At 58.9% G+C, this 111,370-nt stretch carries 130 protein-coding genes, 6 tRNA genes and 1 pseudogene; 79 read left to right on the top strand and 58 right to left on the bottom strand.

Going from position 1 to position 111,370, the window contains the following annotated elements:
- Positions 1-49: 49 nt before the first annotated feature.
- The 21 genes from dnaN to GR212_RS15550 form a co-directional block, all read right to left on the bottom strand.
- Positions 50-1,402 carry a DNA polymerase III subunit beta gene (dnaN, locus tag GR212_RS15650; RefSeq protein ID WP_163987497.1) on the bottom strand — a complete coding sequence of 451 codons (1,353 nt, stop codon included), beginning with the start codon at positions 1,400-1,402 and terminating at the stop codon, positions 50-52.
- Between the two features lie 125 nt (positions 1,403-1,527).
- Positions 1,528-2,052, bottom strand: coding sequence for a hypothetical protein (locus tag GR212_RS15645; RefSeq protein WP_163987496.1), 525 nt, complete (start codon positions 2,050-2,052; stop codon positions 1,528-1,530).
- A 146-nt stretch (positions 2,053-2,198) separates the two neighbouring features.
- Positions 2,199-2,465: a hypothetical protein gene (locus GR212_RS15640; protein WP_163987495.1), complete on the bottom strand. Its 267-nt coding sequence runs from the start codon at positions 2,463-2,465 to the stop codon at positions 2,199-2,201.
- Positions 2,465-2,881: a hypothetical protein gene (locus tag GR212_RS15635; RefSeq protein ID WP_163987494.1), complete on the bottom strand. Its 417-nt coding sequence runs from the start codon at positions 2,879-2,881 to the stop codon at positions 2,465-2,467. Before GR212_RS15635 ends, GR212_RS15640 begins: the two co-directional genes overlap by 1 nt.
- Positions 2,882-2,922: 41 nt before the next feature.
- A complete protein-coding gene (locus GR212_RS15630) occupies positions 2,923-3,102 on the bottom strand; it encodes a DpnD/PcfM family protein (RefSeq protein ID WP_163987493.1) in 180 nt (59 codons plus the stop codon).
- A gap of 2 nt (positions 3,103-3,104) precedes the next feature.
- Complete coding sequence (locus GR212_RS15625) at positions 3,105-3,887, bottom strand: hypothetical protein (RefSeq protein ID WP_163987492.1); 783 nt, start codon at positions 3,885-3,887, stop codon at positions 3,105-3,107.
- A 29-nt stretch (positions 3,888-3,916) separates the two neighbouring features.
- Positions 3,917-4,228, bottom strand: coding sequence for a hypothetical protein (locus GR212_RS15620; RefSeq protein ID WP_163987491.1), 312 nt, complete (start codon positions 4,226-4,228; stop codon positions 3,917-3,919).
- 257 nt (positions 4,229-4,485) lie between these two features.
- On the bottom strand, positions 4,486-4,803 hold the full coding sequence (locus GR212_RS15615) for a DUF6197 family protein (RefSeq protein WP_163987490.1): 318 nt from the start codon (positions 4,801-4,803) through the stop codon (positions 4,486-4,488).
- Between the two features lie 40 nt (positions 4,804-4,843).
- Positions 4,844-5,221 carry a hypothetical protein gene (locus tag GR212_RS15610; RefSeq protein ID WP_163987489.1) on the bottom strand — a complete coding sequence of 126 codons (378 nt, stop codon included), beginning with the start codon at positions 5,219-5,221 and terminating at the stop codon, positions 4,844-4,846.
- Between the two features lie 210 nt (positions 5,222-5,431).
- Complete coding sequence (locus GR212_RS15605) at positions 5,432-5,746, bottom strand: hypothetical protein (RefSeq protein WP_163987488.1); 315 nt, start codon at positions 5,744-5,746, stop codon at positions 5,432-5,434.
- Entirely contained in the window at positions 5,739-6,002 is a 264-nt protein-coding gene (locus GR212_RS15600; RefSeq protein WP_163987487.1) for a hypothetical protein, read from the bottom strand. The genes GR212_RS15605 and GR212_RS15600 overlap by 8 nt, the downstream gene beginning before the upstream one ends.
- Positions 5,995-6,684, bottom strand: coding sequence for a hypothetical protein (locus GR212_RS15595; RefSeq protein ID WP_163987486.1), 690 nt, complete (start codon positions 6,682-6,684; stop codon positions 5,995-5,997). Before GR212_RS15595 ends, GR212_RS15600 begins: the two co-directional genes overlap by 8 nt.
- A 574-nt stretch (positions 6,685-7,258) precedes the next feature.
- A complete protein-coding gene (locus GR212_RS15590; protein WP_163987485.1) occupies positions 7,259-8,494 on the bottom strand; it encodes a vWA domain-containing protein in 1,236 nt (411 codons plus the stop codon).
- Positions 8,491-9,543 (bottom strand): AAA family ATPase, encoded by a 1,053-nt coding sequence (locus tag GR212_RS15585; protein WP_204326601.1) that lies wholly within the window; start codon positions 9,541-9,543, stop codon positions 8,491-8,493. The genes GR212_RS15590 and GR212_RS15585 overlap by 4 nt, the downstream gene beginning before the upstream one ends.
- Positions 9,544-9,585: 42 nt before the next feature.
- Positions 9,586-10,461, bottom strand: coding sequence for a hypothetical protein (locus GR212_RS15580; RefSeq protein WP_163987484.1), 876 nt, complete (start codon positions 10,459-10,461; stop codon positions 9,586-9,588).
- A gap of 57 nt (positions 10,462-10,518) precedes the next feature.
- Positions 10,519-10,698 carry a hypothetical protein gene (locus tag GR212_RS15575; protein WP_163987483.1) on the bottom strand — a complete coding sequence of 60 codons (180 nt, stop codon included), beginning with the start codon at positions 10,696-10,698 and terminating at the stop codon, positions 10,519-10,521.
- 40 nt (positions 10,699-10,738) lie between these two features.
- A complete protein-coding gene (locus tag GR212_RS15570) occupies positions 10,739-10,909 on the bottom strand; it encodes a hypothetical protein (RefSeq protein WP_163987482.1) in 171 nt (56 codons plus the stop codon).
- An 87-nt stretch (positions 10,910-10,996) separates the two neighbouring features.
- On the bottom strand, positions 10,997-11,215 hold the full coding sequence (locus GR212_RS15565) for a hypothetical protein (protein WP_163987481.1): 219 nt from the start codon (positions 11,213-11,215) through the stop codon (positions 10,997-10,999).
- A gap of 65 nt (positions 11,216-11,280) precedes the next feature.
- Positions 11,281-11,526: a hypothetical protein gene (locus GR212_RS15560; RefSeq protein WP_163987480.1), complete on the bottom strand. Its 246-nt coding sequence runs from the start codon at positions 11,524-11,526 to the stop codon at positions 11,281-11,283.
- Between the two features lie 284 nt (positions 11,527-11,810).
- Positions 11,811-12,011 (bottom strand): hypothetical protein, encoded by a 201-nt coding sequence (locus tag GR212_RS15555; RefSeq protein ID WP_163987479.1) that lies wholly within the window; start codon positions 12,009-12,011, stop codon positions 11,811-11,813.
- Positions 12,012-12,052: 41 nt separating this feature from the next.
- Positions 12,053-12,241, bottom strand: a complete 189-nt coding sequence (locus tag GR212_RS15550; RefSeq protein ID WP_163987478.1) for a hypothetical protein — start codon at positions 12,239-12,241, stop codon at positions 12,053-12,055.
- A 1,005-nt stretch (positions 12,242-13,246) separates the two neighbouring features.
- Between GR212_RS15550 and GR212_RS15545 the strand changes: the two genes are divergently transcribed.
- The 20 genes from GR212_RS15545 (at position 13,247) to GR212_RS15455 (ending at position 25,120) form a co-directional block, all read left to right on the top strand.
- A complete protein-coding gene (locus tag GR212_RS15545; protein WP_163987477.1) occupies positions 13,247-13,582 on the top strand; it encodes a hypothetical protein in 336 nt (111 codons plus the stop codon).
- Positions 13,583-13,666: 84 nt separating this feature from the next.
- Positions 13,667-13,846 carry a helix-turn-helix domain-containing protein gene (locus GR212_RS37715; protein WP_163987476.1) on the top strand — a complete coding sequence of 60 codons (180 nt, stop codon included), beginning with the start codon at positions 13,667-13,669 and terminating at the stop codon, positions 13,844-13,846.
- Between the two features lie 929 nt (positions 13,847-14,775).
- Positions 14,776-14,852, top strand: a tRNA-Met gene (locus GR212_RS15535).
- 19 nt (positions 14,853-14,871) lie between these two features.
- A complete protein-coding gene (locus GR212_RS15530; RefSeq protein ID WP_163987475.1) occupies positions 14,872-15,213 on the top strand; it encodes a hypothetical protein in 342 nt (113 codons plus the stop codon).
- Positions 15,214-16,020: 807 nt separating this feature from the next.
- Positions 16,021-16,121, top strand: a tRNA-OTHER gene (locus GR212_RS15525).
- Positions 16,122-16,726: 605 nt separating this feature from the next.
- A complete protein-coding gene (locus GR212_RS15520) occupies positions 16,727-16,930 on the top strand; it encodes a hypothetical protein (protein ID WP_163987474.1) in 204 nt (67 codons plus the stop codon).
- A gap of 22 nt (positions 16,931-16,952) precedes the next feature.
- A complete protein-coding gene (locus GR212_RS37530) occupies positions 16,953-17,084 on the top strand; it encodes a hypothetical protein (protein WP_281411052.1) in 132 nt (43 codons plus the stop codon).
- Between the two features lie 108 nt (positions 17,085-17,192).
- Positions 17,193-18,047, top strand: coding sequence for a prohibitin family protein (locus tag GR212_RS15515; protein ID WP_163987473.1), 855 nt, complete (start codon positions 17,193-17,195; stop codon positions 18,045-18,047).
- Between the two features lie 44 nt (positions 18,048-18,091).
- A complete protein-coding gene (locus GR212_RS15510) occupies positions 18,092-18,733 on the top strand; it encodes a sigma-70 family RNA polymerase sigma factor (protein ID WP_163987472.1) in 642 nt (213 codons plus the stop codon).
- 6 nt (positions 18,734-18,739) lie between these two features.
- Positions 18,740-19,078 carry a hypothetical protein gene (locus GR212_RS15505; protein WP_163987471.1) on the top strand — a complete coding sequence of 113 codons (339 nt, stop codon included), beginning with the start codon at positions 18,740-18,742 and terminating at the stop codon, positions 19,076-19,078.
- Positions 19,075-19,905, top strand: a complete 831-nt coding sequence (locus tag GR212_RS15500; protein WP_163987470.1) for a hypothetical protein — start codon at positions 19,075-19,077, stop codon at positions 19,903-19,905. The genes GR212_RS15505 and GR212_RS15500 overlap by 4 nt, the downstream gene beginning before the upstream one ends.
- The gene (locus tag GR212_RS15495) at positions 19,892-20,029 is read left to right on the top strand and encodes a hypothetical protein (protein ID WP_163987469.1); all 138 of its coding nucleotides are present in this window, start codon (positions 19,892-19,894) and stop codon (positions 20,027-20,029) included. Before GR212_RS15500 ends, GR212_RS15495 begins: the two co-directional genes overlap by 14 nt.
- Positions 20,029-20,337, top strand: coding sequence for a hypothetical protein (locus GR212_RS15490; protein ID WP_163987468.1), 309 nt, complete (start codon positions 20,029-20,031; stop codon positions 20,335-20,337). The genes GR212_RS15495 and GR212_RS15490 overlap by 1 nt, the downstream gene beginning before the upstream one ends.
- The gene (locus GR212_RS15485; protein ID WP_348643470.1) at positions 20,334-21,533 is read left to right on the top strand and encodes a site-specific DNA-methyltransferase; all 1,200 of its coding nucleotides are present in this window, start codon (positions 20,334-20,336) and stop codon (positions 21,531-21,533) included. The genes GR212_RS15490 and GR212_RS15485 overlap by 4 nt, the downstream gene beginning before the upstream one ends.
- Positions 21,508-21,840 (top strand): hypothetical protein, encoded by a 333-nt coding sequence (locus GR212_RS15480; RefSeq protein WP_163987467.1) that lies wholly within the window; start codon positions 21,508-21,510, stop codon positions 21,838-21,840. The genes GR212_RS15485 and GR212_RS15480 overlap by 26 nt, the downstream gene beginning before the upstream one ends.
- The gene (locus GR212_RS15475) at positions 21,837-22,331 is read left to right on the top strand and encodes a hypothetical protein (RefSeq protein WP_163987466.1); all 495 of its coding nucleotides are present in this window, start codon (positions 21,837-21,839) and stop codon (positions 22,329-22,331) included. Before GR212_RS15480 ends, GR212_RS15475 begins: the two co-directional genes overlap by 4 nt.
- The gene (locus GR212_RS15470) at positions 22,328-22,528 is read left to right on the top strand and encodes a hypothetical protein (RefSeq protein ID WP_204326600.1); all 201 of its coding nucleotides are present in this window, start codon (positions 22,328-22,330) and stop codon (positions 22,526-22,528) included. Before GR212_RS15475 ends, GR212_RS15470 begins: the two co-directional genes overlap by 4 nt.
- A gap of 814 nt (positions 22,529-23,342) precedes the next feature.
- Positions 23,343-24,092: a DUF4145 domain-containing protein gene (locus GR212_RS15465; protein ID WP_163987465.1), complete on the top strand. Its 750-nt coding sequence runs from the start codon at positions 23,343-23,345 to the stop codon at positions 24,090-24,092.
- 49 nt (positions 24,093-24,141) lie between these two features.
- Positions 24,142-24,687 carry a hypothetical protein gene (locus tag GR212_RS15460; protein WP_163987464.1) on the top strand — a complete coding sequence of 182 codons (546 nt, stop codon included), beginning with the start codon at positions 24,142-24,144 and terminating at the stop codon, positions 24,685-24,687.
- A 28-nt stretch (positions 24,688-24,715) separates the two neighbouring features.
- Complete coding sequence (locus GR212_RS15455; protein ID WP_163987463.1) at positions 24,716-25,120, top strand: hypothetical protein; 405 nt, start codon at positions 24,716-24,718, stop codon at positions 25,118-25,120.
- 18 nt (positions 25,121-25,138) lie between these two features.
- Here the strand turns inward: GR212_RS15455 and GR212_RS15450 are convergent, their stop codons facing one another.
- Positions 25,139-26,257 carry a hypothetical protein gene (locus GR212_RS15450; protein ID WP_163987462.1) on the bottom strand — a complete coding sequence of 373 codons (1,119 nt, stop codon included), beginning with the start codon at positions 26,255-26,257 and terminating at the stop codon, positions 25,139-25,141.
- A gap of 18 nt (positions 26,258-26,275) precedes the next feature.
- Complete coding sequence (locus GR212_RS15445) at positions 26,276-26,596, bottom strand: hypothetical protein (RefSeq protein ID WP_163987461.1); 321 nt, start codon at positions 26,594-26,596, stop codon at positions 26,276-26,278.
- 416 nt (positions 26,597-27,012) lie between these two features.
- Here GR212_RS15445 and GR212_RS15440 point away from each other — a divergent pair.
- The 4 genes from GR212_RS15440 (at position 27,013) to GR212_RS15425 (ending at position 28,111) form a co-directional block, all read left to right on the top strand.
- Positions 27,013-27,088 (top strand) — tRNA-Lys (locus tag GR212_RS15440).
- Positions 27,089-27,099: 11 nt separating this feature from the next.
- A tRNA-Gln gene (locus tag GR212_RS15435) sits at positions 27,100-27,173 on the top strand.
- Positions 27,174-27,336: 163 nt separating this feature from the next.
- A tRNA-Ser gene (locus tag GR212_RS15430) sits at positions 27,337-27,423 on the top strand.
- A 614-nt stretch (positions 27,424-28,037) separates the two neighbouring features.
- Positions 28,038-28,111: transfer RNA gene (locus GR212_RS15425), tRNA-Gly, on the top strand.
- A 579-nt stretch (positions 28,112-28,690) separates the two neighbouring features.
- On the opposite strand, the gene GR212_RS15420 is transcribed toward GR212_RS15425, so the two are convergent.
- Entirely contained in the window at positions 28,691-28,948 is a 258-nt protein-coding gene (locus GR212_RS15420; protein ID WP_163987460.1) for a hypothetical protein, read from the bottom strand.
- Between the two features lie 433 nt (positions 28,949-29,381).
- On the opposite strand from GR212_RS15420, the gene GR212_RS15415 reads away from it, so the two are divergent.
- From GR212_RS15415 to GR212_RS15275, 30 genes and pseudogenes are all read left to right on the top strand, one after another.
- Positions 29,382-29,582, top strand: a complete 201-nt coding sequence (locus GR212_RS15415) for a hypothetical protein (RefSeq protein WP_163987459.1) — start codon at positions 29,382-29,384, stop codon at positions 29,580-29,582.
- 17 nt (positions 29,583-29,599) lie between these two features.
- Positions 29,600-29,917, top strand: coding sequence for a DUF3307 domain-containing protein (locus tag GR212_RS15410; protein ID WP_163987458.1), 318 nt, complete (start codon positions 29,600-29,602; stop codon positions 29,915-29,917).
- Entirely contained in the window at positions 29,914-30,156 is a 243-nt protein-coding gene (locus GR212_RS15405; protein WP_163987457.1) for a hypothetical protein, read from the top strand. Before GR212_RS15410 ends, GR212_RS15405 begins: the two co-directional genes overlap by 4 nt.
- Entirely contained in the window at positions 30,134-30,733 is a 600-nt protein-coding gene (locus GR212_RS15400; RefSeq protein WP_163987456.1) for a hypothetical protein, read from the top strand. Before GR212_RS15405 ends, GR212_RS15400 begins: the two co-directional genes overlap by 23 nt.
- 10 nt (positions 30,734-30,743) lie before the next feature.
- Positions 30,744-31,100: a hypothetical protein gene (locus GR212_RS15395; protein WP_163987455.1), complete on the top strand. Its 357-nt coding sequence runs from the start codon at positions 30,744-30,746 to the stop codon at positions 31,098-31,100.
- 14 nt (positions 31,101-31,114) lie between these two features.
- Entirely contained in the window at positions 31,115-31,330 is a 216-nt protein-coding gene (locus tag GR212_RS15390) for a hypothetical protein (protein ID WP_163987454.1), read from the top strand.
- Positions 31,331-31,677: 347 nt separating this feature from the next.
- Complete coding sequence (locus GR212_RS15385; protein ID WP_163987453.1) at positions 31,678-33,636, top strand: terminase TerL endonuclease subunit; 1,959 nt, start codon at positions 31,678-31,680, stop codon at positions 33,634-33,636.
- Positions 33,629-35,008, top strand: a complete 1,380-nt coding sequence (locus GR212_RS15380) for a phage portal protein (RefSeq protein WP_163987452.1) — start codon at positions 33,629-33,631, stop codon at positions 35,006-35,008. The genes GR212_RS15385 and GR212_RS15380 overlap by 8 nt, the downstream gene beginning before the upstream one ends.
- Positions 35,009-35,019: 11 nt before the next feature.
- Positions 35,020-36,423 (top strand): HK97 family phage prohead protease, encoded by a 1,404-nt coding sequence (locus GR212_RS15375; protein ID WP_163987451.1) that lies wholly within the window; start codon positions 35,020-35,022, stop codon positions 36,421-36,423.
- Between the two features lie 96 nt (positions 36,424-36,519).
- Positions 36,520-37,842, top strand: a complete 1,323-nt coding sequence (locus tag GR212_RS15370) for a phage major capsid protein (RefSeq protein ID WP_163987450.1) — start codon at positions 36,520-36,522, stop codon at positions 37,840-37,842.
- 30 nt (positions 37,843-37,872) lie between these two features.
- Positions 37,873-38,247, top strand: coding sequence for a hypothetical protein (locus tag GR212_RS15365; RefSeq protein ID WP_163987449.1), 375 nt, complete (start codon positions 37,873-37,875; stop codon positions 38,245-38,247).
- Between the two features lie 55 nt (positions 38,248-38,302).
- Positions 38,303-38,809, top strand: a complete 507-nt coding sequence (locus GR212_RS15360) for a hypothetical protein (protein ID WP_163987448.1) — start codon at positions 38,303-38,305, stop codon at positions 38,807-38,809.
- Positions 38,810-38,989: 180 nt separating this feature from the next.
- Positions 38,990-39,613, top strand: coding sequence for a hypothetical protein (locus GR212_RS15355; RefSeq protein WP_163987447.1), 624 nt, complete (start codon positions 38,990-38,992; stop codon positions 39,611-39,613).
- A 61-nt stretch (positions 39,614-39,674) separates the two neighbouring features.
- On the top strand, positions 39,675-40,268 hold the full coding sequence (locus GR212_RS15350; RefSeq protein ID WP_163987446.1) for a phage head completion protein: 594 nt from the start codon (positions 39,675-39,677) through the stop codon (positions 40,266-40,268).
- Positions 40,268-40,669 carry a tail completion protein gp17 gene (gene gp17 / locus GR212_RS15345; protein ID WP_163987445.1) on the top strand — a complete coding sequence of 134 codons (402 nt, stop codon included), beginning with the start codon at positions 40,268-40,270 and terminating at the stop codon, positions 40,667-40,669. The genes GR212_RS15350 and gp17 overlap by 1 nt, the downstream gene beginning before the upstream one ends.
- Before the next feature lie 3 nt (positions 40,670-40,672).
- Entirely contained in the window at positions 40,673-41,194 is a 522-nt protein-coding gene (locus GR212_RS15340; protein WP_163987444.1) for an HK97 gp10 family phage protein, read from the top strand.
- Positions 41,137-41,361, top strand: coding sequence for a hypothetical protein (locus GR212_RS15335; protein ID WP_163987443.1), 225 nt, complete (start codon positions 41,137-41,139; stop codon positions 41,359-41,361). The genes GR212_RS15340 and GR212_RS15335 overlap by 58 nt, the downstream gene beginning before the upstream one ends.
- Positions 41,362-41,470: 109 nt before the next feature.
- The gene (locus GR212_RS15330; protein WP_163987442.1) at positions 41,471-41,923 is read left to right on the top strand and encodes a phage tail tube protein; all 453 of its coding nucleotides are present in this window, start codon (positions 41,471-41,473) and stop codon (positions 41,921-41,923) included.
- Positions 41,924-41,931: 8 nt separating this feature from the next.
- On the top strand, positions 41,932-42,369 hold the full coding sequence (locus GR212_RS15325; RefSeq protein WP_163987441.1) for a hypothetical protein: 438 nt from the start codon (positions 41,932-41,934) through the stop codon (positions 42,367-42,369).
- Between the two features lie 53 nt (positions 42,370-42,422).
- A complete protein-coding gene (locus tag GR212_RS15320; protein WP_163987440.1) occupies positions 42,423-42,647 on the top strand; it encodes a hypothetical protein in 225 nt (74 codons plus the stop codon).
- A gap of 7 nt (positions 42,648-42,654) precedes the next feature.
- A pseudogene (locus GR212_RS37710) lies at positions 42,655-43,476 on the top strand (tape measure protein); the annotation flags it as partial.
- A gap of 450 nt (positions 43,477-43,926) precedes the next feature.
- Complete coding sequence (locus tag GR212_RS15315; protein ID WP_246725778.1) at positions 43,927-47,730, top strand: hypothetical protein; 3,804 nt, start codon at positions 43,927-43,929, stop codon at positions 47,728-47,730.
- Between the two features lie 40 nt (positions 47,731-47,770).
- Positions 47,771-48,427 carry a hypothetical protein gene (locus GR212_RS15310; RefSeq protein WP_163987438.1) on the top strand — a complete coding sequence of 219 codons (657 nt, stop codon included), beginning with the start codon at positions 47,771-47,773 and terminating at the stop codon, positions 48,425-48,427.
- A 6-nt stretch (positions 48,428-48,433) separates the two neighbouring features.
- On the top strand, positions 48,434-49,060 hold the full coding sequence (locus GR212_RS15305; protein ID WP_163987437.1) for a hypothetical protein: 627 nt from the start codon (positions 48,434-48,436) through the stop codon (positions 49,058-49,060).
- Positions 49,057-49,482: a DUF6950 family protein gene (locus tag GR212_RS15300; protein ID WP_163987436.1), complete on the top strand. Its 426-nt coding sequence runs from the start codon at positions 49,057-49,059 to the stop codon at positions 49,480-49,482. Before GR212_RS15305 ends, GR212_RS15300 begins: the two co-directional genes overlap by 4 nt.
- Positions 49,482-57,854, top strand: a complete 8,373-nt coding sequence (locus GR212_RS15295; protein ID WP_163987377.1) for a hypothetical protein — start codon at positions 49,482-49,484, stop codon at positions 57,852-57,854. Before GR212_RS15300 ends, GR212_RS15295 begins: the two co-directional genes overlap by 1 nt.
- Positions 57,855-57,858: 4 nt before the next feature.
- Positions 57,859-58,278, top strand: coding sequence for a hypothetical protein (locus GR212_RS15290; protein WP_163987435.1), 420 nt, complete (start codon positions 57,859-57,861; stop codon positions 58,276-58,278).
- Positions 58,268-58,678, top strand: a complete 411-nt coding sequence (locus GR212_RS15285; protein WP_163987434.1) for a hypothetical protein — start codon at positions 58,268-58,270, stop codon at positions 58,676-58,678. The genes GR212_RS15290 and GR212_RS15285 overlap by 11 nt, the downstream gene beginning before the upstream one ends.
- A gap of 17 nt (positions 58,679-58,695) precedes the next feature.
- Complete coding sequence (locus tag GR212_RS15280; protein WP_163987433.1) at positions 58,696-59,346, top strand: DUF4376 domain-containing protein; 651 nt, start codon at positions 58,696-58,698, stop codon at positions 59,344-59,346.
- A 13-nt stretch (positions 59,347-59,359) separates the two neighbouring features.
- Positions 59,360-59,566, top strand: coding sequence for a hypothetical protein (locus tag GR212_RS15275; RefSeq protein ID WP_163987432.1), 207 nt, complete (start codon positions 59,360-59,362; stop codon positions 59,564-59,566).
- Positions 59,567-59,933: 367 nt separating this feature from the next.
- Here GR212_RS15275 and GR212_RS15270 read toward each other — a convergent pair whose 3' ends face one another.
- Entirely contained in the window at positions 59,934-60,437 is a 504-nt protein-coding gene (locus GR212_RS15270; RefSeq protein ID WP_163987431.1) for a hypothetical protein, read from the bottom strand.
- A 752-nt stretch (positions 60,438-61,189) separates the two neighbouring features.
- Entirely contained in the window at positions 61,190-61,450 is a 261-nt protein-coding gene (locus GR212_RS15265; protein WP_163987430.1) for a hypothetical protein, read from the bottom strand.
- Positions 61,451-61,599: 149 nt separating this feature from the next.
- On the opposite strand from GR212_RS15265, the gene GR212_RS15260 reads away from it, so the two are divergent.
- The 5 genes from GR212_RS15260 (at position 61,600) to GR212_RS15240 (ending at position 63,495) form a co-directional block, all read left to right on the top strand.
- On the top strand, positions 61,600-61,839 hold the full coding sequence (locus GR212_RS15260) for a hypothetical protein (protein ID WP_163987429.1): 240 nt from the start codon (positions 61,600-61,602) through the stop codon (positions 61,837-61,839).
- On the top strand, positions 61,826-62,428 hold the full coding sequence (locus GR212_RS15255) for a lysozyme (RefSeq protein WP_163987428.1): 603 nt from the start codon (positions 61,826-61,828) through the stop codon (positions 62,426-62,428). Before GR212_RS15260 ends, GR212_RS15255 begins: the two co-directional genes overlap by 14 nt.
- Positions 62,428-62,838 (top strand): hypothetical protein, encoded by a 411-nt coding sequence (locus GR212_RS15250; RefSeq protein WP_163987376.1) that lies wholly within the window; start codon positions 62,428-62,430, stop codon positions 62,836-62,838. The genes GR212_RS15255 and GR212_RS15250 overlap by 1 nt, the downstream gene beginning before the upstream one ends.
- Complete coding sequence (locus tag GR212_RS15245) at positions 62,798-63,073, top strand: hypothetical protein (RefSeq protein ID WP_246725777.1); 276 nt, start codon at positions 62,798-62,800, stop codon at positions 63,071-63,073. The genes GR212_RS15250 and GR212_RS15245 overlap by 41 nt, the downstream gene beginning before the upstream one ends.
- A gap of 92 nt (positions 63,074-63,165) precedes the next feature.
- Positions 63,166-63,495, top strand: coding sequence for a hypothetical protein (locus GR212_RS15240; RefSeq protein ID WP_163987427.1), 330 nt, complete (start codon positions 63,166-63,168; stop codon positions 63,493-63,495).
- On the opposite strand, the gene GR212_RS15235 is transcribed toward GR212_RS15240, so the two are convergent.
- From GR212_RS15235 to GR212_RS15205, 7 genes are all read right to left on the bottom strand, one after another.
- The gene (locus GR212_RS15235; RefSeq protein WP_163987426.1) at positions 63,496-63,702 is read right to left on the bottom strand and encodes a hypothetical protein; all 207 of its coding nucleotides are present in this window, start codon (positions 63,700-63,702) and stop codon (positions 63,496-63,498) included.
- A 199-nt stretch (positions 63,703-63,901) separates the two neighbouring features.
- Positions 63,902-64,624, bottom strand: coding sequence for a hypothetical protein (locus GR212_RS15230; RefSeq protein WP_163987425.1), 723 nt, complete (start codon positions 64,622-64,624; stop codon positions 63,902-63,904).
- Positions 64,625-64,681: 57 nt separating this feature from the next.
- Positions 64,682-65,392, bottom strand: coding sequence for an SOS response-associated peptidase (locus GR212_RS15225; protein ID WP_163987424.1), 711 nt, complete (start codon positions 65,390-65,392; stop codon positions 64,682-64,684).
- A 29-nt stretch (positions 65,393-65,421) separates the two neighbouring features.
- Positions 65,422-65,931: a hypothetical protein gene (locus tag GR212_RS15220; protein ID WP_163987423.1), complete on the bottom strand. Its 510-nt coding sequence runs from the start codon at positions 65,929-65,931 to the stop codon at positions 65,422-65,424.
- A complete protein-coding gene (locus tag GR212_RS15215) occupies positions 65,928-66,488 on the bottom strand; it encodes a hypothetical protein (RefSeq protein ID WP_163987422.1) in 561 nt (186 codons plus the stop codon). Before GR212_RS15215 ends, GR212_RS15220 begins: the two co-directional genes overlap by 4 nt.
- A 59-nt stretch (positions 66,489-66,547) precedes the next feature.
- Positions 66,548-66,787 carry a hypothetical protein gene (locus GR212_RS15210; protein WP_163987421.1) on the bottom strand — a complete coding sequence of 80 codons (240 nt, stop codon included), beginning with the start codon at positions 66,785-66,787 and terminating at the stop codon, positions 66,548-66,550.
- A gap of 388 nt (positions 66,788-67,175) precedes the next feature.
- Positions 67,176-67,379 carry a hypothetical protein gene (locus GR212_RS15205; protein WP_163987420.1) on the bottom strand — a complete coding sequence of 68 codons (204 nt, stop codon included), beginning with the start codon at positions 67,377-67,379 and terminating at the stop codon, positions 67,176-67,178.
- 186 nt (positions 67,380-67,565) lie between these two features.
- Here GR212_RS15205 and GR212_RS15200 point away from each other — a divergent pair, with 186 nt between their 5' ends.
- On the top strand, positions 67,566-67,865 hold the full coding sequence (locus GR212_RS15200) for a hypothetical protein (protein WP_163987419.1): 300 nt from the start codon (positions 67,566-67,568) through the stop codon (positions 67,863-67,865).
- Between the two features lie 236 nt (positions 67,866-68,101).
- Complete coding sequence (locus GR212_RS15195; RefSeq protein WP_163987418.1) at positions 68,102-68,401, top strand: hypothetical protein; 300 nt, start codon at positions 68,102-68,104, stop codon at positions 68,399-68,401.
- Here GR212_RS15195 and GR212_RS15190 read toward each other — a convergent pair.
- The 3 genes from GR212_RS15190 to GR212_RS15180 are packed head-to-tail and all read right to left on the bottom strand — an operon-like array spanning position 68,398 to position 71,103.
- Positions 68,398-69,213, bottom strand: coding sequence for a Ku protein (locus tag GR212_RS15190; RefSeq protein ID WP_163987417.1), 816 nt, complete (start codon positions 69,211-69,213; stop codon positions 68,398-68,400). The two genes, GR212_RS15195 and GR212_RS15190, sit on opposite strands and share 4 nt — an antisense overlap.
- A gap of 12 nt (positions 69,214-69,225) precedes the next feature.
- A complete protein-coding gene (locus GR212_RS15185) occupies positions 69,226-70,104 on the bottom strand; it encodes a Ku protein (RefSeq protein ID WP_163987416.1) in 879 nt (292 codons plus the stop codon).
- Positions 70,105-70,110: 6 nt separating this feature from the next.
- Positions 70,111-71,103, bottom strand: coding sequence for a tyrosine-type recombinase/integrase (locus tag GR212_RS15180; protein ID WP_348643469.1), 993 nt, complete (start codon positions 71,101-71,103; stop codon positions 70,111-70,113).
- Positions 71,104-71,561: 458 nt separating this feature from the next.
- On the opposite strand from GR212_RS15180, the gene dusA reads away from it, so the two are divergent.
- Positions 71,562-72,560 (top strand): tRNA dihydrouridine(20/20a) synthase DusA, encoded by a 999-nt coding sequence (gene dusA, locus GR212_RS15175; protein ID WP_281411051.1) that lies wholly within the window; start codon positions 71,562-71,564, stop codon positions 72,558-72,560.
- Positions 72,561-72,836: 276 nt separating this feature from the next.
- On the opposite strand, the gene GR212_RS15170 is transcribed toward dusA, so the two are convergent.
- Positions 72,837-73,049: a cold-shock protein gene (locus GR212_RS15170; protein WP_004109325.1), complete on the bottom strand. Its 213-nt coding sequence runs from the start codon at positions 73,047-73,049 to the stop codon at positions 72,837-72,839.
- Positions 73,050-73,813: 764 nt separating this feature from the next.
- A complete protein-coding gene (gene uvrB / locus GR212_RS15165) occupies positions 73,814-76,600 on the bottom strand; it encodes an excinuclease ABC subunit UvrB (RefSeq protein WP_163987413.1) in 2,787 nt (928 codons plus the stop codon).
- A gap of 285 nt (positions 76,601-76,885) precedes the next feature.
- Between uvrB and GR212_RS15160 the strand changes: the two genes are divergently transcribed.
- Entirely contained in the window at positions 76,886-78,136 is a 1,251-nt protein-coding gene (locus tag GR212_RS15160; protein WP_163987742.1) for an MFS transporter, read from the top strand.
- 58 nt (positions 78,137-78,194) lie between these two features.
- Here the strand turns inward: GR212_RS15160 and GR212_RS15155 are convergent, their stop codons facing one another.
- The 6 genes from GR212_RS15155 to GR212_RS15130 all read right to left on the bottom strand — a co-directional run bounded on the left by GR212_RS15155 (position 78,195) and on the right by GR212_RS15130 (position 83,627).
- The gene (locus GR212_RS15155) at positions 78,195-78,710 is read right to left on the bottom strand and encodes a hypothetical protein (protein WP_163987412.1); all 516 of its coding nucleotides are present in this window, start codon (positions 78,708-78,710) and stop codon (positions 78,195-78,197) included.
- Between the two features lie 98 nt (positions 78,711-78,808).
- On the bottom strand, positions 78,809-79,648 hold the full coding sequence (locus GR212_RS15150) for an RDD family protein (RefSeq protein WP_163987411.1): 840 nt from the start codon (positions 79,646-79,648) through the stop codon (positions 78,809-78,811).
- Positions 79,649-79,801: 153 nt separating this feature from the next.
- Positions 79,802-80,851, bottom strand: coding sequence for an SEL1-like repeat protein (locus GR212_RS15145; RefSeq protein ID WP_348643468.1), 1,050 nt, complete (start codon positions 80,849-80,851; stop codon positions 79,802-79,804).
- Between the two features lie 78 nt (positions 80,852-80,929).
- A complete protein-coding gene (locus GR212_RS15140; protein WP_163987409.1) occupies positions 80,930-82,522 on the bottom strand; it encodes an SEL1-like repeat protein in 1,593 nt (530 codons plus the stop codon).
- A gap of 120 nt (positions 82,523-82,642) precedes the next feature.
- On the bottom strand, positions 82,643-83,233 hold the full coding sequence (locus GR212_RS15135; protein ID WP_163987408.1) for a hypothetical protein: 591 nt from the start codon (positions 83,231-83,233) through the stop codon (positions 82,643-82,645).
- A gap of 4 nt (positions 83,234-83,237) precedes the next feature.
- Positions 83,238-83,627 (bottom strand): acyl-CoA thioesterase, encoded by a 390-nt coding sequence (locus GR212_RS15130; RefSeq protein ID WP_163987407.1) that lies wholly within the window; start codon positions 83,625-83,627, stop codon positions 83,238-83,240.
- A 245-nt stretch (positions 83,628-83,872) separates the two neighbouring features.
- On the opposite strand from GR212_RS15130, the gene GR212_RS15125 reads away from it, so the two are divergent.
- From GR212_RS15125 to GR212_RS15100, 6 genes are all read left to right on the top strand, one after another.
- The gene (locus GR212_RS15125) at positions 83,873-85,063 is read left to right on the top strand and encodes an extensin-like domain-containing protein (RefSeq protein ID WP_163987406.1); all 1,191 of its coding nucleotides are present in this window, start codon (positions 83,873-83,875) and stop codon (positions 85,061-85,063) included.
- Between the two features lie 106 nt (positions 85,064-85,169).
- Positions 85,170-85,424: a hypothetical protein gene (locus GR212_RS15120; RefSeq protein ID WP_163987405.1), complete on the top strand. Its 255-nt coding sequence runs from the start codon at positions 85,170-85,172 to the stop codon at positions 85,422-85,424.
- Between the two features lie 387 nt (positions 85,425-85,811).
- Entirely contained in the window at positions 85,812-86,738 is a 927-nt protein-coding gene (locus GR212_RS15115; RefSeq protein WP_163987404.1) for an ABC transporter ATP-binding protein, read from the top strand.
- Entirely contained in the window at positions 86,735-87,496 is a 762-nt protein-coding gene (locus tag GR212_RS15110) for an ABC transporter permease (protein WP_163987403.1), read from the top strand. Before GR212_RS15115 ends, GR212_RS15110 begins: the two co-directional genes overlap by 4 nt.
- Positions 87,497-87,572: 76 nt before the next feature.
- On the top strand, positions 87,573-88,904 hold the full coding sequence (locus GR212_RS15105) for a bifunctional folylpolyglutamate synthase/dihydrofolate synthase (RefSeq protein ID WP_163987402.1): 1,332 nt from the start codon (positions 87,573-87,575) through the stop codon (positions 88,902-88,904).
- Positions 88,901-89,431, top strand: a complete 531-nt coding sequence (locus GR212_RS15100) for a GNAT family N-acetyltransferase (protein ID WP_163987401.1) — start codon at positions 88,901-88,903, stop codon at positions 89,429-89,431. Before GR212_RS15105 ends, GR212_RS15100 begins: the two co-directional genes overlap by 4 nt.
- Before the next feature lie 30 nt (positions 89,432-89,461).
- Here the strand turns inward: GR212_RS15100 and GR212_RS15095 are convergent, their stop codons facing one another.
- The 4 genes from GR212_RS15095 to GR212_RS15080 all read right to left on the bottom strand — a co-directional run bounded on the left by GR212_RS15095 (position 89,462) and on the right by GR212_RS15080 (position 92,188).
- Complete coding sequence (locus GR212_RS15095; RefSeq protein WP_163987400.1) at positions 89,462-90,367, bottom strand: DMT family transporter; 906 nt, start codon at positions 90,365-90,367, stop codon at positions 89,462-89,464.
- A 105-nt stretch (positions 90,368-90,472) separates the two neighbouring features.
- A complete protein-coding gene (locus GR212_RS15090) occupies positions 90,473-91,174 on the bottom strand; it encodes a retropepsin-like aspartic protease family protein (RefSeq protein WP_163987399.1) in 702 nt (233 codons plus the stop codon).
- Positions 91,171-91,392: a DUF1289 domain-containing protein gene (locus GR212_RS15085; RefSeq protein WP_163987398.1), complete on the bottom strand. Its 222-nt coding sequence runs from the start codon at positions 91,390-91,392 to the stop codon at positions 91,171-91,173. Before GR212_RS15085 ends, GR212_RS15090 begins: the two co-directional genes overlap by 4 nt.
- A gap of 19 nt (positions 91,393-91,411) precedes the next feature.
- Complete coding sequence (locus GR212_RS15080; protein WP_163987397.1) at positions 91,412-92,188, bottom strand: adenosylcobinamide-GDP ribazoletransferase; 777 nt, start codon at positions 92,186-92,188, stop codon at positions 91,412-91,414.
- A gap of 128 nt (positions 92,189-92,316) precedes the next feature.
- On the opposite strand from GR212_RS15080, the gene cobT reads away from it, so the two are divergent.
- Positions 92,317-93,333 carry a nicotinate-nucleotide--dimethylbenzimidazole phosphoribosyltransferase gene (gene cobT / locus GR212_RS15075; protein WP_163987396.1) on the top strand — a complete coding sequence of 339 codons (1,017 nt, stop codon included), beginning with the start codon at positions 92,317-92,319 and terminating at the stop codon, positions 93,331-93,333.
- A 185-nt stretch (positions 93,334-93,518) separates the two neighbouring features.
- On the top strand, positions 93,519-93,911 hold the full coding sequence (locus GR212_RS15070; RefSeq protein ID WP_163987395.1) for a diacylglycerol kinase: 393 nt from the start codon (positions 93,519-93,521) through the stop codon (positions 93,909-93,911).
- A gap of 122 nt (positions 93,912-94,033) precedes the next feature.
- Here the strand turns inward: GR212_RS15070 and GR212_RS15065 are convergent, their stop codons facing one another.
- Positions 94,034-95,563: a sensor histidine kinase gene (locus GR212_RS15065; RefSeq protein WP_163987394.1), complete on the bottom strand. Its 1,530-nt coding sequence runs from the start codon at positions 95,561-95,563 to the stop codon at positions 94,034-94,036.
- 123 nt (positions 95,564-95,686) lie between these two features.
- Here GR212_RS15065 and GR212_RS15060 point away from each other — a divergent pair, with 123 nt between their 5' ends.
- The 3 genes from GR212_RS15060 to GR212_RS15050 all read left to right on the top strand — a co-directional run bounded on the left by GR212_RS15060 (position 95,687) and on the right by GR212_RS15050 (position 97,446).
- Entirely contained in the window at positions 95,687-96,262 is a 576-nt protein-coding gene (locus GR212_RS15060) for a thermonuclease family protein (RefSeq protein WP_163987393.1), read from the top strand.
- A complete protein-coding gene (locus GR212_RS15055; protein ID WP_163987392.1) occupies positions 96,259-96,891 on the top strand; it encodes a uracil-DNA glycosylase family protein in 633 nt (210 codons plus the stop codon). Before GR212_RS15060 ends, GR212_RS15055 begins: the two co-directional genes overlap by 4 nt.
- Before the next feature lie 66 nt (positions 96,892-96,957).
- The gene (locus tag GR212_RS15050) at positions 96,958-97,446 is read left to right on the top strand and encodes an Lrp/AsnC family transcriptional regulator (RefSeq protein WP_069613098.1); all 489 of its coding nucleotides are present in this window, start codon (positions 96,958-96,960) and stop codon (positions 97,444-97,446) included.
- Positions 97,447-97,497: 51 nt separating this feature from the next.
- Here GR212_RS15050 and GR212_RS15045 read toward each other — a convergent pair whose 3' ends face one another.
- Positions 97,498-98,370 (bottom strand): NAD(P)-dependent oxidoreductase, encoded by an 873-nt coding sequence (locus GR212_RS15045; RefSeq protein WP_163987391.1) that lies wholly within the window; start codon positions 98,368-98,370, stop codon positions 97,498-97,500.
- A 267-nt stretch (positions 98,371-98,637) separates the two neighbouring features.
- Between GR212_RS15045 and GR212_RS15040 the strand changes: the two genes are divergently transcribed.
- The 4 genes from GR212_RS15040 to GR212_RS15025 all read left to right on the top strand — a co-directional run bounded on the left by GR212_RS15040 (position 98,638) and on the right by GR212_RS15025 (position 102,650).
- Positions 98,638-99,606, top strand: coding sequence for an aliphatic sulfonate ABC transporter substrate-binding protein (locus tag GR212_RS15040; RefSeq protein ID WP_163987390.1), 969 nt, complete (start codon positions 98,638-98,640; stop codon positions 99,604-99,606).
- Positions 99,607-99,802: 196 nt separating this feature from the next.
- Positions 99,803-100,978 (top strand): FMNH2-dependent alkanesulfonate monooxygenase, encoded by a 1,176-nt coding sequence (gene ssuD / locus GR212_RS15035; protein ID WP_163987389.1) that lies wholly within the window; start codon positions 99,803-99,805, stop codon positions 100,976-100,978.
- Positions 100,979-101,002: 24 nt separating this feature from the next.
- Positions 101,003-101,839: an aliphatic sulfonate ABC transporter permease SsuC gene (gene ssuC, locus GR212_RS15030; protein ID WP_163987388.1), complete on the top strand. Its 837-nt coding sequence runs from the start codon at positions 101,003-101,005 to the stop codon at positions 101,837-101,839.
- Between the two features lie 10 nt (positions 101,840-101,849).
- Positions 101,850-102,650: an ABC transporter ATP-binding protein gene (locus GR212_RS15025; protein ID WP_163987387.1), complete on the top strand. Its 801-nt coding sequence runs from the start codon at positions 101,850-101,852 to the stop codon at positions 102,648-102,650.
- A gap of 97 nt (positions 102,651-102,747) precedes the next feature.
- On the opposite strand, the gene GR212_RS15020 is transcribed toward GR212_RS15025, so the two are convergent.
- The 8 genes from GR212_RS15020 to GR212_RS14985 form a co-directional block, all read right to left on the bottom strand.
- The gene (locus tag GR212_RS15020) at positions 102,748-103,224 is read right to left on the bottom strand and encodes an SRPBCC family protein (RefSeq protein ID WP_163987386.1); all 477 of its coding nucleotides are present in this window, start codon (positions 103,222-103,224) and stop codon (positions 102,748-102,750) included.
- A complete protein-coding gene (locus tag GR212_RS15015; RefSeq protein WP_163987385.1) occupies positions 103,221-103,565 on the bottom strand; it encodes an ArsR/SmtB family transcription factor in 345 nt (114 codons plus the stop codon). The genes GR212_RS15020 and GR212_RS15015 overlap by 4 nt, the downstream gene beginning before the upstream one ends.
- Positions 103,558-104,250, bottom strand: a complete 693-nt coding sequence (locus tag GR212_RS15010) for a glutathione S-transferase family protein (protein ID WP_163987384.1) — start codon at positions 104,248-104,250, stop codon at positions 103,558-103,560. The genes GR212_RS15015 and GR212_RS15010 overlap by 8 nt, the downstream gene beginning before the upstream one ends.
- A 128-nt stretch (positions 104,251-104,378) precedes the next feature.
- Positions 104,379-105,203 carry a class I SAM-dependent DNA methyltransferase gene (locus tag GR212_RS15005; protein WP_163987383.1) on the bottom strand — a complete coding sequence of 275 codons (825 nt, stop codon included), beginning with the start codon at positions 105,201-105,203 and terminating at the stop codon, positions 104,379-104,381.
- Positions 105,204-105,341: 138 nt separating this feature from the next.
- The gene (locus tag GR212_RS15000; protein ID WP_163987382.1) at positions 105,342-105,608 is read right to left on the bottom strand and encodes an usg protein; all 267 of its coding nucleotides are present in this window, start codon (positions 105,606-105,608) and stop codon (positions 105,342-105,344) included.
- A gap of 178 nt (positions 105,609-105,786) precedes the next feature.
- Positions 105,787-106,617 (bottom strand): ABC transporter permease, encoded by an 831-nt coding sequence (locus GR212_RS14995; protein WP_163987381.1) that lies wholly within the window; start codon positions 106,615-106,617, stop codon positions 105,787-105,789.
- Positions 106,614-107,417: an ABC transporter permease gene (locus GR212_RS14990; RefSeq protein ID WP_163987380.1), complete on the bottom strand. Its 804-nt coding sequence runs from the start codon at positions 107,415-107,417 to the stop codon at positions 106,614-106,616. The genes GR212_RS14995 and GR212_RS14990 overlap by 4 nt, the downstream gene beginning before the upstream one ends.
- Before the next feature lie 118 nt (positions 107,418-107,535).
- Positions 107,536-108,318: a lysine/arginine/ornithine ABC transporter substrate-binding protein gene (locus GR212_RS14985; RefSeq protein WP_163987379.1), complete on the bottom strand. Its 783-nt coding sequence runs from the start codon at positions 108,316-108,318 to the stop codon at positions 107,536-107,538.
- Between the two features lie 367 nt (positions 108,319-108,685).
- Between GR212_RS14985 and GR212_RS14980 the strand changes: the two genes are divergently transcribed.
- The gene (locus GR212_RS14980; RefSeq protein WP_163987378.1) at positions 108,686-111,190 is read left to right on the top strand and encodes an OmpA family protein; all 2,505 of its coding nucleotides are present in this window, start codon (positions 108,686-108,688) and stop codon (positions 111,188-111,190) included.
- Positions 111,191-111,370: the final 180 nt, after the last annotated feature.

The following is a 111,370-nucleotide window of genomic DNA, read 5'->3' as shown; positions in this document are numbered from 1 at the left end:
GGAAGGAGAGAAGGAGCCGGCCGACGCGACAGGCTCCTGAGATTAACTGTTAGACGCGCATCGGCATGCAGACGCCGGTCCAACCCTTGCGGTCGCCCGTGATCACGGCGGGAGAGGCCGCATCGTACAGCTGCATCGACACTGATGAGCCATTTCCGACCGCGTCCTCGATGATGGCCAGCATGTAGCTGGCGTTGAACCCGATCTCCATCGGCTCGCCGTCGTAGTCGCATGGAATGTCGGCGCTGGCGTTTCCACTGTCTGGATTGCTCACCGTCAAACGGCAATTGCCCGGCGCAAAGGTGTATTTGCAGGCACGACCGCGCTCGGTGGAAATCAGGGTCACGGCCCGAATGGCTTCCATCGCGGTTTCGGCGTGCAGGGTGGCGCGCTTGTTGTTATGGATGGGGATGACGCGCTGATAGTCAGGAAACGTGCCATCGATCAGCTTCGAGGTGGTGATGATATCGCCGAAGGAAATGCGAATCTTTGAGCTGTCCACGACGATCGCAACGTCATCCGGACAAGATTTCCCCTTCATGAGCTTGTGCAGCAACTGGACAGTCTTGCGCGGCACGATCACCGCCGGCATTCCGCATGATCCGAATGGAGCGTCGAATTCCTGGCGATATAGACGGTGTCCGTCCGTGGCAACCATGACCAGCTTCGCCCCATCTGCATGTTCGATCGTATGCAGGAAGATGCCGTTCAGATAGTAGCGCGTCTCTTCAGTAGATATCGCACCCATGGTGGAGTCGAGACCCTCCCACAGCGCGCGACCTGGCAGATGGAACTCAAATGCACCGGCGGCGGGGCCGCTCATATGCGGCCAATCTGCGAGCGAGAGGGACTGCAGATCGTAGTGTACTCGCTCGAAATCCAAGGCGTCGCGGGTCTCTCCGGTCGTCATGGCAACGAAATCGGAGGCGGTGGCGCGCTTGAGCAAATCCTTAAGGATATGGGCCGGCAGGGTGGTGCCGAATTCGCGATCAGCGGCGCCCGGGACGGATGCAACGATCTCGATATCCAGATCTGTGCCGATCAGCTGCAGGGTGTTGCCGTTGCCACGCAAGGCGATGTTGGAGAGGATCGGGATAGAGTTCCGTCGCTCGATGACGTTGTTCACGATTTCAACGGCGCGCGTCAGAAGGGCGCGCTCGATCACGACGGATGATCCGATAACCGGCGCGATGGGCTGTTCGGTGCCGGGCGTGTTGTCATTTTCCGCGATCAATGACGTCGCATATACCTCGATCGCGGTCGGAGCGGTTTCGACCCCCACTTCCTTCTGTGGCTGACGCGGGCGGAATTGGATCACTTCGGCCGAAATCTTCTGGCTGATAGCAGCTTCGATAGCGATCTCGGAAGCGGATTGCAGAATGCGTTGCATATGTGCGGTCATTCGTTCAGTCTCCTATGAGTGCCACAATTGGCGGGTGGTGCCGATTGCACCTCGCACCGGCTGCTGGAGCCGGTGAAAGCTAAAATCGTAATTGCATGCCGTTTTCCCTTCGACTTTCGCTTGGACTAGTCCCGATTTGCCAAAGCCTTGCCGACAGCGGTTTCTTTCAATGAGTACCCTCCGACCTCGCTTGTATCTGTTTGATTGCCCAACTCGCCCGCAATGATAAGGAAGTCTGTCTTCAGGCTAACCAATTGCAACTGCAGAAACTTGTAGTCCAATTCGGAAAGCGTACCGTTGGCTCGAAAATGCTCCAGCGAGTCAAAGAACGCAATGAAGTTCCGCTTGCCTTGGGAAACAACGGTGTCGATCAAGAGGCTTCGCTCCGGCAGTTTTGATGCAATCTGCGAGTTGACGCGGAAGCCTCGATATACGGTCAGGCCAACGATTGCTGAGCCGAAAAGCGCAAAGAAGATGCCTGGCGCCGCGTTGCGGATCTCGACCGACGCGTCGCCTCTGGTTGCATTGATCGATGCTGGATCCAGGAAACCTCTCAAGAATAGCTCGTAACCCAAGACGATGCAGACAGCACCGACGGCTAAGCAGGTGATCTTGTAAAGGAGTAGTTGGCCCGAAAAATTCAACCCCATGACTGGTCCCCTCATAATTCAATTATCCAGTCGATCGGTGTTGGTTTCAATCCACCGAGAAGGCAGGAAGGAAACGAATTCGGTAGGCCAACCATAGGCTTTTAGAAGTAGACGCGCCTGCTCGCGACAGCCGAGTTTGCGGCCGACTAGACGCACTTGGCGAAGTCACGCGGCAAAAGCTTTCGGCCATTCTTGGTGCGCACAAGGACGGTCATGTAAGGAGAAATTGACAGTTCCGGCAGATCGGGAGAGTCAATGGGGAGGCCGGATACCTCGATTTCATTGATCACCTGATTTCGAAACTCTACCGATGTTTCGTCGTGGGCGATCAGCTTGCGATAGGCTTCGCTCTTCGACTTGGCTTTGACGTAGGCGACGGTGCAGATGAGAACATCGGTTTGAAACACTGGCATCAGATCACCTCACCATCGATGGCAACGGCGCTCCAATTGCCTCTTCCCGCGTCCTCGATCTCGGTAAGCTTGGCGACGATTGGATCACCGTTCGCGAGGCACCCAAGATTGCCGGTTTCCATCGTGGCACTTTCGAGCAAGCTCACAGCCTCCTCTTCGGAGTTGGCTACGATCTCGAATTCGCAGAATACGCGGGCCTCGAACTTGAAGCGCTTCGGTGTCTGTTCTTCCTCTTCGACGGTGTCGAACGGTGCGCCGACGGCATCCAGCCATTCGTTGCCCTTCGGCGAATTGTCCATATCGCGGATGCGATTGAGCAGCGCCTCCTTCAGCATGGCGGGTGTGAAGTCATTCCCTTCCTTGTCGGAAGAAATCACTGTGAATGCGACCGATACTGCATGATTAAACCTAGTCATTTTTGATCTCCTTGGTGCCACGATTGGCGTTGTGTGCCGCGCTAGGCGGGTTCTACATCATCGACTTCGACGCCTTGGCCGTTGCCGTTGAAATCTTGCGTCGGATCGTCAGACGCGGCCCAGTCGTCACGGGCGATGTCGCCCGCTTCCTCCTCGCTCTCAGCTTCTACATCGACGGTATAGAAGACGGTTTCCTTGAGCGTGACTGTGAACTTCGGCATGCTCAAATCCTTTCCGAGTTGCTGGACTGGTTGATGAAGTCCTCCAGCATGTCGGAAGCGGTTGTGATTCTGCCGAGTAAATCGGATTCGTGCGCGGTGAACCGACTGCCGGCGTCGAGCGCGTCGCGCGCGGCGGCAATGGGCGCAAGAATGGCATTCATGATCTCGTGGGCGTCCTTCTTTGTGGTGAAGTCGCCAATCGCGAAGGCAAGGCCCTCCGCGTCGATGCCGTAGAGCGTCCAGAACGTCTTGAAGCGGTTGCCGGCGGCTTCCACCTGAGCAAGTGCCGCTTCGTAATCTTCCTCGGTGCGGTAGCTATCGGCGCTGCCGTCTTCTGTCTGATCAGCAAGCCGCGTGAATGTTTCTATGCACGGGCGCACCTCGAAATATTTGAAGCTCATGGGCTTCGTGGGCTGGAAAACGTCGCGATCCTGCTTGCCGACGGTCTCAGTGATCAAACCGTCATCGTCGTCCGATCCCTCGTGCTCGCCGTCAAGAAAGAGAGGCAATTCATCGAGCATTTCGGAATCGGCGTCGAAAAGAATGAAACCAATGCCCAGCCGGCTTGCATACTCCATGATCGGGAGTAAGTCAGCCGGGACGCCTATGTCGCTCACTCGCATAAAGTAGCCGAACATCGTCGCGCCCAATGTGCCGGAGGAAGCACCGTTGCCCACACCATGATAGTTGGCGGCATGATTGAGAGTGGCGCCCTCTGAAAGCCAAGCCTTAGCTGCGGGCGACAGATGGGCGGTCGAGATATCAAGTAATATCTGGATGGTCATATATCGAAACTCCTTTGTGCCACGGTTGGCTAGGCGACGCATGCCGCCGGAAAGTTGATCTTGAGCGGGCTCCAGACGAAATCTGACGGCACGTCGCCGTTATGCACCCACGCACGCATTCCCCCGCGGATCCGGAGGAATGCTTCCTTGTGGGAAACAGTCTGGCTGGGAAATCCCTTGTTCATGAAGGCCTCTGCTGCCCGGTCACGATCATGTGGCGAACGGAAGGCAAAGAGTTCTTCACCGTTTCCCCAGTCCGACATGACAAAGAACGTGTCGAAGACCGGCCGGCCGGCGTTGTCGGAATAGGTGGCGATGTTCGAGGGTTGATGCTTTTGCATCCGTCAGTCTCCTAAAGTGGCACGATTGCCGATGATGGTTTGAGGTGTGTTCGGCTTAGCCAATGGCCGGGAAAACCTTCCGGCTCCATCTCGGCTTTGCCGGCGGCTTAATGCTGATGGCTTTCACGTCGCCTTCATCGATACGTGAAAGCCAATTGGATTGGTGATTGATCAGTGTGCGGACTTCCCGGCGTGCTTCGCTACTTGTTAGGTCGACGGGAACAGAGACGGTCACAATCATTGTCACGCGCTTTCGCTTAGGCATGCGAGCGGCCCTCCGCCTTGGCAATCGCGCGATCGTAAAGCGCCATGATGTCGGCGTGGGTGGTCTCAGGCGCGTCGTTGAACTGAGCGACCGGAGTATTCCAGTTGTTTGGATCAGCCTTGAATGAAAAAGGAAGACAATCCCGCAATAGACCTGCGGCCCGCATAACGTCTTGTTCATTGTCGGTCTCGTCGATCCCGACGCGCAGCGCATCGAGGGCGCAGGCGCAATCACGATCTTCGCCTTTCCCCCAGTCGCGCGGGTTCGCGATTATTGCCTTCGCCTTCACAAGCCGTTCTGCGATTTCCATGTTCAGTCTCCTTTGTTGCCACGATTGGCGTTTAGAGAAATTATTGAGCCGCGAGGTACCCCGGCCCATAGCAGCGGCGGCATTCCAGCCGATCGAATTCGAGACCTTTATCGGCGGCGCGGCGGAGCATAGCCAATTGACCCTCGCTGGCTCGGATGCGCCGCAAGCGGCTGTTGATCGTGGGCTTTCCGTCCAACTCGTCCAAAGGAAAGCACTCGCCACAGGCGTCACAGCATGCGACCTCTTCGACCTGGCATCCGCAAGTGATGCAACGGTCGCTGCCGTCCATGGCGGTTTCGCCGCAGTTGTCGCAGGACCATTCTTTGTCCCCGTGCGAAATGCAGTCGTCCGCGATGATCAGCTTTCGGCCTTGGAAGAAGCAGCCACACGGTAGAGAAACAATGGCGGGTGTGCTCATGGAATGTCCCCCGGAGGAAGCGAGCCTCTGCCCCAATTCTCGCCCTCAATCCCGTAGAGGTCGGCAATTTCCGTATCGGTTGCGTCGCGCGAGCGAAGCCAATCCACGCATGACGCACACACTCCATAGCCGGTGTCCCGGTTCCAGTGCTGGTGCCATCGCCCGGCGTCTTCGCCGCACACGCAGCAAGAGAGATTGCGGAGAACGCCCTTAGCCATTGGCGCGGTCCTTCGAACGAACATCATGGTCAAGGCGCGCAAGAAGGTCGCGACCGACCTCGATCACGCCCGCGTTCACGTTTCCCGGCTTGAGAAGGTCGATTAGAACCTGAAGCATCTCAGGTGCGGCGGTCATGATCCGGCAATTGGCTTCTCCTTCCTCACGGCCATACCCGTCAACTTCGATCGGAACGGCGGCGAGCGGCACGGCGCAATTCGGTGCTCGAATGTATGCGATCAGCCGGCCACCGCTTGGGGTCGCGTGATAAATCCCGTCATTCCATGGGCCGGGGGTGTGTTTAGCCATCGGCGCGGTCCTCCGCCTTTGCGACCACTGGGTCGATGATAGCTTGCAGGTAGTTCCGTACGCCGGGTTTCATGTCCGCCTCATTGAGGGAGACAGCGTGGTGGATGTGTTTGAGGGCGGCTAGCATGGCGATGAAACATGCCTTCGCCTCGTCCACCTCGTCCGCGTCCTTTTCGGTGTGATCATCCGGGTCGTCGTTGGCGCGGGCGCGGAACTGCGCGGCGAGCCATTCCATGGTATTGAGCGGATTAGCCATCGGTGCGACCCTCCGCTTTTGCCAACGCTGCGCGAAAGGCAGCGCCGTGGCCAGCTCGCTCAATTTCGACTGCAGCGCCCGGAAGAGCTGCAATCTCGCTCAGGATAGCTAGCATTTCGTGCGCGGCATCGCGAACCGGGTCGATTGCGGGAAGCAATTCCGATTCCTTGCAGAGTCCATAGAGTGTTATCGCCGGCGACATGAAATCATCGCCGTCCATGGGAAAATCTTCACCGGACATGAGGTCATAGCCGAGCGAGCTATCCCGCGATCCCGCATAGCGTTCCTTCACGATCTGTGCGGCCTCTTCATCGGTGGCAGCGTCAACGTAGATCGTCCCCGCGATCCAGACATCGACACCAATCTTTTCGAGCGGGCCGCGCTCAACGGCGGCGATCACCTCGGCTGCCGTCTTCTGCCCCTTGCTGCAACCGGGGTCAGTATCGTCCTCGGATCTGTAAAAGCCGATGAGGAAAGAGTCATCGGTATCGATCAGATGATGACTCGAACCGTCATCATTGGTGATGAGGATGTAGCCGCCATCGCCAAAGGCCTTGCGCCATGCCGTGCAATTGCCACCGTTGGCATACAATTCAAAACCAGCGCTGGCGAAGAGCTTGCCGTCATCGGTTGCAAGTACTTCGGATTTCATCATTTCGAAGCGCGCCCAGAAATCAGTCATTTCATTCTCCTCTCAGTGCCACAATTGGCGAGAATTCGATTGTTCATTGATCACGCTCCGAGTTGTCATGCCGCTGGCTTACCTAACCGAGGGGTTCAAGGTTCCAGTCGGATACAACGAAGGGAGCGGATCGTGAGCAATCAAGCGATCGTCATGCGCGGAATGCTTTCGCCGGGTGTTCCGGTTACTGGCAAGCGTGGCGCTTAGGATGATTTCACCTAGGCTACCCGGTACGGGCGAGGCGACAGGAATATTATCCAATTTACCGTGTCAATTTGGCTGTTACTCCAGCGGGAGCCACCCGCATGCGGATTCGAATAGAAGATATCGGCGAATGGTCATTGTCGGTCTTTCATCTATCGTCGCTTTGTCTCTGGGGAGTGATATCGATGACAGCCGGCTTTATTGATCCGGCACGGGATAGGCCTCCTAAGTTGCCGTTCAAGGCGTCCCAATAGGGCGTTCGTAGCGGTCATCCGCCTCGATTGGTAATTGACAGATGTTCGTCCTGGCATGACCGCTCAGATGCTTTGGACGATTTAGGGGAGGGCGGCGACGAACGCCGCCCAATTGGTTATGCCGGGAGGTGGATCACTTCTCCGAACGGCACCTTTGCAGCGCGCCGGGCGATCGTGCTCCGTTCGCCGTATGCCGCCCAGATGACCGGCGCGGCTGGCTGTTGGCCGAAATGTTCAAGCTTGCAATCCAGATCGGTCAAATAGACGATTGCGGAAGCGTCCGGCGCATTGTCTTCGATCCATTCGAAGGCTGGAGCAAAGCGCGTCCCGCCACTTCCTCGAGCTGTGATTTGCATATCGTCGCCACGCTCGAATGAAAGCGTGTGGTGCACGACGACATTGCAGAAAACAACAGTGATCCTGTCCGCCGCGCCCTCATCCAAGGCCGCTTTGGCTTCGGCGCTGCAAGAGCCGAAGGCGTCTTGATCGATCGAACTTGAATCGTCGATGACATAGACGACATGTGACAGAGAGTCGGCGACAAGGCCGGGAAGGATCAAGCCAGCGCCGATATAGCGCCGGTTCGGGTTCATCCACGAATAGTCCTTGACGGACGATTGATCGATGAAAGCCCGCAATTCCTCTTTCCAGTTGTAGACCGGCGCGATTGTAACCGCGTCGATTTCCTGCAAAAATCCCGGAATGCTGCCGGCGTTGTGGGCTTTGGCAACTGCCAGCGCCTGCCGAACGTTCGCTTTCCAGTCGTTTTCGCTTGCCGTGAGCTTGTCCGGTTCATGAGCGGGCGCGGCATCCCTGATTTCGACCATAGCAGCGCCGGATTGATCTCCGGGCGTGCCTTGCTGGTTTCCGTCGGGCTTTCCGCTTCCTGCTGACGGTGCGCTTTGCGTGCCGCCGCCTTGCTGGTCTTTCGGCTTGCTGTTGCCGCCGTCCTTTTTCGCCTTCTGGAGGCGCTGGAAAATCTCCTCCTCCGATAGGTCGGCATAGGCGGGATTGATCAACGCGCCTTCAGGCAGGTTGAAGCCGGCTTGCTTCAGTTCCGGATTGACGGAATAGGCGCATGCCTTTTTCCAGTCTTCCGGCGCGCGGTTGCCGCGCCGGATATGATGAAGGCGGGCGCAACTCGAAACCGCGCTGGCGACGAGTGACCGCAAGACGGACGGTTTCAACCCCTCGACAAAGGAAGGGTTGAAGCCAAGGCGCGCGCCATCCGTCCACATTTCCTTGCATGTGGCATCCTCGAAAAGCTCCAGATGCAACGAAAGCGTGGCATAGAATGGCTGTTCCGTCATCAGGATGGCGCGGGCGTTATCGACGAGTTGAAGGGCGCTCATGCGAAAACCTCGACGTTGCGGCCGCACCAGTTCACAAAGGCCTGAGTTTCGGTCAAAGCCTTGTCGCGGTTTTGAGCATCAACGGCCGTCAGGACTTCATAGGCTTTCGGAATGCGCTTCACGTATTCCAGAATAGGGCCGAATGTGACCGGCGTTGCGGCCCGGGCGAGGGCGGCGGAAACCGCATAGAGAGCGCCCGGGCCGGTCGGAACCTTCGCGCCAGCCGGATCAGCGAGGATTGTGCGGATTGAAGGAACTTCGAGGAAGGTCCGAATGAAGCCCTCGAACTCCACAGATGGGCCGACGCCCACGCGCCCGGCAATGAGCGGTTGACGCATGTCCGCGTCGCGATCCACGTATTTCGCGGCGTCCGTCCAAGAGCGCGGCGTGGGGAATGCTCGGGCATCCGACGGCATGGAAATGGTCACTTCGCCTTTATCGGTCGCAGCGCCTGGCATCAGGTGCATGAGCAAGGGGCGGAACCGTAGGAAGGCGATCATTGCCGGATGGATGTTCGCGCCGATTGCCCAGTTTGCCCATGCCTCGACATCGGGAACGACATCGATGTGAGCGAATCGGTTTGCCAGTGCGGAGGGCATGCGCTGCGCGCTCGCCCGGTCAGATTGACGGTTGCCGGCGGCGGCGATCCGCCATCCGTCCGGCAAGCGATACTCGCCAATGCGGCGGTTCAGGATGAGCTGATAGCATGCCGCTTGCGTCGACGCGGGCGCCGCGTTGATCTCATCGAGGAAGAGAATCCCGCGTTCCCCGTCGCGCTTCGCATTCGGGAGGATATCGGGGTTTGCCCATACAGCTGCGCCGTCGCGGATGTGCGGCAAGCCGCGCAAGTCAACCGGCTCGAGTGTGGTGAGGCGCTGGTCAATCAGCGCCATGCCCAGTTTGTGGGCAGTTTGCTCGACAACATCCGACTTGCCAATGCCGGGAGCGCCCCAGAGCATTACAGGCGTGTCGCCTTCAATGTATGCTTCGAGCATCTTGGCGGCGAAGTCGATTTTGACGCCCTTGTCGGCTTGCGTGATCATGTTCATGAAATCAGTCTCCAGTAGGTGCCACGATTGGCGAATTGAAAATCAGGCGAGGAAGTCGGAAACGTCCGCGAGGATGGATGCGGCGGCATCCGCCACGCTTTCCCGCAAATCGTTGTTTTCCCGCAGCGTATCCGCGTCATGCCGCGTCAGTTCGCGCCGCATGCGTTCGGCAATCTCCGAAAGCTTCGGATCAGCCGTGATATTCAGGATTGGCAGGACTTGCGCCAAGTCGCGAACGTTCTCGACAAGGGAGTCGCGAAAAACGCCCTCCGCTTTCCGGTTATCGTTGCCGGGCACATAGTTGCGAAGCTTTTCGACCATGCGCTCGCATACTTCCGAAATGCGTCGGTAGACGTCCCGAATTGCTTCCTGCAACTGCTCTTGCGCCCGCGCCTCAATTTCGGCCTTGATGACTTGCGCTTGCGCGTCGCCCAGCGCCACGCGGAAATCATCGCCAGACGGAACCGGGTTGATGATGGTATCAAAGCCGAAGCGGCGGCGGATTTCCTTTGCGCTAGGGTAATCTTCCGGTTTGAAGAGATTGCCCAGACGCTGCTTTGCGTCTTCGACGTGCTTTTCGTATCCATCGATGAAATCATCGACGGCCTTTTCAAAGTCCGCACGGATGGCGCGCAACCGCGCCGTATAGTCGAGATAGGCGGCAGCCGGGAGAAGGCGCGCGCCGTCATCCTGCCATGGAAGCGTGCGGGAATAATGGAAGGTACGAGCGGCGGAAATTGCCGACTGGATAGGCGCAAGCGCGTCCTTGTTCAGCAGCAATTTGTTATAGCGCCCGGCATCATTGGCCGCGCCGTGCGACTCGTTCACCTCATCCGTCACCTTGCGATCGATCCGCCGCGCCGTCCAAGAGGAAACGCGGACGTGGGAAAGCATTGCTTTTTCAGACAGGACAGACATTTTCAAACTCCGTTTGTGCCACGATTGGCGAGATTGGCCGTCAGGCCGGTTGAATGATCAGGAGAGGAATTCACGCTTGCGAGCGATTGCCTTGCGCCTGGCGTCGCGACGCTGGCGGCCGTCTTCAGTCTTCGAGAACGGCGCGGCATGCTTGCCGACGGCTTCGCGGCGGGGCAGATAGTCGTCAAGGTTGACCGCGAACGAATGGCGTTCGGAAGCGGTAAGCATCTTAGTCATGGATTCAGTCTCCTCTGTTGTGCCACGATTGGCTGAGGGATTAGAAAGCGTTTCCCTTGAAGCGTTTGACCTGCTCTTTCTCATGTTTCGCGCCGAGCTCCGAAACGAGCGTGCTCAACTGGATTTTGAGATTGGACAGGCGGACGGGATTGGACTCCCGCCGTATACGTGCTTTCAGGGTGCGAACTTTCGTTTCCGTCGCGTTGCTCATGGTTCGATCTCCGTTGCGGTCACGATTGACCGGCAGGACACTAGCGTCCTGATATCGGCAGGCCGGAGCATGCCGATACGCAAGGCGCTAGGACTTCGAAGCCGTCATGATGACTTGAGCCGGGCTTTCCAGCTCACAGACCAGCGGCGCGCGCCGTAGGTCGACAGTGACGCCGGGCACGATTTCCGCCGCCCGCACGCCTTCATGAATTGCCTGCTGGCAATCCTGATAGGTCAGGTGTTCGTCAAGCACGAATGAATGAATGTCGCCCGAAATAAGAGCGTATGCGACAAGCGCGAATTTCATTGATCGATCTCCAGATGTGCCACAATTGGCAAGGGAAAGGCGCGGAATTGCCGCGCCTTCGATTGTCAGGACAGCTTGATAAGCGTTGCCAGAGCGCCAACGCCGATAATGATCAAACCGCCAAGGCGGACGGTAAGCGCAAGGCTTTGCCGCTCGATAATGTGTTTCAGTTCCGCGATATCCGCCTTTGTCGCCAATTCCGGCATGATGAAATCCTTTGCCGCTTCCGCGTGGGCTTCCGCATGCTTGCGCGAAATGCCGGCGGTTTCAAGCCGTTTCGCGTATCCAAGGGTATCAAAGGCACTTGCCATTGTTCGTTCTCCGATATGCCACCATTGGCAGGGTTTCGGCCTTGCTAGGCCTCATCAGGCGGTCAGCTCCAGACCGCGACCCACGGCGCAATAGCGCGCCGTTTGATGCCTCCGTTATTCCGTGCGCACGGTGGGCTAGCGCTATGACCGGTCCGCGTATGCTTGCGGCGGTATTTGTCAAAGAACTGAGACGATCATCGCGTCTCGCATGCTTGTTATGGGGATATGCCGGATTGTGAGGCTGGCATTTCGATAGCCGCCCGCTAGGGGCGGCTGCCGAAAGGTCAGTGCATGGTGAGGATCACGGGCACGAGAAGAACGGCGCATGCCGCCATGCCGAACCAGTCGAGCGGAAGGCCATGGCCGCCCGCAACCGCATTGCGCTTTGCCTTTGCGCCTTTGCCATACGACACGTTGGCATAGAAGCCGAACGCCTTGACGGTGATGATGGACATGCCGGACTTGGTGCGGGTGAGCTTGAGCATTGATCGGTCTCCGTTGGTGCCACGATTGGCAGGGGTTGCTGTTAGATCATCGTGCCGTAGGCAAAGGTGAGTGTCAGCGCCACCAGCGCGCCCGACACCAGCATCACGCATACACATGCGCTCTGGATGATGGCTGCGCGCTTGGCAGCTGCGCGGCGGGCGGTGCGGGATGAAGGCTTGCGGCTCATGGCGTCGGTCTCCAGTGCGATCACGATTGATCTGTCACCCAAGATAGACATTCCCGTAAGCATGTCAACGGTAAAAATGCGCATAAGAATATTTTTATTAGAGTATCCCGCAATCGCTGGATATCAGCACGCGCACGCATGAGGCAGTCGAGCGCTGCCACATCGACGATGATGACAGCCGCCGCCGCCGACCGTGCCCGCGCCGACGCTCCACCCCACGCTATCACCCAATGCCAGGCATCCACACCCCGCCGCCACGGCGGGGGGAGCAACACACTACCGCGTCACTCATCGATGACATGACACGCCCACCCACGATGACCGCTTGCGGTCTCGCCCTTGCTCATGACGCCACACAGAGCGCCACCGGCGCGCTAGCGCCTCAGACCAGTGTCGAGCGTCGCGCCGACCGGCTAGCGCCCGCCCACGGCCCGCCTCATCGACGAGGGCAGCGCTCGAGGGGTATGGGGGGTCGCGTTAATGATCCGCGAGCCCAACTCCGCGACCGCGTTGGCCCTCATTTTCCGCCGGCGTCAGCAAAAGGATTCCGGCAACCGAAATATCAAAATCGTGCTGCGCGATATTTATTCGCAGCAGGATTTTGTTATTTCCTTGAAATGGCCAAGGATCGATTACCCCCACGTTTCAGGCTCTCTAGGCAGGCGCCAGTCGCGATCGCAGCTCAAAAGGCGGCTAAGGTTGGACGGTTCCGTGGCGCACCAGGAGACCGCGGATATGACGCTAGATGGAACGCGATCAGTCTTCGCTTTCGCCGGATGAACCCATTCTGTGCCTGGTGCACTCAAGAGGGCAGGGATGCTTCGCTCGCTGATCTCGTCGACCACATGATCCCAGTTCAGGATAGGCCGGATTTGGTTCACGATTTCAAGAATCTATGGTCGCTTTGCACGCATCATCACGGCAGAAAATTCAGCATGGAGGTATACGCCCGCGATAACGGTCTACTTCACATGCTTCCTATTTGGTGTAAGATTCCCGACCAACGGCCGCCTCAATTTCGTTAGGCGCCCTTGTTTTGGAGGGAACATGCGTCGATTGGCGATTGCTGCAGCGTTGGCGATATCGGCGAACTGGCCGGCGCTTGCCGATAGTGATCCGGTGGTGAGCGCAAAGTTCGTTTGCAAGGCGGCGGATGCGCACATGTCGACATCACCTTGCCAGTATTCAGAGACGGCCAAAACAGTCACGGTCTCTGTCGATCTTAGCGGCTCGGATGCCAAAGAGCTCTGCCACACGATGCAGGTTTCGCTTATGCAAGAGCACGTCTATTTTGATGGCGAGCCCTGGAAGCTCAATTTGAAATCCCCGTTCAGCGGCGACAATACGATCGCGTTCTGTGATTTGCCTCAGACACCGCATTGAGACGGACATAACCCGTCCGGTCTTGAGGTTGTAGATTTGCGGTACAAATATGTACCGGCCTATGGCGAAGGACAGATTTGGACTATGACGGCGTTTGATCTCACAGAATGGCGCAATCGGCTTCGACTATCGCAAGCAAGCGCCGCAACGGCTCTTGGGTGTTCCAAAACAAGCATCGTTTGTTGGGAAAAAGGTCAACCGATCCCGAGATATATTGCTCTCGCCTGTGCAGCGATAGCTTATGGGCTTCCCCCATATCGGTGACTATTCCCATCAAGATGTCGTGGGTTTTCAACGCGCCTTTGTCGGCGCCGGAAAAAGGGTTTGATCCGGTCAAATTAATTCCTATGAGAATTTTCTATTGACATTCGTATGGGAATGTTGCAATGATCGCTCATCCTAAGAGATTGGGAAGCGGTCGGTGACGGAGCGGATCTACGGTCACGGGAAGAGGCGCGGGACTCCGAAACGTTAGCCGCGGGCGTGCTTCAGCCATACCAAATCCAATTGTTCACTTCTGGCACGTTGCCGCGACTGTGGTCATTTGGAGAGCCCCAGGCCGACAGGGTTATTAATGGTGGATAAGCCGGAACCGACGCCGGTATGCCCATGGTTCAGATCCGGACGATCCGGCAGAAGCCATGGGCGAGAAAAGAATTCAGATGGGCGCTTACGAAGCGCCGAGGTCCGGGCAACCGAAACGAAGCGGAAGTTGAACAGGTGGTGCTGCGATTGATGAAGTGGAGTAGGTCCTGGACGAGTTTTGCCTAAACGGGCATCCGAGGAGGGGGAGCGGCCTTATCAGCCGTTCGCGCCGATCGGCCTGATAATCGGTCGGCACCCCGTGAGAAGGCTGGATGACTTTGTCGTTCAAGACGGCCTCTAAATGTCCATGAACGGCGGGAATGCACCTTCACCATAGAAGAGGTGCGGTGGGGAATGCCGAAGATTAGTTCCACCTAAAGGCAAAGTTCGGTCGCATGGTCACGGTGTTATGGGCCTTGGTGGGTACTTGTCGGTTGGCGACCAATCCTTCCGGAGGATAGCGAACCTTCAACAATTCTGGGCGTTGATGCGGCGAAGGTGGGAACTCCTGCTGCTACAATCGCGACGAGGTGTGGTCCCGTGCTGAACACAGTCGGTCATCCCAAGACTGGCGAACGGGAAGAAGAGTTTCGCCCGAATGGGCACGATGCAGGGTGGAGCAGCTCGGTAGCTCGCCAGGCTCATAACCTGGAGGCCGGCGGTTCAAATCCGCCCCCTGCAGCCAGTTTTGGAAGGAAGACGGAATGGCATCGAAGAAGGGGAACTATAAGATCCCGTTCAACGCGGCCGGTGACCAACAGCACTATCCCGAAATGGAATGGGTTTCAGGAAAGCGCGTTGAGTCGGTGATGAAAGACAATTTCGTTTTCGACGATACGCTGAAGTTTGATGGGACGGCGCGCGGTCGCAGCGCCGCCTACTTCTACTTCGTCCGATCTAGTACGGGAACTCGCGTTACCGTGTTCATGAAAGAGTTCTCTGAAATGATGCCTCACCTCATCAGGGGCTCAATCAGCGGTAAGTTCACCTTCATTAAGCGTGGCGAGAACTATGGGACCGCGTTCCTCGGCGCCGAGGGAAAGTAAGCATGCGATTTCCGCGAAAGCGGATACGGGGCGGAAGTAGGGACGGACGGGCGGCAAACTTCGTCTGCGACTGAATACGCCGGGGAAGCACGGTTTGATGGATTTGCCGTCTGTCATTCGGGTCACCGACAAGGGACCGTGGAGTTTCCCCGGAGGATCGCTGGTTAAAATCCGGCTCGCCCCGCCAAGTCCGTATCGATTGGTATGGCACTCCTGCACACCGCGCTTCCGACAGGATGCAGGAAAAGATTCTCGGAGCGTGCCGGCAGAGTAGGGAGACGGTCCCTTAGATGCCGGGCAGGACACGACACCGGTCAGTAGGCAGAGGTCGCGGGTGCGTTCCCGCCCTGGACGCAGGTAGCTCAGGAGCAGAGCGCTGCTGAATACCGGCCTCAAGCAGATCCGGCACGGCGGTACCGTGCAGAGCCTACCCAGTTGCTCCAGGCTGGGAACCATACCATCGGCTCCGAATGGTGGCTCGCTCGGGCATAAGCGGCGCGCTAGACGCATAGCGTTGGCCGTGGACGGGACTGGCCGCCCGATCTGCGCCATACGTGAAGGAGAGTTGCGAAACTCCCCGCCGCTCCAGTTCGACCAGGGTGACCGGTTTCTCCGAGCCGGTAGATGTCGCCCCTGCCTCCTATCACTCCGGGGGTATGGCTCTCCGACGAGAGGGAACACGACGCGAAAGCCGCTGCGCGTGAGATATGGCGTCGGCCAACTAGGCTTGACCAGGCCGGGAGAGTAGCGGTCACCGAATTCGAGGCCATAGCCTCAATCAGTATGGAAGGCGGGAGTAACCAACCCGTATCGCTGTAGCTCAAGGGTAGAGCGCCGCATTTACCAGTGACGCCGTGGTTGGCCGAGGAATGCGGGGGTGCCGGTTCGAATCCGGTCAGCTTCCACCAGGTTCTGGAAGGCGCTTCGGCGCTGATCCGATCCCGCGATGTTGGATGGGCCATCTAACGGACGGACGATCGAGGGTAGGGCTCCTCGGAAAGGCACCAAGTGCTGGAGGTCTATCTCCCTCTTCCGGATCCCTCTGGAGTGTCCATGTCGGTGACGCCATGGTTGCGAACGTAAAACCGAAAGCGAAAGCCCAGTAGGTTATGGCAGGAATGCTCTTCGAGCCGGGTACACCCTTACTTGCCCCTCCAGATCCATTTCGCTGGCGCTGCAGTGGCGACGGCACACAGTTGCGAGGCGGACCCTAACGGAATTGGGCGAGCACCAGGTTATCCGGGAATGCATGCACCCGGTCTGGCAGGCGGGTTGAAGTAAAGGGCGAGGTCGCGAACGGACCCTTGAAAAGGCTGAAATCTGCCTCGCATTCAAACGCTCCCCGGCGCCGGGGAGTCAGAGCGGAAGCAGCCCGGGCGTGGCTGAGAGAAAGATGTCGGATGAAAGTGGAGATGCAGATGTCATCGAAGCAAAGCCCGACTAGAAGCGCCTCCCTGCTTCCGCTCGATCTCGGAGAGGACTCCGGATCATCAATCAACAGACATGAGGAAGAATGATGAAGACCAGACAGGTCGAGCGGGCTGAATTCCGCGCGGAAATGAAACGCGGCGCGCAACGCCGGCGGCAGAAGACTCGGGAGGAGCGCCAGGTCGATCTGGAGAACCGAAAGACGCAGTCTTCGACGTTGCGGATCAAGGCAATGAGTGCGGTATCGAAACTCTCTCAGTTCGTCGGAAAGCCCTCCACCGCCAAATAACAGCCCACATGGGAGACCGCGAATGAAACCGGAAGACATGAACACGACGAACGCCAATGGAAAGGCGTTCAACGGTAACAGCGGCGCGGTAGTCGTCGCTTGCACCTTCGTCGCCGCGGTGATCGTCGCGGCCATCGCGAAGGCTCTCCTCTGATGCTGAAGGTCATCGGTGGATTAGTTGTCGCCGTCATCATCGCCATGGGCGTGGTCAAGGCAATTGAATTCTTCGCCCCTAAGGGCACGAAGGAAGACAAGGAGTAACATGAATATCTTGAAGCTTGTTCTGGCGGCAATAGTCGCCATCGTCGCGCTCTCTTTCGCCGGCGGATCTTTTTACACCGTCGACGAAGGTGAACGCGCCGTTATCGTCACCCAAGGAAAAATCGTCGGCGTCGCCCAGCCGGGCTTCCATTGGAAGGCTCCGTTTATCACCGATGCCCATGTGATCTCGGTCCGAACTCAGGCCTTGGAATTCAAGAACGAGCCGGTCTACACGGCCGACCGCCAGACCGCTCAGGTGACATTCTCGGTCAATTACTCGGCGATCCCGACCGACCAGGAAGTCATCACCCTCTACCGCACCTTCCAGACGCTCGAGGGGATCGAAAGCCGCGCGATCGTTCGGCAGTCCCGCGAGCAGATAAAGAATGTCTTCGGCACGTTTACGGCTGATACGGCGATCCGCGAGCGAGCTCGCCTCAACACCGAGGTCGCGAAGGCCATCGCCGGCGTCGGGGAAGGCCTGGTGAAGGTGGAAGGGGTGAATATCGAGAACATCGATTTCTCCGACGCGGTCGAACAAGCTGCGGAGCAACGAGCTCAGGCCGAGATGCTTGTTCAGACCGAAAAGCAAAAGCTGGAACGCACAAAAGTCGAAGCCGACATCCAAACGACACAGGCTCAGGCAGAAGCGGACTCGAACCTTGCTCGCGCAAAGGCGGATGCCGAGGGTGTCCGTCTGAAGGGCGAAGCCGAGGCAGCGGCAATCAAGGCGAAATCCGACGCGCTGCAGCAGTCGCCGAACCTCGTCGAGCTCACCAAGGCGGAACGGTGGGACGGCAAGTTGCCAACGACCTTTGTTCCCGGCTCTGCGTTGCCGCTTCTGAACATCAAGTAGGCATCGCTCTCCACTTTCCCCTCCTGAATCCGATGGACGAACCGATGCGAACGAGCAAGCAGACATTTCTGACGCATGAGCAAGAGAAGACGGCTTCATCGGAAACGCTTGTTCGATCGCACCGGCCGTTGGTTCAGCACCTGGCGATGAAGTTCTCTCGCTATGGCGTGGACGTCGATGATCTCATCCAGGAGGGGAACGTCGGTTTGATTATTGCAGCATCGAAATTTGAGCCTGATCGTGGCTTTCGCTTCTCCACTTATGCTCACTGGTGGGCCCAGGCGAAAATGCGGGACCTGGTGATTAGAATGCATTCCGTAGTCAGGCCCGGGACCTCGCATGAAGCTAAGGCCGCTTTCTTTAAGGCCCGTCCGCATCACGACGTCAGCATTGACACTCCCGTCTCTGAAGACGGAATGACCCTCCAAGAACAGCTCGAGAGTTCGGAACCTCAGCCCGACCAAATCGTCGAAGCACTGCTTGACGGAGAGACTGCGGCTCGATCGCTACGCACCGCCCTTCGTCGGCTCAATGCAAGAGAGTTGGACATCATCAACTCGCGGTTCTTGAAAGATGAGTCAGAGACGCTTTGGGAGATCGGTAGCCGGTACGGGATCACGAATGAGCGAGTTCGCCAGATCGAGGCTGCAGCGCTCAAAAAACTGCGTAATGCAATGGCAAGGTAGATCTCTATGGCTTCGGCAATCAACAAGGCGACGGTCGCTTTTTCCACAACGCTCACGCTCAATGAAAGCGAGATCCAGGCCTTGGAAGCGCTTGTATGCTACGGCGCCGATTCCTTCCTGAAGGTCTTCAAAGAGAACCTGGGCACGGCTTACATTCGCAACCACGAAGAAGGAATACGCTCTCTCTTCGACGCAATCAATCGCGATGTGCGACCGGCCCACCGAAAGATCGTTGAGGCCCGGCAGGATCTAATCGACGGCGTTCGCCGACGATCGAAGAAGGACGCCAAACGCCAGAAGGCGCTCAATCTCCGGATCGAGCAATCGAACGGGACGGACAGATGATGATTGATGAGATTATCGCTGGGCTCAGCAGCCTGACTGACACTAACCGAATGCTCCGCAAATCGCTTGAAATGATCATGATCGAAGAGCTGCTCGGCCGCGATCGACGGATGACGTGGGATCGACAGCATCCTTATGGAATGGTCACCACCTCTCTGGATCATGCGCGCGATCTCTTCCAAGAAGCGCTTCCAGGCTGGCTGTATCGAGTTATGGAATGCAGCCTCAGCGACGATGCTTGGGTGACTCCGGATTTTAATCACCCTGAACATGGCGCTGAACTTCAAATGCGGTTTCCGGACGCCATGCGCGACCCACTCGAGTGGTTCGGCACCGACATATCCCTTTCACCGAGCGGTCGGCCGGCGTTGGCGCTGTGCGTGTCGATGCTCATCGCGAAGAAGAAGATCAATGAGCAAACTGCCCAAACGGGTGTGGAAGCAACGCCGCCCGAACGGTTTTTCGAGATGAACGACTTTCAGTTCGGCGACATTATTGAAAATGGCTGGGCTTCCGATTCAAACCCGACCAAGCGCGGCGTCTTTCTCTACTATAAGACGCGCACTGGTCGCCTAAATCCCGGCCGGCACGCTGTCATTCGGTTCAAGAGTGGCGGCCTCGGCGAGTTCCGCATCGATAACGAAGCAGAACTAACGAAGATCGGGACGATATTCGATGCCGATCGACAGCGGCTGGCCGTGCTATTGAGTGCCGCCGCCAGTGCCGAGCGCTTCATAGCATCGGTAGCCGCCGAGCGCGATGCCGCCCCGGATACCTTGGAGCAACTGCGCAGCGCGATTGCGGAGGCCGAAGGTGGCAACAACTGATTGGACCTGCTTTTACATCGGCTTCTTCCTGGGATTCTTCGCCGCTTCGCTGCTGACCGTTGCGTTGTTGGTATGGGCGCATGTCAAAGCGCTTGCCGACAGAGACCGTCAAGGACATTTCTAATGATGAATGAACTAATTGCCGAGGCAAAGCTCTCCTTGGGTCTACGGTCCGTATGGATCGATGACGAGGAATATGAGCGGATCGTAATTGCTGTACTCGCGAAGGCGGCATCTTTCGATGAAGACGACGCCAGAACGATGGCTATCGCTTCATCCGCGCGCATGAACCGACTGATGCGTATTTGCCAGGCGATCAGGTGGAACGACCTTGGCGAGCCGGCGATGAAAGAGAACGGCACCAGAGCAGCTATGCATGAGCTTGCCTGTTTCGTGCTGCAAGACGGATTGGAAAGGAGCGCACGGACGTGAGCATCCAGAAATCAATCCAGTTGCCGCTGTTTGAGGTGTTAGAAGAAGTCGGCGGCCGAGCACGCCCGTCTGAAGTCTACGAGCGTGTGGCCGACGCCATCGGCATCGGCGAAAAGTCGCGTCAAGAAACCCGAACGTGCGGTGACGGTCAAAGTTACCGTGTTTTTGATCAGCAGGTTCGATGGGCGCGTCAGACCGCTGTCGCAGAAGGCTTGATTGCCGGCGATCGCGGTATTTGGGAACTGACCGACTCCGCATATTTGAAGCTCGGAAAGATCCGACGCGGTGCTGTGGTGCTGATCTATACCACCGGTGACGGGTTTGCGCTCTGGGCCCATGCTGAAGATGCCGCCAGCTATATAGACGATGGCTCTGTCCAGTTGCTGATGACTTCGCCGCCGTATCCGGTCGTGAACCGGGAATACGGACGCTTCACGGTGGAGGAGTGGCTTAGGTGGATGCGTCACTGCATGGGGATATGGAAGAGCCTCGTCGCGTCGGGCGGCACCATTGCTGTCAACCTGATGGATGTTTTCGTACAAGGGACCCCGATGTTATCGCCATATGTCGAGCGCTTTACGCTTTCGAGCATAGACGATGTCGGATTGCACTTCGCCGGCCGGATGATGTGGTATTCGCCAACGAAACTGGGAAATATCGAATGGACGGCCAAACGAAAGGTGCATCCTCGCAACAAGCTCGAGCACGTCTTGCTCTTCTCTAAAGCACCACGGCCGTCTTGGGATATCACCCGCATCGAAATGCCGGTCAAATCATCATCTGGCCGGAAGGTGAAAAGGGATACGATCCGTCCATCTGGGATGGATATATGCGAAAGCGCCTTTGTATCTGGCCAAGGCCTACCATCGAATTTGATCATAGCCGGCGGCGCATCTGGCAATGATACGTATTCACGCCGGGCGCGTGACGTCGGTATTGGGCGCCACCCGGCACGTTTCCCGGAGGCTATACCACGTAGGATTATTCAATTGGCCACCGCGCCTGGGGACATTTGCTACGACCCGATGGCGGGTTCCAACACTACAGGAAAGGTCGCGAGTGAGCTCGGCCGACGGTTTATCGCTTCGGAGCCGATGCTTGAATACGTGCGAGCGAGCTCCCTTCGGTTCAGCCACAGATCAGATTTTCGATTGAAAGAGGAGATTGGCGATGTTGTCGGCAGCCAGGCACAATGAACTCGTCGATTTCATTTTGACCAGCGATCGGTTTGAAAACCGCAAAGAACTCGAAGACGCATTGGTCTCGCAATTCGCGGAGATCACATTCGACGAACTCGACAGGGCGATGTCTGATGCTGCCGATCGCGAGAAGGAGCGGGCGGCGGATCTCGACGCCGAGGCCGATGCACTGATGGAGTTCATGCCGTTGTTCGAGGGGGAGCCGAAGGGCGCGCTCCTCGGCGAGATTGCGATACGCAAGGCTGCCGCCGGCGATCCGCTGGCGATAAAGTTTCTGGCTTCGCTTCGGGAAGACGACCTTTGAGCGACGATCGCGACGACCATCGCAACAATCCGATTGAAGAAAATCCGGGCTCGACGCCCTACAGTTCACCTGTGATCGACTTCGCCCAGGTTCGCGTCGCCTTTGGCCTTCCGAAGTTCCACAACAAGATCTGCAGGCACCGGCGCCTGACCTACAATCCGAGCGAGCGGCGAGTTTGGTGCCAGGACTGCGAGAGCACCGTTGATAACTTCGATGCATTCATGACGATCACTTCCCACTTCCATGACATGGAGCGGGCCGCGCAAGCGAAACTCACCCGTGCCGCGGAGGCGGAGAAGGCGACGTTGGTCAAGAAGGCGACGAAGAACATCGATCGCGCCTGGAATCGCCAGCGTCCTATGGCGATTTGCTGCACCCACTGCGGCGGCGGCTTGCTGCCGGAGGACTACGAGAGCGGCGGCTCGGCCGTATCTCGGGATATCGAACTGGCGCGCAGAAAGCGCCTGAAAGCGGAAAAGGAAACCAAATGACACCCCACTATACCATGCAGTTCTTCGCCTATGAGCATCTTCCGGAGCATCTGCAGGCGGTCAGCAAGCCGTTCGGCGATCTCGCCAGGCAGATGGATACGGATTTGCCCAACAATCCAGAGAAGTCGGCCATGCTCCGGCATCTCCTCGAAGCCAAGGACTCGGCCGTTCGCGCCCTTATCTTCAAGCAGGAATGACCGGGCTATCTGATGACTGACGAGCACGCCACCATCCTCGCCTTGGCGAAACACGCCATTGAAATGGAAAGTTCGCCTATCTGGAGGTTGGATCCTGAAGAGGCGGATAGACTCCACGCCGAGGCCTGCGATCGGCTGTGGGGCGAGCTCCAGCGACAAGTCGAGCAACGGGGGGGAGAGGTTCGACCTCCACCCCCGACACCAGCGAGGCAAGTGGAATTGATCAGATCGATGGCTCTTAGGCGATTGAAGGAACGACTTCCAGAACTAATCGCAGAGGCAATAGGTGAAATCTCGCATGAATAGTGGCGCTCGAGGGGGCGGCGAACTCCGCTGGGAGTCGTTCGGTGGCCCGAAGTCCTGGGCTGCCAAGTGCGGGAAGGGAACTGTCGCCATTGTGACGGAGCGCTACGACGGAAAGTTCGCTTGGCAAATTACGGCAGTCCAAATGGGATGGCTCGGTAACGGCTTCGGGGAAGCTTCCCGCGCGGCAACTGCAAAGAAGGCGGTTGAACTCAATTGGCGGCGGTGGCTGGGCCATTACGGGCTCTCTCACGTCTAGTCTTTTCATGCGGCGATCGGCATTCCTCCTAGTCGTCAATCTCCATGCGTTGCGCTCTTGGCCGCCGAAGGAGATGTTTGCATCCGGTGAGCATGCTGTGGCGTTGGAAAACGAATTCTACTTTGCGGCAGCGGTGGTACGCGTGAAATATGCCAGATGGTGCCCGTTTGCAGTAGCCGAGAAACGAGTATTGCGGTGATGGCTGTGTCTCGCATAAGTTGCTCGAAGAGCCAGTAAGGATTCGAGGAAAGCATGAGACCGGACCAGTGGCAGAGGGCATTTTTGTCATTACCCAAATGGACGTGCCCAAAGTGTGAAAGTGGGTCGCTCGTGCCGATACCCGGGTTCCTCAAGGACCACGAGACACAGTACTCAATTGCTAACCATACACATCAGGATTTTGAGCCAGACTGGATCACTAGTCGCTTTGTTGGCATGCTTAAGTGCGATATTCCGCATTGTGGTGAGATCGTCACGGTGGCTGGTGACCGACCTGTCGTCTTATACGAAGATTACGAAGAAGAAACACAGAATTGGGAGTCCAACTTCCAGCCGTGCTTTATCCGACCGGCCCCCCACATCATCAAAGTGTCCAAGAACCTTTCGGACAATTGCGCATCTCATTTGAAAAAGGCGTTTGAATTGTATTGGGTAGATAAAGCCGCAACTGCAAATCGTCTGAGGATATTTGTTGAGCAACTCATGGACCAATTTCATGTGCCAACCGAAGGGAAGGGCAATAAGAAAAAGAAACATAAGCTAGATCTGTCAGAGCGAATCGAGGAATTTGACCAGATTAAGCCGGGACACAAAGACGCCCTTCATGCCTTGCGTATTGTTGGAAATTTCGGGAGCCATGAAGGTGAGGGCGAAACGCAGACGCTACTGGACTGCTTTGAAATTCTGGAGGACGCATTGGCAGAGCTTGTCGATGAGAAAAAGGCGAAACTAAAGGTCAAAATACAGTCGCTAATCAAGAGCAAAGGAAAACCTGACTCTTAGTGCTGAAACAAAGGAAATAAGCGTCGATTGCAGGCTGAGTGAGAGGCACATGATCATAAGACTGATTGTTGCAAGTTTCGTTCTGGCGCTGTCGGGGGGGCAAGTGTTTGGAGCGGAAACTTCGACCCGCGTAGCGCCCAATACGATAGAGCGCGAGGCCGCCGGGTCCGATTGGACCTATTATACCCAAACCGACGATCTGTCCGACAAGGAAATTAATGTGGCGCAGGTCACTTCGAGCAACACATTTAATTTCACATTCCCATACGAGGGAGATCAAAGAGCAAGGCTTGCTCTGTTCAACAACCCGCAGCATGGGCTTCTAGCTCTGCTCGTGATCGACAAAGGGCAGTTTTTCTGTGGGAGATCGGAAGGTTGTAGGATCCAAGTGAGAGTGGATGACGGACCGATCAAGACATTTGTGATCTCGGCGCCGGAGGACAATGGGACGACGGGCCGCTTTATCGAGAACCCCAAAGCGTTGGCGAAAATGCTCAGCAGAGCCAAGCGGCTTCGTATTGAAGCTTCCTTTTTTCATCAAGGGTCTCGAGTGTTCGACTTCCCGGTGGCTGGCTTTCGACCTGCGTTGAAATAATCTTCGATCTTTAGAGGAGGAGGGGATAGTGAACTATCGAATTTGGGGCGCTCTCGTTCTTGCCTGCTTGGCGGGATGCTCGACGTCTTCCGGACAATTAGAGTCAGCGAGCGGGACGGCGACGCAAACCAGAAAATATCCAGACAACTATCAGGCTCTATATCGCAAGGTGCTCGAGCCAGCACAGCGGTGCCTCGCCGGCGGGATCTCAAATCGTTTGACGGTGGACGCGCAACTCTATCCCGATCTCGGCTTCGGAGAGATAACAGATTCCAGGACCAGCATTGCCGGCAGGAATTACTACATCAAAGTGAAAATCTCTAAGGCTGGAAATGGTTCGGAAATGACGGTCTGGTCCGGAAACACCCTCGCAAAGTCGCACGATATGAACCTAGTGTTCAGTTGGGCGGAAGGAAAGACCGAATGCCTATAACAGGACGACTTAGCAAAGCTAGAGCATTCCGATGAAACGTCCTAACGACTGAACGGCGTTGATCAAAATGGTTTCGAGCTGTGTGTAATGATTACTTACGGCGGCGTCGATGATCGAATGACTGAGCGGACTGACAAGTGGCATCGCTCCGACAATGATGCATAGTCGTCTAATGGTTCGATGGAGATTCTTGAGCTCGTCTTTGTCGGGCTCTGGGTCCTTCACAACAGCTAAGATTCGCTCTGCTGCGCGCAAAGTCTCCGGTGCATGCTCGATAACGGGATCAACGAGATCCGGGCCCATGTTGTGGCTTCGGTTGATCATTTCCCGCAGTTCCGTCGCGAGCGCTTCAACGGAAGCTAGCCCGGATTCACGGGACCGATGATACTCCTGAGCGCGGCTAGCCGCTCGGCGCATTTTCCGAGGAACAGGTATGCCGATGACTTCGCTCGTTTGAAATGCATCAGAAAAGGCGGAGCTCTGAAAGCCGAACTGTGAAGATAATGCCGGTCTCCATCTTATATCCTGCTTGATAAGCAGTCGGGCAGCAATGGATACCTCGTCATCTTCAGCATATCCGAACAGATTCGCCTTGAGAAAAGTCTGGAGGTCGCGTTCACCGCTCAGGACGCTTCTGTCGTTGAAATCCGCCGGTGAAACCTCGTATCGATCTTCAAACCATTCTGCTATCAGCGCTATTCGCTTGGCTGCTTTTAGCGCGCGAAATGCTTGCGGATCGTAGGTCTCGGTAGCAAACGTGAGAAGCGGCGGAATCTGGATCACGCTTGCGTCCATCGATAACGCGCCATAGCTCGCGCCAATACTTATCTGCTGCGGTGGCGGATCTCGCCGTGTCCAATCGAAACTGCGCCTATCTAATGCGCTCGCCGCCTGGTCGATTTCCTCAGAGGGCACCTTCTCTGCAAAGATCTCTTCCAACTGTTCCTTTGCATCAAAAGGGCCGCCTTGCTGGGTGAAGTCGTACGTTCCTTCCTCCGGGTCGTAAGGAAGTTGGTTTCCCGGCTCTTCGAAGTTCTGGAGGAACCAGTCAATCATTAGATCAACGCGGACTTCCCGCGACAACGACGAGAACGTTTCGCTATCGTACTCGGTATTGTTGATAAAAATGGACGCCATTGTCTCGCGATCTGCCGTTTATGTCCTTGGCTTCTTAAGATATCGGCCTGGCTGGAAAGAACCATCTTCCGATGTCAGGACGGCTTTGATCCGATCCGGCAGACGGCCGAGGCCATTGAGGACCTGAAAAGCATCTATCATGTTGTCGAATGCCGTTTGCGCGATTTGAAGATCGATCTCGCGTTGCTTTTCGGCCTCTATCGCCGCTTTCTTTTCCTTCGCCATCATGAGTTCAGCGATCTTTCGATCGATCTCATTGACCGACAGTTCCAGGAGTTCGGGTCGCAGCTTTTCGATATCTGTGACCTCGATCTTCTTCTTTTCTTCGAGAATGGCCATCGATGTGATCCCTGTTTGAACGGAATTGAATCAAAACATGCGCGGAGGCATATGGTCAATGATGAAATGCGCCAGGCGACGGCAATGGTTACCGTTGTTTGACTTGAATGATTATCCGACCAGCGGCGAAAGATAGTCTGTTAGGTGTGCAGCAGATTTGAGCAATGGACGCCAAAATCCGTGAATCAACAAAAATTAATCTCGAGGGCTGCAGAAGTCCGAGAAACTAGCCCCATGAATTGAATTCATCGAGCTATCAAGTTAGTCAACAAAAATTAATCGCGATACCATGGTTGACGGATTTGGAATCCTAGACTCAAATCAGCAGCGAATCTGATGGTTCCGGTGGGGACCGAATCAAGCGAGAGAATGAATGTTCGACCAAATCAAACGGGCACAGCAGCGCTATTCAGCGTGACTGCGTAGCTCAGTTGGCAGAGCATTCGGCTTTTAACCGAAGGGTCGCGAGTTCGAGGCTCGCCGCAGTCACCAGCCTAAATTGATCTGGCTTGGCCAAGCGGTAAGGCATCGGAATTTGGATCCGAGACCCCTGGTTCGAATCCAGGAGCCAGAACCAGGGGAATGGATAATGCGTCAGTCGTTCTCATCATCGTCTTCGAGCAGTCGCGCTTCCTGAGGGAAGCTTGCGCGCGGAAGGTGGTGCTGGGATGGCTGGCGACCGGTCTCGAAAACCGGACTAACCTAACGGTTAAGGGTTCGACTCCTTCACCTTCCGCCACGGTATCGTGGCAGAGTGGTAATGCACCAGTTTGCTAAACTGGCGAAGCGGAAACGCTGCGAAGGTTCGATCCCTTCCGATACCGCCAAGAATACTTGTGAGAGCAGGGGCGATGGATGGGACCGGATTTGATCACCTGGTTGCTATGAAGTCGTCCCGTTTCATCGGCATGTAGCTCGACGTGCGGAGCGCGTGCTATAGGGTCGCCATGGACGAGAAAAGACGATTAGCAATTAGCGCTGGTGTAATAGCAAAGTTGAAGCAGACCGGTCGGTACACCGGAAAATTTACAAAGGCTGAAAAGCCTTGTGCGAGGTGTGGACAGATTTTCGCGCCGAAGAGAGCTTCGCAACAATACTGCAAGCGATCGTGCTTCGTGGTCAATGATACCCCTGAGAAAGTAAGAGCCGCTCGGGTCGTGCATGTTTCCAATAAGCGTCGGGCGCTTAAAGCGAAAGCTGTAGAACTGCTGGGCGGCGAGTGTGTTCGATGCGGTTATTCTCGCAGCATTTCGGCCTTAGAGTTTCACCACAAAGAGCCCGGCGGTAAGGATTTCTCGATAAGCAAGAGCGGTGCCACGAGATCTTGGGAAAAGGTAAAGGCAGAAGTGCTCAAGTGCGAACTTGTTTGCGCAAACTGCCACCGGGAAATCCATGATGATCTACGGAGTTTTTAGGTTCGAGTCCTGCCTCGCAGCCAATTGCGGATGTAGCTCAATGGTAGAGCAGCTGGTTTCCATCCAGCGCGCGCGGGTTCGATTCCCGCTATCCGCTCCAAACATGGGGTAGGTTCCAAGGGATCGGGGCATCCTGGTCGCGAGGTAAGGCTGCAGCGCCGCCCCATAGCCCGGGCTTCGGCTCGGGCATGAATTCGGCATCACTTGCGCTTGGAATTCGCTGTTCTCGCGGTTTTCGCCGGCTTAGCAGCTTCCATTTCAGCGTCCTTGGAGAGGCGTAGATCTCGAAGCCGAGCGGTCTTCTTATCGCGGGCGACTTTCTGCTCCATGATGAGCGCATAGGCTTCGATATTTGTGATTTCGGCTTTGGTATCGGTTTTACGGGTCATCCCTACTAACTAGAGCGCAAGGCTGCACTGGCAATACGTAAGCCTGTGCGATCATTCGCTGATTGCTACCTGTTGAAGTTCACCAGCGCCGGCACCCCCCCCGGCTTACCTCCATACCGTCTCCGGCAATCCGGGTGCGAGGGACAACGATAGCCGGCAGGCATTGACGCCTCTACGTCGTTGACGAGGGTCACGAGCCTGATAGCGAGGCGCGGAACGGGTTATCTAACCGGTCTACGGCGTGGAGTGGGGAAGCCTCAGCCTCGAAGATAATCTGAGAATTGGGAATTTCATCGTTTGCGCTGGAAGCCGCGCTCTTCAAGATACTCTATGCCTTTCGTTCGGCAACAGACGACGGAGTGGTGCGCCTTGTCGTTGTGCAGCAGCCGCCCCAACAACGCATCATAGGGATCCATGCCTCTGTTCATGGCGTCTCGCCAATAACGGCCGGCCTCGGGATCGCGATCGATTACCCAATCCATGTTATCCTTAGCTACTGCCCAATCGCACACATAGCTAACCTTCTCTTTCGAAGTATCTGTAGTCACGGTTTCCTCCCTAGGATAATTTTTAATCTCCACCGAAAAGCAGTGGAGATCAAGCCTCTGTAGATTTCCGGATTTGTATTGGAATTCTGAGACAAAAAATCTCCCGGGTATAAAAATGTTCTCAAACATCACCAAAGAGTGGTTCGAGCGAATGGCTGCTCTCGAAGGTGACTATGAGATCAGCGCCGGCCGCCATAGACGTGCGTTTCCGCCTGCGTACGGCAATTGTCGGTGTGCCTGTCATCACTCTGATCTGATGCATTCCACGCCATGCTGCCATCCGACCGACGATGATTTCGAATGCATAGACGCCGATATCAGGAAATACCTTGGCATCGAGACGATCCAGGACATTGTCGATGACGTATCGCGAAACTTTGCCGCGGATCTTGGTAGGATCTGCGGTTCATCATCAGTTCGAAAGGAACCTCCGATGACCACCACAGTAATCGTGCAGGCGAACCACGGCTGGCCGGTAGACGTCACCGTGATCGACACCGCCACGAATGAGGCGCGAACCACGGCGCGTGTCCCAAAGGACCACGAAGTGCCTTTCTACGTCCACAGCGGCCAGGATCTCCTTATCCATGAGGTTCAGCCCTACGAACTCGCTGCCGAAGCGGATGCGGAATAGGTCCGGGGGAAGTAGCCGTGGAACAGATCTTCATGCTCGCCCTTATGCTGCTCGGAGCACATTGGGTTTGTGACTACCCCCTCCAGGGCGACTTCCTCTCCACGGCAAAGGCGGCCGGTCCCCTTCGGATCTATCACTTGGTCGCTCATGCCGGTATCCAAGGCGCTGCGGTCGCCTTCGTCACGGGGAATGTCTGGCTCGGTCTTGCCGAATGGCTCGCACATACCGTCATCGATGAGTTGAAGGTCGAGAGAAAGATCTCGTTCGCTGTCGACCAGGCGCTTCACCTCGTCAGCAAGCTTCTCTGGTTGGCGATTTGGGTGGCCGTGCGATGAAAGTGAACATCGTAGCCGACGGGACCAAGCGCGGAACGATTGTCCGCGACGTCGCAGGCAATCCGATCGAAGGCATCACCGAAATCATATTCAAACATCAGGGCGGTGGATCTCCTGAGATCGAATTGGGGCTCGTTCTGATCCCAGCTGTCATCGACGGCGAAGCGGTCGTCTACGGCCCGAACGGCAAATTGATCTCCAAGATCATCTACAAAGATGGAAGCGAAAGCGTTTACTGATCACCCAGCCGTTGTTGTGGCCGGGGGACCATCCGTCACCGTCAACGAGATCCGAACGATCGGAATTGCTCGTGCTGCCGATCGGTGCAGAGTGATCGCCGTCAATGATGCGATTTATCCGTGCTGGTTTGCCGATTGGCTGCACGCCGCAGATCGCCGTTGGTGGCTCGAACACGCCGGCGTGCCGGCGTTCACCGGGTGCAAGACTTCGCTTGAGCCGGTGAGCTATTCCGACGTCAAAATGCTACGGGTCACAGGCGTTGAAGGCTTCGACCCGCGACCCTGTTGCATTCGGAGCGGTGGCAACTCCGGCTACCAGGCTGTTCATCTCGCTGCCCAACTTGGCGCGAGAAAGATAATTATCCTGGGGCTCGATTACACCGACGACGGCGCCCGCTCGCACTGGTTCGGCCACCACCGGCCGGGCATGGACAAGCAGTCGGACGTCCGGCAGTGGCGAATTCGGTTGCGCGAACTGACCCACCTTTTGAACGGCATGGGCGTCGAGATCCTGAATGCCGGTATGAAATCCACGCTGACGTGGTTGCCGCGGGTTGACCTCGGGCAGGAACTTTAAGGAGAGCCTCATGTCCACGATCACCCCTAAGTCCCTCACTATTGCGGGTTCGGCGGCCGATTTCGCCGCGACCGCAGTTGCGGGTGACGAAATCAGCTACAGCGGCGGCGATCTTCTGATCGAATTTCGCAACGGTCACACCGGCTCGATCACAGTGAACGTTGCTCCGACCAAAACCACCGGCGTCGTCACCGGTGCTGGGCCGGTTACGATTCCAACGCGCAGCCTTGCGTTGCCGGCCGGCTCGGACGGTGCATTTCTGCTGAAATCGGACCAGATCGGCGCCTACGTCAACGCGAACAACCGTATCCCGATCACGTACACCGGCGGCAACGTGGCGATGCTGGTCCGTGCGATCCGTCTCTAGTCGGCACTGGCTGCATGACATTTCTGGGATTCCGATCTGCGAACCGCGCGCCGCATTCCGTGGATTACGAGGCGATCAAGAAGAACGTCTTCCATGATCAGGATGTCCTGATCGTCAATATCAACGACACCAACCTGCCATGGCCGGACAGGGAACTGCTGAAGGGCATCGGCGAGCGCCTCTACGGCAAGAAGCCCGCAAAGGTGCGTGATGGCCGGAAACAAGAATAGCGGCGGTTCCAACAGGCTCTCGGATGCCGAAAAGATCCGTCGCGGTACCTTTCGTCCGGATCGATCTGAAGCAGCGTACGGCGAGCGGGCTGCTGCGACCGTCGTAACCGGTGTTTTCCTCTCCGATATCCCGCTGCCTACCTTTCCGTTGGATGAGTTCGGCAGAGCCACTTACCAGAAATTCGCACAACTGCTGTTGGACCAGGGAAAATTGACGTCGGTCACAGCAGCCCACTGCGAGTCTTTGGGCATGATCGACATGCGCATAAACCGCAAGATCACAGCCGGCAAGATCCCGACAGCTGACGACATGAAGCAGCGCACTTCGGTAATAAGGATGCTCGGAGTTGCCGAAAACGCGCCAGTCATCGCAGGGAAAGCGAAAAGCCGGTTCGAGGGCGCAGGGTTCAGTAATTCTCGGGCTTCACCGTTCAGATTGCGCTCATCTCGATCCTCTGATCCTGGAAAACTCTGAGACCGGGGAAGAGGAGCTTGTCCCAGACTACCCGGCGATCGCGCATTATTATGCAGAGTGCGTGGTATCGGGACGCCTGCCCAGCAATCGTCTCCTCGTGGCGGCAGCCAAACGCTACCTCCGCATGCTGGAGATGGCGAAGAACGACAGGAACGAGTTCTACTATTCGCCTGAGCATGTTGTCGATTTCTGCCGGTTTGGCGAGCGGCTCCGGCACTTCGAAAGTGGCAACTGGGAAATCAACCAGATCGATGCGGATGGGAAACCTGATCCAAGCATCATCCTTGAGCCCTTCGAGATCTGGATTGAGTCCGCGTGCCAAGGCTTCCGCCGGCGGCTCAACGGAACGAGGCTGGTCGAAACGGCGCTGGAGCTCATCCCGCGCAAGAATGCGAAGTCGCTGAGAGCGGCTCGAGCCGCTCTTTATGAGCTTTGCTGCGCGCCTGGCCTTGGACAGGAAATTCCGATCGCCGCGGCTACCGCCAAACAGGCTGACGACACGCTGTTTGGCGATATCGTCAAAATGGTCAAGAACGACCAGGAGCTAATTGAAGAATTCGGACTTCGGGTCACGAACGACGAGGTCACAAAGGGTGAAAGCAAGATTTTCAAGCTCTCGTCTCAGGGCGAGCGACTTGACGGTCTGAACCCGAGCCTTGCACTTTTCGAAGAGGGGCACGCCGGCGCCGCGAGCGTCTATAAGGTAGTCGATTCCGCTTTTGGTGCGCGGCCGAACGCTCAACGCCGAATGATCACCACGGCGGGTTACCGGGCCGAGGGACCTGGCTTCGATCTTCTAAAGCAAGCAGAGATGGTGCTCCTCCACGGTATGGAGGATTACACCTTCTTCGCAGCGATCTACACCCTGGATCCGGAGGACTATCAAAATCCGGAAACCAAGGCGATCGATTGGGATCGATTGCTTCGGACACCCGAACTAATCGCCAAGGCAAACCCGATGTACGGGATCAGCCTGGATCCGATCAAGATCAATGCGTCGGTCCTTCAGGGCCACAAGCTTCGACCGGACAAGCGCGGCGAGATCGCCAGAACAAGGTTCAATCTATGGACCGGCGCCGGCATGACGCTGATTGAAGCGGCTGCATGGGCTGCCTGCTTTCTGAAGGGGCTGGACCTTTCACACTTCATCGGGAAGCGGTGCTGGATCGGCGTCGACCTTGGTCAGGTGCTCGATATGTGCGCCATCATCCTGCTGTTCGAGATGCCAAACGACAAGTTGGCAGTGTTCGGTCAATTTTATCTTCCGGAGCAGTCGCCGACGGCGGAAAATGCCGATCTAGTCGACAACCTCGCCCTATGGCAGGAGGCGGGATATTTATACCTGACTCCGGGGCCACTTGCGGATCACGACTTGGTTCGGAGCCATATCGAGCAGTTTTGCGAGCTCTTCGATGTCCAGGTTATCGCCTGTGACCCGATGCAGGCTCACAACACGGTCAAGCATCTTTGGGACGGGAACAAGCCCGTCATGGTCTATCCGAACAACCAGAAGACAATGACAGCGCCGACCGACGACATCATCGGCCGTGTCGCGACGCAGCGCATATTGCATGACAACAACCCGGTTCTGTCCTGGATGGTCGGCAACACCCACGGCGATCGTTGGCCAAACGGATCGATCCTGCCGAGGAAAGATAAAAAGGACTCGCCGCGGAAGATCGATGGCTTCGTGGCCATGTGCTTCGCGAACGGGTGCCGGCTGGATCCGGCCGAAGCAAAGCCGGCTGGAGAGGCTCAGGGCATCAATACCGATCCCTATCAGCATCGCGGGCTGATCGGTTTTGAAAATGTGGAAATGGCAAATGGCTGATGATCTGATCGTTCAGAACGAAATCGACGGCGGGCATCAGCTGGAGCTGTTCGAAAAGAGCCATGGCGATGAAATGACCATGACGCAGTTCGCGGAATGGATTGAGGGCAATTTCGCAGGAACGGGCGTTGCCGGCGCCATGCAGATCGGGGCGTTGATGCTCTGCTGCGACGTCATTGCGCAGGACATCTCGAAGGCAACCTTCCGGTTTCGCCAGCTTCTTGAAAACGGAACGTCGAAGGTCGTCGACCCTCGCCGCAATGATATGGCCGCGTTCCTCAAGCTGGAGCCCAACCCGCGCCATACTTGGCGCAACTGCATCGAGATGATGGTCTATTGGTCATGCTTGACCGACAATGCCTACGCCGGCGTCATTCGCGCCAATGACGGCACGCCGCTCGAAATCATCCCGTTTCAGACGGGCAGGGTCCAGGAGAAGATCTACGGCCGAGAGGTCTTCTACGAGGTTACTGCCGGCACCATGCAAGAGCAGGCTCTCCTTGGCGCAGTGTCTAGGACATTCGCAGAACGGGACATGATCCATGTTCGCACTCGCATGCTCGACGGAATGTGCGGCTACTCCACCCTGACGGCGGGGCGCAAGACGCTCGATATCATGAACAACCTCGCGGACTACCGGAAAAACCTGTTCGGCGACGAAGGGCAGCTCCGGGGAATTTTTAGCCGAGACAATCTCGAGCCTATACCAGATCCGATCTTTCAGCGGCTCAGGAGTCAGTTCAAGGAGCTGATGCATCGGTTCCGGAAACTGACCGAGCCGATCGTGCTTGAAGGTGGTGTCAAGTTTCAGGCGGTCTCGTCGAAGCCGGCCGAGATGGAGCTCGTCAAGGAATTCGAGGCGCAGATCAACGAAATCTGCCGTCTCTTCCGCATGCCGCCCCACAAAATCTTCCTGATGGACGGTTCCAAGTACGACAATCTGGAAACCCAGGAGAAGATGTACGTCGGCGACACGCTGATACCGCGGGCGGAAGCGTTCGAGGAACAGTTCGCCAAAATCTTGCTGAGCCGAAAGGAAAGGCTGAGCTATTTCTTTGAGTTCGATCGCAGCGAAATGACCCTTCGGGATACGAAGGCTGAGACCGATCGCACTATCCGCGCCGTCGAGCGCGGTATCATCGAAATCGACGAAGCTCGAGCCGTATTCGGTCTGAACCCGCTCGCCAATGGTTCCGGCCAGGTCCGTCTTGTGCCGGTGAACATGTCACTGGTCAATCGGAAGAACGAGGTCGTCGTCGGAGGCGCCTCAACGCCGTCGGGCGACAACGCTGATGCCTCTGATCAGTCCAACGAACAGCAAACAGAAGAGACGGCCGCTGAAAAGGGCGTCGGTCTCCGACTGGTGAAATAAGGAGGCCGTTGATGGCTTTGAAGTTCAAGAAGGCTTCGGCCGACGAGGCCCGCGCCAAGCGCAAGGAGCATGTGAAGGACGTCGCCGGCGGCGTCGCGGTTGTGAAGGGATTTCGGGCTCCGCCGTCCTGGAACGACGACACACGCAGCGCCCGGTTCATCATGTCGACCGAGAATGTCGATCGCTATCGCGATATCGTCGTTCAGAATGGCATCGATACGACGAACTTCGAAGCGAATCCGCAGGGGCTGCTTTTCCACAACAGCAGGGCATGGCCGATCGGCAATTGGTCCGCTGTCACCAAGGTTCTTTCCGGACGTCCGAAGCGCACCGAAGGCGTGCTGAACTTTCTCCCGGAAGGGACGGATGAGGATGCGGACCGCGCAGCCCGCCATGTTAAGGCCGGCTCGATCCGCACCGTTTCGATCGGATTCATCCCGGACTGGAACGAGGTCGATTTCATCCTCGACGAAGACGAGGATTGGACCGGCGGCTTCCGCTTCAACAAGTGCGAGCTGATTGAATGCTCTCTCGTGCCGATCCCGGCGCAGCCCGACGCTCTCGTGAAGGACGCCGGCGGCGACATGAAACTAGCACGAGATCTCATCGAAGATATTCTCGACACCTACACCAAGACCCCGGAAGGTCTCCTGGTCCCGGTCGACGCTTATGCGGAGAAGCACTTCGAGCTCGGCGGCCATCGCACCTCGATTATCGTCGACAAGTCCTTGCTGCCCAACACAAAATTCGTGGCGCCGACAGACATGAAGATTGCGGCGACCTCGGATGACGAAGCCAAGGCCTATGTCGGTGCAAAGGTTGCACTCGATCCGGCTCACTCCGAAAACAAGGATGTGCTCGAGTTCTGGTCGAAGGACACCGGCGAGATCATCGCCAGCTGGATCGTTCTCGAGGGGGAATTCAAAGGGGCCCATGCTCTCGCTGTGGAGTTCCTGACCGATCACGGCGTGAGCGGCATGATCCGCGGCGCGAAGGCAGAGCGCTTCCTACTCGTCAAGGATTCCGATGAATCCTCCGAAGACGAGGACGAACCGGACGACCAGGACGATTCCGAAGTCCAGGACGTAGATGAGGGCGATCTGGACGAGGAGAAAGACGTCGTCAAAGAGGTCCCCAGCCTGAAGATCAAGGTCTCCGTCGGCTCCGATATTGATCAGACGAAGAAGCAGGTCGAGGAGCTCGAGTCAGTTGTTGATCGTGTCATCGGCAAGATCGGCAAACTCTTCGGCAAATCCAAGGAACAACAGCCGGCCCCGGAAAAGAGGGATCCTGTCGTCGATATTCAGCCCGAAATCAAAGAGCCACCGACGGTGGCACAGATTGCTGCCGCCAAGGCGAATGCGGCCGCTCTTCGTGAGCGCCTCATCAGCAAAGGAATGATCGCCGCGGAATAGTCCCGCCGGATCACAGAACTCCCTCCCGGGCACACCGAAGGGACCAACAGGCTGCCGAAAGGCGGCCTTTTTTATTGCCATATAGGAGAACAATCCATGAACTTGGCACAGCTTCGCGCCCGGCTGAAGGCACTCACCGGCGAACTCGATGTCCTCACCGTAAAGGACGCACTGACCGCCGAAGACATCACGGCGATCGAAACCAAGACCACCGAAATCGAAGACGTCGAGAAGAGCATCGGCATCCTCGAAAAGGCGGAGGCAGCCAAGGCTCGAGCAGCGCTTCCCGCGGACACTCCGATCAACGAACAGCAGCGTACGGTTCCGGCCCAGCCCGAACAGAAGCTGTCCACCTCGGAGAAGATCGGTCTGATGGTTGCCGGTATGGCCAAGGCTCATATCGAGACCGGCATGAAGGGGGCGGCCGCGACCTTCAAGGCTATGGAAGAAGCCGGCTTCGGCTACGTCGCCAAGGAATTCGCCGACGCGCATAAGAAGCGCGCGCTGAACTCCGGTTCCGCGGCCTCGGGCGGTGTTCTCGTTCCGGAGAATATGGCGAATGAGATCATCGACATTCTTCGCCCGAATACCACCTTCCTGCAGGCCGGTCCGCGTCGTGTCCCGCTGGTTGGCGGAAACTATAAGGTGCCGGCCGCCGCCTCTGGCGCGACCGCGGGTTGGCGCGGTGAAGGAAAGCCGGTGGCAACGAGCCAGCCGACTTTCAAAGACATCAACATGACCACGAAGTTCCTGGACTCGCTGGTTCCGTTGACCAACCAGATCATTCGCTTCTCGCTGCCGGATGTCCGCGCGTGGGTCGAGATGGACATGTCGCAGTCCATGGGCGTCGAGCTCGATCGCGCCGCATACTACGGCTCCGGCACCGTCAACCAGCCTCTCGGGATCACCAAGATCCCCGGCATCTTCCGCAAGGGGGCCCAGGGTGGCGTGTCGCCGTCCATCGCTCAGCTCGAAGAAGATGCATCCGCGCTCGAACTGTCGATGATGAATGCTAACCTGCCGATGCTCGGCGCGGCTTGGGTGATGAACCCGACGACGTTCATCTACCTCCAGAACCTCCGAGACGGCAACGGCAACCGCTACTACCCCGAGCTGCAGAACGCCACTCCGACGTGGCGCAACAAGCGGGTGTTTGTCACCACGCAGGTTCCTGCAAACGGCGGCGGCACGACGGACGAATCCGAGATCATGCTGGTCGCATTCGGACATGTTCTGTTCGGCGAGGGGACCTCAATTTCCTTCTCCGTCTCCACGGAAGCCACCTTCGTCAAGGATGGTGTCGCCGTCTCGGCTTTCCAGAACGATCTCACGCTCATCAAGGCTTCGGCCGAGGCGGACGTCGACATGCGTTACCTGGAGTCGGTCGCTGTGCTCGAAGGCGTACGTTGGGGTCGATAAGACCCCAACCCTTTTTGAAGGAGGGCCTAAATGAGGGTCGTAAAGAAGACCGGCCTTGTGCCGGTTCACACCAAGCACGACACCAAGGTTTTTGGTGTGTCACCGACTGTCGCCGCCAAGGGCGTCGCCGAGGGTTCGCTTTTTCTCGCCGACATACCGGAAGGCGTCGAAACCACGGATGTAGCCGCTCCGGCGCCATCCGTTCCACTGGAACCGCTCGAGGTCGATGGCGTCGTGCAGATTCCCGACAACTGGGAAGATCTGCACTACGCCACGAAGATCGCGCTCGCGAGGTCGCTCCTTGGCGGCGAGCTTCCGGAAATCGCAGACAAGAAGCCTGCCGAAGTCGCTCGCGACATCATCCAGGAAGAGGTAGCGCGCCGCGCTGCTTCCGCGGCTGAATAAGCCACCACCATCAATCGCCGATCAAAGTCGGATGAACGCATGAAGGAGAAAATCCATGCGCGCAGAATTTCATAACGGGGGTGCCTTCGCTCGGACCGCCCGGGGCTCTGGAAACAACGCCGTGGTAGCCGCCGGGGCGGGCGACGCGGTAGAGGTGAACTCCGCCTGGCAGTCGCGAATGAGCGAGGGGGGTATCGCCCTTTCGGCCAAACTGATCGTCAGCTTCACGACGACGCTTGCCGCAGGAGCCACTTTGACTTTTGCCGGTAATTTTCAGGATGCACTCGACGGCACCGGCCTTGGCGCGGCTGATTTCGGCGCATCTGTGCCGGCAACGGTTGTAGCGACCGGCGCAGCCGGGGGATCCACGGAGACGGGTACGTTTGAGATCGACGTAGATCTCTCCGGAGCGCGCGAATTCATCCGGGGGCAGATGACACCCAACCTGTCAGCCGGTGCAACTGATACCGCCGCCTGGCATATGGACTTCGTCTTCTTCGGCGATCACCGCCAGCCGATCACGAAGTCGCCGGTCAATATCGGCTCCGTCGACGCCCTCTGAGGCGATGAAGTCCCCTCGTAAGGGCGGCTCAATCCGCCCTTCGAGTTCCAGGAGGTGGCGATGGCTACTGAAAAGACTCCGGTTCAGCCGCGACCGGTTCAGCCGGTGAAAGGTATCCCTCAGGTGACACGCGACATCGTCGCCGGGCGTCGCAACGGCTCTTACACCACTCGGTGACATATGCTGGACATTGAGATCGTCACTCCGCCAACGAAGACGGCGCTGGATATCGTTTCCGTTGCTGAGTTCGCTCGCCATTTACACCTCTCTTCGACGTTGCGAAACAACGCCGACTGGGTGGCGAATATGTCAGATGCGCTCAAAGAGGCGGTCGATAAGATCCATGGCCTGTCTGGCGAGCTCAACAGAATGGTCCTGCCTTGTACGCTCAAACGGTACTTGAGCTCGTTTCCGGCCGACGGCAGACCGATCCAGCTTCCATACCCGGATCTGATTTCGCTCGACGCGATAACGATTGAGGATGGGTCGAGCCCGCCGAACAATCTGGATCCGGCAGCCTACATAGTGACAGACTCTTTGGTGCCGGAAGTCTACGCGGTTCAAGGTTGGCCCCCACTGCCGGCACGCCCCAGGGGCGTTTCGGTGACCTATCAGGCGGGCTACACACAGTTCCCCCTGAACATCAAGCGATACGTCAAGATCCTTGCCGCTCACATGATGGAGAACCCGGAGGCTACAATCATGGAGCCCCGCCAAATGCAAATCAATCGCAAGGTGGAGTTCGGTATCGACAGTCTGCGCGCTGCTCTGCGAATCCCGGTGTCCTACGACGACTGGCTGTGATCGGCGTCGCGTGGCGACCTCATAGGAATGTTCAATGCGAATTGGCAGTCAATGGAACCTGATGACCGTGCGGCGCCGCGTCCAAGTCGGCACCAATGCAGCCAATGAACCGAACTTCGTCTGGCAAGACTGGCGTCCGGACATTTTCTGTGAAGTGACACTAAAGCGCGGCAAGGAGCAATTCGATCCCGTCGGCAAGAAGCGATACGCGGAGGATGTTTGGCAGTTTCGGACCCGGTATGACGAGGTGAGGGGCCTCGATGCCGCGATGAAGATCCTCCACGAGGGCAACACCTATGACATCAAGGCCATTCTGCCCGATGGCCAAAAGCAGTGGGATTGCGTGATCGAAGCGACCCTTCAGGACGGCGCGCTCGGCGGGACCGCGCTGCTTGCGCAGATATTGACGATGATCCCGACAGGTATCGTCGGCCAACCATACGACGACTTGGCCATAGACGTTGCCGGCGGAACCCAACCCTATTCTCTTGTCGCAAGCGGGCTACCTCCAGGTCTTGCTCTCGACCCAGTCACGGCAATCATCTCAGGGACTCCGTCCACGCCGGGGGCTTTCTCCGTCGAGATTGGTGTGACTGACGCCAGCGGCCTCCACGAGGATCTACCGGCGTTTGACATCCTGGTGGAGGAAACCTGATGTCTTCCATCATCATCGCAAACTACCTGTTAGCCCGGGATGCGTCGGTGAAGGCGATCGCGAGCAATCGCATATACCCGATTCAGGCGCCGCAGGGCGCCACGCGACCATACATCGTCACAAACAAGGTGGGTTCAAAAGACCACGGTTTGGTGAATGCACCCGGCAAATATTACCGGGAAAGGCTGACCGTAGAGTGCATCACTGATGAAGCGCTCACCTCCATCAAGCTGGGAGATGCGGTTATGGGGTGCCTGAGCGGGATTACCAAGCGCTCCATCGCCGACTTCATTGATGTCGATATTCGGTTCGCCGACGTCGACTTTTCAGACCAAAATGACACGCAAACCGCATTCCGTGACGTGAAGCAATTCTTCATTTGGTGGCGCGCGAAGGGGTGACAGATGGCGCCTTTTAAGAAGTCCGGCATCACGGGCGACAAGGAATTGATCGCCAACCTACGTGAACTGGCGAAGGGGCCGACCAAGGCAGAGGTCGATCAGGCTGCGACCCAATCGCTCAAGCCGATGCTCGATAAGACCATCCAACGCCTGAAAGAAAATCGGAACTTCTTCGGCAAGTATCCTGGCTTTCCGCAGCCGAAGTCTCCGCGCAAGGGCGGCCATGTCGACGAAGGAATCGTTGTCAAAAAGAGCAGCGGGTCATCGAAGACGAAGTTCATCTACAAGCTCGGCGCCACCAAGCGAGCGCGGTACCTGCTCCATCTGGTCGAGTTCGGTACCGCTCCCCACCACCAGCCAAATTTTCGCGGCGGCTTCGATCATCCAGGCGCTCGAGCTCATCCATCGCTTTTGCCCTCTTTCGATGAGGAGGCGAACAAGGTGCCCACTACCTTCGGGAGGTCAATATGGAACACAATGACGGACAAAATAGCGAGGATGAAAAAGGGGCCGCGCGGGAAATAACCGAGGCGGCAACCTCTGCCGCTCCCGAGACGACCAAAGTCTCGAAGAAGGCTGCTGCAGCCAGCCGTGATCATGGCGAGTGGAAATACAAGCCCTGGGGCGGCCTTGATCATTGGGTTCACGAGCGGACCGGCGATACCACGTTCGATCTCCGCAAAATTCAATAACGCTCTGTCTCTGACAGATCACTAACGCGGCCTCTGGCCCGTTCAGGCTGCCGGCAACGGCGGCCTTTTTCGTGCGCCTTTTTGGCAAATCCCACCATAGGAGAGAATCATGAGCCAGAAGTCCACTGGTAAGGCCGGTATCGGCGTTACCATGCAGGTTGGCGACGGCGCGTCGCCGGAAGTCTTCACCACCGTCGCCAACGTCACCACAATGAGCGTCGGTGGCGTCACGCTCAATACCATCGATGCGACCCACCTGAATTCGCCGAACTTCTACCAGGAATTCATCGCCGGCCTGAAGAGCGCCGACGAGTGGACGTTTACGATGCAGTGGGATCCGACCGATCCGACGCAAAGCGGGACCACCGGCCTTCGCGCGAAGCTCGAGGCACGCGAGCTCGTTACCTTCCGCATCAACACCCAGGCCATCGGCCTCCCGATCAGCCTCGAGGCGGACGCGTTCGTTTCGCAGCTCGGCAACATCGACATTTCACCCGAGGCGATCATGACCCAGCAGTGCACCATTCGTCCGTCGGGTGCACCGCGCGAAGTCGATAACTAAGGTGGCCGATGGATAAGCCGGCAAATAAATCGCGCGGCGAGGTGGCCATTCCGGAAGCGGGTGAGGGTGCCTTCATCCGCTTTTCGGTCGACGCGCTGGAACGCCTTCAGGCTGCCGTGGGAGATGACTACATCAATGTCGTGATCAGCAAGCTCGCGAAGGTGGACGTCAAGACCTACAAGCTCTGCATTGCGTGCGCAGCGAACGACGACGGCATCCTTGCGGCATTCCCGTGGGGACTGACGTTGGAGGAAGTGAACATCAAAATTCTTGATGCTCTCTTCCTGACCATCCACGGCCGCGACTGGGCTGAACAGCAAGAATTTGAGCGGAAAAAGGTCGAGAAGGAGCTGGATGACCTCCAGTCCAGGCTCGAAGCAAACCCTCAGATGGCGGCCTACCTCTCATCGAAGCTGCCCACGAAGCAGGATACCGAGTCGGACTGAAGCCCGACGAGGTACGCCGCTACACCCCATTTGAGATCTTTAAGTACGCCAAGTTGGCCGGCGAGCACTCTTATGAGCGTCTCGTCAATTCGGCCTGGCTTACTGCCTTGCTCACGTCGACGGGCACCAACGCTCCCAAGAACTTCCCGAAGAGCCCCGACGACCTTCTGAAAAAGAGGGGCGTCGTCGAAGAGGTCATGAACCCCAAGCAATGGCTGGGGATCATCAAGCACCTCACCGGCGGCAACAAAGCCAAGAAACCCAAAAAGCGAGAATAGGGCCCGGATGTCTGCTGGAGAAGTCGGCAATATCCATATCGGCTTGTATGTCGATATTGGGGACAGCCGCCGTTTTACCGACGTTGCCAATCTTGTAGAGCGCGACTCGCGAAGGATGAATTCGTCTCTGGCGAATACTTCCAATGCGGTTCGCTCTCTGCGGACACAGATGGGGACGAACCTTCGGATCAAGCTCGCCAACGAGTCTCTGAAGGATCTCTCGCGGGCAACAGATGAAGTTGGCCGTCTGCGGGCCGCTATGCTTGGAATTGCGGCGGTCGCCGGCGCAGGGTTCACGGGCGCGTTCACCGGCGCCTATCTCGTGCAGACCGCCGACAAGTATCGGCTGCTGAGCAACCAGATCTCGACCGTCACGGACTCGAGCTCGTCGCTTGCGGCGGTTCAGGATGCCCTTTACGCGGTATCCCAGCGCACTCGCTCGTCCCTCGAGTCAACGACCCAGATTTACGCACGCACCGCGCGCGCGACCGATCAATACGGCTATTCCCAGCAGAAGCTCTTGCGCATCACTGAGACCGTCCAGAAGGCGTTCGCGATCGGCGGCGCGACCCCGCAGGAAGCATCCGGCGCGGCGCTCCAGCTGTCCCAAGGTATCGCTTCCAATCGCTTCGGCGGTGACGAATATCGTTCGGTAGCAGAGAATGCCCCGGTTCTGCTCAAGGGCATCGCCGATGCACTGAACGTCGATCTCGGCACTCTCCGCAAGATGTCCCAGGCTGGCGAGCTCACCGCCCAGAAGGTGACAGAAGCGATCGTCAAGGCAAGCGACAAGATCGATGCCGAGTTCGCGAAGACCATCCCTACTGTCGCTCAGTCCTTCACCCTCCTTGATAATGCTTTCCTCCGCTATGTCGGTCAGACCGATGACGCCTATGGCGGCACGCGAGCTCTCGCCGGCGCCATCAAGGGCCTCGCCGATAACTTCGACGAGATCATGCCATACATCACCAAAGTCACGGGTGGCCTGGTCGCGCTCTATGCGGCGCGAAAACTGGTGCTCACGGGGCAGGGCGTGGCCGCTGGCGTCAGCAAGACCAATGCCGGCATTCGCGAACAGATCGGCGACTATGTCGATGAGCAGAAGGGCATCACCAAGCACCTCGCTGAAATCGACGCGCAGAAGGCGAATGTTTCGTCGACGCGCGATGCTGCGATCGACTCAATCGCTGTGAAGCAGTCCAACGAGGTGAATGCTGCGAAGGAGAAGGAGTTCACGGCGCAGCAAAAGTTGCGTGAGCTCGAGACGCAACGTTCGGCATTGGCGGAAAAGCTCAATCTCGCTTCGAACGAGGAGATTGGTCGCCTTCAACGGCAGATCGAACTGCAGCGGCAGATCGTTCGCGATAACCAGACGCTGGTTATCCAGGCTCAGCAGGCCGCTGCAGCCGAGGAACAGTCCCTCCGCGCAAAGCAGGCGCAGAAGCTGTCGCGTGCCGATCAGGTGGTCGGTGTCGCCGCCGGCAACGTTACGACGGCGAACAGCAGGGTGGCGGAGACGCAGGCGGCTATTGCCGCGGAACGCGAACTGGCGAAGGTCAAGCTCAATGGTGAGATCGATGCCCGGCGCCAGTCCCTCGTAACGCAAACCCAGCGGCTCAAGGGTGTCCGGTCTGAGATCTCTGAGCTTCGCTCGATCAAGGATCTGAGCGGGTTCGATGACGCCTTCGGTAAGCAATACAATGGATTGCTCGGCCAACAGCAGAAAGCACTTCAAAGCACCCAGACCCTCTACAAGGAAATTGACAGCCTCGAAAAGAAGCTCGCCAGCATCGATGCCGGAGAGGCCGCGACGCGCGGGATTACCGCCGCGATGTCGAAGCACACCCAGGCTGTGCAGGCGGCGGAGAAAGCCGTCAACGCGCTCTCGCTGGCGGAGGAAAATCGTACCAAGATCGCATCGGCCGATATCGGCAGCGCCACGTTGGATCGGCGGCTGGCTGCAGAAGCGAAGGCAATTCAGGCCTATCAGGACTCGATCACTGAGTTGCAGGGGCGCATGCGAACCCTTTCGGACGCAACAAACGAAGCGTTCACCGGGAAGGCCGCAGCGAAGATGTCGGCTCAGATCGATGATCTCGATCAGAAGATCCTTGTTGCCCAGAACAATCTGAAAACGGCCAGCGCCGCGATTTCCGACGCGCAGGGCGGGAACATCGGCCAATTGAACTCGGCATTGAAGGCGCAGTCGGTGGCGGCCGAGGAATTGAACAAGCTTCAAAAGGAAGCTCAGGTTCTTTTGGAACGCCAGGTCCAGACGACCAATCGCATTGCAGTTGCCCAACAGCGTCTCAATGTATTGCGCCGGGCTGGTGGTGCAGTTCTCGATTTCTTCGGCGGCTGGTCTGGCTTGGTGATGACGGGAGCCCTCGTCGCGGCGACGGCGCTGATGACGAAGTTCGCCGCCGAGTCCGCTGCTTCGGCACAGCAGACCGAGAAGATCACCAAACAACTCACCGATCTCGGCTATCTGACCGATAAGGCGGCGGACGGCATGAAGTCCTATAAGGACGACGTCGCCAATATCCGCATTTCGAAGCTTCAGACCGAGCTCACAAATTTCCAGCAAGACATTGCCAAGACACTGGATGGCCTTGGCAATATCGATCTGGGCCAGATCGGGCCGAGCACGGACCAAATTCAATCGGAATACGATGCCGCCCTTTCGACCTCTTCGAAAGTTCTCGACAGCAACGATCGCATCAAGGCGAGCCTGAAAAAGGTCCGCGATGAAATCGTGAAGAACAAGGCGATGAGCGAAGAGGCACGCAAGTCGCTTGAGAACATGGCGCTGGCCAATCCGGACATCGCCTCGATCGCGTTGACCGTGGTGAACCTTGGTGAGCGCCTCAATGCGCTGAAGAAGGCGACGGACGACTGGGTCAAGGGCATTCAGGATGCCGCTCGGGCGGCAAACATGAATCCCGCCCAGCAGTATCGGCAGTCCGAAAATCAGTCGATGACGGATTATCAGCGGCTGAAGACGGAAGCTCAGCCGACGATCGACAAGGACGTTCGCGAGGCGGACCTCACACCTTATGAGACTGCCATCAAAGGCATTGTCGACAAGGTCTCCAAGGAGTTGGAGAAGGCGGGTAAGCTTGTCGATCTCGGCCCCATCCGCGACGCCGCGCAGAAGATCTATGCGAGCCAGCAGGCGAAGCGCGGGCTCCTTGATCTCATCGGCACGACCGAGGGTACAGATAAGGGCCGCGGATATAACGAGACGCTTGGCTACGGCCGCTTCACTGATGGTCCCGTCAATCTGACCCAGATGACGATCAATGAGGTGCTCGCCCTTCAGAGCAAGATCCTCGATCAGACGCGGGCTCTTCCGTCCAGCGACCCGTTGTACAATTCGTCCGCAGTTGGGCGCTATCAGATCACCCGTACCACGCTCCAGGATTTCATGAAGCAGCTTGGGATCTCGGGCGACACGACCTTCAATCAAGAGACACAGGATAGGATCGCGCAGGAGCTCATCCGTCAGACCGGCGGTAGCCTCAGCAAATTGCGCGGGCGCTGGCCCAGCCTCAACAATTATTCCGACCAGACGATCAAGACAGCGAGTGACCAGACATTCACTGGTCTGCCTCGTTTGGATGAGTCAACGCAGAAGTGGGTCGATGGCCTGAAGGATTTGGACCTTCAGAGCAAGGTCAAGGCCCTGAGCGATTTCGACCAGCTTGTCCTGCAGACCGGTCAGTCGATGGGCGTCACGCGCGAAGAGCTTGTACAATACGCCGATGCGGTCGGCTCCGGCGATCTGGATAAGGTTCCGGACAAGCTCAAGACCATCTCGCAAATCCTGAAAGCTGGCACCGACAACGAACTGACCAAACAGGTCAAGGAATTGGTCGCGACGGGCCACGAGAAGGGGCTGAACGACCTTCAGCAACAGGTGGTCGAGTTTGCGCGTTCCGCAAAGGTTTCCGAGCCAGAGATCAAGGCCTACGTTGATGCGATCGCGGATGGCCGGCTGGATCAAATCCCCGCTAAATTCAAGGCAATACAAGACGCTCTTCAAGTCGGGATCGATAGCAATTTCACGCGCCAGCTTCATGAGCTGAGCAACAGCGAGGCAACGAAATTCCTCTCGGACCTTCAGCAGAAAGTCGTCGAGACGGCTCGGCAGTTTGGTCTCTCTGAACCAGAGATTAAGGCCTATGTCGACGCAATAACTGACGGCCGTCTGGACCAAGTTCCAGCCAAGTTCCAGATGATCACCGATCAACTGCAGAAGTCCACCGAGAACGATCGCTTGATCAAGTTCACGGATGGCTTGGCTGACTCCATCGGAAATCTCTTCACTGACATGCTCGATGGCGATGATGCATTCGGCAACCTTCTGAAGAACCTCGAGAAGCTCGTCGTGCAAATCCTAATCGTCGAGCCGCTCGTCGAGAGCCTGAAGTCGAGCTTTCGCAACATCGCAGGAGGAGCCGCCACCGGCTCGTCTGGCGGTGGTCTTGGCGGGATTATTGGAGGCATCTTTGGAGGGAAGGGATTGTTTGGCGGTCTTTTGGGGCTTGCTGATGGCGGTCCCGTTGACGTCGAAGATCAGAAACCCGGTCCCGTACGCGGACCGGGTGGACCGCGGTCTGACAAGAAGCTTGTTAAGCTCTCCAACGGCGAGTTCGTGTTTGACGAACAGTCCACCAAGAATGCCGGCGTCGAGAACTTGATGGCGCTTCAACAATACCTGAAGCGCGGTCGGCTAACGGACCTGCTGAAGCCAAAACAGAAGATGGCAGATGGTGGCCCCGTTGCGCGACCCAATAGTGTCGTGCCCCCGTCTCAGTACCTCCCCGACGGCAGCAAAATGCTCGCGGCCAACGGAAACAAGATGGCCACCGGCCTGTCCAGGCATTCTCAAAGCAAGCAGGTCGATGGCCTCCACATTTCTTTTGAGACGAAGGTCGCCGAAGACGGAACGCTGCAAACCTACGTGACAGGCGTTGCCAAGACTGAAAGTTCGAAGAGCGTAAAGTCGGGCATCTCCCAATACGACAGCGCGCTGCCGGACCGCATGAATCAGATCAAGCGCAATCCCAACAAGCGATAGCGCGAAACTTAAGAAATCAATCGCTAGGTATTGAAATCACATGACAATTGTGACGCCATATTCGTTCGCGGATTTTGCCGATCGTCTGAATATCGAAACTGTAATCTGGGACATCCAACGCAACGACGAGTCGTCCGGTACTGGCGACGGACGGGTTTGGACAGCAGAGCTCGCGCCACCCCTTTGGTTGGCTACCATCAACCTGAAACAGTGTTCGGCAGACCAGGCCAAGCAGGCAGCGGCGCGGATCCGGAAGCTCCAGGGATCGAGGCTCGCCTTCTTCCTTTACGATCCGTTGAGCCGCTTCCCCCAAGCCGATCCCGACGGCGCAAGGCTTGGCCAGAATGCCGTAACCATCAATAGCCTCGGCGCCGACAATGCCTCTTTGAGTTTGGCTGGCTTACCTCCAGGCTATGTGCTGACGGTTGGCGACAAATTGTCATTCATTTTCGGCAGCAGCGTCCAGCGCTACGCCTTCCACGAGATCTCGGAAACGGTCACTGCCGGCTCGAACGGAAAAACGCCGGAGTTCGGCATCTTCCCGAATTTGGCTGTCGGATCCGCCACAGGGATTTCGGTCGCACTCATCAAGCCGTTCTGCAAATGCGTGCTTTTCCCGGGCAGCCACAATCCTGGAACGACCGGTGTCGACCACACGACCACTGGGGCGACCTTCAAAGCTATTCAAAAGAAGTGAGCTCCGATGCGTGCGATAGACGGAAATTTCTACAACGCGCTGATTTCCGCACGGGAGACCGGGATCATCCCGCGGACCTTCGTCTGGTTCATCGCAAAGACGATAGCGTCGGGAGCCCCTGTGACGCTCGGGCTCTGGACCGGAGATGACGATATCAATGTGTCTGTGACCAGCGGCACCACGGGGCTTCCTGAAGCCCGTACTTATTACGGTGCAATGAATTTGGACACTGGAGACACGCCTCGCGTCTCGGACATGACCGCTCAGACAATCAGCCTCGAGATGAGCCAGATTGCCGACATCGCTCAGCAGCTGGTGCGCGGGTACGATCTTCGTCTGGCAAAGGTCGAAATCCACGAGATGACGATCAACCCGAGCACTGGCGCACTGTCGGCAACCCCCTCGATAGCATTCCTGGGCCAGGTCGATGGTGCTCCGATCGATACCCCTTCGATCGGCCAAGACGGCAAAATCACCGTGAACGTGATCTCGGATGCGATCTCCATGCTCAACCGGACTAACCCTCAGAAGAGTTCCTACGAGGGTCAGAAGCGCCGGTCCAACGACCAGTTCGGCAAATATTCCAGCACGGTGAAAAACTGGTCCATCCCTTGGGGGCAGAAGTCCAAATGATTGAACTCACGAGAGTCGACGATTGGCGCCGGCGCTTCGCCGAAGAGATCGACAGGATGTGGCGGACGCCCTTCAACTGGGATGGCCACGATTGCGTGGTGGGCCTCGCTGGCAACATGGCACTTGCGATCACCGGTGTCGATTGCGCTGCCGAGTATCGCGGCACGTATAAAACGGCAGCTGGCGCGCTGAAGGTGATGCGCGCTGCAGGGTTTGAAAATATCGGTGACATGGTCGCCAGCTTCTTGCCCGAAGTACATCCGTCGCTTGCTCATGTTGGCGATATAGCCGCGATCCCAGTCGAATCCCCATTTGGCTACGCGCTCGGCGTTGTGAACGGCGAGCGCATTTTCGTCCTGATGCCTAACGGCGTCGGCACAGTCGATCTTCTCGACGCGAAGCGAGCCTTCAAGGTCGGATAATGAATCTGAAAAAACTGCTGATTGCCTCGACTGCGATCTACGCGGCGTCGACGTCGCTCGCCCATGCGGAACCGATTACTATCGCGCTGTTCGGCGCCGCGTTTGCCGCGACCACCGCTGGTCAGATCGTTTCACTCGGTTTCGGGCTCGCATTCACCTTTGGGCTCTCGCTTCTCCAAAAGACAAAGAAGCCAGATGCCGAACAGACCGGTACACAGATCGAAGTCCAGATGGGCGATGATCAGCCCATTACTTTCATCGGAGGCAAATTCGCAACCGCCGGGCGGCGCAAGTATATCGGTGCGTGGGGCGACGACGGCAAGACACCGAACGCCTACGTCACCGACGTCATCGAGGTCGGAAACATCCCAAACTACGCCGGTCCACTGGGCATCACCAGCGTATGGATCGATGACCAGTTGTGCGGGGTCCTCTGGGACCAGCCACATCCGGACGGTCGGGGCTATCCTGTCATCCAATACCGGACTGCCAACGGGAAAGACTATCTCTGGATAAAATATCTAGATGGAACGCAGACCGCGGCCGATCCTTTCCTGCGTGCGAAGTTTGGCTCGGATCCGGATCGTCCGTGGAACGACGACATGATCGGCCTCGGCTGCCAGGTTGTGATCCTTACGGCTCGCTACAACACAGATCTTTTCTCGGGCATCCCGCAGGGAATGTACGAGCCGCATCCGGCGAAGTTCTACGATGTTCGCAAGGACTCGACCAACGGCGGCAATGGCTCTCATCGTTGGAATGATCCGGGCACTTGGGAGCGGACACAGAACCCTGCCGTTATCATCTACAACATCATCCGCGGCATCTATTACAACGGAACGTGGGTGTATGGCGGTCAGAACCTTGCCGCTTATCGATTGCCCTCGTCGAACTGGATTGCGGCGGCGAACGCATGCGATGCGAGGGTGGCTCTCGCTGATGGAACGACAGAGCCCGCCTATCAGGCTGGGTACGAGTTTCACGGAGACGAGAAGCCGTCTGATGCGATCGAGAAGCTCCGCGCGGCTTGCAATGGACGTCTCGCGGAAGTCGGAGGCATTTTCAAATTGCTCGTTGGCGCCCCCGGCGGCGCCGTTTATGCGTTCACTGACAATGATGTCCTTGTCACCGAAGGTCAGAGTTTTGAGCCTTTCCCGAGCCTCGACGACACCGTAAATGCGATCGAAGCCACATACCCCGAGCCTACGGAAAAGTGGGCGAACAAGGACGCACCTGGTCGGTACTCCGATACTCTTGAGGCGCAAGACGGAAATCGCCGGCTACCCGATAGTGTGACCTTCGATGCTGTGCCGTTCGCCAACCAGGTGCAGCGCCTTATGGTGGCGATCCTCCAGGAGGAGCGTCGTTTCCGTATTCACCAGTTCCATCTGCCGCCGGATGCGTATCCGCTCGAGCCGAACGATGTGGTGTCTTGGACGTCCGACAAGAACGGCTATGTCAACAAGAAATTCCTCGTCACCACGATCACGGGGCATCAGACCTTCAATCAGTTGGTGATGCTGAAGGAAATTGATCCTTCGGACTACGACTGGAATGCAAGCATGCAGTTGCCGACCGCGACCGGATGGATTGGTCCGATCACGGCTCCTGCGCAGCCGATGTACGGATGGTCGGTCGAGCCGTCGACTATCAAGGACTCGGGAGGCATCGATCGCCGGCCGGCGATCAAGATCAGCTGCGCGCCCGACCAGGACGATGTGACTCGTGTCTGGGTCCAGGTTCGGCTTAAGGAGACCGGTGTGCTTGTCTTCGACAGCGACAGCAACCGATATGACGAACCATATTCGTGGATCATCTCCGGCCAATGGATGATCTCCAATACCGACTACGAGGCGAGGGGGAGATACCTCCCGAAATCCAACCGCACCACCAGCTGGTCGGATTGGCTGCCCGTCAAGACGCCGAACGTCCTCATCCAGAGCGCTGACGTCCTCGATGGGTCTATCATCGCCTCCAAGATCGCTGATGCTGCCGTGACAGCCGCCAAGATCATGGATGAGGCAGTCACGAACCTCAAGCTCGCCGACGAGGCGGTCTCGACTGCGAAACTTCAAGTTGCCGCAGTCACCGCTGACGTCCTGGCCAGCGGCGCGGTTATCTCGACGAAACTCGCAGATGGTGCGGTGACCGCCGCCAAGCTCGCCCAGGGCGTGGTTGATGCCACCAAGCTTGCATCGAGCATCAAGGCGGTGGAAGTCGTCTCGACCCTTCCAACGACGGGCAACGTCGAAGGGCGGCAGGTATTTCTAACGACGGACGGCAAGCTTTATCGCTACCACAACAGCGCCTGGACGACTGCCGTCGCCTCGGCCGATATCAACGGCACACTGACCGACGCCCAGATTGCCGCTGTTGCCGCATCCAAGGTCACCGGTCAGTTGACCGACGATCAGATTGCCGCGATTGCCGCCGCGAAGGTCACCGGCGCGCTGGTTTCCTCTCAGATCGCCGATGCCGCCATCACGAGTTCGAAGCTTGCCGCATTGGCGGTGGATGCGACCAAGCTGGCTGATGCGTCCGTGACGGCCGCCAAGATCGCCGATGCTGCCGTCACGACCACGAAGTTTGCGAACGGCATCCGGCCGGTCGAGATCGTCGCTGCCTTGCCGACGACGGGCAATATTGAGGGGCGGATGGTCTACCTGACCACCGACGACAAGCTCTATCGCTATACCGGTAGCGCCTGGACGTCGGCCACGCCTTCGACCGACATCACCGGTCAGTTGACGGATGCGCAGATCGCGGCCGTCGCCGCCGCCAAGGTCACCGGCACGCTGGTATCCTCGCAGATCGCCGACGCGGCCATCACGAATTCGAAGCTCGCCGCATTGGCGGTAGACGCCACCAAACTCGCAGATGCCTCCGTCACTGCCGCCAAGATCGCTGATGCTGCCGTCACGACCACGAAGTTTGCGAACGGCATCCGGCCGGTCGAGATCGTCGCTGCCTTGCCGACGACGGGCAATATTGAGGGACGGATGGTCTACCTGACCACCGATGACAAGCTCTATCGATACACCGGGAGCGCCTGGACGTCGGCCACGCCTTCTACCGATATCACCGGTCAGTTGACGGACGGTCAGATTGCGGCCGTCGCTGCTGCCAAGGTCACCGGCACGCTGGTTTCCTCGCAGATTGCGGATGCTGCCGTCACGAATTCGAAGCTTGCAGCGTTAGCGGTGGATGCCACCAAGCTGGCCGACGCTTCCGTGACGGCCGCCAAGATCGCTGATGCTGCCGTCACGACCACGAAGTTTGCGAACGGTATCCGGCCGGTCGAGATCGTTGCCGTGCTGCCAACGACGGGCAATATCGAGGGGCGCACCGTCTACCTGACCACGGATGACAAGCTCTATCGGTACACCGGGACGGCCTGGACGTCGGCCACGCCTGCGACCGACATCACCGGTCAGCTAACCGACGCGCAGATTGGTGCGGTCGCCGCCGCCAAGGTCACCGGCCAAATCACCAGCACGCAAATCACGGATGGCGCGATCTCGACGCCGAAGCTCGCGGCTGGCGCTGTCACCGCGAACGAACTGGCCGCCAATTCCGTCATTGCCGCCAAGATCGCGGCCGGCGCCGTTATTGCGGCGGCGATCTCTGCTGGGGCAATCACCACAAACGCCATCGCAGCAGGAGCCGTCACGGCAACGCAGATCGCGGCCAACACGATCACGGCCGGGCAGATCTCGGCCGGCGCGATCGGCGCGACACAGATCGCGGCCGGCGCTGTTACGACGGCGAAGCTCTCTGCCGGCGCGGTCACCGCCAATGAGCTTGCCGCGAGTGCCGTCACGGCTGGGAAGATCGCGGCCAACGCCGTCGTCGCCACGAACATCGCGGCGGGTGCCGTCTCCGCGAAGAGCCTTCAGCTGCAGGATTTCGAGAACCTCGTCCCCAATGGGCGCTGGGAAGACACGACAAATATCGGCGATTATTGGACTCCAGCGAATCCCGCACAGGTCACGGCCTCCTACATCATTGGGGGGCAGAGCGGGTCCTACAGCCTTCAGACTGTGAAGAGCGCAGCTGCCGTCAACGGAGAACTTCGGACTGCGGCGATGATCCCGGTCATTGCAGGCGAGGTCCTGTATTTCGAGACTGCGCTGAAGAGCGGGACCACCGATACATCCTCCAATGGCGGTTACTACAGGCTTATGTGGTTCGACGCCAACAAGGCGGCTTTGGGGACCCAGTTCACCGATATAGTCGGTAACAAGCCGATCAGCACGGATTGGGCAACGTACAGCGGACAAGTCACTGTTCCGGCAGGAGCTGCCTATGCGCAGCCGAGGCTTTACAACACCAGCACGACGGCTCTCACGCTGCAATATGATCGCATCGTGCTGCGACGGGCTAACGCGGCAAGCCTGATCGTTGATGGCGGCATCACCGCCAACGCCCTGGCTGCCGGTTCGGTGACGACGGCTGCTCTTGCTGCAGGAGCTGTGACAGCGAACGAGATCGCCGCCAATGCGGTCACCACCGGAAAAATTGCGGCCGGCGCTGTCACCGCTGCTCAGATTGCGGCGAACACGATCACGGCTGGTCAGGTCGCTGCCGGCGCGATCGGCGCGACACAGATCGCGGCCGGTGCGGTTACGACGGCGAAGCTCTCTGCCGGCGCGGTCACTGCCAATGAGCTTGCCGCGAACGCTGTCACGGCTGGAAAGATCGCGGCAAACGCCGTCGTCGCCGCGAACATCGCGGCCGGTGCGATCACCGCCGACAAGATGGTTTTGGCCGACTTCACGAACCGCGTTGAGAACCCGAACTTCGCCGATGGCAATGGCTCTTGGACCATGACGGCGGCTTCCTCCATCGTAAACGATCCGGCAAGCGCCTACGTCGGGAACTGCTACCTCAATGTGGGTCCCGGCCTTAACGGCATCGTCTCGCGAAACATCAATATCTTCCCGGTCGTCGCGGGCGAGCAATACTTTTTGCAGACTTTTGCGAAAGTGACCGGCGCTCCGAATACGGCAATCTCGCTCCGCATTCGTTACATGCAAGCGGACAAATCGACCTTGGTCGGAACGGGTGCCGTTACCATCCCAGCTAATGGTGCAGCGACCTACACAGAGTATAATTTCAGTTCGTCGGTCCCTGCGGGCGCTGTCTATGCTTGGGTCGATTTCACGACGAACAGCAGCGCGATCACAACCGGCAGCTACCAGATCGGCTTCGTCTCCTGCCAGCGGCGCAATACAGGCAGCCTCATTGTCGATGGTGCGATCACCGCCGCCAAGATCGCCGCTAACGCCGTCACCGCCGCGTCCATCGCTGCCGGCGCGATCACAACGGACGCCCTGGCTGCGAATGCAGTCACGACGGCGAAGATCGCTGCCGGCGCGATCACGGCCTCGCAAATCGCTGCGAACACCATCACGGCTGGTCAGATCGCGGCAAACACCCTAACGGCTGGGCAAATTGCAGCCGGTGCGATCGGCGCGACACAGATTGCCGCCGATGCGGTCACGACAGCGAAGATCGCCGCAGGCGCGGTCACCGCGAGCGAGCTTGCCGCGAACGCCGTCACGGCCGGCAAGATCTCGGCCAATGCCGTTGTCGCCGGCAACGTCGCGGCGAACGCGATTACGGCGCGTGAGCTGATCCTGCAGGATTGGGAAAATCTCATTCCCGATAATCAGCTGCAGTCACCGGCAGCATGGTCCTCGCTAAACAATGCGGTGGTCAATCCAGCCACCACACAGGCCTTCAGCAGCAAAGGAGCGATCGACTACACCTATGTTGCTGGAGCGAGCTATCTGCAGATCCTGCAGAGCCAACCCTTTGCCGTCGTCTCCGGTCAGCCCTATCTTGCCTCCGCCCAGGCTATAAGGACGTCAGGCACGATGTACGGCCTTTGGCTGCGCGTCCATTGGCTCGACGCCAATGGCAACCTTTTGAACCCAGACACCTACGTCACGATCGTTTCCTATGGGACGGCGGGCGGCGGCACTGCGGCCGGGATGCAGGCCTTTTCTGCGGAGATCACCCCGCCTGCAACGGCGTTTGGTGCACTGGTCAGGGGCTACATCCACCGCGACTATACAGATGGCAATGTTTCCATCGGCGGGATCAGCTTCCTCCGAAAGGCGACGGCCAACCTGATCGTTGATGGCACCATAACCGGTACGAAGATCGCGGCCACGACAATCACGGCGGGCAATATTGCGGCCGGCACTCTGACGGCAGCGCAGATTGCAGCGAGCGCCATCACGGCAACCCAGCTTGCGGCCGGTGCTGTGACCACCGCCAAACTCGCAGCCGGCGCGGTCACCGCCAACGAATTGGCGGCAAGCGCTGTCACGGCCGGCAAGATCGCCGCGAACGCGGTCACCTCGGGGACGATTGCAGCCAACGCCGTCACGGCCGGCACGATTGCAGCCGGCGCGGTATCGGCCTCGCAGATCGCAGCCGGTGCCATCACGGCTGATAAGCTCGCCTCCAATGCGGTGACGACGAATGCTTTGGCGGTTGGCTCGGGCAAGAACCTGCTGCAGAACGCCAATTTCGCTTCAGGTACCGATTGCTGGGCTTACACTCTTGGCGGCGGTTCGACGCCTGTCACGTTCGCGCTTCGCCAGCCTCCCGCTACATGGTCAGGCGCAGCACAGCCAACGCTGATGGTGGACAAGGAAAGCGGGCCGGATACAGGATCAACCTACGTCGATGTCCGCTGGAAGCGGCCGGATGAGGCGTCTCTTGCCGTCGTCAACCTCAAATATGGGGTTCCTTGCACGGCAGGAGAGTCATTCGAGGCCACTGCTTATATTGCCGCTCATCGGTGCATTTGCGAGCTGCGCATCGAATGGAGAGATGCGACCGGGGCTACCCTTGGCTATTCCTCCGTTGATACCAACAACGCCAATTCGTCGAGTTCAACGGACCCCGATACATGGCCGCGTTTGCGGACAGTCGGTGTCGCTCCGACTGGTGCCGTCTGCGCCGGCATTCATATGCGCAAGCGGGATACCAACGCGGGCCAGACGACCAGCTACATGTTCGTCAACAAGCCGATGCTGTGCCGCATCCCGGCCGGGGCGACCGAGCCGACGCCCTGGAGTGATGCCGGCGTCGTCCTGATCACCCCGAACGGTATCGTCGCGAACGCGGTGACGGCTGACGATATTGCGGCGAATGCCGTGACGGCCGGCAAGATCGCCGCCAACGCTGTTACGGCCGGCACGATTGCGGCCGGGGCGGTCACCGCGACGACGATCGCGGGTGGCACGATCACCGGTGACAAGCTCGCCGCCAACACGATCGGCGCAGATCAGATTGCCGCGAATGCCATCACCGCCAAGCAGCTTGTTCTCACCGACTTCTCCAACATGGCGGACAACGGCTGGCAGACAGGGACGCTCGACGGCTGGACGACACAGAACGTCCAGAGCTTTGCTAACGATCCCACGGCTGGAGATGCTGCAGGCTACGTTCTGCAATCGCTCGGCCGAGATTGCGCCCGCTCGAACTTCGTCGCGGTCACACCGGGGGATGTCTACGCCTTTGACGTCTGGGTGAAGAATGCCGATGCGAACGTGGCTCAGGTCACGGCGATAACGATGACGCCGAGCGGGACTGTCGCCTATGCGGCAGTGACGAGCACGACGACGAAGAACGGCTGGGTGCGGCTGCAGGGGCGGTATACTGTTGCGAGCGGCGTCTCAAAGCTCGCCATGCTCCTTCAGGTGGTCAAGACCGCTGGCACCGGCAGCTCCTGCTACTGGTCGAATCCGGTCATGCGTCGTGCCGTCTCGGCCGAGCTGATCGTGGATGGTTCGATCACCGCCAGCGCGATCGCCGCGAATGCGATCACGGCCGCGCAGATCGCCACGGGCGCGATTACCACCGACAAGCTGATCCTGGGCGGCGTCACCTACGACAAGATTGCCACTGGCGCTGTCACCGCCATAACCTCCGCCCGTGCCTATTACAGCCAGACCATCCCCGCAAACGGGACGGTCGATCTTACTGCTGCTGGCGTGGTGGTTGCGGGTGACGGACGTGTCAACGTCAGCACGATGACCCTCGGGCTCTATAACAAAAACGGCAACAGCCAGAGCGCCCAGCCTATTAACGTCAGCATCCTCCGAGACGGAACGGTGATCTTCGGCCAGGTCTATTATCTCGGGGTCGTTCAGACCCAGGTGACGAGCAATGGCGGCAGCGGCGGCAGCGGCGGCGTAACCCAGACAACCTACACCGCAGGCCTCGTCTCGATACCCGTTCTCTACGATGAGCCGGGCGCGGGATATCACGTCTACACCCTGCGGATTAACTGCCCCGACAACACGATCGTCTGGAACGAAAGCAACATTATCGCAACGGCGTTCAAGAGGTAACGAGATGCCAAACGTCAACTACATCCTGTACTCCGACACTGACGGCATGATCCGGCAGAGCGGCTCCTGCGATCAGGAGACCTTGCCTTTCATGACCACAGCCTTCGGGCCGGGGTACTCCATCATGACGGTTCCGGCGCAGGACTACCGGCACGATATCGATGCTCTGTCGTATGTGCTGGACGGGAAGATCACGGCCAAAGTCGCGGCAGTCGATACGACGGAATTCTCCATCCAGGCGAACGGGCAGGACACCGTTTCGTTCGCCGTGCCCGCCGGCACGTCCGTCGTCCACGAAAACCGGATCGTTCTTATCGAGGACAGCCTGTTCGAATTCTCCACCGACGTCGTGGGGGATCATCAGTTCCGCTTCATCGCCCCCGCCGCGTTCTTCAATTTCGAGGTGACCGTCCATGCGGTTTGAGGTGCTCGCCGATCCCATACTGGAACGCATCCAGGCGCAGGCCGACATAGACCAGCAGGTCAGTCAGGCTCGCGCTCTCTTCATCACGCTCACACCGGGTCAGGAAGCCGTCTATGCCATCAAGCTTGCCGAGGCGCAGCGGATCGCAGCCGACTACCATAATGTGCCGGAGGGCGAGACGCCTCACATCGCGGCCGAGGCCACTGAGGATGGCGTTAGCCGTTTCGAGAAAGCGGCCGAAATTCTAACGCGCGACCAGCATTGGAAAGTCGGCTCGCAGATGATCGAAGCGATCCGCCGATCGGCGAATGCCGCCCTTGCCGCCGCCAAAACCGCTCCCGAAATCCGCGCCGCCACCGTCATCGACTGGCGGGCCGTGCGTGTTTTTGCCCAAGCCTAACAACGGAAAGGACTACCATGTATCGCATAGACAGCATGTATGAACCGATGGTCGAGGCGCTGCTTTCGGCTCGATCGGAGAACAAGGCCGATCGTTGGATGGCCTGCGCCGCCTTCTGGCTCGGCCGACAGCAGATCTACAATGTGCCGGACTTCTGGCTTGCGCTTGCCGCCAGGATCACGTCCGGACTGGATGCTGCCGACAAGGAGGCCATCCTTGATCAGCTCAGCAACAAGGAAGCGGCCCTGGTCAGTTCGGCCGGGGATTGGCCGGAAACGCCGGAAAGCCTTCTGGCCGTCGTCGCCGGCTGGTCTCCGGAACCGGCACCGGTCGATCTCTATGCCTATGCCGCGTCCAAGCGCTATGCCGTCGAGACGGGCGGCATCGTCATCAATGGCATGTCCGTCATGACCGATCGGGGAAGCCAATCGCTGATCACCGGAGCCTACAACTATGTGCAGGCGAACCCGGAGGTAACGGTGAAGTTCAAGACTGCGGCCGGCTTTGTCGAGCTGACGGCAGCGCAGATGACCGCGATCGCCAATGCGGTCGGCGCACATGTCCAGGCGGCCTTCGCCGCCGAGGGCGAAGTCAACAGCCGGATCGTCGCCGGCACCATCACCACCACGGCCGAAATCGACGCCTTTGCATGGCCGTCCAACACCTGAAGGAGACCCTTGAATGTCCACCCACGTAAACTCTCTGAAGAAGCAAATCGAGCTGCTGCAGGCCGAGGTCGAAACCTACGCCAACGCGGTCGATAACCTCGCTGGCCAGCTCGCCGCCGCGCAGACGAAGCTGCAACTCCTTGGCCAGCCGATCGGCGTCGATATCTCGCAGATGGTGCCCGCCAACGAGCTGGAAAAGAAAGAGGCTGCAGAAGCCTGATCACGCGAACGATGCGGCCGCCTTTAACCGGGCGGCCGCTGCGGTGAAACCGCAGCAGCGATTGGTTCAGCCAGGCGGTCGCAGGAAATTTGGGGGGGCCTGCGACGATGGGCTGAGCTCGGCACTGTCGCCCACCCGACAGCGAAAAGTTAGGGACTGTCGCACCTGTCCCCACAAACGGGGATTTCATCTTCTCACTTTTGTTCAGAGGGTTCAATGTGCAGACTGCAACGCGCCAGGGCAGTTATCGATTCATTTTTTTGTCCAGAAGCTAACGCCACGCCGTCCAGAAGGCGACCGCGCGCTACAGTCACAGAACTTAGTAAGCCGGCGATGTTCTATCGGATCTATGTCGCTATGGAACGTGTCAGGTTGGCGGAGCTAGAATTGGAGCTGGCATCCCGCACCGAAGACGCGACTTCAGCAATTGACTGACTTCGCCGATCGCGATCTCGAATTTTCGTCGTGAAGAGGGTGCGCGCTGGGTTGCCAGTGCCTCCGTTCGTATTCCAATTGTCAGGACCTCGAATTTACTCGTGATGCGGACAATGTCGGCGTGCTCGAAGGAATTGATGTCGGCCTTGTGTGCAAACATATTTCGGATGTTTTTGAGCCTCAAGAGGTCCGCCTTTAGTGGCGTCGAAATCAGTCCAGTGAGATACGCCAATCGAATAACGATGCCATGCGAACTGACAGGCCCTTGGCGTCGATCACTACCAAAGAGGATTTTCCAATCTTCCTCACTTTCGATCAAATGAGCACGAAGGGCTTTCGGAAGTAGAGATTCGATGTAGGCGTGTCCCGCAATTGCACACGCCCTATCGCTGCCGTTCTCAATTTCATCGATTATCGATTTGTCGACTTCGAACATAACGCCTCGCCATCAGTTTGTCGGCGCTCAAATGATCACGAGATCAGTCTGGAGTCGAGCTGTTGCAGAACGTCGATCGGGCGGCCGGAGCAAAGCCCCTCGCTCCGGCGACGGGTCGATAGGGGTAACCCGTCTGGCAGCACTTCTCGATAGCTGCCCGCCCGTGCCGTATAGGCATAGCGATCATGCCACTCTAAAAAAGCAGCTTCAATCCCACGAAGTCATTTTGAAACGAGGCTATGCGCCTCTTGGGAGGGTGGCCGCTGACAGTGTAAGGGGCGTCGCAGCGATGAGCAGGGGTGTGGCGAAGCTCATCCGACAGGAAACAGGAACCCTATCGCACCCTTGCCTTGCAGGCATGCGAATACTTACACGTCACATGCGCGCGTTCAAGAGATCACGGCACCGGGTTGCACATCGTCAAAAAAAGAGGCCCGCGCTAACGGGCCTTTAGGGAAGTGCTGCGGGTCGAAGGGTGAAAATACCCTTCGAGAGATAAACGGTTATCCCCATCCGAAGTTCCTCATCCCAACGTAAAAGTCAAGGGAAAGGCGGGTGCCCGGCGCTCTGAGGATTGCACCGGCAGTGGGAGGGGCTTGGCCAACGTCCCGCTGGATAAATGTCGCAACATTTTATCGCACCTGTGCCTTGTAGGCGACAGGATCATGGCACGCCGGACGGACGCGCTCAAGCTCTCCCGATGGGAAAAGTTATGAGACGGAAACTAACACCCAATCGGCGCCTGCGGATAATCACCCGATGGCTGAGAATACCTGCGGCGGCAAGACGTTTAGAACGAAAACGACGAAGACGGCGATGGCGGCTATTCGAGCGCCAAGGTTTACGCTCGCGAGCAGCCCAAGGCCAATGGACAGAAGAAAACTGTTGGGATGCTCATAGGGCAAACACAACAGCAGAATGAAAGACGCTAGCCAGAAGGCAAATGCTCTAACCCCGCGTGGGCCGACGTTTCTGAGGAAGTCATAAAACGCCTGGTCGTCGATATCGTCCATGCAACTTTTCCGTTGTTCGTAGAAAAAAAACGGCCCGATTGCGTCGGGCCGATAAGTGTTGTGGGAGGTGGGGAGGTCAAACCCTACCGCACAGGTAACGGCGATCAGCAGCCAAAGTTCCGGCTCCGCCTTAAATTTCAGGACATCCCATGAAACCCAAACTCGTACCCGAATGGGGCCGAGTGCTCCGCCATGCGTGGAGCATCCGACTTGGCATTTTGGCCGGCTTTCTCTCCGGCTGCGAAATTGCCCTCCCAATCATCGACCAGGCAATCAGCATCCCCCGGGGCGTTTTTGCCGCCCTATCAGGGCTGGTCACCTGTGGCGCCGTAATCTCGCGCCTCGTCGCTCAAGAAAACCTGAAAGGTGACTCTGATGCCGATCAATAAGATTGTCGCAACGAAGCGCGGCAAGGCTGCGATAGCTGCTGCCATTATCGCCGCCGCGGCCGGCGGCTGGCATTCGATCAAGGATACAAACCCAGCAAAGCACGTCTATCCACCGGCCGTCATCCTGGCGACCGACAAGCTTATCAAGCCGTGGGAAGGACTGGTGCTCAAGGCGCACTGGGACCCGTTCGCAAAAATCTACGACATCTGCTATGGCAAGACGCGGATCAATGGCAAGCCCGTTACCGCCAATATGAGTTTCACCAAGGCCCAGTGCGACGCGTTCCTCGAGCAGGAAGTCTACGAGGAATACTATCTCCCGCTCACAAAGCAGGTGCCGAAGTTCACGAGCTTCCCCATCAGCTTGCAGGCCTCCCAGATCTCCGGCGGCTATAACTTCGGAATTGGAGCATTAGTCCGCTCCAGCGCCATGCGAGAGGCCGGAAAGGGCAATTATCGGCTCGCCTGCGAAATGCAGACGCGGTTCAATCAGGCTGGAGGTCAAGTCGTCAATGGCCTCGTCAAACGCCGCGAGATGGGCGACGCCCAGCGACTTGGCGAGGCCGAAACCTGTGTGAGTGGTCTCTGATGTTCGCGAATCTGTCCGACATCATCAAAATCCCGGCCGCCTTGCTGATCGGCATGGCTATCTCCGCAATCGTGCTGGTCTTCTTCTACGAGGGCCTGCATCTCCCGTTAATCGGCCAAGTGATCAATGGGCGCGTAGCCAATGCCGCTGCGGCGGCACGCGAGGGCTATGTTGCGCTCGCCGAGAAGACGGCGGCGGAAGCCAAAGCGGCCGAAATGGAACGCCAGCGCAACGCCGCATCTCTGGCCCTCACCGAAGCCGCCAAGCGCCAGGCCGCAGACGAACTCGCACAGCAGGCAAAGGATGTTGAAACCGATGTTGCAATCGCCGACTTTGAAAAGAAGCTCGCTGCTGCGAACCGTCAGTGCCTTGCTGATCCCGCTGACGTTCAATTCCTGCAATCTCACTGACCGGCTCGAAAAGGCTTCCTCAGAACAGGGCAAGATTGCTGCGGGCACCAATCTGCCGCCGCTGCCCGACGACTGCCGGAAGAACGAGCCGCACGCCGGTATACGGGTCGGCGACGAGCTGCGTTCCGTCCTTGTGAAGGAGCGGGGGGCGCTTGACCGCGCGAATGCGCGCAATGGGCGCTGCGCTGATTTCTATGACGACACGCGGTCCAGCTTCGGCTCTCAACCGAAATGAAGGCCGCCGCCTGAACATACGGGGCGATGCGCATCCCGACCGGTTTCGGGAAGTGCCCTTCTCATTTCACATCAAGCTTTTGAGGGGCGGGTATGGCCATCAATGAGTATTTGGATGCACTCGGCATCAAAGTTGGCGTTGTCGTAGCTGGCTTTATGGGTGGCGTTCTGCGCGGCTTATCTCGACGACGCTATACCGCCAGAGAAATATTCGTCACACCGATCGTCGGGGCAATCGCGGCGGCCTATATGACGGAACCGGTGCTTTTCTATCTGCGGGCCATTAACTGGCCGCTGCCGGACCGTGACATAACGGCAACGAATGTCTCCGCCTTCATCGTGGGTATCGGCGGCATGTGGGTGTCAGATCTCGTATTTGAAATCGTCTCGCGATGGGTGAGGGGTGGCAAGCCCGGTCCGTGATCACTTCGGGGGCCATCTCTTCGCGACCCTTACAGCAGACCTGAGCACGGCATCGCTTTTCCGAGGCGCGATCGTCCAACCATTCGATTGGTTAGAACGCTCGAAGATTGTCACTCCGAGATCGCCAGATGTGATCTCGGCGCCTGGATAGGCGTCGCGCAATGCCGCTTCAATTACCTTGATGAGATCTTGTTTTCTGATCGTCATTGGACGTCCCGCCGGCGTCTTTCCGCGCGCCGCTGCGCTACCCATTCTCTGTCCGGAAAATGATCCCAGCACCAGTAACTGTTTTGGCCTTTGACGGGTTCGTAGCCGAGCATACCCCAGACAGTGCAGCCGGGCTCTTCGCAATAATGTTCAAATCGAACTGGCGGGAAGGGGTAAATAGCTGTGCGCGTTTCGTCACTCATTCCGATGTCCCGTTGAGTCGTTTCAAAGCATCATAATAGTCTTCAACATCGCGCGCGGCTTGACGTGCGATATCGGTCCGCCCCTCAGGTGGGCTATTCAGGATCCGCTTCATGCTGACGAGGCATGTCCATTGCCATTGTTCGTCATAATCAAAGGAAGCATCCTGCCAAATCCTCCCAAACGTCACTTCTCTATCTGAACCGAAAAAATCAGCCAGATACGGTCCGTTCGCTCGGCGCCATGTATAGCGCGGTACCAACTGGCCCATGCGTTCGAGGTGCGCCAGAGCGTCGTTCGCAGCCGATCCATGCTTTGGCTTTGGGCGAATGACATCGTACTCGGGCCTCGTCTTTTTCCGTACGTCAAAGGCTCCAACCAATGCGTCAGCTATTCCTTGGCTGATGACATCCCGTGTCAGGCGGACAAGATCGTTGTTGCGCGACGCCAATGCAAAAGCGTCTTCGGCCGTTACGCGCTGCAACGCTTCCAAGATGACCGGCGCGATCGCTGGGCGCTGGAGCGTCTCCCCATCCTCGTAGAATTCGAGGGATTGGAAAAGTGTCTCCGCAATTCCGCTTGCTAGTCCTGGAAAGCGCGAAGGTTCGCGGCGTTTGCCAAGGGCGTATCCGGAAAAGCTCCGAACCTCGCGCCGGCGCATACAGGCAAAGTGAATACTAACAATCAAGCGGATCCAATCGGGTGTTGAGTAGTCGCGCATCTGGGGCCTTATTTTTATGTAGGTCGCGTTGGGGCGGCCGCCGCACCCCGATATCTGTCATTTCACTCTGACAAGGTCGCTATCCGGGAGAGGGCGCTGAAGACTCGCTGCCTCTTCCCATGGCGCCGTCAGCCAGGTTTCGATCTCATCCTGATTCCTCAGGATTGCGGGCATGGCATTCTGATGGATTGGCCGTACGACCTCGTTCGGTTTTGTCGTCAGGAACCCGAAGAGATCGACCGTAATCTCTCCCTCTTTCACCTTGCGAACCGATGTCCATTGCGGCACATAGATGCCCGCAAAGAACATCAGCGGCTCATCCGCCGTGGCTGAAAACCAAGCGTTCGGCGTTCTCCCGCCTTCGACCTTGCTTGCCGGGTCTGGCTCTGCAAATCGCGTGAAAGGCACAACGCAACGGTTTTCCACGCCGAACCACCGCTTCCAATGCTTGCTCTGAATGTTTCGGACGTTCGTGACGCCACCGTCCGGCTCCATCCTCAGAAGCTCGGCGAAGTTCACCTCCTTGCCCTTGGCGCGGAGTTTGTCGGCGCGCTTCGTCGCCGCGGCAAAAAGCACATTTTGAGGTGACGGCAATCCCCATCGGACTTTGACCAGTTCACGGCCGGCAGGCGTATTCCGCACGATCGGGCCCTTCTGATCGGGATATAGATCAAGCTCGGGCTCAAGGTTGCCGATGCTGTCTATCAGCGCGCGTGTGATCTGTCGGATGGCTTCCTGATTGGTCGTCACGTTATAAAGATTGCACATAATCAGCTCCCACGTCGCCTTGTACCAGTCTAACGCTTTTCTGACATGAAAATGAAAACGGCCAAACCGCGCTTCTTGCAGCGCCTACATTTCAAACGCCTTTCCAGATCCTTCGTTCTGGCGCCGACGCCGTATTTTTGCAGCAGCTGCTGTTTGTTTACATAGCGCAGCGCGCCGCACCGACATACGGCGTGCAGGATCTGCCACTCAGAAATCCTGTCGATCGTTGTATCGCCCAGCTCAAAATAGCCTTTTGGAATTTTGACTTCAGGAGACCATTCGAGCTTTACGAATGCATCGTAGGCAGGTTCCATCTTGCAGCGATCCCAACCAGTCTTTGCATGGTCCGGGCATCCGGCCCCCTTTGCGACGATGTCGGGCAAGCTTCTGATGCTGATGTCGCCCAAAACTTCGAGCATGGAGTCAACGTTGTAATTCTTCGCCTTGCGACACTTGGGACACCAAAAACAGGCGATCTCGCCCTTATGGTAGGACAGCCACGGAATCTTGTCTGTCCATTTTGGCAGTTCATCGTTCATGGCTCCAATGGGAGACCACAGTACCAAACCCAGGTAGGATGGGTCTCGATCCCGTCGACAATGAGCCCGAGCGTCGTCTCCAGATCTTCACCGATATCGTACCAGTTCGGCCCCAAGTTAAGCTCGGTCCTGGCCATGGCGATGTTGACGAGCGTGCAGATTTTCCCGTTTACTTCGTCCAACGCGAACTGCAGATCTGCAAAATGCCCAGACGGCATTGCGGTGTTCACATGCACTCGCTTGAAGGGCATGTCTGGTCGGCCCTCGACTTCCTTGGCCAGAGCATATTCGACTTCCTTCTTTGGCAAGTCGAAAGGCCCCTCCCACCAAAAGGTATAAGGCGGCCGGTCGTCGTCCTCCTTCTCGTGATCGTAATCGTAAGCGCCAATCTGCTCGAGCACTTGCTGGGCATCCTTGATGACCCGCAGGAATTCATCAGATTTGGAGATGGCGCCGTCGTGTCGGCGCTCGTCGAAAACATCTTGGCTCACGAAGGCCACCAGTGCTTTGAACGCATTGGCATCAGCTCGGTTGATAAAATATTGATCAGGTTGCATGACACACGTCTCCGTTCCGCCGGCGGCCGGCGGTTCTCTATGTCAAGTCGTTAGTTCAGTTAGGTGGCGCTTATGTCCGCGATCTCGCCATGCTTTACCAGCAGGCGAGGAGAACTCATGTCGCCAGTTTCCTCATCCACCATAACGGCGTAGGCCGCGACACCGACGAAACGCTCTGACATCGCAAAAGCAATCCGCTCGGCGCTGCCAGCATTCGACGCCGCGCGCATCTCGCCCGGCACGAGGTTTCCACGGTTCTTTCGATATGGCAGTACGATAAATTTTTCGGTCGCACTCATGGGGTGTTCCTTAAGATGTTCCTATTATGTTCTCGCCGCAGAAAGAGTCAACACGGAAAAATGCCTCGGAGCATAAATGAGAAATCCAGCTATCTTGCTTTCAGCTATGATGTTCGCTGGCCCGCTCTGCGCAGCATACCGGTCCGCGAAAATCGATGCGCTCTCAATCACCCATGCGCTTGCAGCGGACCGTCGGCAGGGGGATGTGGCTATTTCGTTCCGGACTTTCTTCTGACGACGGATCTGCACATGCGGAACATACATGGCTGAAAGCCGTTCTGTTGTCGGAAGATACTAGCCCATGTCTTCCGCGCCTGCAGGGTGCGCCGCGGTCCCCCCTTCCCGGAAGCCGCGGCGTACTTCCAAAAGGAGCGAATATGCTCGCAGCCTAGGAGGCGCGAAGCCGCCGATCCTTCCGGCACTTGATAGCGTCTCTGATTGAAGTTACCGCATTGCCATATAAGGAGATCATTTCGAGGTCCCGTGTGTCGTAACCATATTCTTGCTCGATGACAGTCATCACCAGAGAATCCCTATATTCTTCAAGTTCCTGCACAAATTTCTCCATCGCCTCCAAATTTCTTTCCGTCATTCCTATCTCCAATTTGCCGTGGCCTATGGCATTGCCCTTCGCAGAGGCACCGTAGCAACCAACTACGCCTTTTGGCGCAGGACAAGGTTCAGTCCTACCTCATGTTCATTATGGGCCCCATCGATGAACGATGTTTCCACCGCTGTTTGCCGGAGGCTATCATGGAACCTGTGGATGGGGGACAGCATGAAGCGTATGGAACGCCTTGCAGGCAGGGCATTGCGCCCAAAGGAACTGGAGATTGCCGAACGGGTATTCGATCTGGTGTCGGCCCAACCTTGGTTCGACAGAAGCGAATATTGCCTCGATGGTTTCGCCATTCGGCTTATCAATTTGGTTCGATCCGGTATCGCAAATTCGACCCAGCTGGAGACCATAGCTGTCCTGTGGGCAATGACGAATTTCAGCTGTGATATGACGAAAAGTCAGCGGATGAAACTTCTGGCAGCCCATGAAGCGCAAAGGCATCGCGCGATCCGCACCTGAACTGCTGGAGAATGACCTTCACCGATAGCGCGAGACCTGCCGGGCAGCTCATAGACAACTGCGATAGCCGCCTTAAAATGTCGAGAGCGCTTGAAGGCGCGGTTCGGTAGCATTCTATGAATCTTCTGGACTTTGTCTTTTCAGGGCGTACGATGAGTGATCGTTGCCAACCGATCCCGTAGGCGGTGACGACTGAGGGTTTCTGCTCCCGCCTGCAAGACCGAGGAGGGAGCGTTATGCCCTTTCGAAAGTATGCAGCAACACCCCTAGATCCGCATTTTCGCGAAAATCTCTTTCGCTTTGCCAGAAAACAGGTTTGCTCCGACCTGGCGGCAAATCGTGTCGTTCAGCGGACCATCGAAGTTTTGTGCCACGAGCCAGAATTGTTGGACGGCCGCGATGTGAACGAGACAATTTTCGCCTTGTTACGCCGACACGCTTTTGAGGAGACCAATCTACTGGCGAGCAGAACTTCCAAGAACTCCCGCTACGTTTTCGCGCAAGGTGCTGAGAAACGGATATCTACGGATATCTAACGCGCCCCTTTCCCACGCTTCGCTTCGGCGGCCATACTCTTCCTTAGGGCATCCATGATGTTGATGACGTTGGAGGGTGCCCCGACTTCCTTCGGCTGAGCCTTGGCCCGTTTGGGCGATCGCAGGGCTTTTCTCTTCTCTGCGATAATCTGCAGAAGGCTTTCCTGAATTGGATCCGTCACCATTTGGGGCGACCATTTTTTGGTCTTTTGCTTGATCAACTGCTGAACCAAGGGGATGAGCTCCGGATCGGCGGTCTCGTCAATTCCTTCGAAGTAGCTCTTCTCTGGTCGTATCTCGTCGCCAAAACGCAAGGTCCAGACAACGATACCTTCTCCCCGAGGCTCGAGGACAACAGCCCGTTCGCGCCTTCCTATTACCAGGCGCGACACTCCGAGCACTTTGCCGGCGGCCATTGCGTCGCGGATCACCGCGAAAGCTTCCTGGCCCACAGGATCATTGGGCATCAAGTAATGTGGTTTCTCCAGGTAGATCCATTGAATCGAGTCCCGCGGCACGAATTTATCGATATCGATCGTTTTCACAGTATCGAGCGCAACCGCATCCAATTCGTCCTCGGTGAGGACAATATAGTCGTTCTCGCCGCGGGCGTATCCTTTGGCTTGGTGGTCTTCGTCGACCGGCTTTCCCGTTACTGAGTCAACATACTGGGAGACGACGCGGTTACCGGTTTCCTTGTTAAGGGTGTGAAATCTAACCTTTTCAGATTCCGACGTTGCCGGCGTCATAGCGACGGGGCAGGTGACCAGGGATAGCTTGAGATAGCCTTTCCAATATGGGCGAGGTGCCATGGCCGTACCTCCTTAGCTGGCTTTGCGATGCTGCTCGGCGCCGCCAGACCGCTTTGCCGTTCGCGTGCTCGCCTTGTTTGCGTTTGCGCTCGGAGTCTTCGGCTCCTTTGGTCGTGCCATGCCAGCACTTTCCCGAAGTGCGGCCAGGAGGTCGTTGGGCTGGGATACCTTTACCTGCTTGCGCTTGGGCAGCGGCTTTCCTTCAATCTTGGCCTTGACCAGTTCGGCCACGGCTTCTTCATAGCGGTCGTCGAACTCCGCCGGATCGAAGGTGCCCTTTTTCGTGGAAATTATGTGTTTTGCGAGATCAAGCATTTCCCCTTTGATGCGCAGCTTCGGCATTTCCTCAAATGCTTCTTCCGCCGACCGAACTTCGTAGTCGAAATTGAGAGTTGTGGCGATCAGGCCTTTGCCGTGCGACCTGATGAGAACCGTGCGCATTCGACGGAAGAGCACGGTCCGCGCGATCGCAACAACTTTCGACTTCTCCATCCCGTCTCTCAGTGCGATGAAGGCGTCTTCGGAAATCTTATCGGTTGGGGTCAGGTAGTAGGGTTTATCGAAATAGACGTCGTCGACTTCGGAGCAAGGGATGAACGCCTCCACTTCAAGCGTCTTGTCGCTCTCGGGGACCGCCGCTGCGATCTCCTCGGGCTCAATCATGATATATTGGCCATTCTGAACTTCAAAGCCCTTGGTCTGAGCTTCACGAGGGACGGGCTTTTCGGTCTCGCTGTCGACGAAGATACGATTCACCCGATTGCCGGTAGCTTCATTGATCGTGTTGAAGGAAATCCGCTCGGAAGAGCTCGCTGCCGTATAGAGCCCAATCCCGCAACTTACTTGCCCGAACTTCAAGAAGCCCTTCCACTGGGCGCGGTGACTAGCCATGACGCTTTACTCCCGAATCACTGAGTCGCTTATCAACCGTTCCGGAAGCGATTCGTTCCGACCCGAGAAAAATGTTGATTTGCGAGATGCAATACCGGAGATTCTTTCTCGCTCGCCCCCGATGGTTTCGGCCGGCGATGCGTCTCTCTGCACATACCGTACGCCGCGACCAAGGTTCTTTCGAGCCCTTAGCTCGGACTGCCCAACCAACGCAGCTTCGTCCTTGATCGTCGTCATCCAGTGGAAATCGGCGTATTTGTCGCCGGACTGGCGGATGTGGGTATAGCGCTTCAGGCTATTCCACGACCGATGCGCGGAAACCATCGCGACCCGCGGGATGTCCAAACCGATCTCAAACAGTCGGGAGATGCCGTCGTGGCGAAGGTCGTGAAAGTGCAGGTCCTCTATTCCGAGCAGTTTACAAACGTCGGTGAAGTTGCCGGAGATTGTACCGGGATGGAAAGGGAAAATCTGCGGCGCGATTTTGGGCATGGAATCGATAATCAGGAGTGCTTCAGGAGTTAGACTGCAGCGCACGTCGTTGCCGACTTTCTCGCCAGGATGCTTCATGTCCCGCACCAAGACCTCCAAGTTGTCCCGATCGAGATCGTCCCATAAGATTTTGGTTATCTCTTCTTGCCGGCGCGTCGAGAAAATCGCGAACAAAATGATCTTGTGCATCGGTGCAGCTTCAGTCGAGCGTTTGCATCGGTCGTAAAAAAACGAGAGCAATACCTCGAGCTCTTTGATCGTAGGACGTCTGTTCCGCTTGAAGCTACGGCCGATAATTCCAAGGCGCTTCATGACTTTCATGGCATCCTTGAAGTGCTCCTCGCTCAACTCATATCCCCACATTGCTTTGGAAATGGCGAAGATCGATCCGAGATGGGACATATAGTTTCCGACCGTCTGCGGTTGGCGCTCGCTGACATCTGCACCTTCATCGTCGAGAGAATCCGGATGCCACCCACTCGCGAGATCTTTGGCGAAGCTGGTCAAGTCAGCGCTCGTTATGTCTCCACATTTCATTTGAGCGAGTTCGTGCCTTTTTATCACGTTGAGGCACTGGGACTTTGTGCGACGGACCTCCCTCACCGAGTCTTTCACATATTGATCGATCACCTCGGAGAGGGTAACCTCCGAGTTCAAAACTCGATGTAGGGCTCCTGGTTCTGCTAGGGCGACTTCACGCTTTTTGAGCCACGCTTTCGCTGCCTGCTTGCGGTCGAAGGTTTGTGCCTCCGTGTGGACTAGCTTCCCGTCTCGCTTAATTCTGATCTGTGCGGTATATGATTTCGTCCCGTTCGCGCGGGTTCTTTCTGATATGGTGCCCATTTGAGTGCTACAAACCTCTCTCGAATGCTACGCCGTAGCAGTAGCTGTGTTAAAATAGGGCCTGACAGTCGCATTCGCATAAGAATGTGACGAGGGAAATTTCAGAGGATATAGGGAAGCTGTTGCATTCTCACAAGAAAGTTTTTGCCGTTGCCCCGATGATCGACTGGACGGATCGCCATTGCAGATACTTGCACCGGCAGATCAGCCGGCATGCCTTGCTCTATACCGAAATGGTGGTGGCCGATGCGATCATTCATGGGCCGCGCGACCGGCTGCTGGGCCATGACGCGGCCGAGCATCCCGTCGCCCTGCAGCTCGGCGGTTCCGATCCTGTCAAGCTTGCGGAAGCGTTGCGGATTGCCGAGGCTTATGACTACGACGAAATCAACCTCAATGTCGGCTGCCCGTCCGATCGCGTGCAGTCCGGCACTTTCGGCGCCTGCCTGATGCTGACGCCGGAGACGGTTGCATCCTGTATCGCTGCGATGAAAGCGGTCTCGAAAGCGCCCGTGACGGTGAAATGCCGCATCGGCGTCGACGAGCAGGAGCCGGAAGAGGCGCTGCCCGAATTGATTACGCGCGTGCTCGACGCCGGCGCGGATGCGATCTGGATCCATGCCCGCAAGGCTTGGCTGAAGGGCCTGTCGCCGAAGGAAAACCGCGAGATCCCGCCGCTGGACTACGATATCGTTTACCGCATGAAACAGCGCTGGCCGGATGTCTTCATCGGTATCAATGGCGGCATCCAGACGCTGGATCAGGTCGAGGCACATCTTGCCCATGTCGATGGCGTCATGCTCGGCCGTGCCGCCTATCAGAATGCCGCGACCCTTGCCGATGTCGATCATCGCTTTTATGGTGAACCGGCCGTCGAGGCTGACTGGAATGGGCTGCGCGACCGGATGATGGCCTATGTCGAGCACCATATCGCCAATGGCGGTCGCCTGCAGCATGTCGCGCGCCACATGGTCGGTCTTTTCACCGGCCTGCCGGGCTCGCGCCGCTATCGCCAGATCCTTTCCACCGATGCCAACAAGGCGGGAGCGGGGCCGGAGGTGATTGCGGCGGCGTTCGCTGCGGTGGATTTTGCCGGCGAGCGCGAACGGGTGAGCGCTTGAGACGCTCCCAATCTGCCCTTATGGTTCGGGGCCCTTCGGGCGACCTCGTCATGAGAGCTAATTATCCACGATCGGCCATAACCGCCGCAGATTAATTTTGGGCGATCCAGCGAAGCTCACTCCACCCTCATCCTGAGGCGCGGAAGCCCTGAGCCTTGCGAAGGGCTGCGGCCTCGAAGCGCGAGGGTGGCCCCAACGACATAAGTGCTGAAAACGCAAAAACGGCGCGGTTTGCACCGCGCCGTCGGAAACCTTGTTCAGGCAGTCACTCGAGGCTTAGTTAGCCTGGATGTTGACGGCCTTCGGGCCCTTGCCCATGCGATCCGGCTCGGTATCGAACGTGACCTGCTGGCCTTCGCGCAGCGACTGGATGCCAGAAGCCTGAAGAGCGGAGATATGGACGAAAACGTCCTTTGCCCCGCCATCAGGAGTGATGAAACCAAAACCCTTGTCCTGGTTGAAGAATTTTACGGTGCCCTTGGTGGCCATGGGGGATAGTCCTTTACCCATCAGTCTTAGTTTATCCGGGAACCCCGGACGGCTTTGCCTCCGCGCCATGCGAAAGCCAGTCGAGAAGTCACGTACGGGGAAAGAACGTCTGCGCGGGTCTCTGAAACCCAACCACTGCCTGCCGCCAGCGGATCATCAAATCAGTCCAGTCACCGGCATGCAAATGCCCGAGCATGCATATGGGTGACAGGGTTTTGAGAAAAAGGCAAGGGGTGTTTTAGTTGGCGGGTGGAATATGATATAAATCAATGGGTTGTTGGCTTTGAACTTCGAATAGCCGACGAATCTATTATTTCGGAATCATATAATAAGCTTGCTTCCTATTCTTGCGACACGGATCAAAGTGCCTCCCTGGACGATACTTACCATTGCGGCTTTTGCAAAAGTCATCAGTTTGCTGGGTACATATTTCATATGAACAGCTTCGCCTTGGCCAAGGCAAAACCTCTTTCAAACCATTCTCCATGCAAATGTATCGCCGGGACTATGATGCGCGTTGAAGGGCGGGCTGCCTGCGGTTCAGCTCTCCGCCAAGGCAGGGACAGTGCAAGGTTCGGCAATCCCGCGCCGCTGACAATCTCCCAAAGACAGCATTGGCGTTGTCGTTTCCATCGCGACGGAACCGGAAATGAGGATATTGCGGCCGAGTGGTTTGCACAGACCCGCCAAGCGATGCCTTGCAGGTGTCGCCTCGCACAAAATCGGCAACTCTGGTTTGCGAACACCTGCCAGGCGCTGTCGCTTCAGCGCCCGGGTCGGCCCGTCTTGCCCTTGGTGCGTCCCTTGCGCTGCTTTTCGTCCACCGGATCCTCGTAGGAGCCGACACCCGGCTTTGCCCGCGTGATCGGCTTGTCCGGCACATTGCCCGTCACCGGCTTTTCGGTACGGCCGACGGTCATCTCGTCCAGCGTGTTCTTGCGGAAAAGCGGTGTGCCGGCGTCGCTACCCGGACCCATTTCGTCCAGGTTCGGCTTGGCGAAATAGGAACCGGAGGCTTCCGGCGCGGGAGGAGCGCGCTTGCCCGCCGCGCCGCCGCGGCTCTCGAGGCTTTTCGCTTCCTCGCGGGCCATCGGATCGTCCATGACGGCCAGTTCCGCCGCCTTGAGGCGCTTGATCTCGTCGCGCAGCCGGGCAGCCTTTTCGAAATCGAGGTCGGCGGCGGCATCGCGCATCGCCTTTTCCAAAGCGTTGAGGTGGGCCTGCAGATTGTTGCCGACGAGGTGGCCGCCATCGGCAAAGCCCTTGCCGGAGACGCCGCCGATATCGGCGCGAACGTGATCCTTCTCGTAGACGCTGTCGAGGATATCGGAAATCTTCGCCTTCACCGATTCCGGCGTGATGCCATGTTCAAGGTTGTAAGCCATCTGCTTTTCGCGGCGGCGGCTGGTTTCATCCATCGCCCGCTGCATCGAGCCGGTGATGTTGTCGGCATAGAGAATGACCTTGCCGTCGACGTTACGCGCGGCGCGACCGATGGTCTGGATGAGCGAGGTTTCCGAGCGCAGGAAGCCTTCCTTGTCGGCGTCGAGAATGGCGACGAAACCGCATTCCGGAATGTCGAGACCCTCGCGCAGCAGGTTGATGCCGACCAGCACGTCGAAAGCGCCGAGGCGAAGATCGCGGATGATCTCGATGCGCTCCAGTGTGTCGATGTCGGAGTGCATGTAGCGCACGCGCACGCCCTGTTCGTGCAGATATTCCGTCAGGTCCTCGGCCATGCGCTTGGTGAGTACGGTGCAGAGGGTTCGATAGCCCTTGGCGGCGGTCTCGCGGATTTCGCCGAGCACGTCGTCGACCTGGGTGCGGGCGGAGCGGACCTCGACCGGCGGGTCGATGAGGCCGGTCGGGCGGATGACCTGTTCGGCAAAGACGCCGCCGGACTGTTCCATTTCCCAGCCGCCCGGCGTTGCCGAAACCGCGATTGTGTCCGGGCGCATGGCGTCCCATTCCTCGAAGCGCAATGGCCGGTTGTCCATGCAGGACGGCAGGCGGAAGCCGTATTCGGCCAGCGTCGCCTTGCGTCGGAAGTCGCCGCGATACATGCCGCCGATCTGGCTGACGGAGACGTGACTTTCGTCGATGAAGAGCAGGGCGTTGTCGGGAATGTATTCGAACAAGGTCGGCGGCGGCTCGCCGGGATTGCGGCCGGTGAGGTAGCGCGAATAGTTCTCGATGCCGGCGCAGGAGCCGGTCGCCTCGAGCATTTCGACGTCATAGCGTGTGCGCTGTTCCAGCCGTTGCGCTTCAAGCAGGCGGCCTGCCTTTTCCAGCTCGGCGAGGCGGATCTTCAGCTCTTCCTTGATCGCCTTGATGGCGCCATTCAGCGTCGGGCGCGGTGTGACATAGTGGGAATTGGCGTAGATCTTCACCGATTTCAGATCGCCGGTCTTCTGGCCGGTGAGCGGATCGAACTCGGTGATGGCGTCGATCTCGTCACCGAACATGGAGATGCGCCAGGCGGCATCCTCCAAGTGGGCCGGGAAGATCTCGATCGTGTCGCCGCGCACGCGGAAGGAGCCGCGGATGAAATCCATGTCGCGGCGCTTGTATTGCTGCGCCACGAGGTCGGCCAGAAGCTGGCGCTGGTCCAGCCGGTCGCCGACATTCATCTGGAAGGTCATGGCCGTGTAGGTCTCGACCGAACCGATACCGTAGATGCAGGAGACCGAGGCGACGATGATGCAATCGTCGCGTTCCAGCAGCGAGCGCGTCGCCGAGTGGCGCATGCGGTCGATCTGTTCGTTGATCGAGCTTTCCTTCTCGATGAAGGTATCCGAGCGCGGCACATAGGCTTCCGGCTGGTAGTAGTCGTAGTAGGAGACGAAATACTCGACCGCGTTGTCCGGGAAGAAGTTCTTGAATTCGGAATAGAGCTGGGCGGCCAAAGTCTTGTTCGGCGCCAGGATGACGGCGGGACGCTGCGTCGCCTCGATCACCTTGGCCATGGTGAAGGTCTTGCCCGAGCCGGTGACGCCGAGCAGGACCTGGCTGCGGTCGCCGTTGTCCAGGCCCTCGACGAGATCGCGGATGGCGGTCGGCTGGTCGCCGGCCGGCTCGTAGTCCGAGACCATGCGGATCGGAATGCCGCCTTCGGATTTGTTCGGGCGGGCAGGGCGGTGCGGCGTCCAGAGCTTGCCGTCCTTGAAGAGCGGATTGCCGCTTTCGATCAGCTTCGACAGCGCTTCCACGGTCGCCGTCACTGCAGTACCGGCGTTGGCGGCGTTTTCCAGCGACGTATCCATGCCCGCCACCGGATTGAGGCCGGCGGCGGCGCGCGTCTTCGGATCGGTCGATCCGCCCATCGAAGTGCCGCGCGCCGATTTGGAGGCGGCGATTTCCACCTTCTTGCGGTGCTTGCCGGCTTTCGAGGCAATCTCGCGCTGGGTCTCGATGCCGGACATCTCCGCATCGGCTTCGAGCTGCTTTACCCAGTCGGAGACGCTGCCGCTGAGCGGCGCACCTTCAAACGGCGCCTGCGGCGCCTCTTCGAAACCGGTCGGGGCGGGGGATTTTTTCGGTGATCTGGCCATGGGGCGAATATGGCGACAGATCGCCCGGATGTGAAGGGGGAAAGAGTACAAAAGGGAAACGAAAGGGTGGATTTTTCCATTCGCCGGAGATGTCAAATATGTTACAACCCAAGGGCGGCCGATGCGTTATCGCTGACCTGAAAGTCCGCATAGCGCGATCCTCGCAGGCGCCGAAGGAGGAGCCGGCCGCAACGTCGATATGCCCGGCCCGATGCCGGGTTCCCCCAGCTTCGACGGCATCCGGTATCGCCCGCCTCGCCGCCGCCATCCGGTCGGAGGATCATGATGACCGCATTGGATAGCTTACGTTCCCTGTCCCCCCAGCAACGCAACACCGTCATCGCGGCCTATCTCGGCTGGACGCTGGATGCTTTCGATTTCTTCATTCTGGTTTTCGTTCTCAAGCACATAGCCGAAGAGTTTCACACGGACGTCCCGGCGGTCGCCGTGGCGATCTTCCTGACCCTTGCCATGCGGCCCGTCGGCGCCTTGATCTTCGGGCTCGCGGCGGATCGCTTCGGACGGCGCACGACCCTGATGGTCGATGTGCTGCTCTACTCCATCTTCGAGTTCCTGACCGGCTTTTCGACCGGCCTGACTATGTTCCTCGTGCTGCGCGCGCTGTTCGGCGTCGCCATGGGCGGCGAATGGGGCGTGGGGGCGTCGCTTGTCATGGAGACCATACCCGAGGACTCGCGCGGCCTCGTGTCGGGGATACTGCAGGCGGGTTATCCCTCCGGCTATCTGATCGCCTCGATCGTCTTCTTCCTGCTGTTTCCGGTCATCGGCTGGCGCGGCATGTTCATCGTCGGCGCGGTGCCGGCGCTGCTGGTGCTCTACATCAGGCGTAACGTGGAGGAGTCTCCCGCCTTCCTGCAGCGGCAATCGAAACCGCGGCGGCCTTTCCTAACCGTATTGCGCGAGAATATTCCGCTGTTCATATGGGCGGTGCTGCTGATGACGGCGTTCAATTTCTTCAGTCACGGCACCCAGGACCTCTATCCGACATTTCTGGAAACCCAGCGGCAGTATAATTCCTATACGGTCGGCGCCATCGCCATCGTCTACAATATCGGCGCGATCGTCGGCGGCCTGGCTTTTGGCGCTTTGTCGCAGCGTTGGGGCAGGCGGCGGACCATCGTCATCGCATCCCTTCTGGCAATTCCCGTCGCTCCGCTTTGGGTCTACGGGCAGGGACCGGTAATGCTCGCGATCGGCGCCTTTCTGATGCAGCTCTTCGTGCAGGGCGCCTGGGGCATCGTGCCCGTGCATCTCAACGAACTGTCGCCGGACGAGGTGCGTGGCACCTTTCCCGGATTTGCCTATCAACTCGGCAATCTGCTGGCGTCGGGCAACGCGTCGATCCAGGCCGGGCTGGCGAAGCAGTGGAACGGCGACTATGCGCTCGCGCTATTGATCGTCGCCTGCATCGTGGCCGTCGTGGTGGCGCTGTTCGCCGGCTTCGGCTTCGAGAAGAAGGGCGTCCGGTTCGGCAGCAAGGATGCCGAGCGAACCGATAGCGCCATGCGCGTATGAGCCGCTTTGCTATCGGAATTGGGAGGGGCCGGTGTTCTACGCCGGCCCTTTGCCATTATTATTTACCGCAGATCTCCGAGATCTTGGCCTGGGCGAAGCCGCGGGCGATGTCCTGCAATCCGCCGACGGAGGATATCAGCTCGCCGATAGGGCCGTTGATCCCGAGCTGCATGTCGGTGATGTGGCATGCGCCGACATCGACCGTCATGGAGGCGTCCAGCTGGCCTTTGATCGTCGTCTTCAGCACGCCATGGGACTTGCAGGCTATTTCGGCATGGGCGTTGATCTGCACTCCGCCGCCAGCAGCATCACAGACATCGAGCGATTTCACCTCGAACTTGTCCTTGTGATCGACACCCGGCAGTTTCTTGCACGGATCGGCCTCGTTCACCGATTTCTCGATCTGTGGGCCGAACTTGCTCTGCAGCAGCGACCAGCACGAGCCGGGCGCCGCTTGCGCCGGCCCCGCCGCCATCGGAAGCGGAGAGAACGGCAACACAATCGCTGAGGCGAGCAAAGCCATGCGAAGAGGCGGCAGGAACGAGAAGGAGGATATGGGATATTTCAGGTTCACGGCGATCTATCCTTGCAAGAGAAGAAGCAGCAAATCAGGCCCGGCGGGTATAGTCTTCCATCTCTTCACTTGCCAAGGCAATCCCCATCATTTGACGGTTATGGCTTGACGACCAAGGTGTCGCAGAGGCGGTCGTAAAAGGTCTGGCCACGCCATACGATCAAAGGGAATATCCACCAGACGAGCGTAAATACGAACAGGAGCGGCGCCAAGGCGCCGGTCAGGGCGAGGAAGCCGCTGGCGGACAGAAGGCTGGCGTCACGCGCTTGCTGGATCAAGTCCTCAAGCGGAGGCATGGACGGCCGCAAGAAAAGCAGGCTGGCCAGATTGAAGACGCCCAGCAGCGTCAACGGCAGGAGTTTAAGTATTTCGCGCTTGACGGCAAGTCCGAGAGGCAGGGTGTCGTTTTCGACGGTTATTACGCGCAGCGAGGTCAATCTCTTGCCCGGCGTCCGCCTGCCGTTTGCCGTGAAAAGAGCAAAAGCAAGCGGCAGGAGCAGCAGCACGATACTGGAGGTCGGTCTGACGGTTGCGTTGAGATCGATGGCATCGCCGCTGTCGTTGACGGGCACGGAGAGGGCGCGTGTCGAGGTTGTGGATCCCTGTTGCGAAGTGACTTCCGAAACGAGGACGGTGTACCCCTTGCTGCCCAGCCAGGATATGCGGCACAGCTGATTGGTTCTCGTTTCGCCGGGCTGCAGCGGCCATTCGGCCTCTATCTTGTCAACGAGCGCTCCTGACGAGGTGGTTATCTCGCAATGCCGCTTCTGCAGAGACGGCAGGGTCAGGTCCCACGGCGTTACCGCCGATATGGCCAGAAACAGCAATGTAAAAGCGATCTGGAAAATAACGATGTCGATCAGATAGGCACCCAGCCGCCGCCATAAACGGCGGGGCGGCAAGGTGGCCATTTGATGATCGGAAGCAGCAAAACTCATGAATTCCCCCCGGTTCAACGCGTGCCGCGATGCCCACATGTCGCTGCACGCACTTCAAGTTTTGCATGAACTAGCACGCTTTGCCGTGATTCGCCGGGAGGGGTGGCGGGTGATCGACGAGGCTGAACGATGCGGGTAGGGCACCCGTTCAATTCATATCGGGATGCTCTGTGCGCCGGATGAGTCATCCGGTTCTTCATCGCCGCCGCCTTCATAGCCCAGGCGCTTTGCCTTGCGGAACCATTCCTCGGCCTTGACCGGGTCCGCCGAGACGCCGTCGCCATCGCGATACATCATGGCGAGATTGTAGGCGGCGTCGGCGTAGCGATGCTCCGCCGCCCGCTTGAACCAGTAGATCGCCTGGGGACCGTTCTTGGCGATGCCTTCGCCGTCGCGGAACATGACACCGAGATTGTATTCCGCTTCGACGTCGTTCTGCGCGGCGGCTTTGAGGAACCATGCGATCGCCTGGGCATCGTCCTGCTTGATGCCATCGCCATCGGCATACATGGCGCCTAGATTGAACTGGGAGCTGGCATCACCCTGGTCGGCCGCCTTGCGGAACCAGGAGAGGGCGGTAGCGCCATCCTTGGCGACACCTTCGCCATCGCGGTACATGATGCCGAGATTGAACTGCGCCTCGACCTTGCCCTGCGCTGCGGCCTTGCCATACCACAGGACGGCCTTGTTCTTGTCCTTCTCGATGCCGTCGCCCTGGTCGTACATGGTGCCAACGTTGAACTGCGCGTCCGCGTCGCCCTGTTCGGCGGCCTTGCTGTACCAGGCGAAGGCCTGCGGCTTGTCCTGGGCCACGCCTTCGCCCGTGTCGTAGACGACGCCGAGATTGTATTGCGCGTTGAGATACCCCTGCGCAGCCGCCTTCCTGTACCACAGAATGGCCTGGCTCTTGTCGACGGCGATGCCCTGGCCCTGGTCGTACATGGTGCCGACATTGAACTGGGCTTCGGCATTGCCCTGATCGGCCGCCTTCCTGTACCAATCGAGGGCCCGGCTCAGGTTCTTTTCGACCCCGTCGCCTTCCTCGTACATCTGCCCGAGCTTCATCTGCGCTGCGACGTTGCCCTTATTCGCCAAGGGGCGCCAGTAATCCGGGCCGGTCTTGAAGTCTCCGCGATCATAGTCGTTGCGGCCGACATCGGCGTGCGCGGCACCCATGGACGCCAGCGCGAAGAGCAAAGCCACGGCCCCCTTCTTCCAATTCACAGTCTACCCCTCAGTCGAAAATCCGTTTAGTCGAGCTGGCGAACGCTTTGTGACCCGTCAGGGTACGAGCGCCATCAGCAAATGAAATATGACCCAGCCCGTCATGTCGCCGGCACCCTTCTGCCCGGCCGCTCCCTGTCCCAGCGGTCCGAGATCTCTGATCGGGCCATCGCCGTTGGCTTCCATATAGCTCAGTCCGTGCTGCGCTTCCGGCAATCCCTTGGCCGCAGCCTTGTTGAACCAATCGGCGGCAATCCTCGAGTCCTTCGGCACGCCATAGCCGTTATAGTACATATGACCAAGACCGTACTCCGCACGCGCATCGCCCTGATCTGCTGCTTTGCGAAACAGGTCTACCGTCTGGGCATAGTCTTTGGCTACACCTGCGCCCTGATAATAAAGATAGGCGAGGGCGTATTCCCCTTGCGAATTGTTCTGGTCGGCCGCCTTGCGGTACCAGCTTGCCGCGGCCGCTTTGTCAGACGCCGTTCCCTGGCCGCTGTCATACAAATAGCCCAGGTCATATTGCGCATCCGGATCGCCCTGAGCCGCGGCCTTTCCATACCATTCGAACGCCTTGGCATAATCCTTTGCGACGCCGCGCCCGGCCGCATACATCGTGGCGAGGGCGAATTCACCCTGCACATAGCCCCGGTCGGCGGCCTTGCGATACCACCGTACCGCGCTGCCCTCATCGACCTTCACGCCGTCGCCGTTGGCATAGAGATAGCCGATGGCATATTGCGCGTCGGGACGCCCCTGATCGGCGGATTTGCGATACCATTGAAGCGCCTGCCTGTAATCGCGTGCGACGCCCGTTCCGTTCGCAAGGCTGTAGCCCACCGCATACTGCGCGTCGGCGCGCCCCTTCTCGGCTGCTCGCATGTACCAGGAATAGGCTTCGGCATCGCTCTGCTCGACACCCTTGCCATTGGCATAGGCGTAGCCGACGGCGTACAGGCCCTGTGCGTTTCCCTGATCGCCCGCCTTCTTATACCAGGCGACGGCCTGGGCGGGGTCTTCCGTGGTGCCCTGGCCATTGTCATACATGTAGCCGAGCGCATACTGGGCGTCCGAGCGGCCCTGATCGGCCGCCTTGCGATACCAGCCGAGTGCGATGCTTCCGTCCTGTTGCACGCCGAGGCCGTTGGCATACATGTATCCCAGCGCATATTGCGCCTGAGCCTGCCCCTGGGCGGCGGACTTCTGATACCAGGTGACGGCGCCCTCGTTGTCGACATCCATGCCGCGGCCATTGGCATAGGAATAGCCGATGGCATATTGAGCGTCGGCATTGCCGCGCTGCGCCGCCCTCAGATACCAGTCATTCGCCTGTTTCAGATCCACATCGACGCCGCGGCCGCTGGCATACATATAGGCCAGCGCATATTGCGCCTGTGCATTGCCCTGTTCGGCCGATTTCCGATACCAATCGACGGCCTGCTCGTCGTCCTGCTCTACGCCCTGGCCGTTGGCGTAGCGATAGCCGAGGCCGTATTGTGCGGCCGGATTGCCCTGTTTTGCGAATTCCACCCAATATTTCAGGTCGATCGTGGTGTTGGCCGGCCCCGGCGCGGGGTCTTCGGCATGAGCAAGCCACGGCAACGAAAGAGCAATCGCCAGTCCCAATACATAGCTCTTCGTCTTCAAGGCCTGCGTCTCCCACCTGCGTCTCGGAAGCCAATCGATCTGAACAATATGGCGATGTCTTGGTCAAGGATCGTAGAGCACAGAAATGGCGGCCGTTTTACGACCGGCGGAATGCGATCCTCATACCGGAAGCACGTCATAGAGGCGGAAGATCCATGTGATCTGGTAGATCAGCCCGACAATCACGAATGCCGCCTGGAAACGCCGGTTGGCGGTGATCGCGGCGACGATGCAAAGGACGATGTAGACGATGTTGCGCGTCGGGTATTCCCAGCCGAGGGAGTGGAAGTAGGTCTCGCCCTTCAGCATCGTGTCGATGAGATCGACGGCGTAGGTCACGGCAAGCAGGCCGAAGAACCAGCGGCGTCTGGAGATGAAATACTCCTCGAAGCCGCCATAGTCCTCGACCGACGGCGGATTCAGCAGGACGCAGAGGAAGTAGAAGAGGCAGCAGAAGCAGATGAGAAAGAGGTAGACGCCGAAATTGATCTGCGCGACGGATTGCAGCCGGTATTCCCACCACCAGAAGTGGATGATGAACAGGAACATCGACAGCACCCAGCCGATATGGACGAGGTAGATCTTGTTCTTGCCGGGCGATTGCACGAAACCGGCGAGCCGGGTCAGAAGCTGGGCGAGCGAAAGGCCGATCACCATGCTCATGACAGTCCTGATATAGACGTAGACCTCCGGTGTATGGACGGAACCCATGGCGTCAGCTCTCCTCTGGCACGGCCTTCGGCTCTCCATTCTCGTCGAGCGCGACCATGATGAACGTTGCGGCGGTCACTTTTTCCAGCGTGTTGTAGCGTGCGCGGTGCGCCCACGCCTCGACGTTCAGCGTGATCGAGGTGCGGCCGACGCGCTCGATATCGGTGAAGACGCTCAGCGTGTCGCCGATCTTGACCGGCAGCTCGAAGGCCATCTCCTTGACTGCCGCCGTGACGACGCGGCCGCGCGCGCGTTCCGCCGCGCGGATGCCGCTTGCCAAGTCCATCTGCGCCATGACCCAGCCGCCGAAGATATCGCCGGCGGGATTGGCGTCGGCGGGCATGGCCAGCGTGCGCAATGTGAGCTCACCTCTCGGTTTGACGCTGTCGTTCATTCATCTGCTCCTGTTGCGCTGCCCGATTCCGATATTCAACCTATGCAATCCGGTCGAATTGGAAAAGCCGTATCGGCATTTGTGCAAAGGACTTCTACTGGGGCGACAGCCCTGCTTGAACTGGCTTCTGCGTTATGAAGTGCCGGCCTGAAACATCACGATCCGCGGCGGTAAGCATTCGTTCACCCTTCCCGTTTAGAATTTGTAATCGTTACCGACCGTGGCTGGGGCAGCGGATCAGGAATATGACCATTTTACCCATTCTACGGCGGGTTGCGCTGCCATTGCTGTTGTCGTCGGCGCTGGTCGCCTGTACGGCCGATAGTCTCGTGCCGCCCTCCGGCATCGACAGTTCCGCGCGCGTCGGCTCCATCAAGCCGCATAGAAGCGTGCAGCAGCGGCAGTTCGCCTATCAGGGCGTGCAGGATCCCGTCGTTTCCGCCTCCAGCAATTATAATGGCGGCCCCGTTCGCTCCGGCGGAAGCGGCGAGGCCGTGACCACGTCGGATGTCGAAACCGGGCTGGCGCAGCAATCCGACGTTCCCTCCCAGGGCGTCAATATGGATGCCGAGCTCGGCGTCGGTCCGAGCGAGGAGGAACAGTCCCCATCGGTGGTCGGGCTTGCGCAGGAAGAACAGCAGAATATCGCCGAAGGCCAGTCCGATCAGCCGGTCGTCGACGGCATCGGCACGGATGCGCCGGTGCAGACCAATCGCTCCACTCTTCAACGGCCGGCGGCACAGGCCGAACTCAACCAGTCGCGGATACCGAGGCAGCAGCCGGGAACCCAGGTCGCCATGCTGCCGCGCGTCGAAAATCCGATACCGCGCCTCGATCAGCAGTTCGAGGCGCCGCAATCGACGCCGGGCATGATGCCGCCTTCGGAAATCGCCTGCCGCCAGGAGCTGCGGCGCATGGGCGTCGCCTATACCGACAAGCCGGCGATCTCGAACGGTCCGGCCTGTCAGGTTCCTTACCCGATTTCGCTGAGCGGACTTTCCGGCAACATCGCCGTCCGACCGGCCGTCACGCTGAACTGCCAGGTGACGCTTGCCTTCGCCAAGTGGGTGAAGAACGAGCTGGCTCCGGCGGCGCGCACGCGCTACTGGTCCGGCATCGGTACGATCGTGCCGCTCGGCGGCTATTCGTGCCGGCGGATGAACAATAGCCGGCAACGCTATAATCCCATGTCGGAGCATGCACACGGAAATGCGATCGACGTCGGCACCTTCGTCCTGAAGAACGGCCATGTGATCGATATACGCAAGAAAGGCCTTTTCTCCTTCCGCGAGGGTCAGTTGCTCAAGGCCGTTCGTGTCGACAGCTGCCGCTATTTCGATACGGTGCTCGGGCCGGGCAGCAATCCGGAGCATTGGAACCACTTCCATTTCGACCTCCGGGATCGAAAGGGCGGCCGGCGCTATTGCAGCCTTTGATTGACGTTTCGTCGGAACACTATCCGCTCTTGCCGAACCGCGAAGCTGGTTTACGTATGCGGGGAATCGCGTTTAAGTGCGCGTGCCAAGGGCAGGAGAGGGTTTCATGGAAGAAGCACCGAGACGAAAGAAAAGCCTGGGAAGGGCGCTCATTGCCGCGCTGGTTGCCATCGTCATCGTGATTGGCGGCCGGTGGTACGCCTATGTTGCGTATGCCGACGATCCTTTCGATGAAGTCGGCATTGGTCTCAATACGATGATGCCCGGACCCATTCGCGACAAGGGTTGCGAGATGCTGAAGGCGCGGTTCGAGCACAAGACGTTGCCGCCGGCCGGTTGCGGCGTGAACGGGAACTGGTAACGCCCGCTTTGCGGAACGCAGGCTCGCGAAAAAAAAGAAAAGCCGGCTATTGCCGGCTTGAAACGGTGCATGACAACGACGGGGGATCCTTGCCTGCTCCAAAAAAGAACTTCATGTTGCAATGATGTATGCAATACGAATGCGAAGGCAATAAATCGGCCAATACAGCAGGCGCTGACGATGCCGCCAAGAGGCGTTGGGCGGAGTTGCGACAAACGTTGCTCACCTAAGAAGCTATATGCCCGACGAAGGTCACGATTTGATGACAGCTTATTTGGCTTAGACGAACGCTGTGTTTCACCACCGTGGGGTGGTAAAAGCCGAAGACCGGTTATATAGCGGGCAAACGCCGCGAAATTCATCACAAAAGCCGGACTTTGCCGCATCATGGCTCCGATCATTTCCATTCGCAATCTTACGAAAACATACTCCAACGGGTTCCAGGCCCTGAAAGGTATCGACCTCGATATCGAACGGGGTGAAATCCTGGCGCTGCTCGGGCCGAACGGCGCCGGCAAGACGACGCTGATTTCCATCGTCTGCGGGATCGCCAATCCGAGCAGCGGTTCGGTGACCGTCGGCGGCCATGACGTCGTGCGGGATTTTCGTGCCACGCGCAGCCTGATCGGCCTGGTGCCGCAGGAGCTGACCACCGATCAGTTCGAAACCGTCTGGAATACGGTGAGGTTTTCGCGCGGGCTTCACGGCAAGAAGCCGAACCCGGAATATATCGAAAGAGTGCTGCGCGATCTTTCTCTCTGGGAGAAGAAGGACAACATGCTTCGCCAGCTTTCCGGCGGCATGAAGCGGCGTGTGCTGATCGCCAAGGCGCTTTCGCACGAACCGGAGATCCTTTTCCTCGACGAGCCGACTGCCGGTGTCGACGTGACGTTGCGAAAGGACATGTGGCATGTCGTCGAGCGTCTGCGTGCTTCCGGCGTGACGATCATTCTCACGACCCATTACATCGAAGAGGCTGAAGAGGCGGCCGATCGCGTCGGCGTCATCAATGGCGGCGAGCTGCTGCTGGTTGAGGAGAAGAAAGCGTTGATGGCCAAGCTTGGCCAGAAGCAGCTCATCCTCGATTTGAACGAGCCGCTGGGGGCCATCCCGCATTGTCTCGACGGCAACGGGCTTTCGCTCGGGCCGAACGGCCTGACCCTGATCTATGACTTCGATACCCAGAACGAGCAGTCGAGCATCGCGACCCTGCTGTCGAAGCTGGCTGCCGAGGGAATTCATTTCAAGGATCTCTCGACGCGTCAGAGCTCGCTCGAGGATATCTTCGTATCGTTGGTGGGAGCGGGCAAATGAACTTCGAGGCGATCAAATCCATCTACGCTTTCGAAATGGCCCGCACGCGCCGCACATTGCTGCAGAGCGTGGTCTCCCCGGTCATTTCCACGTCGCTCTATTTCATCGTCTTCGGCGCGGCGATCGGGTCGCGCATCAACCTGGTGGAAGGCGTTTCCTACGGAGCGTTCATCACCCCCGGCCTGATCATGCTGACCTTGCTTGGCCAGTGCATCAGCAACGGTTCCTTCGGCATCTACTTCCCGAAATTCACGGGCACGATCTACGAGGTGCTGTCGGCGCCCGTCGCCATGACCGAGATCGTTCTCGGCTATGTCGGCGCGGCGGCGACTAAGGGCATGCTGATCGGCCTGATTATTCTCGCCACGGCCAGCTTCTTCGTGGATATCAGGATCGAGCATCCGTTCATGATGATCCTGTTCTTCGTGCTGACGGCGATAACCTTCAGCCTGTTCGGTTTCATGATCGGCATCTGGGCCGGGAATTTCGAGCAATTGAACCTCATCCCGATGCTGGTGGTGCCACCGTTGACCTTCCTCGGCGGAAGCTTCTATTCGATCAACATGCTGCCGCCCTTCTGGCAGGCGGTCAGCCACATCAACCCGGTTCTCTATCTGGTCAGCGGATTCCGCTGGAGCTTCTATGGCATCGCCGACGTCAATCCGGTGCTGAGCCTTGCGATGATCTCGCTTTTCCTCGTCGTCTGCCTGGCTATCCTCGGCTGGATTTTCAGGACGGGTTATCGCCTGAGAAACTGATGGCGGCGCCGGTCCGGCGGGTTTAAGGAAGCTTGCGGCTTTTGCGGCCGCATGGAAATCGTTGAAAAGGCCCCCCATGTCGCAGTCCCATCCCAGCCAGGCGCTATCCGATGCCCTTCGTCGGCTCGACCAACTGACCAATTGGGAGCGCAAGCCGCGCGGGGAGATGCGGGTCGGTCTCGAGCCGATGCTCGATCTCATGCAGCGCCTGGGCAATCCCCATCGCAATTTTCGCGCCATTCATGTCGCCGGCACCAAGGGCAAGGGGTCGGTATCGGCCCTTCTCGAAGCCGGATTGCTGCGGGCCGGCTGGCAGGTCGGCCGCTATGCCTCCCCACATGTCGACCGGGTGAACGAGCGCATCAGCGTTCTGGGCCGGGAGGTCGAGGACGATGCGCTGGCGAAGGCGATCATGCAGGTTCTGGATTGCTATGAAAGCGCGAAGCAAGCCGCGACGGCCGCGGAGGATGCGACCTGGTTCGATGTGATAACGGCCGCCGCCTTCGTCGTGTTCGGAAACGCCGGCTTGAACTGGGTCGTCGTCGAAGTCGGGCTCGGCGGCAGGCTGGATTCCACCAATGTGGTCTTCGGCGAAGTCGCCATCGTCACCAATATCGGGCTCGAGCACACGGAAATTCTTGGGGCCACGCGGGAGGCGATCGCACGCGAGAAGGTCGGCATATTGAAGCCCGGTGCGGTGCTTGTCACCGCGCTTGCCGCTGGCGATGCAGCGGGTCAGGTGCTGCAGCAGCGCGCGGATGAACTCGGGTGCGAGGTGCTGCGGACAGATCTTCCCCGGGATGCGACCATTGCGGACACGAATATCGCGCTGGTCGGCCTGGTGTTCAATCACTTGGGGCAACAGGGCGAGCGTGTTCATGGTGGGAGCGACGCGGGCCAGCCCATCGGCGCGTGGCTGCTTGAACCCGCCGTGGTCGACAAGGCACGTCTGCCGGGTCGCATGGAGCGCGTCGACTTCGCCCTGCCGCCGGCGTTGCGGAATGAGCGGCAGACGGCGCCCATGGTGATGGACGGCGCGCATGTGCCGTTCAATATCGAGGCTGTGCTGCGCGACATCACCCGTTCGCCTGGCGTCAGCGGCGATTGTATCGCCATCGTTGCCTTGGCGTCCGACAAGGATGCCCCGGGCTTTCTGAACGTGCTGTCGCGCTACGTTTCCCATGCCATCTTCACGGAGGCATCCGGCTCTGGTCGAGCCCATGCGGCAAAGGAACTGGACGCACTCTGGGCATCCATGGGCATGGTGGGCGAGGCTGAACCGGACCCGCTGAAAGCATTGGATCGTGCCGTGGCGAAAGCTGCCGGAGGCGGTGGCTGGATTCTTGTGACCGGCTCGCTCTATCTTGTCGGTGCATTGCGTAACACGGTCCTGAGGAATGCCGGGTGACGACTGAAATCTCCATCAGGCCGGCTCTCGCCGATGATGTCGCCGATATCGCGAGGCTGCATCGCGCGATCTGGTGCGAGACCTATCGCGATCTTGCACCCGACGAAGTCTACCGAGCGCTCGATGAGGAATACCGCCGCGTTCGGTGGGCGGATATGCTTTCCAGACCCCGGAAGGATCAGCGCGTGCTTCTGGCGGTGCAGGGCGGGCGGCTCGTCGGCATCGGCGCGATTGCCGCGCCGTCCGAGCCGGCATTCGAAGGGCGTTGCGAAGTGAAGTCGCTCTACATCGATCCCTCCGTCAAGCGTCAGGGGCTCGGCCGCCGGCTGATGCGCGAGCTGGCGCGCGAGGTTGGGGAGCTGGGTTATTCGGCAGTCGGGCTCGGCGTCGTCGTCGGCAACGAACCGGCAATCGCCTTCTACCGCGCGCTGGGCGGACGATTGATCGGCCGGTACACCGATCCGGGGCCGATCTGGCGTTCCGACAACCTCATTTTCGCGTGGGACGACCTGTCTCTGCTGATCTGATCGATCGGAGCTGGTCGAAACCGGCGGCTTTCAGCCGGCAACGACCCGCTTGCGCGGCGCGATGGTCATCGCCATGACGCCGGCCACGACACAGACGAGACCGATCGCCGCCGTCGGGGACAGCGGCTCGCCAAGGAAAGCCACGCCGATGCCGACGCCGATCGGGACGCGCAGATAGGCCTGCGCCGTCGTGCCGACGGGGCCGAGGGTCTGGATGAGGCGGAAGTAGATGCTGAAGGCGAGGGCGGTTGACACGACCGACAGGCCGAGCAGCGCCAGGATTGAACTCGAAGACGGTGCAACCTGCCAGGGATGCTCGAAAATCAGGCTGGCGGGAATGAGAAAAACAGCACCGCAGAGCAATGAGCCGGCTGCGGGCATCATCGGATCCAGTCCCTTGAAATTACGGCCGAACAAGGCGGCGCAGGCATAGAAGATCGATGCCGCGACGACGGCGAGCTGCGGCAGCAACTGCCTGCCCATGCCATGCAGCGCATCGAGGCCGATGATCAGGCAAATGCCCGCCATGCCGGCAATCACGCCGAACAGCTTGCGTCCCGTCAGCGGTTCGCTGCGCAGCAGGAATGCGGCGATCAGGAAGGCGAATATCGGCGTCGTGGAATTCAATATGGTTGCGAGACCGGCATCGACGGTCTGTTCGGCCCAGGCGATCAGGGTGAAGGGAATCGCGCTGTTGAGGCAGGACTGGATGAAAAAGCGCTTCCAGGTGGCCGCGTCCCTGGGCAGCCGCAGGCCGCGCCAGCGAATGATCGCGAGCAGGACGCCGCCGGCGATCAAGGTGCGCGCGGCAATCAGCGTGATCGGCGGAATGGTCGCGACGCCGATGCGGATGAAGGTATAGGAGGCGCCCCAGCAGGTCGCGAGGGCAAGGAGAAGCAGCAGTTCCGTCGTTATGTTGGTCTTTGCGGGCGCCATGGTGTTTCACTCTTCGTGCGGTTCGGATCTGCCGTCTTTTAGAGTGAAGGGGTCGAGGAATGCTTCGGTCCCAACCGAACTATCGCATCCGACAACTCGTTTCCCTCAATCGCGAAGCCGAAGCTCGTCCGTCTGCATCTGCATTGACCCCAAGGTTTCGAGGAAACTCATGCCGAGCAGGCTCTGATCGAGCTTGCCGGCTTCGGCCACGCTCGCCTCGACATCCCTGCGCTTGATCGGGCCGATCGAAACCGAGCCAAGTTCGACGGGAGCCGCCCTGGCGCGGCCGTTGGCCGTCAGGACGGTCATGGAATAGGTGAGGTTTTCCGGAATGATGCCGACGCGCTCTGCGTCTTCCTGCGACAGGGCGATGGTGCTGGCGCCGGTGTCTATCAGCATGTCGATCGACTGGCCGTTGATCATGACCTGGGCTTCGAAATGCCCGTTCGAGCGCTTGTGAAGGATGACCTCCTGGCCGCCTTCGCTCGTGGTGACGACGACGGCATGGCCCGGCATCAAGCCGGCGAAGACACGGTTTCCGACCTGTTCGGCATCGTGACGATAGATGTAGGCGGTGGCGAGCGCCATGATGATGACCAGCCAGATCAACAGATTGCGGATCGACTGGCTGACCGTGTGGCGGCTTGCCCAGACGGCGGCGCTGATCATCAGGGCGATCGGCAGGAGATAGACGACGCGGGCGAAGTCGTCGTTGCGCATTCCGAGAGTCGTGCCGCTGTTATTGTTGAAGATGAGCAGGGCGAGGCCGATGCCGAGAATGGCGAGAACGACGTTCAGGCGGTTCATACGGCACTGCGCTCCCGTGCCATCCTTTGACGGCGGGTTTCCCTGCGCGGCTTGCGCTCGACCTTCGTCAGGCGCTCCGGAAGCGTCTCCATGATCTGGCGGCGTTCGTCGTCGCTATAGGTCATCCAAGCGCCGATTTCAGCGGCAGTACGGCCGCAGCCGAAGCAATAGCCGGTATTTGTGTCGATGGAGCAGACAAGGATGCAGGGTGTTAGCATGAGATCATATATCGAGGCTTCAAACGCACATGGCAAGGGTGCAGAGGGATGCGATCTCGCAAATCTGCTGGGTCGCGCCGATGGTGTCGCCGGTATGGCCGGACAATTTCTGGCGCACGTAGCCGGTGGCGAAAAATGTAGCGATGCTGGTGGTGAGAAGGCAGGCAACAAGTGCCGGAACGCCAAGGGCAGGCGCGACGAGCAGCACTGTGAGGCCGAGTGCGGCAATCAACGCCAGTTGCATGGCATCTCCTTCCGGCTTGCCTGCGGAGGCGGCTATGCCATCCGGTTTGGCGGATGGCAGGGCATACCAATGCCAGACCATCGCGCCGCGGCTCAAGGCGGCAGTCGCGAGAATTGCAATGGCGGCGTCGGAGGGCGCAAGGTGGCGGGCGAGGTCGGCGAGCGCTGCCGCACGCAATCCGAAAGACAGGATAAGTGCCGCCGCGCCATAAGTGCCGATGCGGCTGTCCTTCATGATTTCGAGTGCGCGTTCGCGGTCCTTGCCGCCGCCTAACCCGTCTGCGGTGTCGCTCAGCCCATCCTCATGAAGAGCGCCCGTGGTGATCGTCTGCACGGTGAGCGCCAGCATCGCGGCCATCAGCGGATCGGCGTTGACGGCAAGCAGCGTGCCGAAGACGAGGGCGGCAGGCAGGACGATCAGCAGCCCGGCGAAGGGGAAGGCGCGGGAAACGCGCGCGAGCTTGCCGTCGTAGCCTTCGAAGAAGGATGCCGGCACGGGAATGCGGCTGAGAAAGGCGACCGCGCGCGCGATGTCGCGCATGTATTCCCGCATTTCTTCCTCTCCCCGCCATACGCGCGACAGCATCGGGCGTTTTTTGGAGTTGTTCGCGCCGATTCCGAAGACTAATAGAGTCGCACGCAAAGAACCCGATTTGAGACCAAAAGACAAGGAACGCATTCATGAGCGTCAGCGGCCTCCCATTCGACGATTTCCGCGCATTGCTGCGCGACCTTCCGGGGCCGGATGCCCGGGCACTCGTGGCCGCGCGCGAGCGTGACGCACAGCTCACCAAGCCGCCCGGCGCGCTTGGAAGGCTCGAGGAAATCGCCTTCTGGCTGGCTGCCTGGACGGGACGTCCGCCGGCCGTGACCCGGCCGCTCGTTGCGATCTTTGCCGGCAATCACGGCGTCACCAAGCAGGGAATTACGCCGTTTCCGCCATCCGTCACCCAGCAGATGGTGGAGAATTTCGCCGCCGGCGGCGCTGCGATCAACCAGATATGCGTGGCCTACGATCTCGGCCTCAAGGTCTTCGATCTCGCGCTTGATTTTCCGACGGGCGACATCACCGAGGAGCCTGCGCTGAGCGAGCGTGATTGCGCCGCGACCATGGCCTTCGGCATGGAGGCCATTGCCGGTGGCACAGACCTGCTCTGCGTCGGCGAGATGGGTATCGGCAACACCACGATCGCCGCAGCCATTCACTACGCGCTGTATGGCGGCAAGGCTGAAGACTGGGTCGGCCCCGGCACCGGTTCCGAAGGCGAGATGCTGAGGCGCAAGATCGCCGCCGTCGAGAAGGCCGTGGCGCTGCATCGCGATCATCTGTCCGATCCGCTGGAAATCCTGCGCCGCCTCGGCGGCCGCGAGATCGCGGCCATGGCCGGCGCCATCCTTGCCGCGCGCATGGAGCGTATCCCCGTTATCATCGACGGCTATGTCGCGACGGCTGCGGCCTCCATTCTCAAGGCGGCCAATCCCTCGGCGCTCGATCATTGCCTGATCGGCCACGTCTCGGCCGAGCCGGGGCATCTGCGTTCCATCGAGAAGCTTGGAAAGACGCCGCTGCTGGCGCTCGGCATGCGGCTTGGCGAGGGCACCGGGGCTGCATTGGCCGCCGGCATCGTCAAGGCTGCGGCTGCCTGCCATTCCGGCATGGCGACGTTCGAAAGCGCCGGAGTCACCAACAAGCACTAGAAACGGAGGCGGCGAGGCGTTGAGACAAGCGTTTCGCCGCTAAATTTCCTGTAGACTATCGATTTCCGTCACAAATCTGTAATGAATTCTGAGGGCGGCTGAAGGTGCCGCCTTGCTTCGCCCTTAGTGAGGCGGTATTCGCAAAGCATGAAACCTGCAACCGGAACATGACGGACGGAACGGGAATGGCCGAGTTTTCGAAACCAGCAGTCACCAAGGAAAGGGGTATCCGGCATTTTTTTGCCGCTGCCGGCTATTCCTGGGGCGGCTTTCAACGGCTGTTGCAGGAGTCGGCCTTCCGCCAGGAGCTGCTTTTTGCTGCCGTGGCGCTGATCCTCTTGATCGCCGTCGGAGCGACTATCGGCGAGATCGTCATCGCCATGGTGCTGTTCCTCGGCGTGTTCGCGGTCGAGGCCATGAATACGGCGGTGGAAGAGGTGATCGACCGGATTTCGCCGGAAATCTCCAATGTCGGCAAACACGCCAAGGATCTCGGCTCCTTCGCCGTTTTCTGCATGCTGGTCGCGTCCGGCATCTATCTTTTTTACATCATCGGCAGCCATCTGCTTTTCCGCTAAGGGCGTCGCGATCTGTCAGATCCGCTTTCCGCGCCTTAGGTCTTTGACCTTGCGGATGTCGTTGTCGCAAATCGCGCATCCTTTTGCGCGACCTGCATCAGGCGACGAAGTCTGCGGTTTTCTTAGGCGAAGCTCTTTTTGCGCCGCTCGACAAGCGGGGCATCCTCGACGGCCGGCAGGCTCTGCAGCACGCGCTTGGCGGGCAAGATGGCGATGACTTCCGTGCCTTCCCTCAGCTTTGATTTCAGCACGAACTGACCGTCGTGCTTTGCGAGAATGGCCTGCACGATCGGCAGGCCGAGGCCCGTGCCTTGCTCGGCGCTCTTGATGGCGATGGAGCCCTGTCCGAAGGCGGAGAGCACGACGGGTATTTCTTCCTCGGGAATGCCAGGCCCATTGTCCTTGATGGCCACATATTCGCCCCCGCCGGCCGTCCAGCCGACCTTGACGCTGATCTCACCGCCCTGCGGCGTGAACTTCACCGCATTCGACAGGAGATTGAGGATCACCTGGCGTAGCGATTTCTCGTCGGCCCAGACGGAGGGGAGCTGCGCTTCGAATTGCGACGAGATCGAAATGTTCTTGGCCCGTGCGCGAAGCTGCACCATGCCGATGCAATCCTCCGCTATATCGAGGAGGGAGATCGCTTCCTCGTTCAGTTCGTATTTGCCGGCCTCGATGCGCGACAGATCGAGGATTTCGTTGATCAGGTTGAGCAGATGCTGCCCGGATCGATGGATGTCGCTGGTGTACTCGCGGTAGGTCGGATTGTTCAGCGGCCCCATGACTTCCGCGGACATGACTTCCGAAAAGCCGAGGATGGCGTTGAGCGGCGTTCTGAGCTCATGCGACATGGAGGCGAGGAAGCGCGACTTGGCGAGGTTTGCTTCCTCCGCACGGCGGCGCGCTTCGTCGGACATGGACTTCGCCACTTCCAGCTCGGCGATCAGATCATCCTTCTCCGATTGAAAGGAGAGGATTTTCAGGTTGGACTGATACATGCGGTTGGTGATGAACGTGAAGAACACCACGGCAACCGAGACGGCGGCGGTGAGCGCGATGTCCGACGGGGTGCGGGTGACAATGGCCGTCACGGCCAATGCCACCGTGGCCGGCGCGAAGGAAAAAGGCACCGCGCGCGGCAGCATGAAGCTGGACATCGCCGTGATGCAGATCGCCACGAGCAGGATCGTGCCCTTGTAGAGGGCGAAGCTGTCGCCGCTGCATGTCGCGCAATTCTGCATGGCGAAGAGCGCCCAACAGAAGCCGACGAGCAATTGTCCCAGCAATAGAAGCTGTCGCCATTTCCTGGCGCTCTCGACGGTGATCTCCTGTTTCTTCGCGCGCCGTCCGATCAGCATGTTGATGGCATGCGCCGTGAGGATCGGAACGGTCCACAGGAAAATGCTCGCCTCGCGCGTCAGGTAGAGGCCGAGCACGGCAACGACGATGACGAAGATCGGCACGACGGCGGCGCTCTGCCGCAGCGTGTCGATGTGCATCATCATCAGTTCACGGTCGAAGTTGCGGCTATGGCCACTCTGCAGGCGCTCACGCGTCTGCCGCACCGCCTTCGACACAGCCCGGTTACGGTGGCTGCGCGATCGGTCGACAATGTTTTTATCTGTCGATGTGCTGACGCCGGTGCTCATGGTTACATTGATACTTGGCCTGCCTGAGACTACAGACTAGCGTCCAAACCTTAAGAAGATGCTGCGCCGAAATGATTTGTTTGCCATCTTCGCCAAGGATTTGTTCTTAAAGGAGGCAACAAGGTGATGCGGTCAGGCCGCCTGTTTCGTGACGGCGTGGCCACTTTCGCTCTGCTTGCCATTCTTGCATTACTCGCGTTGAAGATGAACAATCGACCGGAAATCGTTCAAAACGGCAAGTTTTACGTCATTGATGGCGATACGCTTTCTACCAATGGCGAGCGCCTGAGGCTGAAAGGGATCGACGCCCCCGAATATCGGCAGCGCTGCCGGCGCGATGGCGCTGACTGGGCTTGCGGTGAGGAGGCGCGTCGAGCGCTTGCCACAATCATTAAGACTGCGGCGCCCGAATGCCGGGGACAGGAGAGGGATCGCTATGGTCGCCTGCTGGTGACTTGCGTCGCCGGGGATCTCGATATCAATGCCGCCATGGTTCGCAGAGGCATGGCGGTTTCGTATGGCGGCTATTCCAATGAGGAGCGTATCGCGCGGCAGGCGAAGGCCGGGCTTTGGGCCGGGGATTTCGAGCGGCCGAGCGACTATCGGCGCGAAGAGCATACGACGCATGCCGATGGAAATGATCCGATTGCCGGGTTGTTCGGATATCTGCGACAACTCGTCGGATGGAATGCGCCATGAGGCAGGAGGACGAATTGCAGGCCCTGCGCTCCGCGATTGCCGCCTGTCGCCTCTGTCGGGACATGCCGGCCAAGGGCGTGGCGGATCGCTTGCCGCATGAGCCGCGGCCGGTTGCCACCCTGTCGTCGACGGCGCGGATACTTATTGCGGGGCAGGCGCCTGGATTGCGCGTTCACGAGAGCGGATTGCCGTTCAACGATGCCTCCGGCGACCGTTTGCGGCAATGGCTCGCGGTGGATCGCGAGAGCTTCTATAATCCGGATCATTTCGCCATCGTGCCGATGGGGTTCTGCTTTCCCGGTTACGATGCGGCCGGCAGCGACCTGCCGCCGCGCCGGGAGTGCGCGCCGTTGTGGCGGCAGCGGGTGATGGACGCGATGCCGCAGATCGAGCTGATCCTGACGATCGGGCAATATGCGCAGGCCTGGCACCTCGGCGCGCAGCGCATGTCCTCGATGACGGAGACCGTCGCGGAGTGGCGGCGTTATCTCCTGACCAACCGGTCACCGGCTATTTTGCCGCTTCCGCATCCGAGCTGGCGCAACAGTGGCTGGCTGAAACGCCACCCCTGGTTCGAGGCCGAACTGCTTCCAGTATTGCAACAACGTGTGAAAACCCTTCTTTCTTGAGAAAAAGTTTCTTTTCTCTCGCTTAAAGTAGGCTATAGAGAGAATATAATTCGAAGGGATGCTTAAATGGACCGTCTTGACCGCAAAATCCTGCGTCTGCTGCAGGAGGATTCCACTCTGGCCGTGGCCGATCTGGCCAAGAAGGTCGGTCTGTCGACGACGCCATGCTGGCGACGTATCCAGAAGATGGAAGAGGATGGCGTCATTCGCCGCCGCGTGGCGCTGCTCGATCCTGAAAAGGTCAACACCAAGGTCACGGTTTTCGTTTCCATCCGCACCAACAGCCACTCGATCGAATGGCTGAAGCGCTTTTCGGAAGTGATCGCCGATTTTCCGGAAGTGGTCGAGTTCTACCGCATGAGCGGCGATGTCGACTATCTGTTGCGGGTCGTCGTTCCGGATATCGCGGCCTATGATGCCTTCTACAAGCGCATGATCGCCAAGATCGAGATCCGCGACGTCTCCTCGGCTTTCGCCATGGAACAGATCAAGTATTCGACGGAACTGCCGCTGGACTACATGCTGCTGGAAAACGCAAAGTCGAACGAAGACTGAGCGACGTTTTTAAAAACGGGCTCAATTGATATCGATTGAGCCCCTTTTTCGTTACTTCCTGTCCAGGCGTGCGAGCAGCGAGGATGTATCCCAGCGATTGCCTCCCATCGCCTGAACATCACCGTAGAACTGGTCGACGAGGGCTGTAAGCGGCAGCTTGGATTGATTGCGGCGCGCTTCTTCCAGTACGATGCCGAGATCCTTGCGCATCCAGTCCACCGCGAAGCCGAAATCATATTTGCCGGCATTCATCGTCTTGTGGCGGTTTTCCATCTGCCAGGAGCCGGCGGCACCCTTGGAAATGACCTCCACGACCTTTTCGATGTCGAGCCCGGCCTGCTTGCCGAAGTGAATGCCTTCGGCAAGGCCCTGGACGACACCCGCGATGCAGATCTGGTTGATCATCTTGGTCAGCTGACCCGAGCCAACCGGCCCCATTAGGCCGACCATGCGGGCATAGGCGTCGATCACGGGACGAGCCTTGGCAAATACGGCCTCATCACCGCCGCACATGACTGTGAGGACGCCATTCTCGGCTCCGGCCTGGCCGCCGGACACCGGAGCGTCGATGAAATCGACGCCTTTTTCCTTGGCGGCGGTGTAGAGTTCGCGAGCGACTTCGGCGCTTGCCGTCGTATTGTCGATAAGGACGGACCCCGCCTTCATGGTTGAAAGCACGCCGTTCTTGCCTGTGGTCACCGAGCGTAGGTCGTCGTCATTGCCGACGCAGGTGAAGACGAAGTCGGCGCCGTCAGCGGCCTCCGCCGGCGTGGGGGCGAACTTGCCGTCATATTGCTTGGCCCATGCCTCGGCCTTGGCGACGGTCCGGTTGTAGACGGTGACGTCATGCCCGCCCTTGACCTTCAGATGTCCGGCCATGGGATAGCCCATGACGCCCATGCCGATGAACGAGACCTTTGCCATTTTTGTAACTCCCTAACCGAATTTGACTCGAAGGCTTAGCGGAAAGGCCAGGGGGACGGAAGACCGATTTGTCGGTCAACTTGTCACCGTGGCATAGGCTTTGAAATCTGATTTCCGATTTCATGGTTTTGTGGAATTAAATTTCGATATCGGCGTGAAACTTCATAATATCCTTTGTCGATATAATCTGTGGATTTGCGATCCTTGGACATCGACAACGAGCCGGTGGTGGCGGAAGCGCCAAGGCGGGATGGAAAAGGATCCTCGATGATTTCGCGCAGACAGACACTCGGCCTTCTCGGTGCCACGGCAGCGGCCTTCGCCTTGCCTTCCCTGCGGCCGGCGCGTGCAGCCGCGGCCACGACCTTTCGCATCGGCTGGCAGAAGAACGGCGTGCTGGCATTGGCCAAGCGCAAGGCATCGCTTGAAAAGCGGCTCTCCGACCGCGGCATATCGGTCGAATGGTCGGAGTTCACATCCGGTCCGCCCCTGCTCGAAGCGCTCGGGGCCGGCGCCCTCGATTTCGGCGCGACAGGCGACGTGCCGCCGCTTTTCGCCCAGGCCGCGAACGGCAATCTGCTTTATGTGGGGCTCTATACCGGCAGTCCCGAAAGTTCGGCCATTCTCGTGCGCAAGGATTCGCCGATCCAGACGCTTGCCGATCTCAAGGGAAAGAAGCTCGCCTTCAAGCGCGGCTCCAGTGCCCACAACGTTACCGTCAAGGCGTTGCGCAAGGGCGGCCTGACGATCAACGATATCGAGGCGCTCGATCTTGCGCCGCCGGATGCGTCCGCCGCCTTCAAGACGGGCGCCATTGATGCCTGGTCGATCTGGGATCCCTATCTTGCCATTGCGGAAGCAGATCCGGATACGCGCATTCTCGCCACGGCGCGCGGTATCGTCGATTCCTTCAGCTATTTCCTCGCGAATAGCGATTTCACCAAGGACAATCCGCAGGTCGTCGTTGATGTCATCGATGAGCTGGCCAAGGTCGGCACCGCAGCTCAATCCAATCTGGACGACACGGTCACGGCATTGTCCGAAATCACCGGCGTTCCGGCCGACGTGACGCGGGTGACGCTGACGCGCCCGGGCGCCGATCTCGGCGGCGTCTCCACCATCACCGATGCTGCGATCGCCTATCAGCAGGGACTGGCCGACGAATTCTACAATCTCGGGATCGTTCCCAAGAAGCTGACCGTCACCGATATCGTCTGGCGGCCGAAGGCAAGCTGAGGATCGCCGCTATCCCGCCGATGCAGCCTGTGCCCGAAACACTACGGGAAGGGGCTGCGTCGGCAAAAATATTCCGCCAGACGCACGGCAATAGAAAATCTGCATTGTCGATATAATCCATGGTCTATGTCACTATCCGGGTCGAGCATCGGGAAGTGGCTCCCGACAATGCGCATCCAGAAGGCAGGAAAACTTCATGACCGCGACCGCAAAACCCATCGACTTCCTCTGGTTCATTCCAACCTCTGGCGACGGCACTTATCTCGGCACGGGCGATCTCAATCGCGGGCCGGAGATCGGCTATCTCCAGCAGATCGCACAGGCGGTCGACCGGCTGGGCTATACCGGAGTGCTGTTGCCGACGGGCGTGTCCTGCGAGGAATCCTTCGTGACGGCCGCTGCACTTTCGGCGCATACGCAGAAGTTGAAGTTCCTGGTCGCGATCCGTCCCGGTACGGCTTCGCCCGCCTATTACGCGCGCCTCGCTTCGACGCTCGATCGCGTTTCGAACGGCCGCGTGCTGCTCAACATCGTCGTTGGCGGCAGCCCGGCCGAGCTTGCAGGTGACGGCATTCATCTGGAGCACGACGAGCGCTATGCCCATGCGGACGAATTCTTCCATGTCTGGGAGGAGTTGCTGGAAAAGGGGTCTTCCACCTTCGAGGGCAAATACATCAAGGCGACCAATGCACGGCTGGGCCTTCCGCCGGTGCAGGCGCCGCGCCCGCCGCTCTATTTCGGCGGCTCCTCGGATGCCGGCATCGAATTCTCCGTCGGCCGCGTCGACAAATATCTGACCTGGGGCGAGCCGCCGGCGCAGGTTGCCGAGAAGATCGAGAAGGTGCGGGCTGCGGCCGCCAAGCGCGGACGCGAAGTCAGCTTCGGCATCCGCCTGCATTTCATCGTCCGCGAAACGGACGACGAGGCCTGGGCAGCGGCCGAGAAGCTGATCTCCAAGCTCGACGACGAGACGATCCGCGAGGCGCAGGAGCAATTCGTCAAGCAGTCCGATTCCGTCGGACAGAAGCGCATGGCGGCACTGCACGGCGGCCGTCGCGATAAGCTCGAAGTGTCGCCGAACCTCTGGGCCGGCGTTGGCCTGGTGCGCGCCGGTGCCGGCACGGCGCTGGTCGGCTCGCCGAAGACGGTGGCTGCGCGACTGCGGGAATATCAGGAGCTCGGCATCGAAACCGTGATCGGCTCCGGCTATCCGCATCTGGAAGAAGCCTATCGCGTGGCGGAGCTGCTCTTCCCCGAGCTGGGCCTGAACCAGGAGCAGCAGCGGGCCGGTTTCCGCAACGAATTCGGCGCAAAGCAGATCTTCGCGGGTGGCAGCCACGGCGGCAATCTGAAGGTCGTTTCCGGCTCGTAACGCCACCTTTGAAGGGAGATCCCCATGTCGGCATTCGACACGTCCTTCGTACGCGTCGGCCCGGAGCGCCGCACGCGCTCCGCCAGGGCCGCAAGGCAGGCCATCTCGTTGCAGAGTTTCCTGCCCTTCCTGCTGCCGGTCGTGGTTATCGCGGCCTGGCAGCTCGGTTCGTCGTTCGGGTGGATCTCCACGCGCATCATGCCATCACCGGCTGCGGTGGTGGTCGCCTTCTGGCAGACTACGATTTCCGGGCAGCTGCCCAACAACATCCTCGTCAGCGCCGGCCGGGCTTTCGCGGGCCTTCTGGTCGGCGGCTCGATCGGCTTCCTCCTCGGCATCGCCAACGGCGTGTCGCGGCTGTCGGAGCAACTGACGGATACGACGCTGCAGATGCTGCGCACCATTCCGCACCTTGCCATGGTGCCGCTGGTGATCCTCTGGTTCGGGATCGGCGAGGAATCGAAACTCTTCCTGACGGCGCTCGGCGTGCTTTTCCCGATCTATCTCAATACCTATCACGGCGTTCGCAATGTCGATCGCGGACTGATCGAAATGGGACGGGTCTACGGTATGAGCAACTGGACGCTGTTTCGGAAGATCATCTTCCCAGGCGCGCTGCCGTCCATCCTCGTCGGCCTGCGCTTTGCCCTCGGCATCATGTGGCTGACGCTGATCGTCGCTGAATCGATCGCGGCGTCGTCGGGCATCGGCTACATGGCCAACAATGCCCGCGAGTTCGGCATGACCGATGTCGTCGTCCTGACGCTGGTCATCTATGCCATCCTCGGCAAGCTTGCCGATGTCGTCGCGCGGACGATCGAGCGCAGGGCCTTGCGCTGGAACCCGGCCTATCAGAATTAAGGAGCCTGCCATGAGCGTCATCGCGGTAGATCGTTCACGGGCGGAAGCCCAAAATGTCGCGCCGCGAGCTACCGATGCTGCGGCCATCCATATCAAAGGTCTGGAGAAGAGTTTCGGAAGCAACCGCGTTCTGCGCGGCATCGATCTGGATATTCCCGCCGGCCAGTTCGTGGCCGTCATCGGCAAGAGCGGCTGCGGCAAGAGCACGCTGCTGCGCATCCTGATGGGGCTGGAGGAGCCGAGCGCGGGTCATCTGCGGTTCGAGGCCGCAGACGGTCGCGACGCGCAACCCAATACGCGCATCGTCTTTCAGGAGCCGCGTCTGCTGCCCTGGTTCTCCGTCGCCGACAACGTCGCCGTTGGTCTGGGCGAGGGCATGCCGCAGGATCTGTCGCGGAAGGAGACGGCCGCCGTTCTTTCCGAGGTGCAACTGGCCGAAAAAGCCGGGGAATGGCCTTCCAGCCTTTCCGGTGGACAGAAGCAGCGCGTTGCACTTGCGCGCGCGCTCGTCAGCAAGCCGGGCATCCTCGCACTCGATGAGCCGCTCGGCGCGCTGGATGCCCTGACCCGCATCAGCATGCAGGAACTGCTGAACCGCGTCTGGCGCGAGCTTGGCTTTACCGCGGTGCTTGTGACCCACGACGTCAGCGAGGCCGTGCATCTGGCCGATCGGGTCGTCGTGCTGGACGAGGGCAGGATCGTGCTCGATCTCGACATTCCCTATCCGCATCCACGCCGCCACGGCAATCCGGCATTGGCCGAACTCGAGGGCCAGCTCCTCGCGGCGATCCTTGGCGAGGCGCGGTCTTAGAGCGGTTCCGCGTTTCACGGGATCGTTGAACCGCTCTATCTCTTTGTTTTACGCGATTCCGGGCGGAAAACCGCTGCGCATTTTTCCTGGAGTTGCTTTAATTGGGTCTGGTGTCGTCTCCCTCGACATAGAGCCTGAGATTATCGAAGCCTATTTCCGTGCCTGCGAGCCGAGAGCCGTTGTCGCCGTAGCCGTCGAGGAACACGACCTGTTCGACGAAGGTCATCTTCGTGCCGCCGGGCTCCTCGGCAAAGCTGACCGTTGCCAGCGACACGGAAATTCTGACGTCGTCGAGCATCATGTCGAAGGCGTAGATGAAGCGCTCGTTCGGGACGACGTCGATATAGCGCGCCTGATAGGCATGCACGACGCCATCCGTGGAGGCGACACGGTTGCTTTCGCTGCCGCCGGCGCGGAAATCGAGATGGAAATCCAGCGGCTTCCAATCCCCATGGCAGCCAAACCATTGCCGCTTCTGCTCCGGGATCGCCCAGGCGCTGAAAACCCGCGGCAGCGGTGCGTTGAAATGGCGTTCTATGGTGATGGTCGTATGCTCGGTCGATCGTTCGCTCATTCGCCTGTCGTCTCCGTCGATGTCTCCGCCAGGAACAGGTCGAGCCGGTCGAACGTCTTGTTCCAGGATGCCTTGCGCTCGGCAATCCAGCGCTCGACGGATGCCAGCGCCTCCCTGCGCAGGTGATAGGTCCGCACCCGGCCGGCTTTTTCCGATAGTACCAGCCCGCTTGTCTCCAGCACCTGCAGATGCTTCATCACGGTCGGTAGCGCCATGTCCAGCGGTTGCGCCAGTTCCGTGACGGAAGCGGGTCCGCGACCGAGCCGGTCGATCATGCCGCGCCGGCTCTGATCGGAAAGGGCCTGGAACATGCGGTCGAGTGCCTGCGGTTCCTCAAGCATTCGGTTTTTCCGGCCGGAATTGTGCCGGCAGTTTCTCATTGTAAGGATACATGTGGAAATAGGGCATGGCTTCCTTGAGAACGCGGGCGAAGGAAGGGCGCTCGAGGAGGCGCCGATAATATGCCTTCAAGCGCTCATGCCCCTCACCAAAGGGAACAAGGGTTTCGGCATAGAACAAGGCCGGCGCCGCGGCGCAGTCGGCCATTGTCAGATTGTCGCCTGTGATCCAGGTTTTCCCGTCCAGCTGCTTTTCGATCATTCCATAAGCCGTGGACAGCAATGCCTGTGCCTCGGATACGCTCTGAGGACTCTTGTCCTCATTTGCCCGCAGCACGTCCGCCACGATCTTTTGCATCGGATCCTGCACATAGAGGTCGAAGAAGCGATCCCAGAGCCGGACGCACAGGGCATCCGACAGGTCCGTCGGCAAGAGTTGCGTTACGCCGGGATAGTGCCGGTCGAGATATTCAATGATGATGCTGGTTTCCGGAACGGTGCTGTCGAGTGCTTCGTCGCGCAGGACCGGAAACTTGGCGAGCGGCCAGAGGCGCGCCAGCGAGGCGCGCGATTCCGCGTTGCCGAGATCGATGATCCGGCTTTCGAACGGCGTTCCGTTTTCATAAAGCGCCATCAGCACCTTGTGGCAAAACGAGGCGAGGGGATGCTGGTAGAGAACAAGGGACATGCGACGACCTTTCCCACATCAAGGATCGAGCTGAAACTTATCTGAATGGCTAAGTATCAACTGCCGCGTCGTTGCGCAAGAAAATAGTTATCCAAAAGGATAACTATTCCTGCCTGGGATATTTAGCCTCAATCGGCAAGGCGGCGAGCGACGACCAGATGGCCCGGCGTCGGTTGGCCGTCTTCCATGCGGACGTTGATGTCGGTGATTTCGACGAGTTCGAAGCCGGTCGCGGTCAGCCGTTCACGCACATAGGCTTCGGAATGGGCGAAACGCTGGTGAGGACCGACCATGTAGGGACGGCCAGCCATGGCGGCCTCGGGCAAGGTTTCCGACGAGAAGATGAAGAGGCCGCCCGGCGTCATGTTTTCGGCGGTGCCAAAGAAGAGGGGTTCCAGCGCGCCGAGATAGGGCAGGACATCGGTCGCGGTAATCAGGTCGAAGGGCTCTTCGTCGTTGTCGTCGAGGAAGTCTTCGACCTCGGCGACGAAAAGGGTTTCGTAGATGTCCTTTTCATGGGCGACTTCGACCATGTTCTCGGAAATGTCGATGCCGGTGATATCCCCGACGATATCGCGCAGCGTGCCGCCCGTCAGGCCCGTGCCGCAGCCGAGGTCGAGCATGCGCTTGAAGGGGCCGAGGCCGAGCGTCTGCAGGCGCTGGCGAACGAGAACCGGGACATGGTAGCCGAGCTGCTCCACCAGCACGTCTTCGAAAACCTCGGCATGCTGATCGAACAGGGTCTCGACATAGGCGTCGGGCGCCTTGACGGGCGTTTCGCCCCGGCCCATCGAAGCGATGCGAACGGCGGCGCCGCCGTGATCTTCCGGATCGAGGGCCAGCACTTCTTCATAGGCCTGCACGGCGGCATCGATGTCGCCGGCCTTCTCCAGCGCCAATGCGCGGTTATAGGCTTCCGCAAGCGCGTCTTCGTCGATCTTCTTCTTTGCCATGGATGCCGGCCCTTCCTTTTGTTACGCAGGCATTAAGACGACTGATCGGCTTTTGCAATGCTTGCGGCGCGGCGAGAGATGGCGTGCCGCCATAATCCGCAGTCGGGCGCTCACGGCATGGAATGCTTGGGGAGGCGGCTAGTGAAGGATGAACTCCCCCTTCACTGCGCGCCATTCGCTTGCCGAAATCAGCTTGCGGTGCACATAGCGCACGGAATGAAGCGGCCCGTCCAGCTTCTCCTGCCAGAATTTCAGGAAGCCGCGCATTTCCGGGAAGTTCGGGGCAAGGTCATAGTCCTGCCAGATATAGGTCTGGAGAAACTGCGGATGATCGGGCAGGCGATAGAAAATCTGCGCCGTCGTCAACCCATAACCCTGCAACTGCTTTTGCATGTCTTCGTGCATGAGCTTTCACTTTCCGTTCTTCGTGACTCATGGTCACAAGAATATGGAAACAGCTCATGGTAAACTCAAGCTTTACAAAACCGTCATGAAGGAAATTTATTGCGATAAATCAATATGTTGGCAGCGATGATGCGTGAGTGCTGCCAGAAGCGGCGCCTTGCGCGCCGCTTCTGAAAGATCAGCGCTTGAGATGCCGGGTCAGCCGGCCTTCCATCCGCGCCCAGCCGTTGCGCATCAGCTCGACGATCACCAGGTAGAAGATCGCCGCCCAGAGATAGATCTGGTAGTCGTAGGTGCGCGAGAACGCATAGCGTGTCTCGCCCATGAGATCGAAGACCGTGATAATGGAGACGGTTGCCGAGCTCTTGATCAGCAGGATGATCTCGTTGCCGTAAGGACGCAGCGCCACAATGAGGGCCTGGGGAATGATGATCTTGCGGAAGGCGATCCACGTATGGATGCCGAGGGCATTTGCTGCTTCCGTCTGGCCCTTCGGCACGCTCTGGATGGCGCCTCGGACGATTTCCGTCTGATAGGCGGCCGTGTTCAGCGTCATGGCGAAGACGCCGCAATAGAAGGGATCCTTGAAGAACCACCAGAGGCCGATATCCTCGAAGAACCAGCGGAAGCTCGGAAAGCCGTAGTAGACCATGAAGATCTGCGCCAGCAGCGGGGTGCCGCGGAACAGGTAGACATAGCAATAGGTCAGCGTGCTCAGGATCCTGTTGCTCGACATGCGGGCGAAGGCCAGCGGTATCGACAGGATCGCGCCGAGAACGAAAGACAGGGCGACGAGCTTTACGGTGATCCAAAGGCCGTGGAGAAGCCTCGGCCCATAGGTTTCGAGCTTGTCGACATCCCAGCCGGTCACGATCATCGCCAGCAGGGCGACGCCGAGAATGGCCCAGAGCGTCAGGAAGAAATAACCGGCAATGGCCGTCTTGGATATTGTCCTGACTGCCTTGGGTGGCGCGGGCTGCGCCGCTATCAGAATTTCGGCATGGCTCATCGATGAACCTCCGCACGTTTGGCCCAGCGATCGAGGTAGAAGAGGCCGATCGAGGAAATGACGGCCAGCGTCAGATAAAAGAGGCAGGCGATCGAATAGAAGGTGAAGGGCGCCTTGGTGGCGCGCACGGCGATCCCGGTCTGCCTGATGATGTCGGCAAGGCCGATGATCGACACGTAGGATGTGTCCTTCAGCAGGTTCATCCAGAGATTTCCGAGGTTCGGCAGCGAGATGCGGACGAGTTGCGGCACGATAATGAGCCGCATGGTGCGCGCGCGATGGAAGCCAAGCGCATCGCCCGCCTCGTACTGGCCCTTGGGGATCGCCTTGAAGGCCGACAGAAGCACTTCCGAGCAATAGGCTGAAAACACGATCGCCAGGGCGACCATGCCGGCCGCGAAGGCATTGATCTCGATGGGACCATCGTAACCGAACTTGGCAAGCAGCGATTGCAGCAGGATCTGCATGCCATAGTAGATGATGAACAGCGTCAGCAGTTCCGGCAAGCCGCGAAAAATCGTGGTGAATATGCCTGCGGCAAGCCGCAGCGACTTTTCCTCCGATTGCTGCGCGAGCGCGACGAAGAAGCCGATGATAATGCCAAGCGGCAGTGTCAAGACCGAGACGGCAATCGTGATCTTCAGACCGCCGGCCAACTCATCGCCCCATCCCGTATCACCACAGGCGAGCATCGTATTCTGGCCGAATATTGTGAACAGTCCGACCGGACCACACAATGGGTCGAAAATCGTACTCAACCAGGTCCACAAGGAACCAAGGGCGGAAAACAATCCGCTCATGCTGTATTTCCCCTAGCGGCTTTTGCCGCGTTTCTGCTTATATTCTTCTCGTTGTCAAACAAAAACGGCGGAAGAGCAAGCTTCCGCCGTGATCTTTTCCAAGGAAATCGACCGGCGATCAGTCGCCGTAGACGTCGAAATCGAAATACTTGTCCTGGATCTTCTTGTAGGTGCCGTCGGCGCGGATCGCAGCGATCGCGGCGTTGAGCTTGTCCTTCAGAGCCGTGTCGCCCTTGCGGATGGCGATGCCTGCGCCTTCGCCATTGACGACCGGATCGATCTTCAGCGTGCCGAGCATCTTGCAGCAGCTGCCGGCATCCGACTTCACCCATTCCGACAGCACGACGACGTCGTCGATGGCGGCATCGATGCGGCCGTTGCTGAGATCGAGCTTGTATTCGTCAGCCGACGGATAAAGCTTGAGTTCGGCGTCCTTCAGATGGGCCGTGGCGTAGTTGGCGTGCGTGGTGGAGGACTGCGCGCCGATCGTCTTGCCCTTCAGGGCTTCGTCGGTTGCGTCCTTGAGAGGAGAGTCCTTCGGGACGGCGATCGCCGGCGGCGTGTTGTAGATCTTGTTGGTGAAGTCGACGATCTTCTGGCGTTCCGGCGTGATCGACATGGACGAGATGATGGCATCGAACTTCTTGGCCTGCAGGGCAGGAATGATGCCGTCGAAATCCTGGTTCACGAAGGTGCACTTGATCTTCATCTGATCGCAAAGCGCATTGGTTATATCGATGTCGAAGCCGATGAACTTGCCGCCGGCGTCAAGCGATTCGAACGGCGGGTAGGTCGCGTCCGTGCCAAAGACGAGCGAGTCGCCGTCGGCAAGCGCCGCGCCGGCGAGAAGCGACATCGCGGCAAAGGACGCAGCGGCAAAGAGACGGGTGGAGATGCGCATTTTGATCCTCTCTGTTGGTGGCCGGCAGCCCATTATTGTTTTTGGCAGACGGCTCGAGTGGAGCGGGCCGGTGGCCCGCCTTGCGGCGATATTCGTACTTTTTTTTCGGAAAAAGCAACTGGAATTACGAGCCTGACCTCCGTTGCCGGATCCCGCCGCAATGCGGGCGCGCGACGGCGAAATCTGAACGAAAGCTATCCGCCGCATTCAGCCAGGGTTAATTGCAGCAACTTAATAGTGCGGGAACATATAGCGGCCTGCCGCGATTCAGCCTCACGAGAACCGAAAATTGGCCGGGTTCCTGAGGCATCGCCTTGCCCGCTGAGATTCGCAATTCGGCGGACAAAGATCACAAGAGGAGACCCATATGGGAAAGCGATCCAGACTATTTGCCAGCGCCGCGTTTCCGCTGCTTTCGCTATCGCTCGCATTCGAGCCGGTGGCAGCCGCGGCGCTTCGCGAACAGCCCATCGCACTGCTGAACAACGGCGCGGCCGATGCATCCACGGCGACCGCCGACACAAGTTTCGAGGTGGCGCAGCAGGAGCCGGCAGCACAGTCGGAAGAAGAGCAGCTCAAGCACAAGAAGGCCGGTGGCGGAGAGGGTGAACCGCAGGGCCAGAAGCACCAGGGCGAACCTGCCCACCAGGGTGGCGCGGAGCAGCAGCACCAGATGAAGCAGGCGGCGCCCGAAGCCGAGCCGCAGAAGCCCGCAAAGCAGCAACCGGAAGCTCAGCCGCCGAAGGCGCAGCACCAGCAGCCCGCGGAGCAGGAGCAGCCGAAGCCCCAGCGCCAGCAGCCGGCGGCGGAGGCTCAGCCGGAACCGAAGAAGCAGCATCAGCAGCCGGCCGAGGAGCAGCAGACCCAGCCTGCGGCAAAGCCGCAGCCCAAGGCCGCCGCCCCGGAAGCGGAGCCTGCGGCGCCCCAGCCGAAGCCGAAGGCCAAGCAGCCCGAGGCAAAGCAGCCTGCGGAAGCGCCGCAGCCGAAGGTAGAACAGCAGCAGCCTGCCGCCGAAGCGCAGCCGGAAGCCAAACCCGAGCCCAAGGGCAAGCCGAAGCCGCAGCAGCCTGCGCCGGCACAGAAGGAGGCTCCCGCCGCCCAGGAGCCGCAGAATCAGAAGGCCCAGCCCGAAAATCAGGCTCAGCCCGCACAAAACGCCAATCCAAAGCAGGGCCAGTCCGAAAACCCGGCGAAGCAGCCGGCCGAACAGCCGCAGGCGCCTGCCGGCGAACCGTCGCAGGGTCACAAGGCTCAGCCGGGCACGGAGACGCAGCCCGCGACACAGGCGCAGCCTGAAGCTCAGCCCGGAACGCCGGCGACCGCTGGCACCCAACAGGGGCAGAAGCCGGGCGCAGGCAAGAACCACGGCAAGCAGCCGCAGAACCAGCAGCAGGGCGAGGAGCCCGGCGCCAATCCGCAGCAGCCGGCGCAGAAGGGTGAGCCGCAGGCACAGCCCGCGCAACCCGGCAATCAGGCAACCACGCCGCAACCCGGCAAGCAGCAGCCGGCAAACGGCGCGGAGACGCCCGCCCAGGGGACGGCCACGCCCGCACCGGCCAACGGCAACGGCCAGCAGGCCGGCGAAATCCAGCTGCCTCCGGCCGAGCAGGTCTCGCCCCAGGAACTGGAACGCCGCAAGAAGATCGCGGAAAATCCGGCTTCCGCCAACGGCCCGGTCATCCTGCCGGTTGAAAATGGCAGCGCGGTTCTGGACAGCCAGAAGGGTGCCTTTCGCCGGGGCGAACATCTGAACAACGGTCAGAATCCCGGTGCGCCGGGCGCCCAGGGCGGTCGTGGTCAGGCCGGTCAGGGCCAGAAAGGCCAGGCTCAGAACAATCCGGGACAGCAGCCGCCGCCGGCTTACAGCAAGCCGCCGACCTCCGACGCCGAGGCGCAGCGCGCCGCAGGTGGCGGACAGCCGCAGCCGCCGGTGAAGATGGAAGCCGTGACCAGCGAGCAGGGCCGCCGCATCGATCGCCGGCCGGACTTCGTCCCGCCGCAGGGAACCGCGGTCCAGACCATTATCAATCAGGACAACCGGACGATCGTCAACGTCGACAATACCTATGTGGTGCGTCACGACGATAGCGAGCGCTTCATCCGAGGCGGCGAGCGGCCGATCTACGAACAGCTGCCGCGCGACCGCTATCGCGAGACGATCGATCAGCCCGACGGCGATCGCGTCGTAACGATCCGCAACCGCTACGGCGATATCATCCAGCGCTCGCGTATCGATGCCCGAGGCCATGAATACGTGCTGTTCTATTCGCCGGAGCTGGAAGACCGGCCCGACAATGACGATTACTTCCGCGATCCGGGCGACGATCTGCCGCCGATGCGCCTGCTCATTCCGCTGAGCCAGTACATCATCGACACGGCATCCAACCGCAATGCTGATTACTACGACTTCCTGCGCGAACCGCCGGTCGAGCCGGTCGAGCGTATCTATTCGGTCAACGAAGTCCGTTATTCGGCCCGTATCCGTGACAAGATCCGCCGTATCGACCTGGATACGATCACTTTCGCAACGGGCAGCGCCGACATTCCCATGACTCAGGCCAGCACGCTGCGCGGTGTAGCCGACGGCATATCGCAGATCATCAAGCGTGATCCGACCGAAACCTTCCTCATCGAAGGCCATACGGATGCCGTGGGTTCGGCGGAGAGCAACCTGATCCTGTCTGACCGCCGCGCGGAATCGGTCGCCAATGTGCTGACGGATGTCTACGGCATTCCGGCCGAAAACCTGGTTACCCAGGGGTATGGCGAGCAGTATCTCAAGGTGAATACGCTCGGCCCATCGCAGGAAAACCGCCGCGTCACGATCCGCCGCATCACGCCGCTGGTGCGCCCGGTCGCGTCCAATCGGTAAGCCTTGGTTTACAGACAGGCTATGAGGGCCGCCGGGAAACCGGCGGCCTTTCATTATATCAAGAATAAACCTCCACCTACGGTGGAGGACTGGACGAGTTTTACACGGTAGTTGAGAGACCTCCTGCTTGAACCGCTGGCGTGGCCCAGACTTCAAACAAGGAGGTTATATGGATGAGCA

This window comes from Martinezella lusitana (genome assembly GCF_010668395.1).
GTDB lineage: Bacteria > Pseudomonadota > Alphaproteobacteria > Rhizobiales > Rhizobiaceae > Rhizobium > Rhizobium lusitanum_A.
Note: the sequence above shows the minus strand (reverse complement) of the source record. Positions and strands in the feature narration are given on the sequence as shown.

Coding starts and splice junctions, on each gene's coding strand:
- dnaN (WP_163987497.1), bottom strand. CDS start 1,402: ATGACCGCACATATGCAACGCATTCTGCAATCCGCTTCCGAGATCGCT.
- GR212_RS15645 (WP_163987496.1), bottom strand. CDS start 2,052: ATGGGGTTGAATTTTTCGGGCCAACTACTCCTTTACAAGATCACCTGC.
- GR212_RS15640 (WP_163987495.1), bottom strand. CDS start 2,465: ATGCCAGTGTTTCAAACCGATGTTCTCATCTGCACCGTCGCCTACGTC.
- GR212_RS15635 (WP_163987494.1), bottom strand. CDS start 2,881: ATGACTAGGTTTAATCATGCAGTATCGGTCGCATTCACAGTGATTTCT.
- GR212_RS15630 (WP_163987493.1), bottom strand. CDS start 3,102: ATGCCGAAGTTCACAGTCACGCTCAAGGAAACCGTCTTCTATACCGTC.
- GR212_RS15625 (WP_163987492.1), bottom strand. CDS start 3,887: ATGACCATCCAGATATTACTTGATATCTCGACCGCCCATCTGTCGCCC.
- GR212_RS15620 (WP_163987491.1), bottom strand. CDS start 4,228: ATGCAAAAGCATCAACCCTCGAACATCGCCACCTATTCCGACAACGCC.
- GR212_RS15615 (WP_163987490.1), bottom strand. CDS start 4,803: ATGGAAATCGCAGAACGGCTTGTGAAGGCGAAGGCAATAATCGCGAAC.
- GR212_RS15610 (WP_163987489.1), bottom strand. CDS start 5,221: ATGAGCACACCCGCCATTGTTTCTCTACCGTGTGGCTGCTTCTTCCAA.
- GR212_RS15605 (WP_163987488.1), bottom strand. CDS start 5,746: ATGGCTAAACACACCCCCGGCCCATGGAATGACGGGATTTATCACGCG.
- GR212_RS15600 (WP_163987487.1), bottom strand. CDS start 6,002: ATGGCTAATCCGCTCAATACCATGGAATGGCTCGCCGCGCAGTTCCGC.
- GR212_RS15595 (WP_163987486.1), bottom strand. CDS start 6,684: ATGACTGATTTCTGGGCGCGCTTCGAAATGATGAAATCCGAAGTACTT.
- GR212_RS15590 (WP_163987485.1), bottom strand. CDS start 8,494: ATGAGCGCCCTTCAACTCGTCGATAACGCCCGCGCCATCCTGATGACG.
- GR212_RS15585 (WP_204326601.1), bottom strand. CDS start 9,543: ATGAACATGATCACGCAAGCCGACAAGGGCGTCAAAATCGACTTCGCC.
- GR212_RS15580 (WP_163987484.1), bottom strand. CDS start 10,461: ATGTCTGTCCTGTCTGAAAAAGCAATGCTTTCCCACGTCCGCGTTTCC.
- GR212_RS15575 (WP_163987483.1), bottom strand. CDS start 10,698: ATGACTAAGATGCTTACCGCTTCCGAACGCCATTCGTTCGCGGTCAAC.
- GR212_RS15570 (WP_163987482.1), bottom strand. CDS start 10,909: ATGAGCAACGCGACGGAAACGAAAGTTCGCACCCTGAAAGCACGTATA.
- GR212_RS15565 (WP_163987481.1), bottom strand. CDS start 11,215: ATGAAATTCGCGCTTGTCGCATACGCTCTTATTTCGGGCGACATTCAT.
- GR212_RS15560 (WP_163987480.1), bottom strand. CDS start 11,526: ATGGCAAGTGCCTTTGATACCCTTGGATACGCGAAACGGCTTGAAACC.
- GR212_RS15555 (WP_163987479.1), bottom strand. CDS start 12,011: ATGCTCAAGCTCACCCGCACCAAGTCCGGCATGTCCATCATCACCGTC.
- GR212_RS15545 (WP_163987477.1), top strand. CDS start 13,247: ATGCGTCGATTGGCGATTGCTGCAGCGTTGGCGATATCGGCGAACTGG.
- GR212_RS37715 (WP_163987476.1), top strand. CDS start 13,667: ATGACGGCGTTTGATCTCACAGAATGGCGCAATCGGCTTCGACTATCG.
- GR212_RS15530 (WP_163987475.1), top strand. CDS start 14,872: ATGGCATCGAAGAAGGGGAACTATAAGATCCCGTTCAACGCGGCCGGT.
- GR212_RS15520 (WP_163987474.1), top strand. CDS start 16,727: ATGATGAAGACCAGACAGGTCGAGCGGGCTGAATTCCGCGCGGAAATG.
- GR212_RS37530 (WP_281411052.1), top strand. CDS start 16,953: ATGAAACCGGAAGACATGAACACGACGAACGCCAATGGAAAGGCGTTC.
- GR212_RS15515 (WP_163987473.1), top strand. CDS start 17,193: ATGAATATCTTGAAGCTTGTTCTGGCGGCAATAGTCGCCATCGTCGCG.
- GR212_RS15510 (WP_163987472.1), top strand. CDS start 18,092: ATGCGAACGAGCAAGCAGACATTTCTGACGCATGAGCAAGAGAAGACG.
- GR212_RS15505 (WP_163987471.1), top strand. CDS start 18,740: ATGGCTTCGGCAATCAACAAGGCGACGGTCGCTTTTTCCACAACGCTC.
- GR212_RS15500 (WP_163987470.1), top strand. CDS start 19,075: ATGATGATTGATGAGATTATCGCTGGGCTCAGCAGCCTGACTGACACT.
- GR212_RS15490 (WP_163987468.1), top strand. CDS start 20,029: ATGATGAATGAACTAATTGCCGAGGCAAAGCTCTCCTTGGGTCTACGG.
- GR212_RS15480 (WP_163987467.1), top strand. CDS start 21,508: ATGTTGTCGGCAGCCAGGCACAATGAACTCGTCGATTTCATTTTGACC.
- GR212_RS15470 (WP_204326600.1), top strand. CDS start 22,328: ATGACACCCCACTATACCATGCAGTTCTTCGCCTATGAGCATCTTCCG.
- GR212_RS15465 (WP_163987465.1), top strand. CDS start 23,343: ATGAGACCGGACCAGTGGCAGAGGGCATTTTTGTCATTACCCAAATGG.
- GR212_RS15460 (WP_163987464.1), top strand. CDS start 24,142: ATGATCATAAGACTGATTGTTGCAAGTTTCGTTCTGGCGCTGTCGGGG.
- GR212_RS15450 (WP_163987462.1), bottom strand. CDS start 26,257: ATGGCGTCCATTTTTATCAACAATACCGAGTACGATAGCGAAACGTTC.
- GR212_RS15445 (WP_163987461.1), bottom strand. CDS start 26,596: ATGGCCATTCTCGAAGAAAAGAAGAAGATCGAGGTCACAGATATCGAA.
- GR212_RS15415 (WP_163987459.1), top strand. CDS start 29,382: ATGACCACCACAGTAATCGTGCAGGCGAACCACGGCTGGCCGGTAGAC.
- GR212_RS15405 (WP_163987457.1), top strand. CDS start 29,914: ATGAAAGTGAACATCGTAGCCGACGGGACCAAGCGCGGAACGATTGTC.
- GR212_RS15400 (WP_163987456.1), top strand. CDS start 30,134: ATGGAAGCGAAAGCGTTTACTGATCACCCAGCCGTTGTTGTGGCCGGG.
- GR212_RS15395 (WP_163987455.1), top strand. CDS start 30,744: ATGTCCACGATCACCCCTAAGTCCCTCACTATTGCGGGTTCGGCGGCC.
- GR212_RS15390 (WP_163987454.1), top strand. CDS start 31,115: ATGACATTTCTGGGATTCCGATCTGCGAACCGCGCGCCGCATTCCGTG.
- GR212_RS15380 (WP_163987452.1), top strand. CDS start 33,629: ATGGCTGATGATCTGATCGTTCAGAACGAAATCGACGGCGGGCATCAG.
- GR212_RS15375 (WP_163987451.1), top strand. CDS start 35,020: ATGGCTTTGAAGTTCAAGAAGGCTTCGGCCGACGAGGCCCGCGCCAAG.
- GR212_RS15370 (WP_163987450.1), top strand. CDS start 36,520: ATGAACTTGGCACAGCTTCGCGCCCGGCTGAAGGCACTCACCGGCGAA.
- GR212_RS15365 (WP_163987449.1), top strand. CDS start 37,873: ATGAGGGTCGTAAAGAAGACCGGCCTTGTGCCGGTTCACACCAAGCAC.
- GR212_RS15360 (WP_163987448.1), top strand. CDS start 38,303: ATGCGCGCAGAATTTCATAACGGGGGTGCCTTCGCTCGGACCGCCCGG.
- GR212_RS15355 (WP_163987447.1), top strand. CDS start 38,990: ATGCTGGACATTGAGATCGTCACTCCGCCAACGAAGACGGCGCTGGAT.
- GR212_RS15350 (WP_163987446.1), top strand. CDS start 39,675: ATGACCGTGCGGCGCCGCGTCCAAGTCGGCACCAATGCAGCCAATGAA.
- gp17 (WP_163987445.1), top strand. CDS start 40,268: ATGTCTTCCATCATCATCGCAAACTACCTGTTAGCCCGGGATGCGTCG.
- GR212_RS15340 (WP_163987444.1), top strand. CDS start 40,673: ATGGCGCCTTTTAAGAAGTCCGGCATCACGGGCGACAAGGAATTGATC.
- GR212_RS15335 (WP_163987443.1), top strand. CDS start 41,137: ATGGAACACAATGACGGACAAAATAGCGAGGATGAAAAAGGGGCCGCG.
- GR212_RS15330 (WP_163987442.1), top strand. CDS start 41,471: ATGAGCCAGAAGTCCACTGGTAAGGCCGGTATCGGCGTTACCATGCAG.
- GR212_RS15325 (WP_163987441.1), top strand. CDS start 41,932: ATGGATAAGCCGGCAAATAAATCGCGCGGCGAGGTGGCCATTCCGGAA.
- GR212_RS15310 (WP_163987438.1), top strand. CDS start 47,771: ATGACAATTGTGACGCCATATTCGTTCGCGGATTTTGCCGATCGTCTG.
- GR212_RS15305 (WP_163987437.1), top strand. CDS start 48,434: ATGCGTGCGATAGACGGAAATTTCTACAACGCGCTGATTTCCGCACGG.
- GR212_RS15300 (WP_163987436.1), top strand. CDS start 49,057: ATGATTGAACTCACGAGAGTCGACGATTGGCGCCGGCGCTTCGCCGAA.
- GR212_RS15295 (WP_163987377.1), top strand. CDS start 49,482: ATGAATCTGAAAAAACTGCTGATTGCCTCGACTGCGATCTACGCGGCG.
- GR212_RS15290 (WP_163987435.1), top strand. CDS start 57,859: ATGCCAAACGTCAACTACATCCTGTACTCCGACACTGACGGCATGATC.
- GR212_RS15285 (WP_163987434.1), top strand. CDS start 58,268: ATGCGGTTTGAGGTGCTCGCCGATCCCATACTGGAACGCATCCAGGCG.
- GR212_RS15280 (WP_163987433.1), top strand. CDS start 58,696: ATGTATCGCATAGACAGCATGTATGAACCGATGGTCGAGGCGCTGCTT.
- GR212_RS15275 (WP_163987432.1), top strand. CDS start 59,360: ATGTCCACCCACGTAAACTCTCTGAAGAAGCAAATCGAGCTGCTGCAG.
- GR212_RS15270 (WP_163987431.1), bottom strand. CDS start 60,437: ATGTTCGAAGTCGACAAATCGATAATCGATGAAATTGAGAACGGCAGC.
- GR212_RS15265 (WP_163987430.1), bottom strand. CDS start 61,450: ATGGACGATATCGACGACCAGGCGTTTTATGACTTCCTCAGAAACGTC.
- GR212_RS15260 (WP_163987429.1), top strand. CDS start 61,600: ATGAAACCCAAACTCGTACCCGAATGGGGCCGAGTGCTCCGCCATGCG.
- GR212_RS15255 (WP_163987428.1), top strand. CDS start 61,826: ATGCCGATCAATAAGATTGTCGCAACGAAGCGCGGCAAGGCTGCGATA.
- GR212_RS15250 (WP_163987376.1), top strand. CDS start 62,428: ATGTTCGCGAATCTGTCCGACATCATCAAAATCCCGGCCGCCTTGCTG.
- GR212_RS15240 (WP_163987427.1), top strand. CDS start 63,166: ATGGCCATCAATGAGTATTTGGATGCACTCGGCATCAAAGTTGGCGTT.
- GR212_RS15235 (WP_163987426.1), bottom strand. CDS start 63,702: ATGACGATCAGAAAACAAGATCTCATCAAGGTAATTGAAGCGGCATTG.
- GR212_RS15230 (WP_163987425.1), bottom strand. CDS start 64,624: ATGCGCGACTACTCAACACCCGATTGGATCCGCTTGATTGTTAGTATT.
- GR212_RS15225 (WP_163987424.1), bottom strand. CDS start 65,392: ATGTGCAATCTTTATAACGTGACGACCAATCAGGAAGCCATCCGACAG.
- GR212_RS15220 (WP_163987423.1), bottom strand. CDS start 65,931: ATGAACGATGAACTGCCAAAATGGACAGACAAGATTCCGTGGCTGTCC.
- GR212_RS15215 (WP_163987422.1), bottom strand. CDS start 66,488: ATGCAACCTGATCAATATTTTATCAACCGAGCTGATGCCAATGCGTTC.
- GR212_RS15210 (WP_163987421.1), bottom strand. CDS start 66,787: ATGAGTGCGACCGAAAAATTTATCGTACTGCCATATCGAAAGAACCGT.
- GR212_RS15205 (WP_163987420.1), bottom strand. CDS start 67,379: ATGACGGAAAGAAATTTGGAGGCGATGGAGAAATTTGTGCAGGAACTT.
- GR212_RS15200 (WP_163987419.1), top strand. CDS start 67,566: ATGAAGCGTATGGAACGCCTTGCAGGCAGGGCATTGCGCCCAAAGGAA.
- GR212_RS15195 (WP_163987418.1), top strand. CDS start 68,102: ATGCCCTTTCGAAAGTATGCAGCAACACCCCTAGATCCGCATTTTCGC.
- GR212_RS15190 (WP_163987417.1), bottom strand. CDS start 69,213: ATGGCACCTCGCCCATATTGGAAAGGCTATCTCAAGCTATCCCTGGTC.
- GR212_RS15185 (WP_163987416.1), bottom strand. CDS start 70,104: ATGGCTAGTCACCGCGCCCAGTGGAAGGGCTTCTTGAAGTTCGGGCAA.
- GR212_RS15170 (WP_004109325.1), bottom strand. CDS start 73,049: ATGGCCACCAAGGGCACCGTAAAATTCTTCAACCAGGACAAGGGTTTT.
- uvrB (WP_163987413.1), bottom strand. CDS start 76,600: ATGGCCAGATCACCGAAAAAATCCCCCGCCCCGACCGGTTTCGAAGAG.
- GR212_RS15160 (WP_163987742.1), top strand. CDS start 76,886: ATGACCGCATTGGATAGCTTACGTTCCCTGTCCCCCCAGCAACGCAAC.
- GR212_RS15150 (WP_163987411.1), bottom strand. CDS start 79,648: ATGAGTTTTGCTGCTTCCGATCATCAAATGGCCACCTTGCCGCCCCGC.
- GR212_RS15135 (WP_163987408.1), bottom strand. CDS start 83,233: ATGGGTTCCGTCCATACACCGGAGGTCTACGTCTATATCAGGACTGTC.
- GR212_RS15130 (WP_163987407.1), bottom strand. CDS start 83,627: ATGAACGACAGCGTCAAACCGAGAGGTGAGCTCACATTGCGCACGCTG.
- GR212_RS15125 (WP_163987406.1), top strand. CDS start 83,873: ATGACCATTTTACCCATTCTACGGCGGGTTGCGCTGCCATTGCTGTTG.
- GR212_RS15120 (WP_163987405.1), top strand. CDS start 85,170: ATGGAAGAAGCACCGAGACGAAAGAAAAGCCTGGGAAGGGCGCTCATT.
- GR212_RS15115 (WP_163987404.1), top strand. CDS start 85,812: ATGGCTCCGATCATTTCCATTCGCAATCTTACGAAAACATACTCCAAC.
- GR212_RS15110 (WP_163987403.1), top strand. CDS start 86,735: ATGAACTTCGAGGCGATCAAATCCATCTACGCTTTCGAAATGGCCCGC.
- GR212_RS15105 (WP_163987402.1), top strand. CDS start 87,573: ATGTCGCAGTCCCATCCCAGCCAGGCGCTATCCGATGCCCTTCGTCGG.
- GR212_RS15095 (WP_163987400.1), bottom strand. CDS start 90,367: ATGGCGCCCGCAAAGACCAACATAACGACGGAACTGCTGCTTCTCCTT.
- GR212_RS15090 (WP_163987399.1), bottom strand. CDS start 91,174: ATGAACCGCCTGAACGTCGTTCTCGCCATTCTCGGCATCGGCCTCGCC.
- GR212_RS15085 (WP_163987398.1), bottom strand. CDS start 91,392: ATGCTAACACCCTGCATCCTTGTCTGCTCCATCGACACAAATACCGGC.
- GR212_RS15080 (WP_163987397.1), bottom strand. CDS start 92,188: ATGCGGGAATACATGCGCGACATCGCGCGCGCGGTCGCCTTTCTCAGC.
- cobT (WP_163987396.1), top strand. CDS start 92,317: ATGAGCGTCAGCGGCCTCCCATTCGACGATTTCCGCGCATTGCTGCGC.
- GR212_RS15070 (WP_163987395.1), top strand. CDS start 93,519: ATGGCCGAGTTTTCGAAACCAGCAGTCACCAAGGAAAGGGGTATCCGG.
- GR212_RS15065 (WP_163987394.1), bottom strand. CDS start 95,563: ATGAGCACCGGCGTCAGCACATCGACAGATAAAAACATTGTCGACCGA.
- GR212_RS15055 (WP_163987392.1), top strand. CDS start 96,259: ATGAGGCAGGAGGACGAATTGCAGGCCCTGCGCTCCGCGATTGCCGCC.
- GR212_RS15050 (WP_069613098.1), top strand. CDS start 96,958: ATGGACCGTCTTGACCGCAAAATCCTGCGTCTGCTGCAGGAGGATTCC.
- GR212_RS15045 (WP_163987391.1), bottom strand. CDS start 98,370: ATGGCAAAGGTCTCGTTCATCGGCATGGGCGTCATGGGCTATCCCATG.
- GR212_RS15040 (WP_163987390.1), top strand. CDS start 98,638: ATGATTTCGCGCAGACAGACACTCGGCCTTCTCGGTGCCACGGCAGCG.
- ssuD (WP_163987389.1), top strand. CDS start 99,803: ATGACCGCGACCGCAAAACCCATCGACTTCCTCTGGTTCATTCCAACC.
- ssuC (WP_163987388.1), top strand. CDS start 101,003: ATGTCGGCATTCGACACGTCCTTCGTACGCGTCGGCCCGGAGCGCCGC.
- GR212_RS15025 (WP_163987387.1), top strand. CDS start 101,850: ATGAGCGTCATCGCGGTAGATCGTTCACGGGCGGAAGCCCAAAATGTC.
- GR212_RS15020 (WP_163987386.1), bottom strand. CDS start 103,224: ATGAGCGAACGATCGACCGAGCATACGACCATCACCATAGAACGCCAT.
- GR212_RS15015 (WP_163987385.1), bottom strand. CDS start 103,565: ATGCTTGAGGAACCGCAGGCACTCGACCGCATGTTCCAGGCCCTTTCC.
- GR212_RS15010 (WP_163987384.1), bottom strand. CDS start 104,250: ATGTCCCTTGTTCTCTACCAGCATCCCCTCGCCTCGTTTTGCCACAAG.
- GR212_RS15005 (WP_163987383.1), bottom strand. CDS start 105,203: ATGGCAAAGAAGAAGATCGACGAAGACGCGCTTGCGGAAGCCTATAAC.
- GR212_RS15000 (WP_163987382.1), bottom strand. CDS start 105,608: ATGCACGAAGACATGCAAAAGCAGTTGCAGGGTTATGGGTTGACGACG.
- GR212_RS14995 (WP_163987381.1), bottom strand. CDS start 106,617: ATGAGCCATGCCGAAATTCTGATAGCGGCGCAGCCCGCGCCACCCAAG.
- GR212_RS14990 (WP_163987380.1), bottom strand. CDS start 107,417: ATGAGCGGATTGTTTTCCGCCCTTGGTTCCTTGTGGACCTGGTTGAGT.
- GR212_RS14985 (WP_163987379.1), bottom strand. CDS start 108,318: ATGCGCATCTCCACCCGTCTCTTTGCCGCTGCGTCCTTTGCCGCGATG.
- GR212_RS14980 (WP_163987378.1), top strand. CDS start 108,686: ATGGGAAAGCGATCCAGACTATTTGCCAGCGCCGCGTTTCCGCTGCTT.